Here is a 115,343-nt window from a genome sequence, read left to right as displayed (position 1 = left end):
ACTGCGGCACCTGAGCAATCTTTTCCTTTAGCCCCAAAATGACCTGTTCCACATTTAACCTGCGTACTTCTAACACGACTGTGGTAACAACGCTTCCTTTGAGACGAAAGTCAGTATCTGACATCTAGAGAAATCCTTAAATAAATCAAAGCCGTAGCAATTACATTTTGCTGGCTGTAAACCAGTACCTATTCTAGCAATATACCACCGCAAATGAAGTGCGATGATGAAAACTATTTCTATCATCGCACCTTGATTGTGCCCGATAGACCCCATTGTGTGCAAATTAAACTAATCCCTTAACCCCCTGTTTTTTAATAACTTTTACAGCTTATTTACAAGGTTTTGCCACCTTTTCTGGGGAAAACTCATGACCCATTTTGATCCCCATTATGGCGCACGGTATTGATAGTCTAATGTGGACACCCCTAACCCTGAGTGCTTAGACACTTTAATTTGAGTGGGTATGCGTTCCTTTAACGCCTCAACATGACTGATGATACCTATTGTTTTACCATGACTATTCAGCCGATCTAGGGCATCCAAGGCCGTATCAAGGGTCTCACTGTCTAACGTCCCAAACCCCTCATCCAAAAACAGAGAATCGATGGATGTCTTATGGGATACCAAATCAGATAGAGAGACAGCAAGCGCCAAACTGACAAGGAAAGACTCTCCTCCTGATAGGGTTTTAGTATCCCTAGAGGCATCCCCTTGCCAATGGTCAATCACTTCTAACGCTAGACCCTCAGCTGCCCTACGCTGCAACTCGTAGCGACCATGGAGACTACTTAAATGCTTATTTGCCAGCCAAATAAGATGATCCAGTGTGACTGACTGGGCATAACGCCTAAATTTAGCTCCGTCCGCGGAGCCAATAAGAGCATTTAAGTCATCCAGTACGGCAAAAGCTTCTTTCTTTGCTTTAATCTCTTTCATTAAGGTCAGATTGCCTTGTCGGTTTTCCTGCTCCGCCCGAACTCGCTCACGAACTTCTCCCAACTCCAGCAATAGGGCTTGATACTTAGCTTTAACCCCTTGCTGCTGATCCGTGAGACTTTCATAGGTATCCGACTCCGCTATCGAACTTGGAACCGACTGCTCTTCTTGAGCCAATTCCTGATCTCTATTACGAATCTCAATGTTTAATTCTTGGATCTTACTATGTAGTTGCTCTTTCAAGTCAGATAACCGCTGTCGCACTTCTGGTGCCAATCGACTGCTCTGACGCACTTGTTCCGAAGCAAACCCATTTTCTTCTAACGCACGTTGGTACTCTGCTTGCGCTTTTGAAAGCACTTGCTCTGCTTCCTGTAATCGAATTTGACAACTATCAAGCTCAGTCGCCAACCGGGTATGATTGAGCGTTAGCCTTTCCCGCTTGGTCGACCATTCATTAAAGGCTCGTTCTTTATCAACAATTTGATCCAGCCACCATTGACGTGTGGAAGCCACACTTTTGCCATCTAGTGCGGTGACCAACTCAGCGACCAATGCTTGCTTTTGTTTTTTGAGTTCCGCCATGCGCTCTTGACAGGCTTGTTCTTGTGATAGGAGGTCCTGTGTATGTTTACCGCTCGCTTCTAAGCGCCACTCTAATTCGCTGATTAATTTTTGACACTCTGCTGTGTTCCGAGATGCCGATGCCCATTTCTCCAGTGCTTCATTGATTTGCTGAAGATTGACGTAATCCTCTTGAATTAAAGCTGGCTCCAAAATCAGTTCATTCACTTCACTAATAAATACCTGACGTCTGTTAGCTAAGCTTTGGGTTTGCTCTGCATTCTGTCGTTGTAACGACGTCAATTGCTGCTGTGCTTGGGCCTTACTAAGATCCAAACGTTCTGCATCTTTTTCCAGCTGAGTCAATCTAATGGTGTTTTGCACCCTCGCTAAGCCGCCTTTTTGTAGGGTCTTTTCAATATTAACGGCTTGCTCTAATTCGGCTTCCTGATGTGTGAGTTCTCCCCAGAAAGCTTCCATCCCAGCTTTATAGCTTTCTATATCAGGCACCTTTTCAAACCAGCTGGATAAAGTCATTTCAAGCTGGTGATTAAGAGCCTGCTGTTCCTGCTCCCAATCAAGAACTGTTTGACGCTGCTGGGCTAACTTGTGCCGCAGCAACTCTAATGCTTGATGGCATGCTTGGTAAGCTTTAACGGCTTGTTGATAGGATTCTTCTAACTGCTGGTAACGAGTTTCAAGATTTAGATCAATCGTAATCGGGGCGGCTTTGTTGAGGTCATGCTCTGTCGCACCACAAACACCGCAAGGGTCGCCGGGAATTAAGCTCTTCCGTTCTTGCTCTAACACCGATAACCGCTGCTGTAACAGACGCCTTGCTTGCAAGTCTTCCAAATGCTGATGTATCGCTTGTTGTTTAGCATCAAGGTCTGCTTCTTGCTGGGTCAGCCTTTGATGCTCCTGTTCCGATACCTGCCATTCTTGCTTTCGCTCACTCACCAGTCGACTCAGTTGCTCTAAACGGCGAACATCCCCTTCCGCGCCAGACAAACGAGCCAAGGCATCCCGTTTTTTCTGAAGCAAGGAACGTCGCTCTTCAATACTGCCAGACGCCCCCAGTGTCACTTGCAGTTGTTGGCGCGCGGCTTCTTCAACTTCATCCTGCTGAGCTATTTCTGAGCGGCATGTATTCTGCTGATCAAGAATCGATACTCTCTCTTGCTCAAGTTGCTGCAGTATTATTCCCTGCTGGTTTTCTTTGGCAATCAATTCACTTAATTGTCGTTCAGCATTGACCAACTCAGCTTCTTGGGCTTCCCATTTGGCCAGTAAAGATTGAGCTCTACCTCCATCTTTCCACGCCGCAGAAGCCACTTTATGAGACAGCAACTCAGATTGAACCTTATCAATGTCAGACTGCAATGACTGATCCGTCGATGCAGCCGCCTGCTTTTGCTCCAACAGCTTTACAAGAAGACTGTGCTCACGCTCTAATTCTCCACTTACCGCCCCAATCTTTTGTTCCATTGGAGTCCAATGATTTTCAGCTTGGCGCTCAAACGTCATCATTGATTGCTTCGCTTGATCTAGGTGATGCTGGCTCTGGTCACATTCAGAATTGGCCTCTTTTAACGCTTCATCACAGACCTGAACCTCATGATTAATACCTTTTAATTGAGTGCTTTGCTTATCACACTCCTTGGCCAACTCAACCAATTGTTGTTGCCCAACTTCCAGACTCTCTGCTTTCTGAGCAAATGCCAACCGGTCAAACTCTGATCCATGAGAGGCCAAGGTTTCGTTTGCAAGTCCGAACTCCTTTTGAGCTTGATTTTGCTTACTACGCAACTCTCTTAGGCGGCTAAACCAACTTACGCCCTGATTCAATCGCTCCAACTCTTTTTCAAGAGCCTGTTGGGTCAAACTATACTCTTGTAGCTGTGTAGACAGAGCCGAAAAAGCGTCTTCATCCATCAACTTATGGCTTGCGTAAATCGCCTCTTGTTGTTGTATCTCTTGCTTGCCTTCACGATGCCGTTCAAAGATACGCTTAGATATAATGGCGTACAGCTCCGTACCGGTAAGCTCTTCTAGTAACTCAGCACGCTCTCCATCTTTGGCATTCAAGAAAGCAGCAAAGCCACCCTGTGCCAGCATCATGGAGCGGGTAAAGCGGTCAAAGTCCAAACCTGTTAATTCCGCAACCTTGGCGATTTTAGGGGCAATTTTGTCGGTGATAACTGTGCCATCTGATTGGGCCAGTTCACATTGAATCTGCTGTAAATTTCCAGTGGCTTGGTTGCGGGCCCGCCGCTGTCCCCAAAAGGCTCGATAGCGGACACCTTTTACTTCAAACACCACTTCGGCTGAACAATGGGCCGTATGACGCGTCATGACATCATTGGCCGACTGGGACACATTTACCCTTGGCGTTTGATGGTAAAGGGCAAGACACATGGCATCTAGTAAGGTGGACTTACCTGCCCCTGTTGGCCCAGTGATGGCGAATATTCCAGAACTTGCTAACGGCTCAGCTTCGAAATCAATGAACCATTTACCTTTGAGGGAATTTAAGTTTTCAAACCCCAGTGAGCAAATCTTCATTCCGCGACCTCATTCTCATCGATAAAGGTATTGAACATTTGCGCAAGATGTTTGGCGTGATCTTCATCAAGTTGTTTTTCTTCCAATAGCTGGGCAAACACATCTTGCGGAGTCACATCTTCCAAGGTCGCTGTTTCGCCGTTATTGGTATTGAGACTAATGTGCTTACGAAGGCGTTGCACCTTAAGCACCTCAATATTTTTACCCTCCAGTAGCTCACTCACCTGCTCTTGAAACAAGCCAATATTGATGTCATCGGTCAAGGTTAAATCAAGCCATAGGCATAATTCGGACTCGTTTGTGATAGCCGCTAATGCTTCAACTAACTCATCACGACTGCCTTTTAGACTTCTTAGCTCCCTAAAATTTGGGATAGAAATAAGGTCTACGTTCTTATTCTCTGTATCAAAAACCGCCACAGATTTTTGTGTACCACTTTCATCAAAACTCATAGGAATGGGTGAACCCGAGTAACGCCACTGCTCTTTACCCCCCACCTGCATTGGCTTATGAATGTGACCAAGCGCCAAGTAATCGAATTCTGGTAATAACGCTGGCGGGAGCGCCTCAAGGGTCCCCACATAAATATCTCGCACGGACTCTGTTTTCTGGCCACCTAATACCGTCAAATGCCCTGTACCAATGATAGGTAAATCTTCGGCCACTTGCTTGGCTTGCTCATATAGCACCCTGTAATAGGCTTGAATACGATCTGACAGTTGCGCTTGTTTCGCATCAATGGACTGTCCTAACTCACGCTGCACCATGTCTCTGACTCTTAAAAAAGGGACCGCGCAGACCATTGCAGCACGCTCCCCGGCTCGGTTCTTTAAGGTCACCAATGATGCTTCTAGTTGGTCCCAACTGGGTTGAGTAATCACATAGGTATTCATCTGCTGTAGCAGGCTTTTACTTTCATTGAGCACACTCACAGAATCATGATTTCCTGCCACCACGATCAGAGCACAATCCCGTTGATATAAAGCCAACACCAATTCTAGATAAAGCTCTCGGGCATAACTGGGAGGTGTACTGGTATCAAACACATCTCCAGCTAAAATCACTGCTTCAATGTTTGCTGCGGTTACGTAATCCAGTAACCAGCTAATCAATAATTGATGTTCCTCGGCGCGACTTCGCCCCATAAAGCTTTGCCCAAGATGCCAATCAGAGGTATGGAGAATTTTCATAGACTACTTCGTAAGTAAAAGGTACTGGTACTGCTCAACCCGCATCTTACTGAGGCTAAACACTTTCTCTAAGGATTCCATAGACACACTGCGATCAATTAAAACATATGCCACGTCATAACGTTGAAAGACTTGATCTGGGATGGCCCCTTCAAAGTCAGTCACCAGTGGTTGCCCATAAACTCGGTGACTGAGCGCCATCAGTGATTTAATTAACTCGTCCCCCAATGGCACGAGGTGCCCCTCACAAATAATGACCGATTTAAGGGCTGGATCTATATGGGTACGTTGCTGTTTTTTACCTAATTCTAGGGTGCCAAAGTCTGCTTCTAAACGAATAGGTAGCAATAAACGCACGGCTTCATCAGAGGAAGTTAAACTCACTGACATCCCCGTCTCATCGCCAATACGCCAATTAATGGCGTCGCAGGGCAATAAAGCGGTATTAGCGTGGCAGGTAACGATAGCGAAATCATCTGCCTCCACTGTTACATCCGTTATTCGTGTGGCAATAGGAAAAGCATTTTGTCCATAACGGGTTAAAGCGAGATTTTGATCCACGGATGTTTGGCAGGTCAGGCGTTTTTCCTGAGAGTGCAGATCAAACAAGGCACAACTTTCACAAGCGCCCGCTAGACAACTGTGTGGCACAATCGCTCCTTTACCCAGCAAGCCTTGAAGAAGATTGCTGCCCGCGGGCAAAAGGTAAGAAGAACCATCCAGTGTGACCGTATAAATTTCAGACATGAAGGGCTAAGTATCCCGTACAAAACCCTATTATGACGGGGGGAAGCTATCGGATGCAAACCCAAGCCCCCATGGGGGATTAGCAGATTTTCAATGCGCCTCTGTGGGGAACAAGGGTAATGAGATAATAGCGATGGATGGGCAAATTCAACTCTTTAATACTCCATGTACAGGCCATCGATTTCCCTCCTTTGCCTTTCAACTGCCCCATATGAGGAGTAGAAACCTCTTTTAAACGTGTTGCTAGCTCCTGACTCCAACCTTTTTCAAATAACTCTGTTAAATCATCAAACAGCTTCAACTTACCCAAGGAAGCCCCAAACACCTCTTGCATGGGGTAGCCTGTTAGCAATTGGGCACTTTGACTGACACCTAAAATAGCGCCATGTTGATTAACTAAAATACTGGCGTCTGGTAGTTTATCGAGCAAAAGTCGCGACAGTTCATTCACCTCTTGCAGCTGAACCTGTACGCCAATTAAATCATCATTCAGATCATTTCGTTGATGCCGTAACACCTCACAGCGTTTTGCTAGGCTTTCACACAGACTTAGGCCATCCATACTGACCTCTAGGTATTCCAAATGATGACGAGCCAAAATTAGATGAAAGCTATGATAACGCCGGTATAAGCTGTACAAGAGCGCTAAAATAAGCACTACAACCAGAACAACCAAATAAGCTTGCACATTGAACTCGGAATGGACTTGATTAAACACTAGGTATTCAACCGCCACACCGAGTATGAACGCGAGCACAAGCGCCAGAGTAAAACTGCTACGCATCGAATTTGGCACTCTTAGTGTAACGAAACGAAATGGTCACAGGCTCTACCCAATAAAAAAAACGACCTGCTAAATTTAGCAGGTCGTTGGGGCTCTCTGTGTGACGAAATGTTGTAATTACTTTGGTGGGGAGTAACTATGCTCGCACTCTTGGTGTCGCCAGCAGCAGAGCCTTAAGCAGCTCCCAAAACTCTGCTACTGAGGCTATCTCTAGTCGCTCAGAAGGAGAATGGGCGCCGCGGATATTCGGCCCAAAAGACACCATTTCCATTGCGGGGTATTTTGCTCCAATGATCCCGCACTCCAGCCCTGCATGGATCACTTTAACGTTTGGCGCAAAGCCCATCACTTGCTGATGAATCTCGTTAAATTGCTTTAACAGCCCCTGATCAGGCTGGGGCTTCCAACCTGGGTAGCCATTTTCCAACAAAACATCGCATCCAATTAACTCAAAGGGAGACGCCGCCACTCGGGCCAAGTAATCCGTCTGACTATCAACTAACGATCGCACCAATAAGCACGCTGAAAAAGACAGTCCACTCCCCTCTGGCAACAAACGAACAACGCCAAAATTACAGGATGTCTCGGTGACACCGGATAAAACGGGTGACATTCTATGAACCCCATTCGGCGCCACAGATAAGGCTTGCAAAAACGCGACCTGCTCCGCCTCAGGCAAATGAGGTGCTGCGGGTGCTGGTACCACCGAGATCGTCAAATTAGGATCTGTGTCTGCAAATTCTGCAGCAAACACCTCCGCAAAACCCTTCACTAGGTTTGACGCTTGGTCAAGCTGATCCTTTGCAAGGGCAATCGTAGCTTTGGCATCTCGAGCAATGGCATTTCGTAAAGTGCCCCCCTCAAAAGACCCTAAGCCAAATGAAATCTGCTCCGCCAATTCAGACAACAAGCGTGTTAAAAGAACGTTGGCGTTGGCCAGTCCCTTATGAATATCAAGTCCCGAGTGCCCACCTTTAAGCCCTGATACCGTCACTTGCAAGCCCGTATCAAACAGCTCAGTTCGTTGTGCGGGATACTTATGAGCAACATTGATATCAATCCCCCCCGCACAACCGATGTAAACATCACCCCGGTCTTCAGAGTCTAGATTCAGCAGCCGAGTGCCCTTTAGAACACCTGGAGCAAGTTGTGCCGCACCTCTAAGACTGGTTTCTTCTTCAATGGTAAATAACGCCTCAATAGGCCCATGGGGGATATCCTCCGCTGCCAGCACAGCAAGTATCGCCGCAACGCCAATACCATTATCAGCCCCAAGTGTCGTACCACGGGCATGAACCCAACCATCCTGTTCATAAGTCTCTAACGGATCAGTTTCAAAATTATGGGATGAGTTTGCTTCTTTTTGTGCCACCATATCCAAATGGCCTTGCAACACTGTGGTCTCACAATGTTCCATACCCGCAGTGGCATCTTTTAAGATAAATAGGTTACCAACCTCATCCACAAAGGACGTTAGGTTCTTTGCCTTAGCCCACGCGATCAAATGATCTCGCAGTTTTTTTTCGTGAAAGGAAGGGCGTGGGGTGTCGCACATTAGGCGAAATTGTGTCCACACTGACTCGGGGGCCAATGTGTCTAACCATGCATTCATTATTTACTCCTAAGGGAAGCCATCATGGATCACAAGATGGCTTCTCAAACAGTCTGATTAATTAACGCTTTTTGAGCGCCGCTGCGGAGAATGTGACAAATTCTTCAGCGCTTGTGGGGTGGACTCCGACCGTTGAGTCAAAGTGTGCCTTAGTTGCGCCTGCTTTGATAGCAATTCCTAATCCTTGAATGATTTCACCCGCATAATCACCCACCATATGTGCGCCTAAAACTCGATCGGTTCCGCGATCCACGATCAGTTTCATAAAGGAGCGTTCTTGTGCCCCTGACAGGGTATGCTTCATGGCGCGGAAATCTGTTTGATACACATCGATATCGAAACCACGATCGTCCGCTTCTTGTTCAGTGAGGCCCACAGTGCCAATCGGCGGCTGACAGAAGACTGCAGTAGGAATGTTGTCGTAATCCATGGCACATTCTTTCTGGTCGAACCAGTACCCTATTAGTGCCATAGCTTCTTTGATCGCAACCGGCGTAAGCTGAACCTTATCAGTCACATCACCGATGGCGTAGACACTTTCCACTGTGCTTTTGTAGTTGTGGTCTACCTCAATAGCCCCCTTGCTGTTGGTTTTCACACCCACTGCCTCAAGGTTTAACTCTGCCGTTTTAGGAACACGTCCAGTCGCATACAAGACTTGATCCACCACTAGCTCTCGACCATTTTTTAATGTTACGCGTTTTTGTTTGCCATCCATTTCAATGGCTGCCACATCACTGTTGAGCTGCACATCAATGCCCGCTTTATTAAACTCTTGGGTCGCAAACTCACGTACGTCTTCATCAAAGCCACGTAGCAACTTGTCACCACGATACATAAGAGTAGTGCTGACGCCTAAGCCATTACAAATACCCGCGAACTCTACAGCGATGTAACCACCGCCCACCACAAGAATAGACTCAGGCAATTCATCCAAATAAAACATGTCATCTGACACCAGAGCGTGTTCACTGCCGGGAAATTCAGGCACAAAAGGCTGAGCCCCTACTGCGATCAAAATACGCTCTGCCGTGATCAACTCCTCACCCACTTGAACTGTGTGTGCATCAACCAACTTGCCATAACCTTGATGAATAGTAACCCCAGGGTTCTCAAGAAGGTTTTTATAAATTCCGTTCAGTCGTTCAATCTCTTTTGTTTTATTGTCTCGTAGGGTCGCCCAATCGAAGGAAGGTTTAGCAAACTGCCAGCCATATCCTTGGGCCTGCTCCGCGACATGACCGTATTCAGAGCCATAGACAAATAATTTTTTAGGGACACAACCTATGTTTACACAGGTACCGCCCAGGGCTGAGGCTTCTGCAACACCTACTTTAAAGCCTTTTGATGCCGCAACTCGGCTGGCTCGGACACCACCAGAACCAGCACCTATTACGAAAAGATCGTATTGATATTGCATAACGTTTCCCTCTTAAATTCGTTTGCTTCTTTTATGAGGATCAATCCACTATTTTCAATGAAGGTTTTGCACGCCAAATGCAGAAGAAAAGCGCTAATCGTGTTGTCAATAGGACTTTAATCTGTAACTATTCTTGACCAACAGGATTATATAAGCAGGATTTATAGGTGTTATGAAAGTTGTATCCTTCAACATCAACGGCCTTAGAGCACGCCCCCATCAAATTGAAGCTTTGGTAGCCGAGCAACAACCGGACATCATTGGTTTACAGGAAATTAAGGTTCATGACGAAGCCTTTCCCCATGAGATCCCTCAATCAGTTGGGTATCACGCATACCACTTCGGCCAAAAATCCCACTACGGTGTGGCCATATTCAGCAAAGCACCTGCTGTAAGTGTTGAATACGGCTTTCCAGGGGACGAAGAAGACGCCCAGCGCCGTATGATTATCGCGACATTTGATACGCCATCAGGACCACTAAAGGTCATTAATGGGTATTTTCCACAGGGGGAAAGCCGTGACCATGAAACAAAATTCCCTGCTAAGCGTAAATTCTACGCGGACCTAATGTCCTACCTTGCAAATCAATCACCTGAAGAGCAAATTGTCGTCATGGGTGACTTCAATATCTCCTACCAAGATTGCGATATTGGTATCGGTGAACAAAATGCAAAACGTTGGTTACGTACGGGCAAATGTAGCTTTTTGCCGGAAGAGCGTGAATGGTTTGAGCAACTTCTTGGTTGGGGGCTTGGGGACACCTATCGTGTCCAAAACCCTGATAACAATGAGTTTTTTAGCTGGTTTGATTACCGTTCCAAAGGATTTGATGACCAACCTAAACGCGGATTGAGAATAGATGGCGTCCTGGCTACAGCCTCGCTAATGAACAAGCTAGTTGCCTCTGGCATTGATTACCAAATTCGCGGCATGGAAAAACCTTCTGACCACGCACCGATTTGGGCAGAATTTAATCTCGCCTGATTAGATCATTATTTGATCAAGTAGAATAGATAGACATACGCTGGGGGTAGGAACGCCTTGTACGGAATCTACCCCCAGTCTTATCCACAATAGATGTGGATCATTTATTTCTGAACGGCTATTTGATATAAAACATTATAGTCATTTTCATTTACACTAACGATTACAAGCTGACCACCATGCCTAACCCTAACTTAACCATTAACGAAATACTCGATAGAGCGGGAGAAGCTTCAGGGTTTCTTAAAGCGCTAGGAAATGAAAACAGACTGATTATTCTGTGTTATTTACTAGAAGGCGAGTTATCAGTTGGTTCGTTGAATGAAAAACTCCCATTGAGCCAGTCCGCTCTTTCACAACACCTTGCCGTGTTACGTAAAGATAAGTTGGTAGAAACACGTCGCGACTCTCAAACCATCTACTACTCTATTGCAGATGAGCGCGTTAAAGAGCTGATCCAGACCCTTTATCGTCTATTTTGCCAGTAGAAATTGCTCTAACTTATTTGCCATCCACTTTGGTTGCTCCAAGGGCAGCATGTGCCCACAATTTGAGACTGAGTGGATGGTCACATTATCTAAAGCATTTAAGCGCACCATGGCCTGCGGACTGACAAACTGATCATATCGACCGGCTAAGACCAACCAATCACACCCGCTAGCTTTAATGACATCAAAATTCTCTCGACGCTCCAAAGTCGCCTCTAATTGCGCCAAAAGCGCTGGCTCCCCAAGCGCCTCATCCATGGCTTTAATACACTCTAAAAGTCCACCATCTTCCCTATGATCTGGCGCCAGCATAGCCATGGCTTTTTTCTTTGGGATGCCTTTATAGCCGACCTTTTTAACCCAATTCAACGCTTGCACTCGCTGAGCTTTCTCCGACTCAGGTAAAGCCGTTCCTACATTCGAGACCATAACCGCAGATAATAAGCGTTCTGGAACGACGCGAGCTAACTCAGACACCAGATATCCACCAAGGGAAAACCCTATTACGTGGAATGGCTCTTTTGGTAAAGATTCAACAAGAGCTGCCACCATCCGATCCAAGACATTCTCCTCAGGAATGACTATGTGAATCAGACGGATGTTATCAGGTAAAAAATCGAGCACCCTTTGCCAAAGGCGCTCGTCACACATGGTGCCAGGTAGGCAATACACATCAATCATAGGATCTTTGTTCTCTTCTAAATCTAATCTTGTCGAACTCTGATAAAACTGGCAAACCTCGGAATCCCATTTTGAGTCAATCCCTGATAGCGGTAGGTCACATGGTCTCCTATGGCTGGTGGCTGAGCACGCTCTACATCAGTAAATCCTGTGCCAATTCGAAACTGCTTACCATCAGGCATTTCCACCAATAGAGAGCCAAGCTTACCCTCATACTTTCCCTTACCTGGGATATGGCCAATCACTCTGGCCTCAGCATCCATGTAGGGCTTAAGCTTTAACAAGGCATCACTGCGACCACTTCTATGCAAAGCATCTTTACGATGCAGCATCAGACCTTCGCCCCCTTTGGCAACAACCTTATCAAGCCATTGATACAAGGCAGCTGCGTCGCTTACCTGATGTTGAGAAATGGGACGAATAGTTGGACTGTCTAAGCTGAGTATGACTGCAAGATAACGCTCAGCCCGTTGTTCGAACGTGTCTTCTGCAGAGGGAGCATCAAACACCATATAGGTGATCTGTTGCCAATCAGCGGTATTTGGCGTGTTATCCAGAACTGTTTGTTGAACTAGATGAAACTTCCCTTCCCCTGCCCAAAGCTCTCCGTCCAACCAAAGTTTTGGCCATCCTTGGGTATAACCTTCAGGGGTCACAATAGGATGACCGTTGCGAGTAACCAAACGTTCACCATCCCAAATGGCACGTATGCCATCCAGTTTCTCACTAACCAAATATTGGTCAACTGGCTCTGCATCATAGACCTTCGCTAACTGAACACCTGTTTGCGAAAAAACCTGAGTTGCGAACAATAAACACAATCCTAGCCAAAGCTTCATACTCCACCTCCCTGTGGCGCAGCCAAAAAAAAGCCCAGACATCCTGTCTGGGCTTTTCACTTTAGCCTGATTAGTTCGACATTTGAACAATCAGTTTATTCATTCGACTCACAAAGGTCGCTGGGTCATCCAGTTGGCCACCTTCTGCCAAAGTCGCCTGCTCATAAAGCAACCAAGCCATATCAGAGAAACGGTCTTCGTCACTTTCAGCGTCCATTTTCTGGACGATTGGGTGATCAGGATTCACTTCCAAGGAAGGCTTAGATTCAGGCAATTGCTGGCCCGCCTGCTCTAACAAGCGGCGCATCTGTAAGCCCATGTCAAACTCACCAACCACAAGGCAAGCTGGAGAGTTAGTCAGGCGATCAGTACTGTTTACCGATGTCACTTTTTCAGATAGCACAGCTGTCATACGCTCTAGCAGAGGCTTAATTTGCTCCGCTTTTTGTTCGTTCTCTTTTTTCTTCTCTTCGCTTTCTTCTACATCGATGTCCAGCTTACCTTTCGTCACATCTTGGAAAGTTTTGCCATCGAATTCACGTAGAGAAGACATCATCCACTCATCAATACGATCACTTAGCAGCAAGACTTCGTAGCCTTTTTTACGTAGTACTTCTAAGTGCGGGCTGTTTTTGGCCGTATTGTGGTTTTCAGCATAGATGTAGTAAATCTTATCTTGACCCTCTGGCATACGCTCAATGTAGCCTTTTAATGACTCAGTTTGAGCCGCTTTATCAGTATGGGTCGAGCTAAAGCGAAGCAATTCAGCGATCTTGTCTTTGTTACCAAAGTCATCTGCTGGGCCTTCTTTTAGCACTTGGCCAAATTCATCCCAGAAAGTTTGGTAAGTGTCTGGATCGTTTTTAGCCATTTTAGACAACATATCCAACACACGCTTGGTTAACGCTGAACGCATGGAATCCACTGCATTGTCATTTTGCAAAATTTCACGAGAAACGTTCAAAGACAAATCATTAGAGTCGATGACACCTTTCACAAAACGCATGTAAGGCGGCAGGAAGGCTTCTGCATCATCCATAATAAACACGCGCTGCACGTAAAGCTTCAGCCCACGCAACATGTCACGGTTCCAAAGATCCTGTGGTGCCTTCGCTGGAATGTACAGCAAGCTAGTGTATTCAAGCTTACCTTCAACCTTGTTATGGGACCATTTCAATGGATCTTGGAAATCATGGGACACGTGCTTGTAGAACTCTTTGTACTCTTCTTCGCTCACTTCGTTACGAGGACGTGTCCAAAGCGCTTTAGCGGAGTTCACGGCTTCCCATTCTGTTTCACCAGTATTTTCTACTGGTTTTGGGTTACCTTCTTCATCGAACTCAGGAGTCGGCTGCTTTTCCATTTCTACAGGGATGGAAATATGGTCAGAGTATTTAGAAACCAAAGAGCGTAGGCGCCAGTTGTCCGCAAACTCTTTATCACCTTCTTTAAGATGCAAGGTAATACGAGTACCACGGGTGTCCTTTTCGATGGTCTCAATAGTGAATTCACCGGTCCCTTCTGACTCCCAACGAACCCCCTCTTGTGAGCCTGCTCGACGTGTCTCGACGGATACGCGATCTGCTACGATAAACGCAGAATAGAAACCTACACCAAATTGGCCAATCAATTGGCTGTCTTTCTTTTGATCACCGCTAAGCTGCTCTAAAAATTGAGCAGTACCTGATTTGGCAATAGTGCCTAAGTTTGAGATGGCTTCATCACGGGTCATACCGACACCGTTGTCATCTATCGTTAGGGTACCCGCTTCTTGGTCGAAGCTAATACGCACTCTAAGATTGGGATCGTCTGATAGTAAATCGGCGTTTGAAACTGCCTCAAAACGGAGTTTATCTACCGCGTCAGATGCGTTTGAAATAAGCTCACGTAGAAAGATTTCTTTGTTCGAGTACAAAGAATGGATCATTAAATGAAGCAGTTGTTTGACTTCAGTTTGAAATCCTAACGTTTCTTTTTGAGTTTCAGTTGTCATGTTTCTCCATGCTCCTCACAGTTACAACATTCGCACCAAAGGGCGCGTAATTCAGTTCTGATTAGGGTTATGGAGTCACTGAAAAATTTTTCAACCGTTAACGTGAACGCTTATGCACAATTGTGAGGCCATCTCCGATGGTAAGTAGGCTTGAATCCACTTCCGAGTCTTGGTGAATGAGATCATTAAGAGCACGGACAATGCGAGTATCTTTGTCATCAAATTCTTCATTTGCCACATTGCCCCACCACAGCGTGTTATCTATGACCATACATCCACCCTCTCTTAGCAAGGTTTTACCAAGATCGTAGTAGGCCAGTAAGTTGCCCTTGTCGGCGTCCACAAACATAAAATCGAAAGTACCCGCTTGCTCTTGAACGAGGGCTTCTAGTGCCGCTTTTGCATCACAACAACGTGTCGTTATTCGATCAGATAAGCCTGCTTGGTCGATGTACTTGTTCGCTATATCTAGCCACATTTGTTTTTTATCAAATGCCAGCAAAGAAGCATCCTGAGATAACTTCAACCCCATAGAGAGAGTGCTATAGCCAGTAAAAACACCTACCTCGAGGACCTTTTTGGGTTGCTGCAAAGCAATCAATAGCCCTAAAAACTGACCCACTTCCGGTGACAAAGCCATCCGAGCCATATGGTATTGAGCAGTTTCTCGACGCAGGGCCTCAAGTACCTCTGGCTCATTGACGGAATGCTCAATCAAATAACGGTACAAACCATCATCCACCTGTACCGTTCGATTAACAGGAGGATTATCTTCGGACACTTGTTTAGGGAAATTAGGAAGCATGAGACTTAATCACCAAACCACGGCTGAGGGTTTTAAACGTCTTAGAACGGAACTCGCGACGGTAAAGCACCGCAACCACCATAACACTAGCGGCCATGCAGAAATACGGACCCAAAAACCAAGCAGAAAAAGCCATAGCAAAATAATAAGCACGCAAACCATAATTAAACTGGTTCGCCGCTAAACTGCAGATTTTCGCCATATGCATGGCATAAAGTTCCCGCTCACTGTCTTCGATACCACGCTCCGTGGCTAAGGGGGCACTGCCCACTAAGACAGAGCAAAAATTGTACTGGCGAACCGACCAAGTAAAGGTAAAGAACGCATAGACAAAAATCAGAACTAAGACGATGATTTTCAATTCCCACTCGGTTTGATTGGTGGGAGAAAACAATGCAAACTCATTAATAATACTCAAGGCCTGCTCTGAGTAATTAAAGGCTGTAAACAAGCCAGCAATAATCAACAGACTGCTTGACGCAAAAAATAAGCTACTGCGCTCAAGGTTGGCCATGACCGAGGCATCGGCGATGCGATTGTCTCGACGAAGTAAGCGGGACATCCATGCTAATCGAAATTGGTGCAACACACTCACTAAACAGGTACGTCGTTTGGAGTTATGCAGCGCATAGAAGGCATACCCCCACCAACATCCAATAAACACCACCATGGTTAAAATAGTTAACGGATCAAATAGAACCTGACTGTCCATATATCGTTACAACGCCTTATCAATGAGAGAGACACTCGTCATTATATCCAAAACTGTGACAAAGAGAGTGTCTAATGGACCTAAGTTAAGCAAACATCTTAATCTTTTTGCAGGTCTGTGACGTTTTAGCTCCACACAGTGAAATAAATTTGACTAATTGGTCTGATAGTCATTTGTTCCTTGTCTTTAACAGAAAAATAGCGCTATGCTGGATTTGTAACTTGATGGGAGGACGTTTGATGAAACGTTTGTTGATTTTCATATTGCTATTGCCTTTGATGCTCTTTGTGAGTGCAGGCAGTCATGCGAGTGAAGATTGCAACGCTCCTAGCTACCTCAAAACAGGTTTAGTCGAAACCGCTTTTGAGCTTCCCACTGTCGAAGTGGCTCCCGACTTAGATGACGTATTAGTCACTAGCCATAACCCTTTAGGCTCTTCACCTAGCACTTTTAAAGTATCCATCGCACATTTCTGCGCTGTTTCTGATGCTATCAGCCTATTCACCTGTCGTGGTCCTCCAACCGCTTAATTATTTAACAAGCCTTTTTTAAATAATTAACTATTTGGAGTAACACCATGAAAACACTTACCTACGTGACTACGAAAGACGTAAACGAACTTGCTTGGCCTGAACTGCAACAAAACACAGGCCTTTACTCACCTGCTACCCGTGTTTTTACGGATTTTAAAGTCAGCATCCCACGTGTGATCGAGCCAACGGTTCGTGCTGATGTGCTTGCTAACATTATGAAAAAAGAGCACGTGCGCATGAAAGTCGTGGTAGACGCAAAAAACAGCTTTTTAGGTATCGTTAGCTTAGAGGATTTGTCTGAAGAAGCCTTTATCAAGCAAGCAGCTGCTGGCTACCTTAGAGATGAACTTTTAGCAATAGATCTAATGCGCCCTAAAGAAGAACTATTAGCCGTATCTTATAGCTCACTTAAAAACAGTGATATCGAATCTTTAATTTACAGCCAAAAATCAAATCCATTTCAACACCTGTTGGTGGTAGATGAGGAAACTAAAGCCATACGTGGTTTAATCTCAGCAAATGACATTGTGCGCCAATTAAAACTAAACGTAGACGTAACAACTTCTACCAGTTTCGCCAAGTTACATGCAGTGATTGAAGGCGATTACGCTCAGAGCAAACGCCTACGCGTTGCCTAAGCAACTTTCGCATACCCCAAAGAAAAAGGCTGGTTTAACCAGCCTTTTTCTTTTGCACCCAATAGTAGTAAAGATCCCCTTCTACCACCTGCTTAATCAGTGGATGACCAAGGAAATTACAAAATTTCGGCACATCCCGTTCAGTTGATGGGTCTGTCGCAATAATCTTAACCACCTCTCCAGGGGCCATCTTACGTATGACTCCATGGAGCATCATGACTGGCTCAGGGCAATATAACCCTTGGGTATCTAGCTCTTCTTTATGTTCAATGGTATCTGTCATATTTGCCTCAAATCGACGACTGAATACAGCTCACAGTCTGCTTGACCAAGGTCTCAATGACCTCTTCTTGACTCATATTGTAACGCTTTAACAGTTTAAAATCGTGATCAGCGCCTTCAAACCAATGCAGATTAATATTGGGTAACAATTGTTGCTGCTCTACCCAATCCCTATTCCCTAACCCATCTCGCGTACCTTGTATAATATGGAAAGGCACATTTTTGGAGTGCTTTAGATGGTATAAACGATCTTTTTCTGGTTTTTTGGGAGGGTAAAATGGGTACCCTAACGCGACACAGGCCTTAACCTGGTGCGTTGCACACAGTTCAGCAATGATTCGACTCCCCATGGACTTACCAATCAATATAATCGGCTCTTGCTTGGGAATCTTGTCACGGGCTTCTTCAATCAGCTTATTAATATTTGGCGGAGGACGCCGCTTTCCACCCAAGTCCATTTCAGCCATATAGTCGAGGGTAAAAGGTATCACTTCCACCTCTCCAAACACTGCAAGACACTGGGTTAACTGCTGGTCAAAAACGTTTAAGAAATCGCCACTGTGGCCTGCGCCAGCACCATGTAACACATATACTTTAATCATACGTAGCCGCAATCATCTCCTATACAAATTGTAACGATTAAGCCCGAGAATGGACGCACTATTATGAGGACAGAAGCTTTAATAACAAGCCTGTTAAGGGTGCCCCATCAATGAACACACCTACTTGAACGCACTCGCAGCCCTGCAAAGCTAATCAGAGAGGGGTGGATAATGACAAAGCTTGATCTATATCAGTTTCCCATAATGCAATGGGAGTACACTTCCTATTAGAAAATTTAATAGGACAGACTCCATGCTTTGGGATTCACAACTCATTCATAAATACAATTTAGCGGGGCCACGTTACACGTCCTACCCCACTGCACCTAAATTTGACAGTAACATCAGCAAAATGGCACTGATCGACAAGATGTTGACGCCCTCAAATCAGCCTTTAAGCTTGTATTTTCATGTGCCTTTCTGTGCGCACCTTTGCTATTACTGCGCCTGTAATAAGATTGTGACCAAGCAATATGATAAGGGTAACGAATACGTGGAGATTTTGGGTGAAGAAATGCGTCTTCGCTCCTTGATGCTTGACCAAACCCGCCCAGTAACACAACTCCATTTTGGTGGTGGCACCCCCACTTTTCTTAGCGAAACCAACCTAAGACGCTTGTTTAAAAAAATCGATGAGACATTTACTTTAGTGCGTGATGGCTCACAAGATTTCAGCATTGAAATTGATCCGCGAGAAGTTGATCGAAGCAAACTGGAAACACTGGCAGACCTTGGTTTTAATCGAGTCAGCCTGGGCATTCAGGACTTTAATCCGGATGTGCAAAAAGCCATTCATCGAATCCAGTCATTAGATCTGGTCAACAAGGTAGTCAATGATATAAGAGCGTTAGGTTTCAGCTCCATAAACTTTGACCTTATTTATGGCCTACCAAAACAAACTTTAGAAGGTTTTGATAAAACCTTAGATCAAGTCATCGCATTATCTCCTGATAGGATCTCAGTATTTAATTATGCCCACTTACCAAATAGATTTGCGCCACAAAAGCGAATTCTAGATGCTGATCTACCATCACCCGATCAAAAACTTACATTATTAAAATATACCATTGAAAAGCTCACGGGAGCTGGCTACGTTTATATAGGCATGGATCATTTTGCTAAGCCCAGCGACCCTCTAACGATTGCTCAGCAGCAGGGTCATATGCAACGCAATTTCCAAGGTTATACCACCCACGCAGAAACCGACCTGCTTGCATTTGGTGTCTCTGGTATTAGTCAAATTGATGGGGCTTACTTTCAAAACCATACGGATCTTTCGCTGTATCAAAACAGTATTGAGAATGGTCAATTAGCCATTATGAAAGGCTATATTAGTCACCAAGACGATCGTATCCGACATTTTGTGATCATGCAGTTGCTTTGTCACAACTATATTTCCAGCAGCATGGTGGAGTCTGAATTTAATGTTAGTTTTTGTGAATATTTCCAAACTGAACTAGACAGGCTAGCAGCGCTGGAGGAAGATGGCGTCCTGACAATCACGAAAAGTGATGACGGCGTTACCATCCAAATTAATGAGATTGGTCGATTACTAGTGCGCTGTGTGTGCATGGCTTTTGACCAATATATCAACGAAAACGCATCATTTTCTAAAGTCATATAATAACGCCCGATCGAGCTCAGGGAGAGTCCAATGTCTGTTATCAACGCAAATACTCGTTTCAATAGTAAATTGACATCGCAATGTCAGAATTGCAGTTTAAGCGCCCTTTGTTTGCCAATTGCCTTGGCTGACGAAGACGTAAACCGCTTAGATCAGATTATTGAACGTAAGCGACCGCTTAAAAAAGGTGAATTACTCTTTCGCCAAGGTCAGGAATTCGACTCTGTGTTTGCTGTGCGTACTGGCACACTTAAGACATTCAATATTACTAATACCGGTGAAGAACAAATAACAGGGTTTTATTGCCCTAGCGAATTATTGGGTTTAAGTGGCATTGATAACAACACATACCCTGTATCTGCAAAAGCATTAGAAACAACGACAGTCTGTGAAATTCCATTCGCTCACTTGGAGCAATTAACAGCGCAAATTCCGTCCTTGAAACATCAGATCTTTCGTTTGATGAGTCGTAAGATATGTGACGACCAACAAATGATGGTGTTACTTGGCAAGAAAAATGCGGATGAAAAAGTCGCTTCATTCTTGATGAACCTTTCCCATCGTTTTAAAAAGCGCGGTTACTCTGCCACCTCTTTCCGTCTTTCCATGTCACGAAGTGAGATTGGTAACTACCTTGGATTAGCTGTTGAAACAGTGAGCCGTGTGATGACACGCTTCCAAAAAAATGGGCTGATTGATGTGGACGGCAAAGAAATTACCATTGTCGATCTGCCAGAGATGGAGAAACTTGTCGGTGTTGTGGAAGAGTGTGGTAAGATCGAGCACGCTTAATTAACCAAACAGTTAAGGTTTTACTTCATGCTCTTTGATGACTTTTACTTTAAGTCGCTGATTCGCACGGTCGAAGACTGGCCAAAGCCAGGTATCAGCTTCCGCGACATTACTCCCATCTTCACCAACCCGAAAGGGATGAGAATGGTCGTGGATGCCTATGTTCACCGTTACATTGACTCAGACATCACTCACATTGCTTGTATTGATGCACGAGGCTTTTTGATCGCATCTGTGTTGGCTTACGAGCTACGCAAACCTTTGGTACTTGTTCGTAAAAAAGGCAAGTTGCCAGGCAAAACGATCTCCCAGAGCTATGACCTTGAATACGGCAGCGCAGAGCTGGAGATTCAAGAAGATGCCGTATCTGAAGGCGCCAATGTTCTATTGTTTGATGATCTTATTGCAACAGGTGGCACCTTGATCGCAGCCATGTCTCTGCTTCGTCAGCAAGGCGCTACAATTAAAGAAGTAGCCTCTATCATTGATCTTCCTGATCTAGGTGGTAGCGCTAAAATACAGGAACTTGAAGTGCCTGTCTTTGCATTATGTGCCTTTGAAGGCGAATAGCTTTCCCTTCCTAGGGACAATAAAAAAGGTGGCCATTGGCCACCTTTTTTTGATCTCTCAAAAGGATTTAGAAGTAAGTTACCACACCAATTCCGATGCTTTTGTTCATTTCAGCATCAGAAGAGTAGTCATCCAAATCGACATTGGTTAGGCCGTAGCGGACAAACACAAGAGCATTACGCAAAGTACGGTACTCACCTCGGATCTCAGCCTGGTACATGTTTTCAATGTTTTGGAACGATAATACTTGAGGAGAGTAGTATAGGGAGCCATAAACGCTGAAACGGTTTGCCTTAGGGAATGTGTAACGGTAGAAGCCACCTAGTCCCACTGCAACACCATCATCGTTGTCCCCTACTTCAGTATCAACCGCCAACAAGCGAGCCCCAATACCAATCTGAAGTGGGTAATCTTTCGCTGTATCTTTATCTTCAATATGGGCACCAATGTAACCATATTTACCGTCGTCGGTATGGTACATACCACCAGCATCAAGGAAGTATGAGCCTCGATCGATACTCACGTCAGCTTTAACCGCTTCGTTTGAAAGAGAACCTTCAAATGTGTTTGCGCTTGCTTGAGCGGCTACGGCAGCACCTAGAGCCAATGGCAGTATTTTCTTAATCGACATTCTGCATCCTTTTTAGAGCGAAATTATATTTAAACGTTTTAAAGCGTCTTCCGACTGTTTAAGACTTTTAAAATCAAACAGTTCGGTATCTGCCAAATGAGATGGCACAACATTCTGTATTGCGGAGAACATTGTGTCTAATCGTCCTGGGTGTTGTTTTTCCCAACCTTGCAACATCTCTTTAACAACTTGTCTCTGTAGATTTTCCTGAGACCCACAAAGATTGCAAGGGATAATAGGGAAAGCCTTTAGTAAAGAGTATTCCTCAATATCTGACTCTTTACAGTAGGCCAAGGGGCGAATCACAATATGTTTGCCGTCATCACTTAATAACTTGGGAGGCATGGATTTCAATTTACCACCAAAAAACATATTTAAAAACATGGTTTCTAAAATGTCATCTCGGTGATGCCCCAAAGCAATTTTAGTCGCACCAATCTCTTCTGCGAAGCCGTATAAAGAACCACGACGTAAGCGAGAGCATAAACCACAAGTAGTTTTACCTTCTGGTACCACTTCTTTTACGATGCTGTAGGTGTCTTTCTCTAAAATATGATAATTAACACCCAATTCATCAAGATAAGCAGGCAGAATATGCTCTGGAAAGCCTGGTTGTTTTTGGTCCAAGTTCACCGCGATAATTTCAAATGTAATCGGCGCACTGCGCTGTAAATTACACAAAATATCAAGCATGGTATAAGAATCTTTACCGCCAGATAGGCACACCATGACTTTGTCGCCATCTTCAATCATGTTGAAATCAGCGATGGCCTGCCCCACATGTCGGCGCAGACGTTTCTGCAGCTTGTTTAGCTCCAGTTTTTCTTTTCGATCAAATTCAGAATTCATTTACAAGTACCGTATATCAGATGGCGCTATCTTACTACAAGGTCAAACGCTAAGCATCAAGCTGTCTCATTTTTACTTGGCTCGAACAAAGGCTAAATGGCCTTTACATCGCTTACAAAGATACTGAGTACCTCGTTTGGCTCGACCATGACGATGAGCGGTAAATTCATGGGTTTGGCAGTCACACTGATAGATAAATAAACGCTTAGGGCTTGGCACGTCAAAGTCATGGGTTCGGTCCGCTTCTACATTAAACAAATGCTCCATGATAGCCGTCCATTCAGGACCATGGGGTTTGGGCCGGCTTCCATAAACTTGAAACACCACAAGATGCGCAACCTCATGGGGCACTACTTGCTCAATGAACTTTTCACAGTCTTGCTTGAGCATGAAAAGATTAAAACGCATTTCGTTCGTTTGTAGATAGGCTGTCCCAGCCGTTCGCCCTCTTTGTTTAAAGTTAAAAGTCGGGACAACAAGCTTGATCTTAAAATAGCGTTCGGCAAGCTGAATGCAGTGGGCAATCTTTGCCGTAATTTTTGCCCGAATGGCCGGTGTCACAGTGCAATTTGAAGCAGGGTTAGAACTCACCAAACAATTCCTCTGCATTAAGTTGCTCTAGTTGAGGCACACTCAACCCAGTCACCCGACTTAAAGATGCGTAGTTTTTGGGGCGGGCGGAATAAATTTTATGAATTTGCACATCAGACAAATGCTCATAAATTTTATTGGCCACAGTCCATCGCATAAGTCCTTTCCAACTTCGATCATTTAACGAAGGCAATTCATCACTTTCTTTCACTGCTGGATAATGGAAATCAGCCGTAAGAATGAGCTGGTCACTGCCTTTTAATATCCGTCGACAGGTTTCATCCATAGTGATCATAAATGGAGCGGTTTGATGAATTCTTATGTAATTCAATGCTAAAAGACGGCGAATAACACCTTTCCACTGACTTTCGTCCAGACTTTTGCCACTGCCGAATAGTGGATGATTAGACAAACCGAAAGCAGCGACACTTTTGTTATTTTTACCTAAAAGTGTTGCGATCATCACAGAGAAAGAAGCCAGACCTCTTGTCTTATGGACCAAAGTCAGTAATTTTTGCGCTGCCACGGTCACATTATGCTGAGCACTTTGCTTAATACATCGATCACAATGGCCACAATGCTCAGTGTCATCTTGGTTAAAGACCTTTAACAAGGCACTCTGACGGCAACCTAAAGACTCAACGCAGCGGACTAACTCCCAAAAATCCTCTTCACCCACACCTTCATGTTGCACAAACTGCCATGCTTGCAAAATATCCTGCAGACCGTAAAACAAAAGAGCATAAGCTTGACGGCCATCCCGCCCAGCTCGGCCGATTTCCTGTACATAGTTTTCAAGTGATAGAGGCAAATCCATATGCACCACAAAGCGCACATGATCCAAATCTATTCCCATACCATAGGCAGTGGTCGCTACCAGTACTTGAACTTCTCCAGTAGAAAACCCATGGTGAGCTTGTATGCGTTGCTCATGAGGTAAATTAGCGTGATAACTTAAAGCGTTGACACCTCGCTCACGGAGCCATTGGGCGATGTCCTCGGTTTTTTGCCGTGAACGACAATAAACAATGCCTGGTTGAGCCAGACCTTCTTTCATTAAAAAGCCAAGCAACTGGTGTTTAGCCCGACGTTTTTGCGATATTTGCACCCGTAAATTAGGTCGATCAATGCTCTCACGGATTACCTTAGGCGACACCAGAGATAAAGCATGGGCCACATCAGCTTCTTTAGAGGGTAGTAATGTCCCCGTTAATGCGATGACAGGCGTCTCAGGAAACACCTGCTTTAATTGACCCAATTGGGCATATTCTGGACGAAACTGTTGCCCCCAACGCAGCACACAATGGGCTTCATCCACGGCAACACAGGACACTTCAATATCCTGCAGCAACCCTAACACACTGGGCTGTAGTAACTTCTCTGGAGACATATACAAAATCTCCACATCCCCATGACGTAGGCGCCAATGAAGATCGTTCTGCTCGGCGCCGTTTTGCGTTGAGTTTAAGAACTCTGCTTTTATTCCGAGGGCAACCAGATCTTCCACTTGCTGTTGCATGATTGCGATCAATGGACTCACCACAATCCCCACACCATTACGAGCCAATGACGCCACTTGATAAATGGCCGACTTACCAGCACCTGTTGGCAGCAATGCCAGCACGTCTTCGCCATTTATTATAGGCTCAACACAAGCCCATTGAGACCCGATGAAGGTACTAAAACCAAGGCGCTGCAATGCCACGTGGCATTCTGGAGGGATAGCTAAACTGTGGCTTTTCACCGATTTGCTCATGGTTTTTTACAACTGATATGTTTAAACTGTGACGCGATTAATTAATAGGAATGCCTAAATGCACCACCAACCACTTGATGACCTAGAACTCGAAGAACTCGAAAACTTTTTGGACTCGGATGCTGTTCATGAAGACTGCCAGAATTTTGTCATGGCACACGGTTTTTTAACAGCCCTAGCAATCAGTCCAGAAGCGCCAGCCCCGTCTCAATGGTTGCCTATCGTATTTGAGGAAACCCCAGAGTTTACCTCCGATAAAGAACAAAAGCACATCGAGAATCTACTCGTACGGTTATTCTCTGATCTCCAAAAAGAGCTGGAATCGGAAGACGATTATTTAGTCCCATGTGACATTGAAGTCAGCCATAATCCAGATGAGCTCAGTGAGCTAGAAGAATGGGCATCAGGCTTTATGGAAGGAGTATTCTTTACTGAGCGCTATTGGTTTGAATCAGAAAAGGAAGAAGAAGTCGCAGAATGCCTACTACCCTTTATGGTGGCATCAGGACTGTTCGAGGATGAAGAAGTTCAGCAAATTCGCGAAAGTGAAAAACTGACCCAATCCTGTATCGCCCAGATTCCTCAGCTTATAACGGATCTGTTCCTTATCTTGCGCACGGAGCCAGAGAAAAAAACCAAACCAAAGTTCCATCCTGGCAAAAAAGGCAGCCAAGGTAAAAAGACAGGCAAAAAAGGCAAACGTTAATACCGTTCTTTTTTGAGGCACAAAAAAGCCGCTAATTAGCGGCTTTTTTAATGATTAGCGCAGTGACCTAGCTACGCTGAGGTAAGGCTTCTAGCTTAGAGATTTGCTCATCGGTCAGCATGGCATAAAAGGCATGGCGGGTCTCCGCTTGCTGAACGTCCAAGCGCATCATCAAATCACCTCGTTTTTCAGCTAATTCTGCCACTTGATCCACATAATCCCCAGAAGATGGCTCAAGATTTTGAATCGGCTCTCTTAAGGAACGCAAGCCTTCAATCACCTCTTTACGTTCTTGACGAGCGTCTGCGAACAACTTAGATGCTTTGGCCTTTGTTGGTTCATCAAGCTGAAGTTGCTGAGCAACACGATCCAGCATCGCTTCAGAATACGGATTCATCATATCCATTCGCTGTTGTGCTTGGCTACCTTGAGCTTGAGTCTTGTGGCTTTGGCGGCTATCAGGTTCAACTTCCGCAAAAGAAGCAGTCGCCACAGCAGTAGATAAAATCGCTGCGACACCTAGCGCGCCGTATTTAGCTGATTTGGTTTTTATCTTCGTCATAATGAAACACCTCTTTGCTTCGTTTCGATGATTTCATTATGGGACCAGAATCAGTCAGTGAGTGTCATTGTTGAGAAAGGGTATGTAAAGGTTGGTCCCAGTTATGTGCTCTTTCTCATTCTTTGAAAGAGAATCGTTGAATGATCCATAATCTCACCTGAAGTGTTCAATATTGTGCTCAATTACCGCTCACTTGTCATAAAAATTGATCACCTTAGACGACTTCAAAAAAAAGGCGCAAGAATTATCCCGCGCCTTATTAGTTCAACCTAAACGAACAAGTGATTACTCGTCTTCTGATCCATCCGATGTTTGAGCCTCTAGCGCTTCGGACTGAAAAGTGGCCGAAACCAAGGAAACCAATCCAATGGTTCCAAACTTTAACGTCTGCTCAATAAACCGCACCATGTTTCTGTCCCTTGTCATGTTTATGTTGCGCGTATGGTACGCAAAGCCCATTGCAAATACCGTCATGCAATTGCAAACACGGGGTAAAACTACTTCAAAACAGCTTCTTCCATTGTCACCTGATAACAACGCTCAACCTGTTGGGTAATCTTTCCCCAACGGGAGGCTTTCACTCTTGCCTGATGTGCCTCAAATGCTTGAGAGTTAGCAAACTCCTCGTATACATTGAAACGCAATGGATAATTATCAGACTGATTCACGTTAAACACCAAACAACCAACCTCTTTTCGTGTCAGCGCTATATGAGTTGGCAACTCTTCCAGAACGTCATCTAAGACATGAGACGGCACAATGATGTGCCCTTGCAGGATCACTTTTGACATAAAGCTTCCACTAAAAGATGGGGATATGTTTTAAAGCAGGGTGTTTGCTCAACCAATCTCTCTCGCCCCGTTGAGCTCTCACCCTAAGTATATAGTAAGCCTGGCCATCACTAGAGACTTTAGCGTGAGTGTTAGTGACTCATAAGCAGCTCTTACTGAAAGTTAATTGTCTGAACAAAACCATATATTAGAAATGTATCGAATTAAATATAAACGGGAAAAAGCTACCCCTACTAGTGCGTATCAGGGGAAGTATATTTGTATATACAAACACTTACATTTCGCACAAAAAGTGTGCTAGATTGACATCTAACGCACCCCAAAGTGCCAAAAAACAACAACAAAACACCTAGAGATTGTATATACATGATGGCACAACAATTGCTATCACCTCTGTATCCATCTCATTTAAAGGGAGTCATCTAATGGATACCAACCAAACTCAAACTGCCCCTGTGGGCACTGCTGTTTTTAAGTTAATTCTTTTCAGCTTAATTGGCATCGTGTTCTTCTTTGTGCCCATTACTCTCAACGGTAAAAGCACCATCCCCCTCGATCACATTATCTCTTGGCTACGCTCAGACCATGCTTCTTTAATTAGGGTTTACGCCCTATTAATGGTGATTGCAGGCGGCATTTATCCATTCGTCAATGGCTCGTGGAAACAGAGCACAACTCAGAAGGTATTATCTGTTTTAAAAGTGCTCGGTATCTGTGCCGCGTTACTGGCTTTTTTTAGTATTGGGCCAGCTTTCTTATTTGAAAAAGACATGCTGCCTTTCCTATTTGAAAAGCTGGTCGTACCCGTGGGTCTAATCGTGCCAATTGGCGCAATCTTTCTGGCATTTTTACTAGGCTTTGGTTTACTTGAATGGGTTGGCGTCTTGTTACAGCCTATAATGAAGCCACTCTTTAAAACACCGGGGAAATCCGCTATTGATGCGGTGGCCTCCTTCGTGGGCAGTTACTCAGTTGGCCTCTTGATCACCAACAAAGTGTACAAAGAAGGCCAGTATTCAGCTAAAGAAGCGGCCATTATTGCCACGGGCTTCTCTACTGTTTCAGCCACTTTTATGATCGTTGTGGCCAAGACATTAGGCTTGATGGAGGTTTGGAATACCTTCTTCTGGAGTACATTGGCCATTACCTTCCTGGTCACCGCCATCACGGTGCGCTTGCCTCCCATTCGCTCCATGGATAACAATAAAACTCAACCTGAAGTTACTGAGTTTGCCCATTCCCGTTGGAAACAAGCGACAGCAGAAGGCCTTACTGTCGCTCAGCAAGCAGAACCCTTGTTTAAGCTCATCGTGAGAAACGCAAAAGATGGTCTCATCATGGCCATGAGTATCCTGCCCTCTATTATGTCTATTGGTTTGATTGGCCTACTGCTAGCAAAATACACCCCGGTATTCGATTGGATTGGCCTACTGTTTTACCCATTTGCATGGTTATTACAATTGCCTGATCCAGCCCTAGTAGGCAAAGCCTCAGCAACGGGTCTAGCGGAGATGTTTTTGCCGGCATTAATCGCCGCGAAAAGTGTGTTTGTAGTGAAGTACGTGGTGGGGGTAATTTCTATTTCGTCTATTTTGTTTTTCTCTGCATCCATTCCTTGTATTTTGTCGACGCAAATTCCCATTTCGATCAAACAAATACTTGTCGTTTGGTATATCCGAACCGTACTAACCATGATCTTAGCAACACCCGTTGCTTATTTCTTAGCAAGTTAAAAGGTTCCATTTATGGCGTTGCGTGTACAAATAACCACGTAACGCCTTAACTAGCTTTCCTCGATCAATCTTTTAATGACCTGACTTTGCTTCTTTACGCTTACGCAAAAGCCACATAACAAAAGCAATGATACAGCCCCAAAACGTTAGACCAAATGCGGGAATCGCCAACCAAAACATCATCCCCATATTATACAAGGTGTCCCCTAACTCGACGCCAAGTACCACACAACTAGAAACGGAAGCTTCGTTAAGCTCACACCCGCTCAGATTTGCAATGATCATGGCTAGTATCGCTATACCGATTGGGACACAGCTAATCAATACTGAAATAAGGGCAATCTTTGTCTCTAACCTCATAACCCTGTTCTCAACATCACGCTTTTTATCAAAACAAAATGATTTTTAATGCCAGCTAGTGCTGCACTGATGCCAGTAATCAGGGAAGTATTCATGGTGACATCCTTGTTATCCGTCAATCCATTCAGGAGGAGACTTCCCCCTTAATCCGACTTAGTTAGCGTCGCCTTTATTGGATCTTGCTTGGCGTTTTTGCTTTTTACGCGCATTTTTCTCTGTAATGATTTTGATCGCTTCATCCTTGGTCAGATGAGGGTGCTTAGCGATTAACTCTTCAACTCTTGTGTCAAACTTTGTCATGTATAACTCTCATGTTTTGAAATTACCAAAATAGCCGCAGCCTTTGGCGTACGGCATAGTAACAAGTCATCAGCATTAATGCTCGATAAATCCAATGCAATAAAAGCATCTAGGGGTCGAACCGCCTCTTATTCTGGATTGAAGGTGTTACCTCTAATGAAAACCCCGTAGAATGCCGCCCTCAAGTGCCTGCATTCCACCATGCGACATGATATCAAACCAAGAGATGGAAGAATGACCGAAACCACCAAAGTAATCGCAACCCACAATGGCAGTTTTCACGCAGACGATGTCTTTGCCGTGGCTGCGCTGAAAACACTTTATCCTTCCGCCGAGATTTTACGAACTCGGGATCTAGACCTATTAGCAAAGGCCGACATAGTGTTAGATGTGGGGGGTATTTATGATGCTGATACAGACCGCTTCGACCATCATCAAAGGGGCGGCGCTGGAGCACGAGACAATGGCATTCCCTTTTCATCCTTTGGTCTAATGTGGCAAAAGTATGGCCTACAACTCTGTGGCAACAACCCAGAAGTCACCCATGCGGTAGACAAAAACCTTGTATCCGTTATCGATGCTATCGACTGTGGTCATGTTGATGGCCCACTCACTGGCGTCAGCTTGAGCCAAACCATCTCAATGTTTAACCCCACATGGGAAGAACAAGGAGATTTTGATGCCTGTTTTCAAGAAGCCGTAGCGTTTGCATCCCGAGTATTGGCGCGCTTTATTGCCGCGGCACAAGGCGGTATTAACGCAAAATCGATTGTGGCAGATGCCATTGCTAAAGCCGAAGACCCAAGAGTTATCGTTCTTGAGCAATACACTCCTTGGAAAACCACGGTTTTAAACCTGTCCCAAGAAGCGTTATTTGTGGTTTACCCTTCGGAGACTGGCGCTTGGCGTATACAAACTGTCCCAGTAGAACTTGGCTCCTTTGCGGATCGCAAAAAACTTCCCGCAGCTTGGGCAGGGTTGTCTGATCAAGCACTGCAAGATGTTACTGGCTTAGAGGATGCCATGTTCTGTCACAACGGCTTGTTTATCGCGGGCTGCCAATCCTTTGACAGCACCATGAAAATGGCTGAAATGGCGATAAAAAACTAGCCCACCAAGGGCAATAAAAATGCTTGAGTGAGATGACAGTAAGGTGTTTTCATCTCACTCAAGGTTCAACAAACAGCTCGTCTACTTTAATAGAGTCAGGGCTATATTTTTTTGCGCAGCAAGTAAACCACTAAGATAGGTATCACCAAAGATAAGATCGCCACTGTGATCATCAAGCTACCTACCTCACTGTAATCTTGTGAGACAATGACCACGCCATTTTCCCGCACTTCCCGGGTCACCGTAAATATTTGATTCAGGTATTTCGTTCCCAAGCTGGACGCAGAGAGTGTAAGGTTTGTAAAGCCCGCCATAACTGCAAAGTACGTTGCCTTTAAATGCTTTGGTGCTTCTTGAGCAATCCAGGCAAGCAGCGGAATCATGGCTACCTGTCCAAAAGGTGACCCTGCTACCGTATCAATAATAGCAATTGTTTTAGCACCAAACCCCAAATTTGCCGCAGTCCATTCATGTAAACCATAGTACATACCAATCGTTGGCAGAGATAACACAAAACCAATCAGGCTTAAAAACACCACAAAATAATGCATGGGCCTACTCTGCATCCATTCACGGAGCATAAACATGCCAATGATGGATAGCACAGAAGCAATTTGACTCAAGGTCCCCATAAAGGATTCATCAAAAGCAAGCGTATCAATTTGCCACCAATAGGCACCCGCTCCTGATGCGGGTGTTGCCCTGAATACAAAGATAATACACGCCATTGCCACTAGCTGAGTCTGCTTTTCCTTAGGGAGATCTTGTATGAGCTTTTTCACTAGAAAGCCGATAATGGCTAACGAGCCAATAAAGACAACTTCTTTATCTAGAGCAAAACTAGACAGTCCGATACCTACCACCAGCACAACATAAACAGCACTGCCTCCTAGAATCCACCAGTTAGCTGTCACCTTTTGCTGGCTCTCATGAAGGATCTCTTTGATACGGGATTCTTCTACACCGTTGAATCTGAGGTCTTTTGCTTGTTTGTTTTTAAACCAGAAGCCTAAGAACACACCAGAAACAGAAATAAGCGGCACAACTAATGAAATCGTGTACATCCAGTGATAGGAATAAACAGAAGCAAGCCAACCACCTATACCAGAGACCAAGGTGATCCCCCCCATGATGGCAATACGGCCAAGGGTCTGCATGGTCACATGCATATACCGCAGTTGCTCTTCAGGCAGTTCATTGCCATTTTCATCCGTTGTGGGGACCGCCTCAATGGTCATGGCATCAGCCACAACGTCCTGCAGCACAAAACCCACAGGTGCCAACAGTGCGCCTAGGATATACCATTTTTCTAGACTCCAGATGGCAGTCATCCATTGGGGGTTTCCCGTTAGGCCCACCATGATGAGTATACTGGCCGTCATGAAGCCCGCGCCAATAAAGACAAAAGTAGACTTCCAACGCCAGAACAAATCCACCATATGCCCTATTGGGATTTTTAACGACCACGGAATAATGACCCAGAAACTTAGAGCGGCAAGGAAATCAGCGCTTAAAGCAAGCTCTTGTTTAACATAAAAGCTTTCGATAATACTGGTGAAGCCAGATACACCAAAGGCAAAATACACCATCAGCGGTGGCACGTAAGACCAGCGCATTTCTTTCGCTAGGTGGGTAAATAAGCCCACACATTTTTTCAACAGATCCATATACATCCATATACTAGGTAATAAAAATTTTGTTAGGGCGGACTAACTTTATTATCACAAAGCATAGGGGGCAGCCAAGCTAGCCGGTCAACTTTCGACCTTCATAGGGCGATAGGCTTGCCCCGTGGGTGTGGCTCCCACGGGTAGAAATTAAGCGAGGTTAAGTGATGGGTCCCAATCTTTCCAGACCACTTCTCGACCCTGAGAGCGGATGGCATTAGCGATGTCTTTGACACTGCGTTCGTCACTGATTTCGAATTGCTCTAAAGCTTCTTTCGCATCGTCCGCATAGCCTCCCGGTTGAGTTTTTGACTCAGCACTCATGGTGGTGAACCCCATCCGTGCTGCGTGATTACGAAACTCAGGTGACTCCCGCGTCGAAATGCTCATTTCCAAATCTGCATCGAATAAGCGCCATGCGGCGATCAGTTGAATGAGCTCTAGGTCAGAGATGACAGACTTTGGCTCTATACCACCAGCACAGGGGCGTATCCTTGGAAACGCTACGCTAAACCGAGATCGCCAATAGCGCTTCTGCAGATGTCTAAGATGATAGGCCATCATGATGGAGTCCGTTCGCCAATCATCCAAGCCCAGCAACACACCAAGTCCAATTTTATGAACCCCTGCTTGCCCTATCCTATCTGGGGCATCCAAACGATGGTTAAAATCAGATTTATTACCTCGCAGATGATGTTCTAGATAGGTGGTTCGACGGTAGGTTTCTTGATAGACCAACACACCATCCAAACCCAGGGTCTTAAGCTGCGCGTACTCTTCCCTCTCCAATGGCTGCACTTCCATAGAAAGTTGACTAAATGCCGGTTTAAACAAAGGCAGCATGCGCTCAAAATACGGCATTGAGACTTTCTTGGTCTCACCTGTCACCAGCAAAATATGGTCAAAGCCCTTAGCTTTAATGGCTTTTATCTCACGCTCTACTTGTGCTTCATCGAGGGTCAAACGTTTAATGGCGTTACTCATGGAGAAGCCACAATAGGTGCATTCATTGGCACAGGTATTAGACAAATATAAAGGGGCGAAAAGACTGACCGTATTACCAAAACGCTGACGGGTTAACTGCTCACTTTGTGCCAACATGTCATTTATAAAGGGCTTTGCAGCAGGAGAAATTAATGCCGCAAAATCATTTATATCACGCTTGGATTTCACCAGCGCTCGGCGCACATCGGCTTCGGTGACATTGAGATGCTTTGCCTCTACCTCATGCCAATTAAGGGCCTCTAACTGCTGACTAAAATGCCCCTCGACTGCTGGACTTTGATGCAACACCCGTATGGCGCCACTCATGACAGCTCCTTTAAAAACTCAGTAAAGGGGCTGGAAGCTTCCGCCGTTTGTAGCACTTGCCCAGTGCCAGATTCATAGGCTAGACGCCCTGCTTCCACGGCCAATTTAAAGGCTTTGCCCATGGTTTCTGGCCCACTGGCCACAGCCATGGCGGTATTCACCAACACAGCATCCGCACCCGCTTCTAAGGCCGCCGCCGCATGGGATGGCGCACCAATACCCGCATCCACGATAACAGGTACATTGCTTTGCTCAATAATGATGTCGAGAAATGGCTTAGACGCCAGCCCTTGATTAGAGCCAATTGGCGCCCCCAAAGGCATGACACATTGAGCCCCCACTTCCTCTAAGCGTTTACACAACACAGGATCCGCATGGACATAAGGCATCACAACAAAGCCAAGGCGCACCAATTCTTCTACCGCCTTGAGGGTTTCCACCGGATCAGGCATGAGATAGCGAGGATCTGGATGAATCTCAACCTTTACCCAATGGGTTTCCAAGGCTTCTCGGGCTAATTGGGCCGCATAGATGGCCTCTTTCGCATCACGGGCACCAGAAGTATTAGGCAAGAGCTTAATACCTAATGCTTGTAAAGGTTTTAGAATGTTGTCAGTGCCACTCTTAAGATCCATTCGGCGCAGGGACAAGGTGGTCATTTCGCTGCCACTAGCAAGAATAGACGCCACCATTTGCTCTTGGTTAGCGTACTTACCAGTGCCCGTAAACAAACGGGACGAAAAGGTATGATCTGCAATGGTTAAAGACATATTAGCCTCCAGCGATAGATTCAAAAACGTCGATGCGGTCGTTTTCATTCAACACAAACTCAGACCACCGGCTACGAGGTACGATGTTTTGGTTCACGGCAACAGCCACTCGCTGATCCGCTTTGACATAGCACTCCAGTAAATTTGACAAGATGACGGAGTCTGACTGAACTGGCTCATCATTCACATAAAGCTGCATGGGGCGCTCCTTTTTCTGTCATAGCTTGAAGTAAGGACTGGGTCGCTGCTTTAGGGGAAGAAGCACGGGTAATGGCTGTGACCAACGCAATGGCATCGACTCCCGTTGCTTTTACCTTTGGCAAACGCTCGCCACTGATTCCGCCGATCGCGACCGTAGGGTAAGCCCCTTTAATCAACGCCACATACTGACCTAAACGAATCACTCCTTGAGGTTGCGAGGGCATATCCTTGGTAACGGTTGGAAAAATGTGACCAAGAGCGATGTAGCTTGGCTTCAGGTTAAATGCGCGCATGATTTCAAAATAACCATGGGTACTGATACCCAACCTAAGACCAGCCGCCTGTATGGCCGTTAAATCAGCCACTTCAATGTCTTCTTGACCAAGATGTACGCCAAAAGCCCCCATCTCTATGGCCAGCTCCCAATAGTCATTAATAAAGACTTGGGCACCATATTGTTGACCTAAGGCAATGGCTTGCTGGATTTTACTTTTCAGCTCAGGATCATTTGGGTCTTTGATGCGTAACTGGGCCGTTGTCACCCCTTGCTCTAAAACCAAGGCTAACCATTCCACTGTATCCACCACAGGGTACAAAGTGAAAAGGTCTTTACGAATCGGACTAAATTCCGCCTCTTCGCCCATGACATGATCCCCTGAAAAATGCGTAGTGGGAAACCAAGTACGATCTTCAGGCCAACCTGCCCCTGCAGCCCTTGCTTGTTGTGTCATCCAAGCAAGACCTAAGGTCATGGCATCTAGTGGGTCAAATCCCAATTCAATAAAACACGCTAAGGCGACCGCCAAATCGTTTTGGTTCACCTTGGTAAGCTTGTCTGCATGGAACAAAGCGACTGACTGTACATTTTCACCTTTTGGACATTCACCTTTAGGTATATGCACAGCCACCCTATTGTCTTGGCAACAAACTTGATAAATAGACTCCGAAGGCTGAGATTCGCGAACAAATTGCCACACATTATCCCCTGTGTTGAGGGTCAGCCCTGCTTGACACATCTGAATGATCGTATCTTCTGTGGTGGCGTGAAACACACGACACCCAAGGTGCCGTGTGTTGTCTAAGACAGAAGATTTAAACTCAACATCGGCAAAACCAATGGTTTTCATCTCTGTGGTGTTCATTTACTTTTCTGTCTCAAGAGGGTCTGCGGTCAATTTGTCAGTGGTGAGATACACATCACTGCCCAGCTCTTTGAATTGCTCAGACATTTGCAGCATGCCTTCTTCGGCAGTGACCTCTACTGCTTCGATTTTTTCAAGGCCAGCAGCGTAGTCCCGTACCTCTTGAGTAATCTTCATAGAACAGAATTTTGGTCCACACATGGAACAAAAGTGCGCCACTTTACCAGAGGCCTGAGGCAGGGTTTCATCGTGATAAGCACGGGCCGTTTCTGGATCTAAAGCAAGGTTAAACTGGTCTTCCCAGCGGAATTCAAAACGGGCTTTAGACAGCGCATTGTCTCGTACTTGGGCACCTGGATGGCCTTTTGCTAAATCGGCTGCGTGGGCAGCGATCTTGTAGGTAATGAGCCCCTGTTTTACGTCCTCTTTATTGGGCAAACCCAAGTGTTCCTTAGGGGTCACATAGCACAACATGGCACAGCCATACCAACCGATTTGCGCCGCACCAATCCCAGAGGTGAAATGGTCATAACCTGGCGCAATGTCTTGAGTCAGAGGCCCCAAGGTGTAAAACGGCGCTTCGTGACAGTGCTCAAGCTGCAAGTCCATATTTTCTTTGATCAATTGCATGGGCACGTGGCCAGGGCCTTCGATCATGACCTGAACGTCATAGTCCCAAGCAATCTTGGTCAGCTCACCTAGTGTTCGCAGCTCGGACAATTGAGCCTCGTCATTGGCGTCCATAATGGAACCCGGACGTAAACCATCCCCTAATGAAAGGGACACATCATAGGCGGCACAAATCTCACAGATTTCTTTAAAGCGTGTGTATAAGAAGTTTTCTTGATGATGGGCCAGGCACCATTTCGCCATGATGGAACCACCGCGGGACACAATACCCGTTAGGCGTTTAGCGGTCATGGGCACGTAACGTAATAAGACGCCACAGTGGATAGTAAAGTAATCTACCCCTTGCTCCGCTTGTTCAATCAAGGTGTCTCTGAACACTTCCCAAGTAAGGTCTTCGGCCACACCATCTACCTTTTCTAGGGCTTGATAGATGGGGACCGTACCAATCGGCACTGGAGAGTTACGCAAGATCCATTCACGGGTTTCGTGGATGTTTTTACCCGTTGATAAATCCATCACCGTGTCCGCACCCCAACGGGTCGACCACACCAATTTCTCGACTTCTTCTTCAATGGAAGACGTCACCGCGGAGTTACCAATGTTGGCATTCACCTTGACCAAGAAATTACGACCAATAATCATCGGCTCAGTTTCTGGGTGGTTAATGTTCGCAGGAATAATGGCTCGCCCTTCCGCCACTTCTTTACGGACAAACTCAGGGGTGATTTCTGTTTGGATATTGGCACCAAAGCTATGGCCAGGATGCTGCTTCAACAACAGCTCGCTTTTGATCGCCTGAAGGTTTTGGTTTTCACGGATGGCGATGTATTCCATCTCAGGGGTGATAATTCCTTTACGGGCGTAGTGAATTTGCGTCACACATTGTCCTTGTTGGGCTTTACGTACTGTGGGCAGCTGCTTAAAGCGCAGTGTATCCAGAGCATCATTTGCTAAGCGTTGTTGCGCAAACTGTGAGCTTACCCCTTCTAACACTTCGGTGTCATTGCGTAAATCGATCCATTGCTGACGCAAGGCTTTGATCCCTTTATGGACATCAATGGTTTCTGCCGGATCCGCATATGGGCCAGCTGTATCGTAAACATAGATGGGTTCGTTCGGCTCAAAGGTTAAGTTGTCAGGATCAGAGCCAATCGGGGTATCAGTTAGGTTGATCTGACGCATTGGTACCTGAATTGAAGGGTTTGAGCCTTCAACATAAATGCGTTCGGAAGATGGGAACGGTTTAGCCTGTAGTGACTCAATAAAGGCCTTGGCGTCTAAACGCGCTTGTTCTCGTGTTTGTTTATTAGGTTTTGCAGTCGACATAAGCAGATTCCCGTCATTATTGTAATGGAAAAAATGCTTGTCAGGAGGACACGTACTTCCACGTACGTGTGGCTGTTAGCGAAGAAAAAACCAATGGTTTTCCAAATACAGCGCAATTTCAGCAGAAAAGAAAAGAGGCTTTCTTGTTCCCTTCGCAGGTATTAGCCTGATCAGGTTCTGCGGATCCCGCATTAAAATGCGATCTCAGCCAGTTAAGGCACTCCGACAAGTTGGGCATCAGTATACGCGTTTAAAGGGTGCTGTAAACTCCCTTAACGCAGTTTAGTTGGTAAGCTTGTTAGGATTCATTTAAAGCTAGCGCCTGTTTATAAAGCGCATTTTTCTTCTCGCCAGTGATCTCTGCAGCCAGAGCAGCCGCCTGCTTTACAGGCAACTCTTTAAGCAAGACTTTAAGAACTTTCAGGGCTTCTGAATTGTCTTCTTCCTGTTCAGGAAGAGACACCATTATGACAAATTCACCACGGGTTTGGTTGCTATCTTCCGTTAAAATACGATGAATATCCGCCACTGACCCACTCAAAAAAGTTTCAAATGTCTTAGTGATTTCTCGTGCTAAAGCCACTTGAATGCGGTCCCCCCAAACGGCCTCAAGATCCACTAAACAATCAAGAATTCGATGGGTAGACTCATAAAAAACGACCGTCCCTTGACTCGGTGTCCAACTGGACATTTCGTCCCGACGGGACTTACTTTTAGCCGGTAAAAAGCCCACAAAGCTAAAACGATCTGTTGGTAATCCCGAGGCACATAAGGCAGTTATCAAAGCTGAAGGTCCAGGGACTGGTACCACTTTATGCCCTTGCTGTCGCAAAAAATTCACCACATGGTAGCCGGGATCAGAAATCAGAGGCGTCCCCGCATCGGACACTAAGGCAAGATTTTTACCTTCGTCCAGCAACGAACCAATGTAGTTCGCCTTATCCCTTTCATTATGATCGTGGAGCGCAAATAGCTTGGTATCAATGCCAAAATGATTGAGCAAACGCTTTGAGTGACGGGTATCTTCCGCTGCAATGAAGTCCACTTCTGTGAGTACTTTTTTAGCTCGATCGGTAAAGTCTTCTAGGTTACCAATAGGGGTAGCGACAATGTAGAAGGTTCCTCTCACATCGTTATCAGTCTGTGTTACCATGTTTCCTCTTTTGGGCTTAAGTATCGCGAGCATATGAGTTTGTTAAGATCCCGTATCATACCACTTTCAATCGTCACGTTGTCGTTAATCGGTTGTGGCGCTATCGAAACCAACATGCCAGTGGAAAACACCGCCTCAAACGCGGCACTAGAGCAGAGCAACGCTCCCACTGACAACCCAGCAAGCTATGCTCTCTGGCAGGCTGAACAACAAGCCACACCAGAGCTGGCTGCCCCTTATTACCTTCACGCAGCTGAGCTTTTAGTCATTGACCAACAATCCGTGAAAGCGCAACAGATCCTTGAAGATCACGTTAATGAAGTACGCTTTCCAGGGCAGTTCTCAGGCTTATTGCTCTATGGACGTGTCATGGCGTCACTAAACACTCCAATTCCCGCTTTAACAGCGCTGGGCGAAGCAAGCCGTTTACCCGTTGCAGACCAGCCGAAAAATCAAATAGCACTGTTAGAAACCCGTGCACTAGTGATGGCATCTTTAGATAACTGGCCAAATGTGGTCCGAGACCGAGTGCGCTTAAGCACCATGGTGCCGCCAGAAAAGCAGGAAGAAAATCAAACAGAACTTTGGAGCGCCATTCAAAACCTGACGGATAACGAAATTGGCTACTTAGAATCCAGCGACCTGCCCTTGTTGTCTGGATGGCTACAGATCTCCCGAATATTGCGCAACCAAAATCTAACGGTAGATCAGCAACTTCAAGCCTTCTCTTTATGGCGTGGTCGTAACAGCTCCCACCCAGCAAGTGCTAACCCGCCCTTGGATTTCAAAATCATGGCCTCCCTTGACGAGCAGCTTCCTACCTCATTTGCCGTGCTATTGCCCATGAGTAAAGAGCTAGAAACTGCCTCTCAGGCCATATTGAACGGCATGTTACAACAGTACTATGCGACAACTGGCGAACGACCAAAAGTACACGTCATTGACACGGATAAATTTGAAAATTTTGAAGATGCCTATCAAACGGCACTGGACTCTGATGCGGAAATCATCATTGGTCCCTTACGTAAGCAAAATGTGGCGCGTCTTCCAGGGTTAATTACAGACACTCCAACCATTGCTTTAAACCAGCTGGATATCACTCGGGTAACGGACAACCTTTACCATTTTTCTCTTAATGTGGATGACGACATTAAAGAATTAATGTCCTTCTCAAAATTAGAGGGAGCTAAATATGCTGCAATTTTGTCAACTCAGGATACTTGGGCCCTGCGTCAGAGTGACCAATTTCAACGCCTTGCTGAGGAACAAAATGTCCCTGTACTAGAGACCATCTCTTATGAAGACACACCTTTAGGACGTCAACGCGCCATTAAATCCCTATTACAAATAGATGAAAGTGAAGCACGCATCAGAGCCATCACCCAATGGACTGGCCAGTCTATAGAAACCACCTCCCGTGCACGCCAAGATTTGGACTACATCTATTATGCGGGGAAACTAGATAATGCCAAGCAGATACGACCTTTGGTGGATTTCTACTTTGCAGATCAGATTCCAATGCTGGCCTCTCAGACCTTACATGATGGTCAACCAAGCCGTAACACCAAAAACGAAGACATTGAACGCATTGTCTTTACTGAAATCCCTGTTCTGAGTAACGGATCAGAAACTTCGAATACCCCTTATGTATTACAGCGCTTGACTGCGTTGGGTAATGACAGCTACCTGATTGCGAGCCGCCTGCCATTATTCATTAATGTCAATTTGGCTAAAGTCTCGGCCAAAACCGGCATCATTACATTGAATGAAGAAGGAATCTTCAATCGACGTCCTAACATAGTGACGTACAAGAGAGGGAACTTGGTAGATGCTAAAGAGGAATACCTTAAAGAATCGGAAACACGCTGATGGCCAACAGGCTGAGGCCTTAGCCGAAGCCTTTTTGATCAAGCAGGGTTACCAACCTTTAGAGAGAAACTTCCACTCTCGAGTAGGAGAAGTGGATTTGATCATGCGTCAACACAACACCTATGTGTTCGTTGAAGTGCGTTATCGGGCCAACGCCTCACGAGGCAAAGCCGCTGAAAGCATTACCCAACATAAGTACCAGCGCTGCTTAAAAACGGCGCAATATTGGTTAATGAAACATCATTTATCTGGCAGTCAGTTCCAAATAGATGTCATCGCCATTGATGGCAGCCTGGATGAACAACATATAACCTGGATGCCGGCCGTATAATTGAGTAACAAGCATGGATTATCAAGAAGCGATCTACACCCAATTTGCCCAAAGCTTTGAGTCCCAGCAATATGCGCTGGAGAACCTTCCTCCTTTTATTGAGCATGCTGCCAAAGTACTGTTTAACAGCATCGCCAGTGGCGGCAAAGTCATCGCTGTAGGCAATGGCACAGGGGCTTACATTTCACAGTATTTCAGCACACTATTGATTGATCGCATGGATCGTGAACGCCCAGGTCTACCTGCCGTATCTCTGAGCAGCAACGGTAACACCCTATTGGCTATCACCCACAACGACAGTTACCACGATGTTTTTTCGAAGCAAATTACTGCCATTGGTAACCCAGGTGATGTGCTTTTTATTGTGGCCAATAAAGGCAATACATCCCCAATCATTCAGGCCATCCAAGCCGCCCATGAACGCAAGATGAGTATCGTAGCCTTAACGACTCCAGACGCCAAAAACGTCTCCTCTTTAACATCAAGGGATGACACAGAAATTAAGATTAATTTAACAGGAACGGCACGGGTACAAGAGTGCCAAACAACTGTCGTTCACACCCTAGTGGATTTGCTCGAACGCCAGCTATTTGGCTACGAAGATTAAAGACTTATTTTACCACTTTTAAGGTAAAGCCTTTTTTAGGTGGCTCTGGTGGCGTTGGCTCTGGGTCTGGATCCCCTGAGACTTCAAAGTCTTCTGGTGGAAATGACAAACCATCGCCACTTTCTTTGGCATACAGAGCCATAGCGGCACCGATGGGTACAAATACTTGCATGGGTTTGCCACTGAAACGCGCCTCAAAGGACACCCCCTCTTTATCCATGTGTAACTGGCGCACCGCACTCATACTGATGTTCAGCACTATTTGACCGTCCTGAACGAATTCACGGGGAACGATCGCCCCTGGATAATCTGCATTAACCAATAAATAAGGCGTTTGGTCATTATCTGCCACCCACTCGTAAATGGCATTTAACAAATAAGAACGTTTAGGGATCATACTTCGCAACTCCTAAAAACAAAAAAAGGGGCGCATAAGCCCCTTTTATTTAATCACGTCCAATTAGTCTAGACGCATTTCTTGTTCGGCTTCAGACAAACTCTCTTTGAACGACTCACGTTCAAATACCAAATCCATGTACTTATACAAGCCTTTTGCTTGAGATTTTTCAATCTCAACACCTAAAGCGGGTAGTCGCCATAAGATAGGAGCTAAACAGCAATCAACGATAGTGAACTCTTCACTCATGAAGTATGGTTTTTCTTCGAAGATTGGAGACACACTGATTAAGCTTTCACGAAGCTCTTTCTGGGCATTCTCAACCGCTTCTTTGTCTTTGCTGGACAAAATTAAGTCAACCAACTTAGCCCAATCACGCTGAATACGGTACATGTACAAACGGCTGTCAGCACGTGCCACTGGGTACACAGGCAATAGAGGTGGGTGAGGAAAACGCTCATCCAAGTACTCCATCATCACATTTGGCTCATACAAAACTAACTCGCGATCTACTAACGCAGGCAGCTCATTGTAAGGGTTTATATCCGCCAATTCCTCTGGCTTGTTGAAAGGATCAACATCAATAATGTCTACGGTTACCGCTTTTTCAGCCAGTACAATACGTACGCGATGGCTGTAATGATCTTCTCCATCAGAGAAGAACGTCATGGAAGAGCGCTTGGCAATAACACCCATGTATAACCCCTATATTAAAAACAACGAACCCCCCGAAGAGGGATTTAACTTTACAAACTAATTTGAAATGCTCCTTGCCAATAGGCGAGGACATTTTGGCAGAATTGATGCTCTTGTTAAGGAGCCTCACACCAGAATTCTTTCCACGCTAGGCATATTAACGCACCTATGTGAACAACGAATGATAACACTTTTATTCCCAAAAATTCAGCCTCTTAAAGACTTAGCTTCTCATATAGACAAAAAAAATCGTCACATCAGTGAAAAGCGCTTCAATTCTCAAGGAACCCTATATAAGCCGCATCATTAAAATGGTTAATTTCAGGCATAAAAAAACGCCTGACTGAGCAGGCGTTTTGAAATTTCGAAGCGTAAGTAAAAAATTAACGCTTGGAGAATTGTGGACGACGACGTGCTTTGCGTAGACCAACTTTTTTACGCTCAACCTGACGAGAGTCACGAGTTACGTAACCAGCAGAACGTAGAGTACGACGTAGAGTCTCATCGTATTGAATTAGCGCACGAGTAATACCGTGACGAATGGCACCTGCTTGACCAGAGATACCACCACCAGAAACTGTAACGTATACGTCGAATTTTTCAGTTGCTTCAACAAGTTCAAGAGGCTGACGAACAACCATGCAAGAAGTTTCGCGACCGAAGTATTGCTCTAAAGAACGGTTGTTAACAACTAGGTTACCAGAACCCGCTTTTAGGAATACACGAGCAGTAGACGATTTACGACGACCTGTTCCGTAGTATTGAGTAGCTGACATAATGACCTTCCCGTATTAGATGTTAAGTTCTTGTGGCTGTTGTGCGGCATGTGGATGCTCAGTACCAGCATACACTTTCATTTTCTTGTGCATTGCACGGCCTAGAGGACCTTTAGGCAACATACCTTTAACAGCTAGTTCAAGAACACGCTCTGGAGCATGGTCAATCAGCTTTTCAAAGCTCATTGAACGTAGGCCACCTGGGTAACCAGTGTGACGGTAGTAGTTCTTGTCAGCAGCTTTGTTGCCAGTGACACGAACTTTCTCAGCATTGATCACAACGATGTAGTCACCAGTGTCAACGTGAGGAGTGTATTCTGCTTTATGCTTGCCACGTAGACGGCGAGCAATTTCTGTAGCCAAACGACCAAGAGTTTTGCCTTCAGCATCAACCACGAACCAGTCGCGGCGTACTTCAGCAGGTTTTGCAGTAAAAGTTTTCATTAAAAAACCCTTTTCCATTTACATGCAGTGCGCATGTCAATACCTATTATTATTGGTTATGGGGTTAAGCGGACTTAAATCCCATAACGTACACATACTCCATTTTTGGAGCGCGCGAATTATAACCAAGTTCTAACTAAAACTAAAGTCTTTTATTAAGGACGATGTTCAAGCATCAAGTACTCTTCCGACTGCATTTCAAGCAGTCGGCTGACAGTACGATCATATTCAAAAGCCAAACGCGTCCCTGTGTAGATATCAGGTATAGCGACATCCGCAGAGATAATTACTTTTACATGACGATCATAAAACTCGTCGATCAGGTTGATAAAGCGACGCGCCATATCATCACGGGCAGAGTCAAATTGAGGTAGATCAGAAATGATGATGGTGGAGTAGAGCTTGGCAATCTCTATATAATCCACCTGACTACGCGGACCATCACATAGAGCTTTAATGTCAAACCAGGCCAAATCTTCATAACTCTTATAAAGCGGGATATTACGACCTTCGATCTCAACTGATCCCCCCTCTTTCACTAGATTTTTATTTGGCGTAAGACTATTAAAACGCTCTTCCAATGACTCATTTGCTTCTGGCCCCAAAGGAAAATGATACAGCTTCGCTTGCTTAAGTGTACGTAAACGGTAATCGATCCCGCCATCCACATTCATCACATGAGTGTGCTTATTCACCAAGTCAATCGCAGGTAAAAAGCGAGCACGCTGCAAACCATTCTTGTACAGACCATCAGGCTCTATATTAGATGTAGCCACCAACGCCGTACCATTCATAAACAAATGCTCAAGCAAACCGGCCAAAATCATGGCATCCGTAATATCCGTTACGAAAAATTCATCGAAGCACAACACTTCCGCCTTAGCAGAAATTTGTTTAGCAACAATCTCCAATGGATTCTTAGTGTCTTTTAGTTGACGTAACTCCTGATGCACCATTTGCATAAACCGGTGGAAGTGCAAACGTAACTTACGCTCCATCGGCAAGCACTCAAAAAACGTATCCATTAGGTAGGTTTTGCCGCGACCAACACCTCCCCAGAAGTACAACCCGGTTTCCACGTCTATTTCTGCTTTTTTCTTCTTTAAGAAGCCAAACAAAGATTTTTCAGCCTTTGGCGGGTTATTGGATCGTGCAACCAAACGATCAAATAAGTCCTGCAACGCCATTACGGCTTCTTCTTGGGCTGGATCGTAATTAAAGTCAGAACGCTTAAGGTCTTCTTGATATCGGGATAGAGGGGTCATTGTCTGCGAATACACCATTGCATAGTTGAGGAACACATCTTACCAAAATGATACAGAAACCTCACTATTCACTATATTTCCGTTGCGGTATTTCCGCTATAATGCGGACAGATGTCTTGGGGAGTAAACCATGGAACTAGAAGTATTCGATATCATCGTCTTTGTTACAGGAATCATCTTAGGTTTTGCAGCGGCACTTATCTTTCGTGCACTGGGCAAAAAAGGCGCAATGGCTAAGCATCAGTCAACCGGCGCGACCATTGAAGCACTGCAAAATGAGCTTGAACGTAGACAAGTGTTAGCAGACGATCATTTTTTACAACTTAACAATCATTTACAGGGTGTAGAGAAGAAGCTAGCGGACGTTCGCAAAACCCTTAACGAAGGTGCGAGCTCACTCAGCACAGTGGAATTTACTAAGCCAGAAGCAGAGCCTGAATCAACCACTGAGAGCCTCTCTGCACCGCCGCGAGACTACGCCACCAAAGGCCAAACTGACGAAGGCATGCTAAGTGAGAATTACGGCCTACATCGCCAGACCATTGAAGAGCCTAAACGCACAATCTAACTGAGTGCTATAAGCAAATAAAAAAGGGACTAAAGGTCCCTTTTTTATTTTCGACAAAAGATCTTTTTATCTGTTACGCCGGATTCGGCACATCAACAAATTCGCACTCCACATCCCAATTCGCGTTTATGTATTCCGCTAACGCTCGAGGACCAAAGCACTCTGTTGCATGATGACCTGCCGCACAGAAATGGATCCCCTCTTCCCGAGCAATATGAATGGTCTGTTCTGAAACCTCACCCGTAATAAACACATCAGCGCCAGCACTGATTGCCTTGCCAATATAGCCTTGGGCGCCGCCGGTACACAGGGCCACTTCCCTTATATTTTGGTCGCCAATATTTTCAAACAACACCTCACGCCCCACCACCTGTGACACTCGCTGAGAAAACAACTCAGGAGAGACCTCATCATCAAGCTCACCGATGACACCAATAGACTCTTCGAGAGGCTTACCCACTTCCAATGGCCGCAACGAATGAAGACCCAGCGCCCGCGCTAGGTTAGCATTGTTCCCCACCTGAAGATGGGCATCCATTGGTAGATGGTAACCGAACAAATTTACGTCATTTTTAATTAGAGTTGCGATGCGGTGATATTTCATCCCCACGATCTCAGGCGCTTCTCCTTTCCAGAAATAGCCATGATGAACAACAATCGCATCTGCTTGCCTAGCAATAGCCTCATCAATTAACGCCATACTCGCCGTTACACCAGTAACAATCTTACGTATCTCTTGTTTGCCTTCCACTTGAAGGCCATTGGGCGCATAATCTTTAAATATATTTGGACGAAAAAGCTCAGTCAGCTTTCTTTCTAATTCACTTTTTTTCATGGGCACCCCTATCAATGAAATTTGTTATCGGCCGCAATAGTCTAATCTGGGGATTATTCGGGCTTTGGCTAGGAACAGTCCTACTTTTTTGGCAATTTTATAAAACAGAATCTAATCAAACCTTTGCTGACGCAGTAGCATCTACCTCTAGCTCAGTGGTAAATATTTATACCTTTTCGAACCAAGCTTCTCCATTCCGCAATGGCGACCAGCACACTATTACCAACCTTGGATCTGGGGTCATTATATCAAAAGACGGCTACATACTGACAAACCACCATGTCATCCAGGGTGCCTCAGAAATCATTCTTTCTTTAAATGATCGACGACAGGCGCGCGCTACCCTTGTCGGTACAGACCCCGCCAGTGATCTAGCCGTACTAAAGACAGATCTAGATCAGCTAACACCGATTAAGATCGGCAACAGCAGCACCATAAGAGTGGGTGACCAAATTCTCGCCATTGGCAATCCTTTCGGCATTGGTCAAACAGTTACCTCAGGCATTGTCAGTGCCAAAGGTCGAGATAGCATAGGTCTCAATCCCTATGAAAATTTCATCCAAACCGATGCAGCCATCAACCCAGGCAACTCTGGCGGTGCTTTAATTGACCTTTCCGGCAATTTAATTGGCATCAGTTCTGCTATATACACAAGCTCCGGCGGCTCCCAAGGCATTGGCTTTGCCACTCCTATTAATGACGCCATTAAAATCATGGACGCCATCATTAAACATGGCAGCGTGGTACGTGGGTATTTGGGAGTTCAAGTACAAGAAAATAATGAGCAAGTCGCTCAGGCTTTAAACCTTCCCTCTGCCAAAGGGTTACTTGTCACTTCAGTCACCCCTTATGGACCTGCAGAAAAAGCTGGCATGAAAGCAGGAGACATCATCATATCGATAGAGAAACAGAGCAACTTAAGTGCCCATAACGCACAACAACTTGTATCAGACTTAACGCCTGGAGAGAGGGTAACTATAAAGGCTCTAAGAGGACGGCAGAGCTATATCACCAAAGCACTAGTGGAGCGTTTGCCTGCCATTCAGCAAACAAACACCCCATAGCCTTAGTGATTAAAAGTCTGTAAGACGAGCAAGGCTGGCTTCTAAATTGGAGCCAGCAATAGAATTAGCAAGCAGAGCAAGATATGGGCTTAGAAAACCAGCGTCCAAAACCCCCTCAATAACCCAACTTACTTCAATCCCTTGGGGACGATTGCGCAAGTAGATGACATTGGGAACAGGCTTTACTGAAGCGCTTGGCGTCACTAAAAACGCGACACTGTCATCAGTCACCGTACCAACCAAAATTTCCCCTTGCTTATCCGCCTCATCGTAGACAAGTTGAAACTTCGCTCCCTCTAAATCACTCACAGGAACACTGCTTAGCTGTAAGCGACCCGATTGAATCAGCATCCAATCCGACCAGCGTTCAGCATTGAACAATCTGCTTTTTAGCTCAGTTTGGTTCCCTTCACTTACCACAACAGACCGCTCAATTCGGTAATCTGAAGGCAAGAAAAAACCCACAGCAACCATCACCAAAATGATGACGGCTGCGATGCGGGTTACATAGCGAAGAGAAACAAGTGCTTTAGTAGGCTGCACTGTTTACCTCGTTATTGCTTATCAATAATACGAAACTCAGCGGATAATGCGTGAGCTTCAAGAGACTCACCACGGGCAAGAGGTGAGGCAATTTTAGCTAGCTCGCTGGCACCTTCATGGGAACAATGAATGATAGAGCTCCGTTTTTGGAAATCATAAACCCCCAAAGGCGATGAAAAGCGTGCTGTCCCAGAAGTTGGCAAGACATGGTTTGGACCCGCACAGTAATCACCCAATGCTTCTGGTGTATAACGACCCATAAAGATCGCACCCGCATGGCGAATATCTTTTACCCACTCTTCTGGAGATTCTACAGACAATTCCAAATGCTCAGCCGCAACGATATTGGCCACCTCAATGGCTTCTTCTTTGGAAGCCACATGAATCAAAGCACCACGTCCCTCAAGAGAGGTTTTGATAATCTCTTTACGGCTCATGTCATCGATCAATCGCTCCATAGACGCTTTCACCGCTTTGATGAACTCAAGATCCGTACTGATCAAAATAGACTGGGCATCTTCATCGTGTTCTGCTTGTGAGAACAAATCCATCGCGATCCAATCCGGGTTAGACAAGCCATCACTTACGACCAAGATTTCTGATGGCCCAGCAATCATATCAATGCCCACTTGACCAAATACCATACGCTTGGCTGTTGCCACATAAATATTACCTGGACCGACAATTTTATCGACCCTAGGCACTGTGTCAGTACCATAGGCCAAGGCAGCTACAGCTTGCGCACCACCAACGGTAATCACACGATCGACCCCTGCAACGTGGGCAGCTGTCAACACAATATCATTCACAAAACCATCTGGTGTCGGCACTACCATTACGATTTCACCCACACCTGCTACCTTAGCGGGCATAACATTCATCAACACAGAAGAAGGGTAAGCTGCTTTACCGCCCGGTACATACACCCCCACTCTATCGAGCGGAGTGATTTGCTGACCCAGGATGGTGCCGTCTTCTTCTTGGTATTGCCAAGAGGTTTGTTTTTGTTTCTTGTGGTACGCCTTAACGCGAGCAGCTGCTTTTTCTAGGGCATCCACAATAGCGCTATCGACACGCTGAGCGGCAGCGGCCAACTCATCCGCTTCGATCACCAATTCCGAAGCATTGGTCACATCACGACGATCAAAAGTATTGGTTAATTCAACTAAGGCATCATCGCCTTCAGTGCGAATACGATTAACAATACTTTCCACTCGCTCCTGTACTGTTGCATCGGAAACACTTTCCCATGACAAAAGCTTACTCAGCTCCGTCTTGAATCCAGTGTCTTGTGAAGAAAACTGTCTTATGTTCAATTGCATGGACTACTCCCCCGCTTCAACCGCACCACTTAGCATGTCTAAAATGGGCTGAATATGCTGGTACTTGGTTTTGTAAGCCGCTTTATTCACCACTAATCGTGTACTAATATCAGCAATGTGATCTCGAGGCTCTAGGCCATTCGCCTTTAGGGTATTACCAGTATCAACGATATCCACTATCAAATCTGCTAAGCCCATAATGGGAGCAAGCTCCATCGCACCATAAAGCTTGATGACATCTGCCTGAATACCTTGTTCAGCAAAGTATGACTTAGCTGTTTTAGTAAACTTAGAAGCCACCTTCAAGCGTCGTTGGGGCAGTTCTTTTCCGGTAACACCCGCGGTCATTAAGCGACACTTGGCGATTTTAAGATCTAGCAACTCATATAAATTTTTGGTGGTGGCTTCCATTAACACATCTTTACCTGCCACACCAAAATCAGCCACACCATGCTCAACATAAGTAGGAACATCCGTTGCACGTAAAATCACCAACTTAATATGAGAATGGTTGGTATCGAAAATTAGCTTACGGCTTTTACTAATGTCTTCTACTGGAAAGATATTTGCCTTTTCCAGCAATGGGAGTGTTTCTTTTAAAATACGCCCCTTTGACAAGGCAATGGTTAAGGTCTCGCTCATGTTAATTTAGAACCCTTGAAATTTTAGCGCCCAAAGCGCCTAATTTTTCTTCAATACATTCATAGCCACGGTCAATGTGGTAAATGCGATCAATCTTAGTGTCACCGCTTGCCACCAGTGCCGACAACACCAAGGACGCAGAGGCACGTAAATCGGTTGCCATAACAGGGGCCCCCGTTAGAGAGTCTTTTCCTCGAACAATAGCAGTGTTGCCGCTAACTTCGATATCAGCCCCCATGCGCACCATTTCATTTACGTGCATAAAACGGTTTTCAAAAATATTTTCAATAACACTGCCTACGCCATCTGCCACAGCATTTAGCGCAACAAACTGTGCCTGCATATCCGTAGGGAATGCTGGGTATGGTGCCGTTGAGATATTCACTGCTTTAGGGCGACGACCTTGCATATCAAGCTCAATCCAATCTTCCCCTGTGGTAACAGTCGCACCCGCTTCTTCTAACTTAGCCAATACGGCTTCGAGGCTCTCAACATCCGTATCGATGACCTTGACCTTACCACCCGTAATCGCAGCCGCCACTAAGAATGTCCCCGTCTCGATACGATCAGGCATTACGGAGTAAGTCGTTCCAGACAGCCTTTCCACCCCTTCAATGGTAATGGTATCTGTACCATGACCGGTAATCTTAGCGCCCATTGCATTAAGACACTCTGCTAGATCGACCACTTCCGGCTCACGGGCAGCATTCTCAAGAATGGTTTTACCTTCCGCTAAAGTAGCGGCCATTAGCAAGTTTTCCGTGCCAGTTACCGTTACCTTATCAAAGAAAATACGCGCACCTTTCAAGCGACCGTCCACGGTTGCCACGATGTTGCCATTCTCTACTTCTATGTTGGCCCCCATCGCTTCAAGGCCGCGAAGGTGCAAATCCACTGGACGACTACCGATAGCACAGCCACCCGGTAACGAAACAATCGCCTTACCAAAATGAGCAACTAACGGCCCCAATACAAGGATGGAAGCACGCATGGTTTTAACTAGCTCGTATGGCGCTTCACAGTTATCAAGAGTGGAAACATCCAACTCAACATTCATCCGCTCGTCCACTACGACGCCACATCCCATGGAGCCCAATAGCTCAAGCATGGTGGTTATATCGTGTAGATGGGGTAGATTTTTGATGGTAATCAAGTCTTTCGTCAGCAAGGTGGCCGCCAAAATAGGCAATGCTGCGTTTTTCGCTCCTGATGCTCGTACAACGCCATTTAGAGGCGTGCCACCAGTAATAAGCAGTTTATCCATTAAATTCTCTCTATGATTTTATTAGCTGTCGAACTGTGCTGGCGTTAACGTCTTCATCGTTACCGCATGGATGGCACCAGTTGAAATGGCATCTTGGAGGTGAGAGTAAATGAGTTGCTGACGCTTGACTGTGTTTAAGCCTTCAAATGCATCAGCAACAACGGTGATTTTAAAATTACAGCCTTCGCCCTCAGCGATGACTTGGCTACCTTCGATTTTGGACTCTAATAACTCTTTAACTTCGGAGGCGTTCACAAAAACTCCCAATATAAATTAGTGACTCATAGAAGTATTGTACCTCACACGGGAGGGGTTTTGGCACCTTTTAAAACGCAAAAACAGGAGTTTCCTCCTGCTTACGAAATCTATTCAATCTCAAATATTGCCTCTAGCCCGTACAACCGCAACATGTCATAAAAATCCTCTGAGCCACCATACAAGACTATACTGTCCGTATGGCGCCTCATTTCCAAAAGCAAAGACAATATGGGAGCGTTGATCGATTTCAATTCAGACAAGTCAACCCGCACATTTCCTTCGAATCCATAGTGAGAAAGCTCAGACTTTATTTTCAATAAGTTGTCTAATGAATAAGCCCCTTCTAGCTTGAATCCTTCCTTAGATGATGAAAGACGCATATCATTCAGCCTCAGATGCCAGAGACTTTTGCCATGCAACAATGGCTTTATCTAGATCATTTCCGTTTTGCTGAACCATTAATCCAAACTGCTTACGGAAGGTGAGACCAAAGTTGATGTTATTGATAACAACATTACTTAGTAGCCAGCCACTACCTGCCTCATCAGTAGGCTCCATATAAAATGCAATATTAATAGGACTGCCACTGTTCAGCGTAAACGCTGCATCCACACGCACTTCTCGACCTGGCTTTTGCTGAGCCAACGGCAACACATCAATTTTACTTGGGTCGAAGTCGATCACGGCAGCACTATAAGTATTTAGCAAAGTACGCTCAGTAACCTTTGCAAAACGAGCAATTTGCTCATCCGAAGCACGACGGTAATATTTGCCCATTACATTTTTAGCCAAATCATCGAAATCCACCACAGGCGCTAAGATGTCTTTCATGACATTATTTAGCTGTTGTGGATTACTCTCTAACTCATCCCTATTGGCAACTACCTTAGTTTTAAAGTCTTCAACAACCGCCAAAACAGTCGTACGAGCCCCTTCTGGATTAATCGCAGCATTGGCAGAACCAAGGGAAAATAGCATCGCTCCCAAAAACCCCAGAATGATTTTACGCATTATTTATCTCCTGAGTTAAATAGAAATTGTCCAATTAGATTTTCTAACACAAGGGCAGATTGGGTGTCATAGATTTCAGCCCCTTCAGTTAGCACCTCATCTTCAGCACCAATAGAAATACCCAGATATTTCTCGCCAATTAAACCACTGGTCAAAATAGCAATGGAGCTATCCACGGGTATATTGTCTACATTTGGGTAAATATTCATAACAACTTTGCCCATATAGTATTCTTTGTCGTATTCAATACGGCGCACTTCTCCGACAGTGACACCCGCTATCGTAACCTTAGAGCGTTCCGTGAGCCCACCCACATCATCAAACCTGGCCACTACAGTGTAACCATTGCTTCGATCATTAAAGGCCAATCCACTCACCTGAATAGCCAAATAAATAAACGCCGACACGCCTAACAACATAAAAATGCCGACTAACACTCCTGCCTGCTTATCCTTCATCTTAAAAATCCCCAAACATGGCTGCAGTTAACAGAAAATCTAACCCTAAAATAGCAAGTGACCCAAGCACTACGGTACGAGTGGTTGCTTGACCAATTCCTTCTGACGTAGGGTGACAAACGTAACCTTGATAAACAGCAATCCAAACCACTGCAAATGCAAAGACAAATGACTTAATCACGCCATTAAAGATATCTCGATCAAAATACACGGACTGCTGCATCAAGGACCAAAAAGAACCATCATGCACACCCAGCCAATGAACCGACACTAACATCCCACTCCAAATACCCACTGCCGAGAAAATCACGCTCAACAGTGGCATACAGGTAATACCCGCTAAGAATCGCGGCGCAATAACTCGGCGAAGTGGATCTATCCCCATCATCTCATAACTAGAAAGCTGCTCAGTGGCCTTCATTAAACCAATCTCAGCAGTAAGCGCAGAACCAGCCCGGCCAGCAAACAGCAACCCCGTCACCACAGGCCCCAGTTCCCTTAACAAGGTAAGCGCCAAGAGTTGACCCACTGCTGACTCTGAGCCATAACGAGCTAAGATACTAAACCCTTGCAGGGCAAGCACCATCCCAATAAAAGCTCCAGAAACAACAATAATAATCAGAGACAAAAAGCCGACAGAGTAGACTTGTCGAACATAGAGGCGGCACGCCTCATCAAAGCGCACCGGCAATCTAAATAAGGATTGGGCCAGAAAAATCCCCGCCAAGCCAAAGGATTCAACAAAAGCAACAATCCTCATGGCAACGCTTTTGGCAATCATGGTTGAACCTCCGCAAGAAGTTCAGATTGATAATCACTGGCAGGATAATGAAAAGGAACTGACCCATCAGCCAAACCTTGAAGGAATTGCACTACCTGATCGTTGTCAGACTGACGAACTTGATCCGGAGGCCCCTGCATAATCACCCTTCCACCGGAAACAATACAAACATGATCTGCGATACTCAAAGACTCTTCCACATCATGAGAAACAAGCACAGAGGTAATCTTGGCCGCGTTGTTTAATCGCTTAATCAAACCGACTAAAACCCCTTTTGAAATGGGGTCCTGACCAGCAAATGGCTCATCATACATAACCAATGCAGGGTCCAAGACAATAGCTCGGGCCAATGCCGCTCTTCGTGCCATGCCTCCGGAAAGCTCTGAAGGCATCATGTCCGCAGCACCTCTTAAGCCCACGCTATGGAGTTTCATCAGCACAATATCTCGGATCATTTGCTCATCAAAATCCGTATGCTCTTGAAGCGGTAAAGCCACATTCTCGAACACCGTCATATCGCTAAAAAGGGCTCCGCTTTGAAACAGCATTCCCATTGTTTTACGAACCTCAAAAAGCTTTGAGCGTCCAGCGCTCCCAACTTCAATACCATCTACCTCGATAGTACCTTGATCAGCTTTTAACTGGCCGCCAATCAATCTCAGTAAGGTCGTTTTACCTGTTCCGCTAGGGCCCATTACCGCCGTAATTTTGCCTCTAGGTATATCGAGTGAAATCCCTTCATATATGACCCTTTCCCCACGATGAAAAGTCAAATCTCGTATTTTAATGTAGGCGTCCACGTTGTACTCCCTGCCCTATGATAGTTCGGGATACTAGCATTGGACCTTCGGAAAAGGAATGCCAACACTTTCAGCGCGGGAAATACAAGTCTTGAAATACTCTTTCAAACTTCATTAAATGTCCGCATTAATACATATCAAACACATTCATTGCCTATTTGAGTACCTTATACATGTTATTGTTTTCCATCGCTCTCGTTGTTGGCTTAGTACTGCTAGTCATGAGCTCAGACAAATTTATTGAGCATGCTGCACTGGTCGCCGAAAAACTCAACGTAAGCCCCATAATTATTGGCGTAACACTCGTAGCTCTAGGCACTTCCGCTCCTGAAATGGTGGTTTCCGCTATAGCGGCTATCGATAATGCACCAGGCATTGCCATTGGTAATGTTATCGGCTCTAACGTTGCCAACATCGGATTAGTTTTTGGGGCAACTTTATTACTTGCAGCAATACCTATTAATAGCAGCCTGACAAAAAAGGAAATTCCGCTGTTTTTAGGAATTACAGTTCTTGCTGGGGTATTGATGTATGATGGCGCACTAGACATTTTGGACGGAACCTTGCTTGTCGCTGGTTTTGCTATCACCTTATTTTTCTTGTTGAAAGGCTCTAAAGACATAGAAGATGAGTTGACTGGCGATCTACCGGAAGACGACGGCAGTCCTGTCATCAAATCCCTTGCTATCGCCCTAGTTGGCTTAATCGTACTGATCGCCAGCTCAAAACTTCTGGTATGGGGAGCAATTGGGATTGCGACATCTCTTGGAGTATCAGATTTAATCATTGGCTTAACCATTGTAGCGATTGGTACTAGCCTGCCTGAACTCGCTGCATCAATAACCAGCGTAAAAAAAGGCCATCACGATATCGCCATCGGCAACATATTAGGCTCCAATATTTTTAACCTAGCTACCGTTTTACCATTACCTGCCTTATTAGCGCCTGGAGCACTTGAAAACAGCATCATGAGTCGGGATTATTGGTGGATGTTCGGACTGTCTGTCATTTTTGCATTATCGGTGTTCGTGTTTAACAAACATCACGGCCGCAGTATCCCCAAGTGGATGGCATTCCCTTTACTGGGCGCATACGGCACCTACATGTATTCATTAGTTTAATCTGGAAGTAAATGTGGCCATCAAATACATACTAGAACGCAAACGCTTAATAGGTGTTGCCTGCATACTCATTGTATTCGTTTTGATTTTCATACTCGGCAATAAACCTTCTTTATATCTAATTGAGGAGCAAAAGCTAGTCAGCTCTCCCGATTACTTTTTAGAAAACGTGACCACCAAAACGTATGCCGTAAATGGCAACCTAGTTGAAGAAGTTGCAGCGAATACAGCTAATCACTACAACGCTTCTAAAGAAACCTTGCTGATTCGACCAGTGATCACACGCACCGAGCCAGGGGCAACCACTATTGCACAAGCTGAGAATGGTGCCATTAATGACTCTTCGAAAAATTTCACGCTCAATGGAGATGCTTCTGTTGTTCGTACCAGTTCTGACAATAAAAATGTTAAAATTGAAGCACAAACGATTACTTATGATGATTCAAGCCAGCTGATCACAGGTAAAGCACAAGCAAAACTCAGTAGCGCTCAGATAAATACATCTTCTGACATCATCATTCACAACCTAAAAGAAGAAACAACGTCCCTCGATGGCGGTGTAGTAGGTACTTATGAACCAGAAAAAAATTAAGCTAATTTCAACCCTTGCCATAATACTTTCAGTGCCTGCCTATGCACTACCTGATGATCAATCTCAACCGATCAGCGTAGAGGCAGACAAGGCCACCTTTGATCAAAAAAGTGGCGTTGCAACCTATAAGGGTAATGTTATCGCAACCCAAGGCAGCATTCGGATCGTGGCTGAAAGCTTAATCATAAATACCAACACTGCCACGAGTGCTTTTCAGTCTCTCCATGCAACAGGAACTCCATCGGAATTCTCACAAGTACTTGATGAAGCTGGCACACTGCTTAAAGCAACAGGAAACACTCTTGATTACGACACCTCAGCGGGTGAGCTAGAAATTCATAAAAACGGCTTCCTAAAACGTGGTGACAACGAAATCGCGGCGGATTACATACATTACTACATGGAGACCGATGTTTTTAACGCCGAGAATCGTGGTTCAGGCCGCGTAAACATGACCCTACAGCCAGCCACCGAGCAGTAGCATCAAGGATAAACAGCATGGCTATTTTAGAAGCGAAGCACCTCGCAAAAAGCTACAAGAAAAGACAAGTAGTAAAAGACGTTTCTCTTGACGTGAGCACGGGGCAAGCCGTGGGCCTACTGGGGCCAAATGGTGCAGGAAAGACCACTTGTTTTTACATGATTGTCGGCATGGTCACCAACGACCAAGGGGGCATATATATTGATGGGGAAGACATCACCCAAGATGCCATGCATACTCGCGCTCAAAAAGGGGTCGGCTATTTGCCTCAAGAGGCTTCAATATTTCGAAAGATGAGCGTAGAAGATAATATCTCTGCTATCTTAGAGACGCGCAAGGAGCTATCGAAAGCTGAGCGTAAAGAAAAGCTAGAAAGCTTACTAGAAGAGTTTCATGTCACGCACATCCGTAAAAATTTAGGTATGGCGTTATCAGGTGGCGAACGACGCCGAGTTGAGATCGCTCGAGCATTGGCCATGAACCCTAAGTTTATCCTGCTTGACGAACCCTTTGCTGGCGTCGACCCTATTTCAGTAGGTGACATCAAGCAAATCATCCGCCACTTGCAAAATAGCGGTATCGGCGTACTTATTACAGACCACAATGTGCGAGAGACCCTAGATATCTGTGACAAAGCATACATTGTAGGCAATGGGCATATTATTGCCTCTGGCTCCGCTGAGACCATAATAAACAATGAGCAAGTCAAGAAAATTTATCTGGGCGACGACTTCCGCCTGTAAGCCCCTTATTTTTCCCATCAAAAGGGAGTAGTATGCATAACTCATTCCAAAATTCTAATTTTAAAAGAGTTGCGCTATGAAGCAGTCTTTGCAACTTAAAATCGGTCAGCAGTTAACAATGACACCTCAGCTACAGCAAGCAATCAAATTGCTGCAGCTGTCAACGCTCGACCTACAACAAGAAATACATGACTTCTTGGAGTCCAATCCTTTACTAGAGTTAGACGAGGAAGAAAACTTCAACCATGACGCTGAGGCAAAAGTTGCCGAAGCGGCTTCGACAGTAGAGAACATTGACTCCAACCAAGAGTCTTCAGAGGACTCCCGTGTCGAGTCAGAATGGACGGAAAGCATCCCAAATGAACTTTCCATTGATAGTAACTGGGATGACACCTACCAGAACTCAGCAGCGGCGTCTGACAGCCCAGCCTTCGAGGGCGAACAAGATCTAGACAGTCGAAATGCACTATCAGAAGACATTCAAGACCACCTAATCTGGCAACTCAATCTGACTCACATGTCCGATAAGGATATTGAGATCGCTTACGCCATCATAGACAGCGTACAGCCAGACGGCTACCTTTCAGCGACCCTTGAAGAAATTTTCACAGGACTAACAAAGGAACTGGAAGATTTAGAATTCGATGAAGTAGAAGCCGTTCAACACCGGTTGCAACGCTTTGACCCCGTGGGCGTGTGTTCTCAAGATTTACGGGAATGTCTATTAGTACAATTGGAAGCTTACAAAGATCATCCTCTCTATCGCAGCACCCATCTAGTTGTGGATCAACACCTTGGACTGTTAGGCAACAGAGACTACACTCAACTAACACGCAAAACCAAGCTCAAAGAAGACGCCTTAAAAGAAGTCATCGGTTTAATCCAACAGCTTAACCCACGCCCTGGATCCCTCGTTGATACCAGTGATACTGACTACGTAATCCCGGACGTAAGTGTTAAAAAGCATAAGGGTGTATGGCAGGTTGAACTTAACAATGATGCCCTACCGCCCGTAAAAATTAATGAAACTTACTCTGCAATGCTAGCCACATCGAAGTCCAATGATGATGTGTCTTATATCCGTAACTCTTTACAAGAAGCCAAGTGGTTTTTAAAAAGCCTGCAAAGCCGTAACGAGACCTTACTGAAAGTTGCCAGCTGCATCGTCTCTCGCCAAGTGGAATTCTTCGAAATTGGTGAGGAAGCCATGAAACCTATGGTGTTGCATGATGTCGCAGAAGAAGTAGGAATGCACGAGTCAACCATATCTCGAGTGACGACACAAAAGTACATGCATACACCCCGAGGCATATTTGAGCTGAAATACTTTTTCTCAAGCCATGTGAACACAGCATCCGGTGGCGAGTGCTCGTCAACAGCCATACGGGCCATGATTAAGAAGCTGGTTGCAGATGAACCAGCCAAAAAACCGCTTAGCGACAACAAACTCGCAACTATTTTAGCTGACCAAGGTATCCAAGTTGCCCGAAGAACTGTTGCGAAATACCGCGAAGCGATGAATATTCCACCATCTAACGAACGTAAACGTCTCATTTAAAGGTTTTTAACATGTCCGTCAAAAACTTAGTGAAGCCAGAATTAGTCTTTGCGAAAGAAAGCACCACAAGCAAAAAGCGCCTTCTTGAGCAAATATCAGAAGCCATCAGCTCACGCTTACACTGTAATGCTGAAGAAGTGTACGATGCATTACTCGGCCGAGAGAAACTTGGAAGCACAGGCATCGGAAATGGCATCGCCATCCCCCATTGCCGCCTAGAACAAGCCAGCCATGCCACCATAGTATTAATGTCTTTGGATACCCCCATTGACTTTGATTCCATTGATCGCAAGCCCGTTGACTTAATCTTTGCTTTAATTGTGCCGCCACACCAATGTGATGACCATCTAGCGACCTTGGCACAGATTGCTGAGTTGGCTCAATCAAGCGAGAAACTGGACACTCTCCGCGCTCAAACTAATAATGGTGACCTGCAGAACGCATTCGAACCATTAACGTAAGGACACAGCATGCTAGAGCAATCTATAGAGATAATTAATAAGCTTGGTCTGCATGCTCGAGCAGCAGGCAAACTAGTTGAGACCACTTCGCAATTTTCGTCTGACGTAACCATTGAGAAAGAAGGCCGAAACGTGGATGGCAAAAGCATTATGGCAATGATGATGCTAGCTGCAGCAAAAGGCACCACCATCAAGGTAAAAGTTAATGGTTCAGACGAAGAAGCTGCCATGGCAGCCATCATAGAGCTTATTAATAACCGCTTTGATGAAGGCGAATAACAGCAACTATGAGCAGTGAGCAAACCACCCTTGAACATTTGCAGGCCGTATCTGACTCTTTAGAGACAGGCGCCACCATGCAAATACGCTACCTTCTGAATGGCGCATTACCCGCTCAGGATGTTGCTCGCTTATTAGAATCCAGCCCCCCCAAAGAACGTAAACTTCTTTGGGAGCTTATTGACCACAAAAACCAAGGTGAAGTCCTCCAGTATGTAACCGAAGAAATCAGTATCCAGTTTATGAAATCCATGGATACAGAACGACTTCTAGCGGTTTCTGAACACTTTGATAACGACGATTTAGCCGACATACTTCAACAACTACCAGAAACATTGGTAAAAGAAGTACTGGCTTCCATGACGGCACAAAATCGTGCACGCATGGAAGCACTCCTCAGCTATTCAGAGGACTCAGCCGGCGGCCTGATGAACACGGACACCATCACCATACGTCCGAACATCACCGTCGACATAGCATTTCGATTTTTACGCCGTCATAACGAGTTACCAGAAATGACCGACAGCCTCTTGGTGGTCAGTCGTTCTGATCGCTTTTTAGGCATTTTACCCCTAACGAAACTACTGGTTGCTGATCCTGAAGCCAAGGTCCGTGACATCATGGAAACAGATTGTGACGTTATCTATGCCGACCAATCCGCTGCCGAAGTCGCTCAACTGTTTGAAAAAATGGACCTAGTGTCGGCCCCCGTCCTTGACCCGGATTCCAAGAAACTACTTGGCCGTATCACCATCGATGACGTGGTAGATGTCATTCGTGATGAAGCAGAGCACTCTATGCTTTCTATGGCAGGTCTTGATGATGACGAGGATACCTTTGCCCCCATCATGCAGACCACAAAACGTCGCGCGGTATGGCTTGGGATTAACCTAGTAACGGCCTTCACCGCATCTTATGTGATCGGCTTATTTCAAGACACCCTAGACAAGGTCGTCGCCCTGGCCATATTAATGCCAATCGTAGCCAGCATGGGAGGCATTGCTGGCTCCCAGGTACTCACCCTAGTAATTCGAGGTATTGCCCTAAACCAAATTGGTGGCAGCAATGCTAGATGGCTTTTAAACCGAGAGATTATTGTTGGCTTGATCAATGGCTTGCTGTGGGCTGCAGTGATTGCTGCACTCACTGTCGTCTGGTTTGGTGACTGGCAAATTGCTTATGTCATTGCAGGCGCTATAATAATTAACTTATTATTCGCAGCCTTAACTGGTACCCTGCTCCCCATTGCCCTCAAAAAACTTGGCATCGACCCTGCGTTGGCAGGGAGCGTCATACTCACAACCGTTACGGATGTGGTTGGCTTTTTAGCATTCCTTGGCCTAGCCACTCTATATTTAATTTAGATGAATACATAATGACTGATTTTGAACACTACGACGAAAACGAAGAAGAAATAAAAAGCAAAACCCAAGTTAAGCGGGAAATGGAAGCGTTACAGGATTTGGGCGCAAAGCTGGTAAAACTTACCCCAGCACAGCGTAAGAAAGTTCCCATGTCTGATACATTAAGAGATGCTTTAGCAGAAGCGGATCGCATCAAACAATGGGGCGCTCAGCGTCGCCACCTTCAATACATCGGAAAAGTGATGCGGACTGAAGATGCAGAAGCCATTGAACACCGCGTACAACTGTTTGACAGCGCTTCGGCCGCCAGCAACAAACGTTTTCACCAACTGGAAGCAACACGAGATATGCTGATCGGTGAGAACAGCAAATCTGCCCTGGATCAATATATCGAACAGAACCCATCGGTTGATATCCAACACCTACGATCCCTTGTTCGCATGGCGCAAAAGGAAGTCAGCCAAGATAAAGGCACGACCAACCGAAAGAAGCTGTTTAAATACTTGCGGGAACAACAAGACATTCAACTAGGCCTAGCCTAGCCCCTAATTTAATGGCGTTACTTATGAGTCCAGTTTCCCATGTAACGCCTCACTCTCTTAATTTAAACCTAACCCTTATCTTCGTGGATTGTACTTCACAGGGATGACTTCAGGGTTTGCAAACGGCCCCTTAATTTCATACTGAATACTGGTCACTTGAGATATCTTATCGCCGATCAACTTATCGGTAATATATAGCAACCCTGCAATTTGCGGTGTGGCCAGCAGCAACCCCGCCACAGGCAAAGTACTGCTGATTGGAATTGTTGCCGTTAAACGCTCGTCTAAAGTCTCATCAACCAAGTTAGCACTGCCAGTCAGCCTCACCTCAGCCGTCGGCGAAATCACCCTTACAGGCTCATCGGTGTTCAACATGCCGTCTTGAATCACCAAACTACTGGAGAAGTCATCGAATGGCATCCCCTCTTCATAAAGGTCTGAAAAATCAAATGTTAGGCGTTTCAATAAAGAATCCACATTGAAAATACCTAATACCCGAACAAAAGCAGGTAACTGATCCACTTGATTGAAGGTACCGTCCTCTACAAGAAACTTGATGCGACCATTCAAACTCTCACGGTCAAACTCCAGTATGCTACCAGACCAACTCAAGACCACATCTAAGTCATAGGAATTGGATTGAATAAAGGGCGTTGGAGAAAATTTACGTGTCAGCTCTCGAGTATCAGACCCCGAAGCATCGATCACCATCTCCACGTTAGGCTTCTCACCCCCCTGCCAAAACACATTGCCTTTAAACTCACCGTCATTTAGGCCAGTTGAGATATTATCTATGCGAACATTCTCACCAAGATTCACCACATTGGCTCGCCAGTCACCATAGGGCCGATTATCAATCACCAGCTGATCTAGACGCAGATTAATGGTAGGAATCATTGACGGCGTTAAGAATGAGGCTTCCGTTTCTTCGGGTTGATCCTTCTTCTCCCCAGTGCGCCAATTCGCGTAGGCAATATGCAGGGATGGCGTGGTTGCTGCGTCACGCAAAACCAAATTTAACTCATCTGATGTGAGCGTCAGGGGAGAACCTTCTTGATATCTTGAGTAGACAAGTTTGACATTATTCAGCTGGTTAGCTTCATTGATCGGCACCTCATCCATGAGTAAATCAAGGCTTCGGATCCACTCCGGCACCTCTAAGCTAATAGGCGTATTTTGGCTCTGTTCTTGAGCAGATACTTGAGTTTTCCCTTGAACGATCTCCTCAATCAAAGGCGTCCATTCCTGCCACTCAAAGCGCTCAACCTGACCATTAAATGCAACCCCCGGCTGCATTGTGGACTCTTCTGGTAGTGGCTTGAAAAGAGAGAAATGACCACTTTTGATATCTCCTGATTCGAGCAGCAACTTTCCATACAGCAGTTGCTCAGCATCGAAATCCAAAAGAATTTCTCCTTTATAGATTTTCAGATCTAACTCAAACGGCAAGGCCATCTGCGCCGTTTTGCTAAAGGGCTTAGGCAAATCGGCTGACACGCCCTTCAGATCCGTGAGCACCTTAACATCCACTTGACCCGACTGGGATCTGTTAATATGAAACTCAGCTTCGTAATCGGTTTTGCCAGTTAAGCGACGGGCAATCGGCTCCGGCAGGGACCGCCAACCCGCCAATTCGGCAGATGCAACCTGCCCATTAACCTGGCCATTAACTACAAATCGACCATCATCAGGCTGCTCAGAAGTGAGCACAATCTCGCTGCTCCCACCTAAAGTGTTGACTCGAAACTCTGAGTCTTTTAAGCCTGTTCTACTATTAAAATGCAGCAATCCAGACTCCAAGGAGCCCGCCAAATTAATATCAGGGATATAGAGATTTCCCGGAGAAAAATTCAATAACAAATCTACGACAGGATTACCTAGTTCGGCGCTCAAAGGTAAATAAACCCTGAACGCCCCATCCACTTCTCCCTCTAACTCCCATTCAGCAAAAGGACTCAGAACCTGTTCTTTTAAAGGGGTTTGGGACAGGGAATTAAGCACAAGATTGGCCTCATTCTGAAGGCTTCCCGCTATATTAAGCCAAGAGGCACCATTACTTGTGAGCGGCACATTGATTGACAGGTCAGAAATTGGCAAATCAGCCAAGGAAGCTTTATCAACCTGAACATCCACCTCAGATTGACCCAAATAAACATTTGCAGATACCTTCTTGGCAGCAGGCCAATCAGGAGAGAATTGCAGCTCATCAACTTGCGCATCAACATTCAAGCGCACCAGAGGCTTCTGACCCGGCGACAGACCAGCCCTCACCAAAACATCGACATTATGGGCTTTACCGCCATTCAAACTTGTATCAAGCCAGTCCACCAAGCTTTCGGACAAAGCATTTGGAGGTACGAAGGTAAATTTATCCGAAACATCTAAATTACGACCATTAACATCTAAAGCAAGCCAACCATCACCTTCTTCGGGCTGCTCCAGTCGGAACTCGCCACGAAGATCGGCCCCTTTGTAATCGACCTGCAAGCCCTCTCCACTGACAACAAACGTATCTTGCACCTTGCGCCATGCTACTTCCCCAGAAGCTTTATCAATAGACCAAGGCGAATCATAAAGAGTCGGAAATGCCAGCTGTGAATCAACAGCCAAGAACTCAACACCGCCACCAGAATCCGTTAACGAGAAGACCCCCGACACATTATCAACTGCTGGGATACCGTTATAACCCTCTACTTTCGCATCATAAAGATTTGTCCCAACTTGGTAACGCATCGCTTCATTGGCGCTCCAAACTCTCACCATTCCGTTTTGAGCAGAGCCTTGGGCATTTAGCCCATTAAGCAATCTAGACAGATACCATTCCTCAGGAACAAACTGGAGCGCCAACTGACTGACTGTTTGAGCATCCAAATAGTCATAGGCAACAAAACCCCGTTTTGCCTCAAGGTCCCACTCACCTTTAAGTTGAGTAGACTTAAATGCCTTATTGTTATCCAACCACTCTAACCGAGATACAGTGATAGCACTGGTATTACCGTTAGTCTTCAGGCGCCAGTCCGCCCCCAAATCTACTCGGCTTTGATCTGTAAAGGAGAGCCCAAATTGGCTCCCTTGACTCTGTACTTCAAAACCAGAACCTGGACGATAAGTCGCCCAAAACTCACCAGACAAATCCAAATAATTTGTATTCTTCAGGAAGCTCAGTTGAAGCCACTCAGTAGGCATAGACAACTCAGGCACCTGAATATAAATATTGGCATATTTCTTTAGGAAGCTGGTGATGTCCGACTCCACTTCCACCCGAACTTTTATAGGTGCGTGTTGATCATTGACATAAACATCTGAACTAAGAAGGGTTTTGGAGCGCTGCTTCACCAAATAGCTATCCGGCAAGGTAATACGCAAAGCATCAAAACGGGAGCTCGCAAGACTCAACTGAACATCATGTACCGATATTTGCTGTTGCTCAGTGACGTAGTTTAAAACTCGAGAAACCGCCACATCCGTATTATTGGACGATTGAGATGACACCTCTAATCCAGCTAAAGAAACCTTGCCGTTGCCATCCTCGTATAGGGCAACATCGACCCCTGACACAACGAAATTCTTAAACTGAGGAGATAAGGTTAGAAGAGTTCTTGGAAGATCCAGCTCAAACTCAAGATCTTCCACAGACAATGCAGCCTTTTGCTGTGGCGTATCTACGTCAATTTTGGCTGCAGCAAGCATGATATTAATACCATTGAGCTTGGCGGAGATGTTTTCAACATGAACCGGCATACCGGATAACTGACTCAGATTTCGTTCAATCTGAGGGCGGTAATTATCGACCATGGGCAATAGGAATTTGGACGCAACCACTATGGTTGCCAACAAGACAGCAACCATCACAAGCACCCAATAAGCGAGCCCTAAGGCTCGTTTAATAACCCACATAACCACCCTCGATTATCTCAGCACCACGTCATACTGATCTTGCGTATAGACTGGATCCACTTGGAAGCGGATGGTTTTGCCAATAAAGGCCTCTAATTCTGCCACCGCTGCACTTTCCTCATCCAAGAAGCGCTCAACAACGGACGTTGATGCCAGCACAGTGTAGGTTTGGGAGTCATAGGCACGGTCCGCACGCAGAATTTCACGAAACACTTCATAACACACAGTTTCAGGGGTTTTCACAAAACCGCTACCACGACAGGATCGGCAAGGCTCACACAAAATCTGACCGAGACTTTCCCGTGTGCGCTTACGGGTCATCTCTACCAAGCCCAATTCAGACACACCTGTAATCTTAGTTTTCGCATGGTCAGAATCCAGCACCTTCTCAAGCATTCTTAATACTTGACGCTTGTGCTCTTCGTCTTCCATATCGATGAAATCAATGATGATGATCCCACCCAAATTACGTAGCCTCAACTGGCGGCCAATCGCTGTAGCAGCCTCAAGATTGGTTTTGTAAATGGTTTCTTCTAAGTTACGACTACCAACAAATGCCCCAGTATTAACATCTATGGTGGTCATAGATTCCGTTTGCTCGATCAGTAGATAACCACCAGACTTTAATTGCACCTTACGATCCAAGGCCCGCTGGATCTCATCTTCAACACTGTATAAGTCGAAAATAGGTCGCTCACCTGGATAGTACTCAATACGTGGCAAGAGTTCGGGGATAAAGTCCTCTGCGAAGGCACGCAGCTTCACATAATTCTCTTTGGAATCGATGCGGATCTTCTCGGTGGTCAAACTCACTAAATCTCGCATAGTGCGCAAATGAAGTGGTAAGTCCTCATAAATAACCGCAGGAGCCTTAGCAGAGCTAATGCGTTTTTTAACGGACTGCCATAAGCGAGTTAAGAAATTAATATCTGACAAAATTTCTTCTTCGCCCGCGCGCTCCGCAGCGGTACGCAATATATAACCACTTGTTTCGTCGCGATCCTCTAGGGCACTAGAGACTAAAGACTTTAATCGTTCACGCTCTTCTTCATTCTCAATCCGCTGACTCACGCCCACATGGGACTGATCCGGCATGTAAACCAAATAACGAGAAGGAATAGATAAATGGGTCGTTAAACGAGCACCCTTTGTACTAATCGGGTCTTTGGTCACCTGAACGACCAAAGACTGGCCTTCACGCAAATAATCACCAATCTGATCACTGGCATTTACCGCATCACGGTCAGCCACCTCAGAAACATGGATAAACGCCGCACGCTCCAAACCAATGTCTACAAATGCAGCCTGCATACCCGGCAACACTCGCACAACGCGACCTTGATAAATATTGCCAACAATACCTTTACGGCTGGAACGCTCAATATATACTTCTTGCAAAACGCCGTTTTCTACCAGCGCAACGCGAATCTCCATGGGCGTAACATTAATCAGTACATCTTCACTCATGAATATTCTCCTTCAGCGCACTCACGCCGAATTCACTTAATAGTTGTGATAATTCAAATAAAGGTAAGCCAACCACAGCGGAAAATGAACCTGAAATATGTTGTACAAAAATCCCGCCTATCCCCTGAATGGCGTAGGCACCCGCTTTATCTTGAGGTTCTCCAGTATTCCAATATTGTTGAATCTCTAAATCAGAAATTTCTCGAAATGTTACCTCTGTCACCACATTACGAGTCGCAACGCGGTTAAGCCCTCCGTTGCAGACACACAAGGAAGTCATGACACTATGGGTCTGCCCAGACAAGGAACGCAACATTCGTTTAGCATCATCAAGACTCGTTGGCTTACCCAATATCGTATCACCAATCACCACACTGGTATCAGAAGCAATGATGAGATCACGAACACCGAGCGACGACTTTTCAATCGTCGCTTCTGCCTTTTCTCGTGCCATACGAAGAACATATTCTTCAGGGGTTTCTAGCTCAAAAGGCGTTTCATCGATATCTGCAGGCATCACCTCAAAGGATTTAACCAATTGACTTAAAAGATCTCGCCTACGAGGAGACGCTGATGCCAGGACAATCATGTATCACTCACTTATCGAATAGAATAAATACGCCGAACACTACGAAGAATAATAAAACACCAAGGCCATAATAAGGCCGTTACAATCGCCGGCATGAAAATCATTAAAGTCGGCTCTGCATCACCTGTGTAGTGATCCAGCCAAAAACCAACCAACTGGTTAATGCTTACCAGTAGGAATACAAACAGTGCTTGCTGCCAACGACGATACATACGTAAGCGCTTATACAAGACAACACACATAAAGGTAATCAGCACATACGTTAGAGAATGCTGCCCCATCACGCCACCTTGCAAAAGGTCAACAAGCAAGCCTAAAAACCAAGCAACCCCGACCCCAACTCGCAATGGCAACGCAATGACCCAATATAAAACAACCAGTAAGGCCCACTCAGGACGAAACCAAATAAATTCAGCGGGGAAGGTCAGACCTTCAAGCATCAAAGCCACAATAAAGGTCAGGATAAAGACAAAAGAAGACTTCATGGCTCTTCCCTCTCGGAACGCTCAATCAACATCACATGGCGACTCCTGCCCAATTGCGCCAATGGCACCACATCAACATCCGCATAAGCTTTGCCAGGTATGTGCTGAACCCCTCGAACGACACCAACGGGATAGCCAACAGGGAAACGCTCATCCAGACCACTGGTCGTCAAAATGTCGCCCTTTTGGATATCCGCAGTATGCGGCACGCTCATTAACTCCAACTTTTTAAGATCACCCGTACCACGCAATACACTTCTAAAACCTGTACGAGCGATTTGTACTGGCACAAAATGACTGGCATCTGCTATCAACAATACACGACTCGTGTAGGCAGAAGTTTCAACAACCTGTCCTAAAACACCTGTGGCATCTAACACAGGCTGGCCAACATACGCCCCCGTGGAAAAACCTTTGTCGATCAAAATACGATGACTGTAAGCATTTTGGTCAAAGCCAATCACTTCACTCATGACTATCTTTTCATCAACACGCTGGGAGGCATCCAACAGCTCCCGAAGTCGGACGTTTTCAGCTTTTAGAGAGTTTAAACGCTGAAGTTGCCCACGCAGCATCAATAACTCTTGATTAAGCTCTTCATTTTTGACCACCAACCCCTCGCGGCTCTCGAGACGCATGTCCGCCCAGCTCAGTACTTTTTGCGGCATACTGACTACGACTTGAATGGGAGTGACCAACCAAGTGAGATAAGGTCGGATAGGATTAAAGGCGCGGAATTGTAGATCTGCCACAATCATGGCAATAGAAATAAGCACCAGCACAACAAAGCGTGTGCTGGTGACTTTATTAGAGAAGGACACGGAATTGCTAATGGGACGAGCTCCTACATTACTCGCTGTCTACAGAGAACAGCTCAGAAGCATGCTTATCCATCATTTCAAGAGCCATACCGCCACCACGGGCAACACAGGTCAGCGGATCATCAGCAACAATAACAGGCAGACCTGTCTCTTCACTGATCAATTGATCGATCTCACGTAGCAATGCGCCGCCACCTGTTAACACTAGACCAGACTCAGCAATGTCCGCTGCAAGCTCTGGTGGAGACTGCTCAAGTACACCTTTTACCGCTTGAACGATTTGAGCTAAAGGCTCTTGCAATGCATCTAGAATCTCTCGGCTCGTTAGAGTAAACGCACGAGGCACACCTTCTGCTAAGTTACGACCACGAACGTCGATCTGTAAATCTTCACCAGTATGATAAGCCATACCAATTTCAGTCTTAATGCGCTCAGCTGTGGCGTCACCAATCAAGCTACCGTATTGACGGCGAACATAAGTAGTAATAGCCTCATCAAAACGATCACCACCCACACGGATAGACTCAGAAGTCACGATACCGTTAAGAGAAATGATCGCAATCTCTGTGGTACCACCACCGATATCAATCACCATAGAACCTGAGGCTTCCGCCACCGGCAAACCAGCACCGATCGCTGCTGCCATAGGCTCTTCAATAATATATACCTCACGGGCACCAGCGCCCAACGCTGATTCTTTTATCGCACGACGCTCAACCTGAGTGGATTTACATGGCACACAAACCAGCACACGAGGACTCGGTTTTAAAATACTGTTTTCGTGGACTTTAGAAATAAAGTATTGAAGCATCTTTTCAGTGACATGAAAGTCTGCGATGACGCCATCTTTCATTGGGCGGATAGCAGTGATGTTACCGGGAGTACGACCCAACATACGTTTTGCATCGACCCCGACAGACGCCACAGTTTTTTGGTTGCCATTGTGGCGAATCGCCACAACTGAGGGCTCATCCAAAACAATCCCACGGTCGCGTACATAAATAAGGGTATTGGCTGTCCCTAAGTCGATGGATAGGTCACTGGAGAACATTCCCCGAATTTTTTTAAACATGAATTTCTACACCCTGAAAAGATCCATTACGAATAGTCAGAAAATGTAACAATCGGCACCCCTAAGAGCAAGGCGAAAGCGCATAAATGTTCGATTTCTTTACTCTTACATCGTTGTTTATTGGTGGTTTTTCGAGCACCTCTTTTAAAAGCCATATTTTTCTGCCGTAACCTTTCTCCCCTAACACAATAGCGATACAATGAATCCATTTTTCGAAAACCGACAAAATTAGGTGATTCATGTCTCTAGATAAGCAAGACGTGCAAAAAATAGCTCATCTTGCTCGTTTGTCGTTGGATGACAACGATGCCGAGCAATACCAACATTCATTGACCAGCATCCTTGACCTAGTTGAGCAAATGCAAACCGTCGATACATCTGGTGTCGAGCCCCTATCTCATCCATTGGAAGCCAAGCAGCGCTTACGTGACGACCAAGTAACAGAAGAAAACCGTCGTGACGCCTTTTTAGCCAACGCACCGCAAACCGAAGCCGGCCTATTCTTGGTTCCTAAAGTTATCGATTAAGAGCGCACCACATGATTGATCAAAGCATTGCATCCCTTGCTAAAAAACTACGAGATAAAGACATCTCGAGTGTCGAATTAACACAAGACTACCTAGCTAGAATTAAACAGCTAGATGGCCAACTTAACAGTTACATCACAGTGACGGAAGAAGTGGCATTAGCTCAAGCAGAAGCCGCTGACAAACTCATAGCCGCAGGCTCCACAAGTGCTCTTGCTGGCATTCCCATCGCACACAAAGACCTATTTTGTACCGATGGCATTCTAACCACATGCGCCTCTAAAATGCTGTACAACTTTGTGCCTCCTTATGAGTCCACTGTTACGGCTCGCATGTTAGCGTCAGGAGCAGTTACTCTAGGCAAAACCAACATGGATGAATTCGCCATGGGTTCTTCCAACGAAAACAGCCATTTTGGTGCGGTTAAAAACCCTTGGAATCTAGACAAGGTACCAGGCGGTTCATCTGGTGGTTCCGCTGCAGCGGTGGCCGCAGGCTTAGCCGTGGCAGCAACAGGCACAGATACGGGTGGATCAATCCGTCAACCCGCTTCATTTTGTGGTATTTCAGGACTTAAACCTACTTATGGTCGAGTGTCCCGCTTTGGCATGATTGCCTACGCGTCCAGTCTTGACCAAGCCGGTCCAATGGCACGTTCCGCTAAGGATTGCGCGCACATTCTACAATCCATTGCTGGATTTGATGCCAACGACTCCACATGTTCCGAAGTCGCGACTGAAGACTACACTGCAAACCTAGATGCGCCACTAGCGGGCCTTACGATCGGCTTGCCGAAAGAATACTTTGGTGACGGCCTCAACAATGACGTTGCCACAGCCATTCAAGACGCCGTCAAAGAGTTTGAAAAGCTCGGCGCTCAAGTAAAAGAAATTTCTTTACCTAACTTAAACCTAAGCATTCCGTCTTATTACGTGATTGCTCCGTCTGAAGCCTCCTCCAACCTGTCTCGCTTTGATGGCGTTCGCTACGGCTACCGCTGTGAAGAGCCAAAAGACTTGATGGACATGTACAAACGTTCCCGTGGCGAAGGTTTTGGCAAAGAAGTTCAAAAACGTATCATGGTTGGCACATACGCCCTATCTGAGGGCTACTATGACGCCTACTACTTAAAAGCACAGCGAATCCGTCGCCTTATTAAAGAAGACTTCGTTAAAGCCTTCGAAGAAGTCGACGTGATCATGGGCCCTGTTGCACCAACCACTGCCTTCGGCATTGGCGCTAAAACAGATGACCCAATCGCCATGTACCTAGAAGACATTTACACGCTTTCAGTCAACCTTGCTGGCATCCCAGCCATGTCAATTCCTGCAGGATTTGCAGATGGCATGCCAGTAGGCCTACAAATCATGGGCAACTACTTCGCTGAAGCCAAGCTGCTTAATGTTGCGCACAAGTTCCAACAAGCAACCGATTGGCACACTAAAACACCTAGCTTGGTAGAAGGAGCATAATCATGAATTGGGAAGTTGTAATCGGGTTAGAAATCCACGCCCAGCTGTCCACACAATCAAAGCTTTTCTCTGGCGCTGCCACTAGCTTTGGTGCAGAACCAAACACCAACACCACCCTTGTGGATTTAGGCATGCCAGGGGCTTTGCCTGTTTTTAACAAAGAAGCCCTTCGCATGGCGGTTATGTTTGGCCAAGCTGTGAATGCAGAGATCGGCATGACCTCTGTGTTTGCACGCAAAAACTACTTTTACCCCGACCTACCAAAAGGCTACCAAACCAGCCAGATGGACCACCCTATTGTGGGCAAAGGCCACCTAGACATTACTCTGGATGATGGCACAGTGAAACAGGTTGGTATTACCCGTGCCCACCTTGAAGAAGATGCTGGTAAATCTCTCCATGAAGATTTCCAAGGCATGACAGGCATCGACCTAAACCGCTCCAGCACACCTTTGCTTGAGATTGTCTCTGAGCCAGACATGCGCTCAGCCAAAGAAGCTGTTGCCTATGTCAAAATGATTCACTCAATCGTGACTTACCTAGGCATCTGTGATGGCAACATGGCAGAAGGCTCTATGCGTTGTGACATCAACATCTCCTTGCGCCCTAAAGGTCAAGAAGCCTTTGGCACACGTACAGAAATCAAGAACGTAAACTCTTTCCGCTTTATTGAACGCGCCATTTACACTGAGATTGAGCGTCAAGCAGACATCCTAGAAGATGGCGGCAAGATCACCCAGGAAACGCGCCTGTATGATCCAGATAAAGACGAAACCCGCAGCATGCGTTCAAAAGAAGACGCCAACGACTACCGCTACTTCCCTTGTCCTGACTTACTACCAATCGAGTTAACACAAGCCTACGTAGACGAGATCGCAGCCAACCTGCCTGAGCTGCCTACTCAAAAAGCCGAACGCTTTATGTCTGAATACAAGCTAAGCGAATACGACGCTGGTGTACTTTCAGCCACTCGCGCCATGGCAGATTATTTTGAAGAAGTGGCCAAAGTAGCAGGCAACCCTAAACTGGCAGCAAACTGGGTAATGGGTGAACTGAGTAAGTACCTGAACACAGAAGGCAAAGAAATCACCGAGTCTCCTGTCTCTGCAGAACATCTCGGCGGCCTTTTGGTCCGTATTGAAGACAACACAATCAACGGTAAAACAGCCAAGAGTGTTCTCCAGTCCATGTGGGAAGGCGAAGGCTCCGCGGATGACATCATCGAGGCGAAAGGTCTTAAGCAAGTAACCGACACAGGCGCCATCGAAAGCATGATCCAAGGGGTGTTGGATGCCAACCCAGCCCAAGTAGAACAGTTCCGAGCTTCCGATGAAGACAAACAAAAGAAAATGATTGGTTTCTTTATGGGACAAGTGATGAAAGCTTCCCAAGGTAAAGCGAACCCAGGCATGGTAACGCCAATCCTTAACAAGCTATTAAAAGGCTAGTTGCAGACCACTGTATCAGTGACAAAAAACCGAGCCATGAGCTCGGTTTTTTTATGCGCAAAGTTCTATGCAATCTTTGCCAGAATGCTTGGCTCGGTATAGGTGACTGTCAGCCGTATCCAACATCTCGCTGAGACTGGGTTTATGCGTTGTGCAGACCCCCACACTACAAGTAACATTCAGATCAAACTCTGTGAACACTCGGTTTCGCACTTCAGTCATAAAGCGCGCCATGTCCACACAAAAAGTCGTTTGGTCTCGGTTAGAAATGATCGCAAACTCTTCACCACCGTAACGCCCCACTAAATCATTACCAAAATGCTTGGTTAAAATGGAAGCAAATTGCTGCAATAACTGATCGCCCGCCTTATGACCGAGGGTATCGTTTACATTTTTGAAATTATCAATGTCCATCATAGCCACGGTCGTTTCCTGAGATTCAAAAAACATCTCTTCACCACGATCGAACAAATAACGTCGGTTATAGATATTAGTTAATGCATCCATATTGGCAGCTTGACGAATCTGCTCCAACATCTCTTGAGATTCCAGATTTTGGAAAATACGGCAAATAAATTCTTCATGATAAAAGGGCTTCTTAAGAAAATCGTTTGCCCCGCTTTTAATGAATTTGGCAGAGAGTATACCGTCGCCACTTGAAGACAATCCAATTAAAACCGTTTCTTGAAACCGGCGATCCAAGCGAAGATTCTTAACCAGTTCACAGCCGTCCATACGAGGCATCTTGTGATCAGCTATCATTAGCTTAATGTCGGATTCAGCCTCCATCACTTCAATCGCCTCAACCCCATCAACAGCCGTTAAAACTTGAAACTGAAGCTTGCGAAGCAATGAGCAGATATACGCTGAGCTGGTCACACTGTCTTCAACCACCAACACCTTAATCGCAAGGTTTTTGCGTAAGCGGTCTAACAAATTAACCACTTGATTGTATGCCAACCTAGAGTCTTTCGTGATGTAGTCGATGACACCCTTATCCAACAAATTAGTCCGTAAGGATTCATCAAAATTCCCCGTCAAGACAACCGTCGGCACCTTATGCTGCAAAGTCAGCTCAACAGCTTCACCTGAGGGAGCATCAGGTAAATTTAAATCAACGATCGCTGCAAAAAACTGCTCGTCTGTTTCAAGATGCGCCTTGGCTTCTGCGTAGTCACAGCACATGACATACTTAAAATCAGGCATCCCGCCTAGTAGCTTGCCGAGAACTTTTCTAACGACTCCGCTATCCTCAACTACTAATATGTTATACATTCTGAAGTCTCTAATGACGATTCTGAATTAAGCCTAGCAAATATTGTATATTTGCTCGCTAATATGTGTGTAACAGAAGCGTGTCAATTTGTAATAGTGAGCCATGAACTGTAGACCTCAATGCGGCGCTTGCTGCATCGCACCCTCTATCACAAGTCCTATTCCAGGTATGCCCCATGGCAAACCTGCAGGCACCCCTTGCATTCAACTGGATGACGAGTATCGCTGCAAGATTTTTGGACAACCAGAACGCCCAGAAGTCTGTGCGAAATTCGCTGCAGAAGCTTATGTTTGTGGCGAAAATAGAGAACAAGCACTAATGATTATTAGTGACATGGAAGACACCACGACCCCAATGCTTTCTAAGGAGCTTTGATGACTATAAGAGCTAAGGAACTTGGCGCCGCCATTTTAATGAGCGCCGTACTTGCAGGCTGTTCTTCGAGCGGCTCCAGATCAGGCGGCGAAGCCCCTTCATTTGTTATGACGCCTCCCTCTGAATCACAGATTGAGAGCAGCGTCCGTCAGCAAGTCTCACTTATGCTTGAAGCCTTTACCCCCATTGCTGGGCAAGCATTACCTAACCGCAGCGTACTAGAAGCCTACGATTTTCGAGATTTCGAACCTATTTGGATCAAAGGCACAAGCCTAGACATGTCTATTTACAAACTAGTAGACACCCTAGAAACAGCCCAAAGCCATGGTCTTAATGCCGTTCATTACCACATTGACACCATTAAAGAATACTTAGACCTACCAACCCCCTCTGCGCAACAGTTAGCCGAATTAGATGTCATCGCAACGGTCGCCATGTCCAGCTTCGCTCATGATTTGTCTAACGGTCGTTACGAGCCACAGCTGATCGACCCTAACTGGCAATTGGATGCTCCCAATAAAGACTGGAAGAACCTCCTATTCTTGGACAATCCAAGTGACATGGTGAACTACCTACCCATGCTCGCTCCCCGCCAGCCTGAATACCAAGTACTGCAACGCTGGTTAGTTTACTACCAAGAGCTTGCACAGAAAGAAGGTGATATTCGCGTGGAGGCAGGCGTGCCACTCACCATGAGTGACGAAGGCCCTAGGGTTGCCCAATTACGCGCCCGCCTTGTGCAACTTGGAGACATTCGCTTTTCAACCCGCAAGGTAAATGAAGATTACTTTGATTCGGATTTAAGATCCGCTTTGATGCAGTTCCAAAAACGTCATCACCTTACGGCCGATGGTGCAGCAGGGTCGCAGACCATTCAGATGCTTAATGTGCCTTTAAGTGAACGCGCCAAACAAATCTCCTACAATTTAGAACGCTGGCGCTGGCTTCCATCGCAAATGGAAGACGACCGTATCTGGGTCGATTTAACGGATTACACCGCGCATATTTATCTCAACGGCCAAAGCGAAAGCATGAAGGTCGTCATTGGTAAGCCAGAACGCAAGACCAATGTGTTTTACGGCAAAATGTCTTACATGGTGGCCAATCCTACTTGGCGTGTCCCCCACAGAATCGCTCAAGAAAACCTATTACCGAAGCTACAACGTGACCCGAACTATCTAGGCAAGCACGGTTTCCGAGTGTTCTCTAGCTGGAGCATTGGTGCAAAAGAGCTGGACCCGACCACTATCGATTGGCAATCCATTGACCCAATGAAACTTAAATATCGCTTTGAACAAGCCCCAGATGATGGCAACGCTCTCGGTGCTTACAAGTTCATGTTCCCGAACAAGTTTGATATTTACTTGCACGACACCCCAGCGAAACACTTGTTCAGAGAAACAGACCGCGCATTCAGCTCCGGCTGCATCCGCCTAGAGAAACCTGCTCATTTCGCCAACTTATTGGCAGGCAACAGCAAAAAACAAGTGGATTCACTCAATAAAGCCCGTCAAACCAAAGAGACCACTGTTATTTCTCTGGAAAGCGAAATTCCTGTTTACTTGGTCTACTTCACAGTCGTACCAAATGCTAACGGCATGCCGGAGTTCCGTTACGATGTATATGACCGAGACCCATTAATGGAAGAAGCCATGGGCTATATGCCATTCCATCCTTCTGAGAGCCTTTAACTTAATTCTTAAACAAAAAAGGGGCGCATTTAGCGCCCCTTTTTATTGAATAAACTTTAGCGAATCATAATACAAACAGTCACTTCTTCCCGGTCATGATACAGGTGCTTATACTGCATATCGTAGCGCAAACCCTTTTGCGACAACTGCCCAGCAATCAACTGCAGACACTGATCTACTTCTTGGTAGCGTTTCTTCATTGGTAGTTTCAAATTGAAAATTGCTCGCTGGGTCCAGCCTTCACTGAGCCATTTTGCCATCAACTCTGCCACCAAGATGGGACGCTCCACCATATCACAGACCAACCAATCCACTTTGACAGGGGGCTTAAACTTAAAACCATCTTCCGTCATGTGAGACACCAACCCAGTATTCATAAGCTCCTTCTGCATGGGGCCATTATCCACTGCGTAAGTATGAATACCTCGAACAACAAACTGGTAGGTCCAACCACCCGGTGCCGCACCAAGATCCACCGCATGCATCCCTTCATGCAAGTCTCTTTCTCGGGTTTTCTGAGGCACAAATTGCAACAGAGCTTCTTCTAATTTTAGAGTTGAGCGACTGGGTCCTTTCGCAGGAAAGCGCAAGCGACGAATTCCAAGAGGAAATTCAGAGCGGCAAGAGGCATAACTCACACCTAAATAAGCCTGGTCACCCTCCATAAAAAACACATGGTGACGCACACCTACCGCCTTTTTACGGATTAAGCCAGATTTTTTCCAGCCTTCCCTAAGGGGCTTCTCAATCTTTTTAATCAGACCTGCCAGTGCTTTGGCTTCATTAGTGTCTGCAGTCTCTAACCAAATATCTTCTGCCAAAGGCAACGACCGAGCCGCCTCCAACAAAGCCTGCACTCGACCACCCTTTTCGAAATCAATCACATCATTTACTGCAATAATCTGACGTGCAAAGATAAGATGATTAAATGACAAGGACTGAATCAGTTTCTCACCACCGTCCTCATCATTAGTGTGGTAAACAACAAAACCCTGCTGATCAGAAGGTTTTCCATAGCCATAAAACCCCAGCTCTGCTGCTTTATCCGTGATCTCTGCCAAAGCATCGCGTTCAAATCCAGCTCGACAATAGATGAGCACATTTTTCATATTAAATAGACTTTTTTGGAATCGTGAATTTTGGCCAAATCTCTTGGCCCATTAAAAATAAATCTTGGTACTGGGTTTTAGATGACTCAGTAAAAAACTCTCCAGTGTCCGGCCATGAGACAAACTCAAAAGCTTCTCCGCGCCATTCGAAAGCAATTTTCACCGCATGCAAATAACCACGATCCGCGGCAACCCCTCCGTATCGCTCATCCCCTAGAATGGGAGACCCAATACTTTTTAGGGCGACACGAATTTGATGGGTTTTACCGGTTAACGGACGTAACCAAAAATAACGCTTCCCAGACTCGGCAAAACTAAAGAACTGGGTGGCTGCAAAATTATCGAGTTGTTTTGTTAAACGCCATTGGCCACGTCGGCTAGGTATCATCCCTCCAGCCACTGTCCCCTGTTTTTTATTAGGTTTTGCTGCAGAGACAGCAAGATAGCGCTTCTCAAATTTATGCTGCTCAAACAACACCCCAAACTCAGCCGCCGCCTGCTTATTGGTCGCAAACACCAAAATACCGGACGTCAGCTTATCGAGGCGATGGAGTGGATAGAAAACTTGCTCGGGAAACTGGGCACTCAAGCGCGCAAAGAATCCTTCTCCGTCTTCCGAATGAAAGCTCTCGCCACTGGGTTTGACCACTATCCAAAAGTCTGGATGTTGGAAAATTAGTTTTATGGGATTCATGGTCACATCAAGAATGAACTAGGGCCACTGTTTTGTGCCCATTTTGGCCTCCATTATAAAGGGACTTATCCCGCTGCGCTAATATCTCATTGCATTCAACTAAATGGACCCAATACGCCCAAAATTGAACCGATCGGTCAAACTTTAGCACCAAACTCGGGCAAAATACCCCCAACTTTCCCACTTATGCTAAAAAACTCTTAATATTTTTTGGTTTAAAAAGCTGACCGTGCAGACAAACAATGCGAAATTTCGTATTCTTCGCGCCCATTAGCCAAATACGCGCTCTCATGCCACATATGGCACGATTATTGTAAATAACATGGAATGTTTAAACACAAGCGCGAACGTTAAGCCAAAATAATAAGGCATAAGAAGCGGCTATCAGATTAAGCGTGACACACTGTGATGCTGCATCTTGAAAGCGAACTGCCTTAGACGCATTAGCGAAAAGATCCAACAAATGTTGGTCGGTTTTTTTGAGTATATATTCGCATTTAAACCCACTCAATTTAGAGAATTAACGGTGTCGGAAACATTGAAAAAACAGAACTCTCACCCTAGGTTGGAGTTACTGAATATCACTAAACAGTACCCCGGATGTCTTGCAAATGATCAAATTTGCATGACCCTCATGCCCGGCGAAATACATGCTCTACTAGGAGAGAATGGTGCAGGTAAAAGCACCCTAGTTAAAACCATATACGGAGTCGTATCCCCTGACGCAGGCCAGATCATTTGGGATGGCTACGAAGTTGATATTAAAAACCCGTCAAAAGCACGGGATTTAGGTATCGGCATGGTGTTTCAACACTTTTCCCTGTTTGAAACCTTAACAGTCGCACAAAACATCGAGCTCTGTTTAAGCAAACCACAACTTGAAGCCATTGGTGATTTAGCAGGTAGAATCCGCGAGCTTTCCCAATCTTATGGTCTCAATGTTGACCCTGATCGCTACGTTCACTCCCTATCCATCGGTGAACGCCAGCGTGTTGAGATCATGCGTTGCCTTGTGCAGTCAGTAAAACTACTGATTCTAGACGAACCCACGTCAGTACTGACGCCACAGGAAGTGGCGGGCTTATTTGACATCTTGCGCCAGCTATCAGCTGAAGGCTGTAGCATCATGTTTATTTCTCATAAACTCCACGAAGTAACGGAGCTTTGCCATACAGCAACCATTCTTCGAGGAGGCAAGCTTGTAGGGGCGTGCTCCCCCGCCGAAGAAACCCCTGCCACGATTGCTAAAATGATGGTGGGAGATCTTGCTGAACAAGATGCTGGCTATGCTAAAGCCTACGGAAGTGAAGTGGCATTCTCTGCCAAGCAGCTTAACCTTAGCGCCAAACACCCCTTTGGTACCTCACTCAAAAATGTCAGCTTTGACCTTATTAAAGGTGAAATCTTAGGCATCGCAGGGGTCGCAGGTAATGGCCAAGAAGAGTTGATGTCAATCATCAGTGGTGAAGACAATCGCCCTCAAGCTGATGTGCTGTTTATTGATCATCAAGACATTGGCAAATTAAGCGCTGGTGCACGCCGCAAGCGCGGCTTGGCTTATGTTCCAGAAGAACGCCTCGGACGCGGTGCTGTACCCGATATGAGTTTGAGCGAAAACACTCTGCTTACCCATAGCGCAGGCTTTGTTTCATCTGGTCTGGTGAACTGGGGTGCCGTGAAAACCTACGCTAAGAAGCTTATCGGTCAATACAGTGTTAAATGTCATGGAGAGTTCTCTGACGCGAAAAGCTTAAGTGGCGGTAATTTACAAAAATTTATCATGGGTCGAGAAATTGGCCAAAACCCTAAAGTGCTGATTTGTGCCCACCCTACTTGGGGCGTGGACGTTGGTGCTGCCTTGGCTATCCACCAAGCGCTGTTAGAACTTAGGGATCAAGGGGCCTCCATTTTGCTGATTTCTGAAGACATCGACGAACTCTTCTTACTCGCCGACCGAATGGCCGCCGTGTGTAATGGTCACCTCTCTCCGGTTGTCCGCACAGAAGACACTAACATTGACCAGATCGGTCAATGGATGGCTGGCACCTTCATCGATACTAAACAGACTTCTCAGGAGGCTAACGCATGATCCGCGTTCAGGCTCGTACCGAGCAAAGCACCTTAATGACATTTGCGTCTCCGATTCTAGCCATCGTGCTGACGTTAATATTCGGCTCTATCTTATTTACCGCCTTAGATAAGGATCCACTGCAAGCGCTCCACGTGTTGTTGATCATGCCTCTTTCAGATGCTTATAACATCAGTGAAATGTTTGTAAAAATGGGACCTCTACTGCTGTGTGCTGTGGGCTTGTCCCTTTGCTATCGGGCAAACATGTGGAACATAGGTGCCGAAGGTCAATTGTTGGCTGGTGCCCTGGGCGGCAGTGCCGTTGCACTGCTATTCGTTGATTCAGACTCAGCTATGGCAATGCCATTAACGCTTATTGCGGGTATCGCTTCAGGTATGGTTTGGGCGGCGATTCCAACTTTTTTGAAGATCAATTTCAACTCTAATTTGATCCTCACCACCATCATGTTGAATTACATCGCTTTGTATCTATTGATTTGGGCGGTGCATGGACCATTACGAGACCCTGACGGCTTTGGATTCCCTGAATCCGCTCTGTTCTCTGATGCCACCTTGCTGCCTGTATTAACTGATCAAGGGCGTGTTCACCTTGGGGTGGTGTTTGCCATTATTGCGGCGTTCGTTGCATGGTTCATCCTTGCCAAGACACATCTTGGCTTCAAGATCCGTGTTTATGGTTCTGATGCCCCTGCGGCGATTTATGCAGGCTTTAGTACGAAAGCGATTAGCTGGTTTGTGATGTTATTTGCAGGCGGGCTAGCGGGCCTTGCAGGCGTAGCGGAAGTAGCCGGCCCGATCGGCCAACTAACGCCTGTCGTGTCTCCTGGCTACGGTTATGCGGCCATCATTGTGGCTTATCTGGGTCGACTTCACCCAGCAGGGGCCATTGTAGCGTCTATTTTCTTGGCCATTTTATACATGGGCGGTGATTTGGCTCAGATTGAAATGGGCATCCCAATCGCTGTGGTAGGTATGTTCCAAGGTGTATTGCTGTTTTTCTTATTGGCGTGTGACTTCTTCATCCGTTACCGCCTTGTATCTACTCGCGATAGCGTCGCATAGGAGATAAGCATGGATATTGATTTAATTACTCAGGTTCTCTTTGCTGCGATCAAAACCGGTACGCCGCTTTTATTTGTTGCCCTTGGTGAAGTGATTTGTGAAAAAACTGGCGTCCTCAACCTTGGTCAAGAAGGTATGATGCTAATGGGTGCCGTGGTTGGTTTTATGGCCGCCTATGGCACCGGCAACGCTGGCTTCGGGATTCTTGGCGCAATGATGATGGGAGCCCTCATGAGCCTCATCTTTGGCTTCCTAGTATTGCACTTAGGGGCAAACCAAGTAGCAACAGGTTTAGCATTGACTATCTTTGGTACAGGATTGAGTGCCTTTATTGGTTCAGGCGTTGTCGGCCAGACCATTCCTGGTTTCCAACCAATGCTGATCCCTGGCTTGTCTGACATCCCTGTTATTGGCAAAGTATTATTCAGCCATGATCCATTAGTGTATCTCGCCATTATTATGGCGTTTGTGGTGAGTTATGTGGCAAACAAGACGCGACTAGGCTTAACCATTAAAGCGGTGGGAGAAAATCCAAATGCCGCCAATGCTATCGGCATTAAGGTTTTGCGAGTACGCTATTTAGCTGTCATGTTTGGCGGTGCTATGGCCGGTCTTGGGGGCGCTTACATGTCTCTAGTGTATACACCTATGTGGGTAGAAAACATGACCGCTGGCCGCGGCTGGATCGCCTTAGCCCTAGTGGTATTCGCCTCTTGGCGCGTTGGCAATATTGTATTGGGCGCTTACCTATTCGGTTTGGCCAGCATTATGCATTTGGTACTTCAAGGCATGGGCTGGTCGATTTCTCCAAACTTACTGGCAATGCTGCCTTACGTAGCAACCATTGTTGTGATGGTGATTATCAGTGCCGATCAGTTTAAAGAGAAGCTGTTGGCCCCTCGTTCTTTGGGTAAACCATTTGACCCACGTCAGATGGCATAAAACGTGTTAAAAGATAGTTTGATCTATGTAAATCGCCTTCGGGCACAAAAGGAGCTAAAAATGAAACTAAAGAGTTTACTCGTAGGCCTTGGCCTATTAGCGGGTGTCGGTGCAGCGCAAGCTGAAGACCCATTCAAAGTTGGATTTGTCTATGTAGGTCCTGTAGGTGACTTAGGCTGGAGTTACGAGCACGACCGTGGCCGTAAAGAGCTGGAAGAGCACTTCGGCGGAAAAGTGGAAACCACTTACGTTGAAAACGTGCCTGAAGGTGCCGATGCTGAGCGTGTTATCACTCAACTTGCAAAAGCCGGCAACGACCTAATTTTCACCACATCTTTTGGTTTCATGAACCCTACTTTGAAAGTAGCGAAACGTTTCCCGAAAGTGACTTTTGAACACGCAACAGGTTACAAGCGTGCCAAGAACCTTGGTACATATGTATTACGTACCTACGAGGGTCGTTACATCTCTGGTGTTGCGGCAGGTATGCTGACTAAATCTGATACCATCGGCTACATCGGCTCTTTCCCGATCCCTGAAGTTATCCGTGATATCGACGCTGCCTACATGGGTGCGAAAAGCGTCAACCCTAATGTTAAAATGAAAATCGTATGGGTGAACTCTTGGTACGATCCAGGTAAAGAAACCGATGCAGCAAACGCGTTGATGGACCAAGGTGTTGACGTACTACTACAACACACTGATAGCCCTGCGCCACTTATCGCAGCCGAAAAACGTGGTATGCGCGCCATTGGCCAAGCGTCTGACCAAAGCAGCTTTGCACCCAACGCACACGTATTCTCTGTACGTGATGACTGGGCTCCTTACTACATCAGCGTAGTGGAAGCTGTTATGAACGGCACTTACGAGCCTTCTGACTTCTGGGGTGGTTTCCAAGAAGACATGCTGTCTCTAGCGTCTATCAACGACAACCTACCAGCAGATGTGCGCAGTAAAATTGATGAAACGTATGCCATGATCGATTCAGGTGAGTTCCATCCATTTACTGGCCCAATCACTGACAACAAAGGTAATGTTGTTGTCCCTGAAGGGCACACTTTAACTGACCAAGAACTTGCTCAAGTTAACTGGTATGTTGAAGGCATCACTGACGAGATTCCACGTTAATAGTAAACCCTATTAACCATTGTCTCTTTTGAAAAAGGGTGAAACCTAATGGTTTTGCCCTTTTTTATTACGTAAACATCCCCGCATTACAAAAAACCTTATGTTATGATTTGAGCAAATTCACTCATCAGCAGTAAAAGGTATTATGTCGAGCCTAAACACTGAATTTTTTCGCCAGACCAGCCAAGTTCGTTTTGAGCTATTTGTTAACCATATCAAACGCGAACAAGCTTGCTTTGTGCTTGCCGACCCAGAGGGTTGCTTGATACTAGAAGTTGCTCAGGAACAAGTATTGCCGATTTGGCCCACTGCAGAGATGGCCAATGAATGGGCCAGCAAAGAGCACGAAGGCTTTAGCGCCATGGAAATTTCAGCTGCAGATCTGACTGAAAAATGGCTACCAGGGATGACTAATGATGGCTTTAGTGTGGGAGTCGCCCCTAATATGGCTGGCGAAGGCATAGTACTTCAGGCCGCCGAGCTTCTTAACGACTTGCAGCGTTAACTTTTCAGGAGATCCCATCATGGCATCACGATTACTTCGTTCCACGACGATTACCCTATTAGGATTAGCCATCGCAGCTTGTAGCTCTTCACCGACTGGACGCAATCAATTGGTTCTTGTCCCAGACGATCAACTAAACGAGATGGGCGTTCAATCCTTCGAACAGATGAAGTCTGAAATCCCAAAGTCAGACAATCTGAAGCAGACTCAAAATGTCCAATGTGTTGCGGACCATATCATCTCAGTGCTGCCTGAGAAGTATCAAAAACAAGCTTGGGAAGTGGTTTTGTTTGACGATGAACAAATCAACGCCTTTGCCCTACCCGGTAATAAAATCGGTGTTTACACTGGACTACTAACCGTTGCGACCAACCAAGCACAATTGGCGGCTGTTATGGGGCACGAAGTTGGTCATGTCTTAGCACGTCATGGGAATGAGCGCGTGTCTACACAGCTTGCCACCAGCCAGGCACTTGCACTAGGGTATGAACTCTCTGGTGAAGACTCCGCTGTCAAAAGCGCCGTATTCCAAGGTCTTGGTGTGGGAGCTCAATATGGCATCATACTGCCATTTAGCCGTGCCCATGAAACCGAGGCAGACCTGATCGGCCTAGACCTGATGGCAAAAGCTGGCTTTGACCCTGAAGAAAGCGCCGAGCTTTGGCGTAAAATGGGAGGCGGTGGTGCCAGTACACCTGAATGGATGTCCACTCACCCATCCAACAATACCCGCATTCAGTCGTTAGAAAGCGCAATGGCTGAGCCCAACAAGATTTACGCTTCGCTACAGGCGAAGAACCAAACAGCGAACTGCTATTAATAAAAAGCTCCTAGCATCCCTTTGCTAGGAGCTTTTTAAATTTTGCTCTATTCATAAACCTCACCCCATTAAGAGACATAACGCTCATTACCACCATCAACAACATGGTGCCTTTAGCGGTTGTCACAGCTTGATATGCAACCCGCTCATACGCTCATCCTGAAACTTTTTATTACGCGTCATCGTGTGTAAAGATATGATCAAGACCCGCACACAATACAGGTCACTTAGCGCTAATTTATCCTGTATATTAGAGTTGATAATGTCAGTATAAGGAGCACCTTGTGTCTCAAGCCATTCCACTCGATGAACTGCACACCCAAATCCCGCTCTCTGAGTTGATACTGTCATTAACGACAGCCTTGGATATGACGGAAGGGCAACCCCCAGAGCATTGCATACGCTCATGTTGGATTGGCATGCACATTGGCAAGAAGCTCCAATTAGCTCCAGACGTTCTTCACGATTTATTTTATTCCTTGCTCTTAAAAGATGCTGGATGCAGCAGCAACGCCGCTCGAATTTGTCAGCTATATCTCACTGATGATCGCGAGTTTAAACGCAACTATAAAACCGTGGGTACTAGCCTGTCATCGGTGCTGAATTTTGTCATTAAAAACGCAGGCCAAGGGGAAAGCTGGCTCACGCGTATTTCAACCACCATAGACATTCTTAAAAATGGCAAAGATTACTCCCAAGAACTCATTCAAACACGCTGCACTCGCGGAGCGGATGTGGCCAGAGAACTGCGCTTTAATGAATCTGTCGCCCTTGGCATTGCCAGCTTAGATGAGCATTGGGATGGATCCGGTCGCCCCAATCAACTGACCAAGACTGACATTCCGTTGTTTTCGCGTATTGCTTTACTGTCTCAAGTTGCCGACGTGTTCCAATTTGAAGGCTCCATTGAGCAAGCCTTAGACGAGGTGAGCGAACGCAGTGGCGTCTGGTTTGATCCAGAATTGGTTGGTCTTTTCAAAGAACTGGTGCAAGACCCACAATTTATCGCTGGTCTCACTGCTGCAGACGTAAAAACTAAAGTGATGAATCTCGCCCCCGCACAGGCCAGTATTATGCTGGATGATGACTATTTTGACTGCATCGTGTCTGCCTTTGGCAAAATAGTCGATGCTAAAAGCCCTTATACCTCAGGCCACAGTCAACGAGTAGGTGTTTATGCAGAACTGATTGCTCAAGAGCTCCAACTAAACGCGGACGAAAGAAAGTGGGTAAAACGTGCCGCCCTGCTCCATGATCTAGGTAAGCTAGGTGTTAGCAACTCAATACTCGATAAGCCCGGTAAACTAGATGAAGATGAGTGGCTGGCCGTACAAAAGCATGCCCATTTCACTGAGGTGATTTTAAACGAAATTACCCCACTAAAACCCCTAGCCGCGGTCTCCGCTGCCCACCACGAAAAGCTCGATGGAACAGGCTACCCGAAGGGGCTTCAGTCAGACGAGATCCCTCTGATCACCCGCATTATCACTACAGCTGATATCTTCGACGCCATCTCCGCAGAGCGCCCTTACAGAGCGGCTATGCCCGTTTCTAAAGTGCTGTCTATCATGCGTGAGAACTTAGATAGCGCTATTGATCGCCGCTGCTTTGAAGCCCTTGAACGGGCACTGGATCAAATCCCTAAAAGCTGGTTTGTGACAGAAGATGGCGCAGAACAACACTAAGCGGAAGACCTTGCAATAAAGAACAGCAAGACCAAAATAAAAAAGGAAAGCAGCGAGACTAACGCCTCGCATACTTTCCTCAAAGGGTGATCATTGAATCGTTTCAATGGGAAAAACTAGCCGAAGCCATTGTTCATTCCCTAAAGTTGCTGACAGTCCCCCATTTTAGAAAGCCAGCCCCTTAAATGAATCAATCATTAAGATAATCACCATTCCATAGAAGACTTCGATAAGCACATTGGGCCACAGCCCAGAACTCGATGTCTGAATTTATAATATGTGTTCTTTTAAAAACGTGTTTTCTTATATGCGTCAAAGCCATTCTATTTGCGACAAACACACCTAGAAGCCAAGTATTCCGTTACGGCGTGGCAAGGTGTTCCATGTCTGCAATCCGCTCGCGCCATTGACGCCGATACAGATTCAGCAACGGCTTCAGTGTTGGTTCACATTGGGCGAGACTCAAACGCCCTTTATGTTTCAAGCTTTTATTAGACAATAGCGCCGCTCCACCTGCCGTGCCCGTTACATCACGGGACGCGTAGATTTCACTGTTGGCTTTCAAACTGGACAGTAAGGTCAGGAAATTTAAGTTATTACTAAAAGCTCCTTCCACCACGGTCATATCACTCTCGCCCAATAGATCAATGCAATAGTCCGTCATCAGCGCCACATAGACATCTGCCAAAGCTGATTGCTGGCCTGGAGTGAGACTCAATCCTCTGGCGTCAATGCGCCCCTGATACTGAGCAAAGGGGCCTCCCCCGGCAGCAAAGGAAGGTAACGCGAACACACCATTTTCCAGAATAAAGCCAACGTCCTCCATAGTGCCCTCTTTATCCGAACGCAAGGCTTCCCATTCCCTCCCTCCCATAAAACGGATGGTAGGCGTGGCACGTCCAAAAGCGTCCACATTGGCAAGCATGTCTTTGTGCTCATCCAGGGAATCTAAGTCACCGTTTATCGTGGCGATCACTGTCCAAGTGCCGCTGGAGATCACCGTAAGCGAATCCAATGGTTTACTAATGTAAGGTACTAAGGACGCATTGGAATCATGAATACCGTTAAAAATTGCGCAGTTTTTGGGGAGTCCGGTTTCTTCTGCAAGAGCAGGTAAAATGTTCCCCAACTTGGCACCTGTCTCAACCAATTGCGGGAAAAGCTTGTCCCAACCTTGCTGCTGAGAAAAATGAGAAAACTGGCAAGCGGATGGATTCCATAGATCCGTATGACATCCAAGAGAGGTCACTTCCGACACCTTTTGTCCCGACAGAAGAAAACCCCAATATTGTGGATACAAGAGTATATCGGTCACATTGCTAAACGCTTCTGGGAACTTAGATTGCTGCCAATAAAGCTGCTTACCTAGGTTTAAACCTTGAGGCAGTAAAGGACTGAAGGTTTCAGAAAATGGCGAGCGCAACTTCTCATACTCTGTTCGGCATTGATCTATACCATCGTACTCATAATCCAATACAGGTAACGCCAACTCATCCCCTTTCATGCAGGCAGCTGTTGCACCATGGGTTGTAATGGCAATACTGCCGATAAAATAGTTTGGTGTCAGGCTGGTCAATGTATCCTTGATCCATTGCCAAATGTTATTTACGTCAATGTGGGGATAAAGCCCATCATCCACAACGCTATTTGCTCGCTTTATCACATCCCTCAAAATTCCTGTTTGAGCATCCATCAAACAGATCTTGATATTGGTTTTACCGATATCCAAAACTGCTACAACTCGCGCCAGGTGCGCATCCTGAACATTGAAACGAAAAACTTCTTGCAGAGCCCCGGAAGCAGGCTCAAAGGAGCCCGATTTCGTTTCCATAATGTCCGCCATGTATTTCCACCAGCGTTGCATCACAGGCTCTTTTGCGAGCGCCTCGGAGTCTAAGTTCTCCGCATCAAATGTTGCATAAAGGCGACTTTCGGACTCGTCCAAATAAATGTAGTAGTTCTTAATGCCATAGGATTTCAGTAGTTCTGCCAAATCTGGCCAAAGCTCATCATGGCGCTTTTTGTATTCCGCTTCACATCCTTTGTGAAGGTACATTACGGATGAGTACTTCATACTTGCCTCTGACGTTTTGCTTTATACATGGAAATTAACACTGGCAAACTCACCACAAACATCAGCATCAGACCGACAATAATTGTCATAACGATGCCCGGAATATTCACCAGCCCCATTCCAAACGTCACCATACCCATCAGTATGACCGCCAGTACTACACCACCAATGGTGCCACTACCACCTAAAATACTGACGCCTCCTAAAACCACCATGGTAATAATGCTAAGCTCCCAGCCCATCGCAATACTGGGCCGCGTGCTGCCTAGTCGAGATGTTAACAGTACCGCTGCTACACCAGACATAAGTCCCACAAGAACAAACAAAATCAGTTTATGGCGATTTACATTAATACCTGAATAGTAGGCTGCATCAGGGTTATTACCGATTGCAAAAGTACGTCGCCCAAAGATGGATTTATGCAGTAACCAATAGAACACCAGGGCGAAAACAATGAATGCTACAAACTCAAATGACACTACCCAGTACACATAGCCTTGCCCAAGGAAATCAAAGCCATCTGGATAGTTTTTCAACACTTCATCGCCTAGGATAATGTAGCTAATACCGCGAAATAAACTCATCGAACCAATCGTCACTACGATCGAAGGAATCGCGAACTTTGTCACCAATAAGCCGTTGCACAAGCCACATAGACCACCGACCGCAATACCTGTCACAACAACCGCATAAAATGGTGCACCTAGCTCGGCGACCAACCCCATAATGGTACTGCTGAGCGCAATGATCGCAGCAACGGATATGTCAATCTCACGAGCAATGATCAGCAGCGCCATTGGCAATGCGATCAAGGCTTTCTCAGTAAAATTGAACGTTGCATCGGACAGATTCCAAGGGTCTAAAAAATAAGGCGATAAAAATGAATTCAGCACACACACGCCAAATAAAATAATCACCAAAAATGATTCCCAACGTACAAACTTGTTTAACTTACCTACGGGCAAAAAGTCAGGAACGCTGTTCTTTTTTGTTATTGTATTTGTTGTCATATTAACCTCTTACTTCGCGGCCATGGGTGTTTGAACTTGAGGACGATCCCGAAGGATAATGCGACCTTTGCTTTTCCCAGAACGGGAATTAGCTATCACAGCAGCAATGATCACAGCACCAGAAATGGCCATCTGCCAGAACGGTGATACACCAATCACAGGTAATGCATTGTTTACGACACCAATAAACAAAGCACCCATTACCACACCAAAGACGCTACCTATACCACCCATAATGCTAACGCCACCAATCACACAAGCCGCTACAACTTGAAGCTCAAAACCGTTTGCGACATCCACATACGCCACGGCAAATCGAGACACCCACAAGTAACCACACAAGCCAGACAAGGTGCCAGACACAAGGAATGCATAGAACTGCACCTTGCCAACATTTACCCCCGAGTAAAACGCCGCTGTCGGGTTGCCACCAGCGGAGTAGAAATTGCGCCCCCATTCGGTGAATCGCAACAATACAAAAGCCGCAAGGATAAACAGAATGGCAAGCCAACCGAGTACCGGAATACCCAGTAGCACAGCACGTGGGAAATCAATAAATGCAGCACTCATTTGGTGGGAGTTGATCCAGTTACCGTCAGAGATTAGAAATGTCATACCTCGATACACACTCATGGTCCCAAGTGTGATAACAATAGACGGCACTTTAAGTAACCAAACAAACACACCATTAATAGCACCAAGTAACGCCCCAACACCCAGCGCTAAAGCGATCAGTACAATGACAGGTAACTCCGGATAGACGTTATTCGTCATCGCCACTAACATGCCCGTAAACGCGACATTGGCCGCCACAGACAGATCAATGCAGCGGGTCACAATCACCAACATTTGCCCTATCGCGAGAATCATAAGAATGGATGTATCATTAAAAATACTCACTACATTGCTTATGGAGACAAAGTCCTGGGCGATCAAACCAATCGCAAAAAACATCACCACCACAACAAGTGCCAGAAAGCTCTCTCTTGAATTAGCTAAAAACTGCTTCATGCTGCTACGCCTCCTGTCGCTAGGGTAACCACTTGCTCAGGTGATGCCTCAGACCGATCCAGCTCTCCGACTAAGCGCCCTTCACTCATGACTAATATTCGATCAGACATACCTAAAATTTCTGGCAGCTCAGAGGACACCATAATCACGGACAAACCTAATTGAACTAATTCAGACATGAAGGCATGTACCGCGGCTTTAGAGCCGATATCAATACCTTTGGTCGGCTCATCAAGAATGATGACTTTAGGATTTGTTGCCAGCCATTTAGCGATGACGACTTTTTGTTGATTCCCACCCGATAAATTACCGACCGGCTCATTCCAGCTCGATGTTTTTACACGCAAACGCTCCCCAAACTGGCGCGCTAGATTCATTTCATCATCTAAATCAACACTGGCATTTTTTGACAAAGCCGAGAGCTGCGGCAAGCTGATGTTTTGGTAAATCGGCAATTCAAGCACGATGCCTTGCTTTTGACGCTCCTCAGGAACATAAACAATACCGTGGTTAATGGCTTCCGCCGGAGAGTTAATTGTCACGGTTTGACCATCAATGCGGATTTGACCGGATACATTATGACTCGCCCCAAACAGGGCTTGCATGGCTTCGGTTCGACCGGAACCGACCAATCCATATACGCCTAAAATCTCGCCTTTACGAAGCGTTAAATTAATATCGTCAAACTCAGTAGGATGACTGAGGGACGTAACATCCAGTACCACGTCACCGATGTCTGCGTCTTGTTTGGGATAGGTGTCTTCGATGCTACGCGCCACCATCATCTCCACCAAAGACTTTTCATTGGTATCGCAAATGCGCCCTTCACCAATGTAGCGTCCGTCACGGAAGACAGTGTAATAATCTGCAATACGGAAGATCTCATCAAATTTATGGGTGATAAAAAGAATGGCTTTACCGTCTGCTTTGAGTTGCTCAACTAAATCGTAAAGCTCTTGAATTTCATGGTGTGACAAAGCTGCGGTTGGCTCATCAAGTACGACAACTTTAGCGTCAATGGACAATGCCCGAGCAATCGCCACCATGTGTTTTTGACCGATACTTAAACCGCCTAAGTTCGCTTTTGGGTCGATCTCAGCATTAATCGAAGTCAGAATCTGTTGGGTGTTCTCAAACATGACTTGCCAATCGACAAAAAGGCCATGCTTACGTGGATAGTTACCTAGAAAGACGTTCTCAGCCACACTCAAGTTGTCAAAAAGCACCGTTTCTTGGTGAATCGCTGTAATACCAAGCTGGTGGGAATCCTGCGGCGAAGAAAATTGTATTGGCTTGTCATCAAAAACAATCTGACCTTCGTCAGGTTGATAGATACCCGTCATGGTTTTTACGAGGGTAGATTTTCCAGCGCCGTTCTCTCCGATTAGAGCCGTTACTTTACCTGGATAGAGGTTTAAATTGACTTGATCAAGCGCCTTAACCCCAGGAAACAGCTTGCTGACCCCTTCAAGACGAAATATTGGGCTACCTTCACTCATAAGCTTTGCTCTTATTTTTTTAGCTAATTAAAGGATTTTGTTTTCTGATATAGCTGGGTGATAGCGGCTCAGGGAGGAAACATCTTCCCTGAGCCGCTCACATTAAAAGATCGATGAGAAATCATCTACATTAGACGCGTCGTACACAAATGGATCTGCCATTGCACCATTTCCCGCATTGTCCAACGATAAGCTTCCCATGCGCCCCATTGGGATTTCTTTCCCAGTGGCTTCACCTTTCACAAGGTTGTAAGCAACGGTTGTTGCCGCATAACCTAGATCGATTGGATTCCAAATCGCGAAGTTATGAACCGCACCACTGTGAACGTGCCCCGCTAACTCTGATGGCAAGCCAAGGCCTGTTACATACACTTTACCAATCAGGCCAAGGTCGGTAATCGCTTGCGCCGCAGCCAAAATCCCGACCGTGGTGGGTGCTACAATCACATCTAGATCAGGATGATTTTTGATAAGTGCTTGCGCTTCACGGAAACTTTTATCTGCTAAGTCATCCCCGTAAACCGTATCGACAAGCTCCAGATTAGGGAACTCACCTAAAGACTTCTTCATCTCATCAATCCAGATATTCTGGTTGGTTGAGGTGGGTGTCGCACTCAAGATAGCGAACTTACCTGACTGCTGCCCTTTCTCGGCAACTGCATCGGCGGCCAATTTAACATTCATGCGACCAATAAGGCTGTTACTAGATGGGTTAATGTGGGCAATACGACCCTCTTCACCCACACCTGAGTCCCAAGAAATGACTTTGATACCACGACGCTGGGCTTTTTCCAAAGATGGAACCAGAGCATCCGTATCGTTAGCAGAGACAGCAATCGCGTCGACACGCTGTGCAATAAGTGAGTTGATGATTTCGATCTGACCTTCAGCGGTCGTCGTGGTAGGACCAGTGTAAATAACTTCTACGTCGCCAAGCTCCTCGCTGGCTTCTTGAGCGCCTTTATACGCCGCTTCAAAAAAGCCAATCCCTAGCGCTTTCACTAATAGGGCGATACGAACATCGTCTGCTGCCAACGTGTGGCTCGCGGTAAAAGTAGAACAGGCTAATACAACTGATGTGATGAGTTTCTTATTCATTATTAACTCCAAGAGTGCGTTCATCACCTACCGTTCATTATGACGATATAAGGTTCAGAGACGCAGTTTATTGTTTTTGTTTTGCAACTGTGATCAAACGACACCCTGCCGACTCGATCATCTCTTTACTCTTGTTATCAATACCGTCATCCGTGATAACGATATCTATGTGTGACAGTGGACAAACGATCATACTTGAGCGACTTTGAAACTTTGCGCTATCAACCAACAGCACCCGCTGATTCGCTCGGTTAATAAGCTTCATTACCGCCTGTACAATCTGTGGATCCGTTTCCATCACACCGTGAGAATTAACACCATAAGCACTGATAAATAGGTAATCAGCGTAAATATGCGCAGAAATATCCGTCGGGAAAGGACTCAAAATAATGTTCTGCTCCCGATGAATCTTGCCGCTAGGCACTGTCACACTGCATTTACTTTTCTTTATCAGCTGGTCCGCAATCACAAATGAGTTGGTGAACACCTGCAACTTCAAGTTCCGCATATGCTCTGCCATCGCGCTGGTGGTCGTACCGCCACTGATCATTATCGACATATTGTCTGATAACAGCTCTGCAGCAGCCTTTCCAATCAGTCGCTTTACATCGGCATTAATCGTTTGATTCACCGAGTAAGGGCGCCCAACTAGGCTCGCATCAGAAGGTGGATTAAGAGACTCAGCTCCTCCTCGCACTCGCTTCAACAAGCCTCTCTTGTCTAATAAGGTGATGTCTCTTCTAACTGTCGCTTCCGATGCACCGAGCATTTCTACTAGCTCTGTTACCGTGACCACAGGCCGATTACCCACCTCTGACAAGATCACTCTATGCCTTTCAACTTCGTGCATAAATTAACCCTCGCCATTCAATATAATTAATTTTCGATCATATTCAAGCAAATTTTGATCGAAAAATATTGAAAATGATTTGTTTTGTCTTATTATAGACCCATCAATCATTCTAACCCGCTGATTGCTTATAACAAATATAAAAAATTCTTTTGCCCAAAATTCCTAATAAAACTGGGCCAAAGAGCATTTAGAGGTCTACTATGTCCAATTCTACATCTCTTCCTAATCTTTGGGTCGACGCCACAGCTGCATCGATGTCCGAACCAGAAAAGTTGCAATATCGATCAAACCTGCTCGGTTCTGACATGCGTGTGACCAATTACGGTGGCGGCAATACCTCAGCCAAGATCGAAATGACTGACCCTCTCACTGGCGAGACAACCGAAGTACTTTGGGTAAAAGGCTCTGGCGGTGACATTGGCTCAATGGGCTTAGATGGCTTCGCCACTCTTTATATGGACAAGCTAAATCGCTTACCTGACTTGTATCGCGGCTTAGAGCACGAAGATGAAATGGTGGCGTACTTGCCACACTGTACTTTCAACTTAAATAGCCGTGCGGCAAGCATTGATACGCCATTACATAGCTACTTACCTTATAAGCATGTCGATCACCTACACCCAGATTCCGTTATTGCGATCGCAGCAAGCAAAAACAGCCGAGCACTCACTGAAGAGATATTTGGTAACGATATTGGCTGGTTACCATGGCGCAAGCCTGGCTTTCAGCTAGGGATGGATCTTCATAAGATCGCCACAGAAAACCCACATTTAAAAGGTGTGGTACTAGAGAGCCATGGTCTATTCACTTGGGCAGATGATTGCAAAGAGTGTTACCTGTTGTCGCTTGAAATCATCAACAAAGCACAAACATGGCTAGAGCAACGCAGCGAAGGAAAGGCGGTATTTGGCGGAGCAAAATTTTCAACCTTAGAAACCGACAAACGCGAACAAGTGGCAGCAACCTTAATGCCGATTATTCGTGGTAAAACCAGTGCGATTCAACGCCAACTAGGTCACTTTAATCAATCAGCCGAAGTCCTAGAGTTCGTAAACTCTAATGATCTAGAGCGCTTAGCCAAACTTGGCACGTCGTGCCCTGACCATTTCTTGCGTACCAAGATTCGCCCATTTGTTGTGAAATACAATCCAGAACAAGACAACCTAGACGAAGTCATTGCTAATCTAGACACGGAACTTGAAGCCTACCGCGAAGACTACGCCGCCTACTACAACCGTTGTAAACGCGCTGACAGTCCAGCTATACGCGACCCAAATGCAGTGATTTACCTGATCCCAGGCGTTGGCATGCTCTCGTTTGCTAAAGACAAAGCAACAGCTCGTATCGCGGGCGAATTCTATGTTAACGCCATTAATGTCATGCGTGGTGCGGATACCGTCAGTGAATACGTTGGTTTACCAGAACAAGAAGCTTTTGATATTGAATACTGGCTACTTGAAGAAGCGAAACTACAGCGCATGCCAAAACCGAAAGCCATGGCTGGCCGCATTGCACTGGTAACAGGTGGTGCTGGCGGCATTGGTTTAGCAACCGCGAAGCGTATGGCGAAAGAAGGTGCCAACATCGTCCTATTGGATATTGATGCTGAAGCGCTCACCAACGCTCACAAAGAGATGGAAGCCCAGTTCGGCAAGGATACTGTTTCTAGTGTGACAATGGACGTGACGAGTGAAGAGCAAGTCAAACACGCCATTCATCATTGTGCATTAGCATTTGGCGGCTTGGATACGGTAGTGTCCAATGCGGGCATCGCATCTTCAGCACCACTTGACGAAACCAGCCTTGCTCTATGGAATAAAAACCAAGAGATTCTTTCGACGGGTTACTTTTTAGTGGCTCGTGAAGCCTTTACCCTATTAAAAGCTCAGAATATGGGTGGCAACATGGTATTCGTTGCCAGTAAAAATGGATTGGTTGCATCGGCAAACGCCAGCGCCTATTGTGTTGCTAAAGCCGCTGAAATCCAATTATCACGGTGTGTTGCTTTAGAAGGTGCGCCACTTGGTATTCGAGCAAACGTCGTGAACCCAGATGCAGTATTGCGAGGTTCTAAAATCTGGACAGGTAAATGGAAAGAAGAACGAGCCAGCGCTTACAACATGTCAACCGACGATTTAGAAGAACACTACCGCCAACGCAGCATGCTAAAGCTAAATGTTTTCCCAGAGGACATCGCAGAGGCAATCTACTTCTTCGCATCGGATGCGTCAGCTAAATCAACTGGTAACATCCTGAATGTCGATGCAGGGCATGCGCCATCATTTACCCGCTAACAATAAAAATAGGGACTATTTATGACTCAGTTAATTAATAATGATCTGCTAGGCACCCAAAACCAAAGCCTAGAGAGCGGACTTAAAAGTGACTACACCGCACTGGGCGAAAAGCTTGCTCGCTCAGACATCAATATTGAAGCCATCCTACAAAAAGCGAAAGCTTTTTCGATCGCCGTACCTTCTTGGGGCGTGGGTACAGGTGGTACACGTTTCGCGCGCTTCCCAGGACAAGGGGAGCCGCGCAACATCTATGAAAAACTTGATGATTGCTCTGTCATTCAGCAGCTTTCCCAAGCGACCCCGGCCGTATCCCTTCACATCCCTTGGGATCGTCCGTCTGACCCAAATGAACTTCGTCAATATGCAGATCAATATGGCTTAATGTTTGATGCGATGAACTCTAATACGTTTCAAGATCAAGCAAATCAAGAGAACTCTTATAAGTACGGCAGTCTGACTCACACCTCTCAGGCAGTACGTGATCAAGCGATTGCTCACAATATTGACGTGGTTGAATTGGGCCAAAAGCTTGGCTCAAAAGCATTGACCATTTGGGTGGGGGACGGCTCAAATTTCCCAGGTCAACAACACTTTAAAAACAGCTTCGCTCAGTACATAGACAGTATCAAGCAAATCTACGCGACTCTTCCTAATGATTGGAATATGCTGTTGGAGCACAAAATCTTTGAGCCAGCCTTCTATTCCACTGTGATTCAAGATTGGGGGTCCAGCTATCTAGCCGCCAAGGAAACAGGAGAGCGCTGTTTATCATTGGTCGACCTAGGACATCACGCGCCAAACGTGAACATCGAAATGATTGTGAGTCGACTCGCGCAATTTGGAAAACTAGGCGGATTCCATTTCAACGACAGCAAATACGGTGATGACGACCTAGACAGTGGCTCTATTAATCCATACCAACTGTTCCTAGTGTTCAACGAGCTGACGGACATCCAGCTTGAAAACCCAAGCTATAGCCCGTTTTATATGCTGGACCAGTCCCATAACGTGACTGATCCAATTGAAAGCTTGATGTACAGCGCCGCTGAAGTGCAACGTGCATACGTGAAAAGCTTGCTTGTAGACCGCAAAGCATTGGCTCATTACCAACAAACCAATGACCCGATGATGGCGCAAGCCACACTGAAACAAGCGTACAACTTGGACGTTGAGCCTATTTTGCAAATGGCTCGTTTCCAAAGTAACGGCGCCATAGACCCTATCGCCTGTTATCGTGAAAGCGGTTACCGTCAGCAGTGCGCCCAAGCCCGCCCTGTAGATCCAAACAAAACCGGCTCAGGCATCATTTAACGGGCACTGAGCGCTGCTATGACAAAAAAGCCCAACAATAAAGTTGGGCTTTTTGATGTCAATAACTGCCACGAAAGAGCCCTCTCCCCTTATAATAGCTACCGCATAAGGTAATAAAACCGTTACATCCAGGAGCACATGATGAGCTTAATCTGCGAACTAAGCGACCTACGACGCTTATACCATAAACGCGTACCTAAGATGTTTCAGGGTTACTGTGAGTCAGGTTCTTGGACCCAGCAAACACTATCCCTCAACACTTCCGACTTTAAAGAAATACTGTTCCGCCAACGTGTAGCGCGTGATCTTGAACCGCGCTCCCTAAAAACCACTTTAGTGGGCCAAGATGCGAAGATGCCACTTGCCCTCGCACCCGTTGGCTTACTTGGTATGCAGCATGCTGATGGCGAGATCTTAGCCGCCCAAGCAGCAGAAGAATTTGGCGTACCCTTTACCTTGTCGACCATGAGCATCTGCTCGATTGAAGCCGTTGCCGCCAAAACCCAAAAGCCCTTTTGGTTTCAACTTTACGTACAAAAAGACCGAGAATTCACTAAAAAGCTTATTGATAGAGCCAAAGCCGCAGGCTGTTCAGCATTGGTTGTTACACTGGATCTGCAAATGATTGGCCGACGTCATGCCGATCATCGTAATGGCATGACAGCACCGCCACGCCTAACCCTGCCAAACATCATCGACATCGCTAAACGCCCCCGATGGGCCATGGGCATGCTCAATACAAAAAACCGCGAGTTCGGAAACATTCAAGGCTGCGCAACTGGCGTCGATGACATGAACGACCTAATGAAATGGACGGCTGGCTCTTTTGATACCAAATTAGGCTGGGAAGACATCCAATACTTCCGTGACATCTGGCAAGGCCCGCTCATCATCAAAGGCATTATGGAAGCAGACGACGCTCGGGAATGCGTCAAACTCGGCGCTGATGCTATCGTTGTTTCCAACCATGGAGGTCGACAGCTAGATGGTGCTCGATCTTCCATTAGCACCTTACCTGAAATCGTTGAGGCCGTAGGCGACCAGATTGAAGTATGGCTTGATGGGGGCATCCGTAGTGGACAAGATATTATTCGCGCTAAAGCACTAGGAGCAAAAGGCGTCATGGTGGGCCGCCCAATGGTGTACGGACTTGGTGCTATGGGCAAGCCTGGAGTCTCAAAAATGCTAGAGATTTTCCACCAAGAAGCAGAACTCACTATGGCCTTTATCGGTCACCGAGACATTCACCAAGTGACCCGAGACGATATTGTCTTAAGGACACCCTTCCCTCGTTAAGCACAACCACACAACTCAGCACAACAGTGCTGAGTTACCTCTATCGTGAACCACTCAATGCGTAATGCTATTCCACAATAGGCATCGTCGTGACTAAGAGAAAACGAAGCTACTAGCAAACCTCGAAGAAATAAGAATCCCCGATATAAAGGTCAGACATGAGAATTTAAAAGAAATGGTTGCGGGAGCTTCGGGTTATGAGGATCAATTTTATATCTTACTTTATCTTACATAAATTCAATTTTCTAATATGTGAAATTAAAAACCTTAAAAATCAATAACTTAAATTTTACTTTATTTCTAAAATTTAAAGTACTAAACCTAAATCAGCCAATAGAATGAAATTAATTTCACTTTCTCTATATGTAACTTGGTCTCAGAATCCCTATTCTCTTAGGGTGAACCCACTACGAATGACAAGTCCTTCGGGCTGCTATTCGTAAAGAAGAATATCAGTTTCCGAACCGTTAAGTAGAACTAAATATCTCACAGATGTTCTCTGTATGTGATGAGTACAAGGACATTAATGGATCTCCCTACTTTCAGCATACTATGCCAGAGAAGCACAATAATGGGCCTTTCTGAAAATGGACACCTTTTGGATTTGCTGACTTTGGGGTGCCATTTCGCAGAGTGTGCGCAAAGCACCGCAATGAGTTCCTTAGAAAACTGACCCCCCCTTTATCCCTGTTAAATTAGGTGTCAGTTTGTCTAAGCAATTAAAGGCCTGAAATGTATTTAGGGGAAATAGAAACAAGTAACTTTTCGCTTCTGCGAATTATTCAATCCAACTTACCCATTTGGTAAATTAGTCAGCATAGACAATAGCTGCAGAATATTAGATTTCTTTTCTAAAGACTCTATCTCATCAATTATTGAGAATTGTTGCTCTATGGAAAGCACATCTCGTGTGTAATTCTGAAATTTTGCCACAATATCTTCTTTGGTCATCGGCACATTTGGATCTCCTTTAGCCTGACTAATAGGACTACGGATCACACGACCATTTTTTAATACAATCTCTACTCTAGAAAGAATTTCTGCTGGAAAACGCTGTGACAACTCATCGGATTCAACAATCCTGATGCGGTCTGCCAATTTTAAAACAGCTTCATCATGAATCGCATTTTCATCAACCTGGTTAGGACCTAACTCTCCGTTGCAAATCAAAGCAGCAACAGGAAAAGCCAGTGCATATTGAGCCTCATCGGAATTCTTTGGGTGATAACCTTGTAAGCGCATGGACTCATGGAACGTTTCAATTTGGACCGATTCAATGTTTTCTGGCCGAATCGTTTCATCAAGCTCTAACATAGCAACAACAGCTGTCAGTGCAGGTTGCGCCCAACGACAAACAGGCCAAGGTTTAAAATATTGATTGTCAATTTCCCAAACTGCCCCAAGATCTTGCCAGGCATTTGATTGACCAACGTTCAACATTAATTCTGTAGGCGCACCAGTAATACCACTTTGAGCTAAAAACAAAGCATTCACTCCACTGAAAGCGCCTGCGCCATGGGCATCTCTCAAATTACTCGGATAGTCAATTAACTTCATCATTGGGCAGCGCGGTGAGAAATATTCCGCGATTCCCATTGCATGTAAACAAGCACCTTGTTCAATCTTTAAGATCCGAGCCCCTGCTGCCACAACCCCTAAGCCAGAAAAAGCGCCTGATGCATGGTAATCGGAGGCGTTTGACATTAGCGCCACTCCTGCTCTTAAAGAGACTTCATAACCGATTGCGAGTAATGTTAAAAACTCTTCGCCTGAGATATCACGCCCTTGATCACAATAAGCATCAACTAATGACAATAATGCAGGGACAACTGTAGCGCCAGCATGACCTTTGGATAAAAAATGCCCTTCGTGAGCATCTAAACTATCCGCAGAAAAACCTCCAGCCCAAGCTGCCCCCAAAGGAGAAACAGAACGACCATCAAATAATAAACGAGTTGAAACATCAGAGGCTGAATAGTAATCAATTGCAAATTTCCTAATATTCCTACTGGTATCATTTTCCGAAGCGGCGCAAATAATACCTAAAATATCTATCAGCGAGGACTTCAAGAGTATTTTCGTTTTTTCAGGTATATCTTGGAAACTCAAACTTTCGCTAAACCTAAAGACCTCGTACATTATATTTCCTCTTTTTTGGCCATTTAATTATCTGAAAATAATCATTAGGTCTGATGAAAGTCAATATTTACAAAAAGTATAAATCCTTTCCTCTACATAAAATCAGTTATTAAAAATATCTCCTGTCTACATTCAATTTATTCTAAAATATTAATAACCTTGAGGTTTTAACAAACACATTGTCGTTAACCTCCCCACTTCGATAACCTAAAGTATTCAATTACCCTTAAAAAAGGTCGCTTTACCCCTTTGGCACACCCGACCTAGACTTGTGAATAAGCCAGACATCTAGCGATATCAGGGTAACTATTGTATAAAAGCGCCCTATAAAATCAGGCCTCAGAGCCTACGTCGGGGGGAACCAGTCGTTTTAGGATGAGTTATAACATCCTCTAGCAACTGCCGATGACAAACATAATGGAGAAAGAAATGAGTAGCCAAAAGTCTACCTTAGATTTAATCAACGAGCGTCAACCTAGGCATGCCTTAAGTCGCGAGTTGTATACCAATGAAGATGTGTTTCAAGAAGATCTTGCTCAAATCTGGCACAAAGAGTGGATCTTTGCTGGCCATACTTTTGAAATTGAGAAAGCAGGTGAATATATCACACTCCAAGTTGGCAATTATCCCGTTATCGTTGTTCGTGATGACAAAGGTACTGTAAGAGCTTTTCACAATGCCTGTCGCCATCGTGGATCCCGCATCTGTAAAAACAGCAAGGGTAAAAATGCTAAATTAGTTTGCCCATACCATAAATGGACATTTGGACTAGATGGTAAACTTTTATTCGCAGGCAATATGGGTCAAAACTTTGACACCTCGACTCATGGGTTAAACACTGTTCACTGCGAAGTCATAAACAGCTACATATACATCTGTGTTGCAGACGAAGCCCCTGATTTTGCTCCATTTCGAGAAGCAGTAAGGACCTTTACTACGCCACATAATCTAGATGATTGTAAAGTTGCATTCGGATCTAACCTAGTAGAAAAAGGTAATTGGAAACTAGTTTTTGAAAACAATCGAGAGTGTTATCACTGTGATGCAAATCACCCAGAATTATTAAACTCGTTTGTTGAAAACCTTTCCGTAGCTGGGGTAGGCGGGGAAGAAGACCCAGAGCTTACGGAGCACTGGAATAAATGTGAAGCTGCAGGTTTACCAAGTCGCTTGGTTATGGATGAAGCGGGTCAGTTTCGCATGACACGAATTCCACTATCTGCAAAAGCAGTGAGTTATACCATGTCTGGTAAACCTGCTGTAAATGGTCGACTTGATAATTCTGGGGTTGAAGACATCGGTGCTCTGCTCTACTTTCTCTACCCATCCACTTGGAATCATTTCTTAGGAGATCATGCATTGAGTTTCCGCATTCTTCCTCTAAGCTCTGGAGAAACATTAGTTACAACAAAATGGCTCGTTCCAAAAGAGGCCAAAGAAGGTGTCGATTACGACATCGACGACCTGACAAAAGTGTGGCTGGCCACTAATGACCAAGATCGAGAGTTAGTAGAAGAAACATTCCGCGGCGTTCAGTCACCTGCTTATATACCAGGCCCATTCTCTGAAATTGCTGAAAATGGTGTTTGCCAATTTGTTGATTGGTATTGCGATACCATGAAAAAAAGGCTGAGTTAATACTCTTTTACATTCCCCTTAAAAATGCGGCTTTATTAGCCGCATTTTTTTTGCTAGCAACCTCTAAAAACAAAAAACCTAAAACCTATTTTTAATAAATCTTTAATAACTACAGGTTAGGCATTATGCCGAAAAAAGGTTGATTGTATAGGTATCAAGTAACTGAGTAAGATCATTATTAATGTAATGATGTTTTAAGTCTTAATAGTATTGTTTTTATAAAGATACCATGGATAAAAAGAGAGTGAAGCAAATGAAATTTGAAGGCATATATACTCCTGTCATCACCCCTTTCCGGGAAGACAGCTCGATCGATTTTGACGCATATGTTAAGCATGTAAACTATCTAGTAGACTCAGGTGTTCATGGTCTAATGATCGGTGGTACTACAGGCGAATACTATGTGGAAAGCCATGAAGAGCGCTTGGAACTTCTGAAAAAAGCAAAGGAAGCCGTGGGTGATAAGACACAAATTATTTTTGGTACTGGATCACTCGACCCAAAAGCATCATTAAAGCTTGCGGAAGATGGAGCTAAATGCGGTGCGGATGTATTACTTGTCGCAACTCCCCCTTATTCTCTGCCAACACAACGGGAACTTGCACTTCATGCCTTAACAATCGACCGTGCTGCAAATCTGCCTATCATGCTTTACAACTACCCAGATCGAATGGGTGTAAACATGGAAGAAGAGTTCTTAGATCGAGTTGGGCAATCAAAAAACTTTTGCGGCATAAAAGAAAGTTCAGGCGATATCAATCGTCTTCACATGTTATTGCGAGATTACCCTCACATTCAAACCGCTTGTGGTATGGACGACCAAGCATTGGAATTCTTTGCTTGGGGTGCACGTAGCTGGGTATGTGCTGGGTCTAACTTCCTGCCAAAAGAGCACCTAGCGCTCTATCAAGCATGTGCTTTAGAGAACGACTTTCAAAAAGGACGTCGAATAATGTCTTCTATGCTTCCTCTAATGCGAGTGCTAGAACAAGGCGGTAAATTCATTCAGTCTGTTAAATATGGCGTCACTTTAGACGGACGGTTTGCTGGCACGGTTCGTAAGCCCTTGCGTGATTTGAACAAAGATGACAAGCGCCAAATGGAGCAAGTAACCCGAACGCTGAAAACTTCTATCGCAAAGATTCTAGCTGAAAATCCTTCCAAACCATCCGCGAAAGCCACCAAGTAAGCAGGAGATTAAACTATGTCAAACGTATTAACAGAGCAAGAATATCAAGCCATTGCCAGCCCTTTGACATTTCCGACAATGGCTTTCATTGATGGGAAGTTTCGACCTGCAAAATCTGAAAAGACCTTTGCTAGCTTAAACCCGGCCACAGGTGAACATCTCGCTGATATTGCAGCATGTGGCAAAGAAGATGTTGATTTTGCAGTAGAGAAAGCACGTGAAGCTTATGATGACGGTCGCTGGAGTAAGCTTCATCCAAGTGAACGCAAAGCATCGCTAATTAAATTGTCAAAGCTCGTACTGCGTAACCGACATGAATTAGCGGTAATGGAAAGCTTGGACTCAGGTAAACCGATTTCTGATTGTGAGAACATTGATATCGAAGAGTTTGTTCACATCATGAAGTGGCATGCCGAACTCATTGACAAAATTTATGACCAAACGGCCCCTGTTGGTCCTGATGCTATATCGATGATTGTGCGGGAACCCATTGGGGTCGTAGGTGCTGTGTTGCCTTGGAATTTTCCATTGCTAATGCTTGTATGGAAAATTGCTCCTGCATTAGCAGCAGGTTGCTCCATGGTCATAAAACCAGCCGAGCAAACCTCTCTGACTGCCTTGCGCATTGCCGAACTAGCTGTAGAAGCAGGTATACCTCGAGGCGTGCTAAATATAGTTACTGGTGGTGGTGCGGAAGTTGGCGAACCTTTGGGCCTTCATATGGATGTCGATATGTTGACATTCACGGGGTCCACAGCAACAGGTCGACGTTTCCTTCGCTACTCTGCTGACTCAAATATGAAAAAAGTCGTACTCGAGCTTGGCGGTAAAACCCCATGTATCGTTCTAGATGATGCAGAAGACATTGATTATGTGGCTCAGCAAGTCTGTGCTGCAGCATTCTGGAATATGGGGGAAAACTGCTCTGCTGGTTCTCGTCTCATCGTTCAAGCAGGCATCAAAGACAAGCTTCTGGAGCGAATTAAAGTGCATGCTCGCGACTGGAAAATTGGCAACCCGCTAGATCCTCAAAATGCCCTAGGAGCGATGATTGATAGTAATCACTTTAACAAAGTTGAAAGCTATCTAAACCTAGGCAAAAAAGCAGGATACGAGCTTGTTCTTGGTGGCAATACTATAGATGGGCGCTTTATAGAGCCAACTGTGTTTGATGGCGTGTCAAATTCAGACGAACTTGCCCGCGACGAGATCTTCGGTCCAATCCTGTCAGTCATTACAGTGCAAAGCTATGACGAAGCGATTCAGGTAGCAAACGATACCGAATACGGCTTAGCCGCTTCTGTCTTTACCGCTAATGGGAAAAAAGCAATACGAGCAGCTCAAGCGATTAAAGCAGGTACCGTGACAGTAAATTGCTTTGGCGAAGGTGACATAACGACACCATTTGGAGGGTATAAGCAATCTGGGTTTGGAGGTCGAGATAATTCAATTCATGCCCACGATCAGTACACAGAACTTAAAACCATTTGGATCGATCTGAGTGACGGCCAAGTAGATGGCTCTATCGACTAACCACCTCTAGTCGGTAGGTTCAAGAGCTCTCCCTTATCGCCTCAAGTTATAAGTGGGGAGCTCTCCCTATTGTTTTCAAGATGGGATTTGCTATGACGCATAAAAAAATCACAAGACTTCCAAAGGACCCCGGCCCCTCGGCGTGGAATAAGATCATCGGTTCAGATGACGAGTACCCGATGTTAACAAGTGACATCGAGGCTAGCTGGGTCATAGTTGGTGCTGGGTGGGCAGGCATGGCCGCTGCACGTAGATTAAGCCAACTAATACCTAATGACGAAACAATAGTGGTCGTCGATGCTACACGATTAGCTGAAGGGCCTGCTGGTCGAAACAGTGGTTTTCTAATCGACCTGCCACATGATTTGAACTCAGAGACTTACGCAGGTAACAACGCGAACGATCTCATGCAGATCAAAATGAATCGGCATGCTATCGACTTTGCAGAATCAGCAGCCATTGAGTATGGCATGCCCAAGTCCGTTTTCAGCCGTAGTGGTAAGATCACTGGAGCCTCAACCAATCAAGGCATCAAACATATATCCAGCTACAGCAAACACTTAAATGAGATTGGTGAAAGTTTTGTGCTCAAAGATGCTGCAGAAATGCAGCAGATTACAGGATCATCTTTTTACATCGCTGGACTCGAAACCTCCGGTGGTGCAATGGTTCAACCGGCTGCTTTCATACGCGCCTTTGGTAAAGGTTTGCGAAACCGCATAAAGATATTTGAAAACACGCCAGTTTTAGAGATGAAAACGGGCTCTCCTCATATTCTCAAAACCCCTAAAGGGTCAATAAAAGCGAAACATTTGATCTTAGCGACGAATGGTCACATACAATCATTTGGATTTTTTCCTAAGCAGCTACTTCATGTGTTCACTTTTGCCTCAATGACACGTGCACTGTCACCTACTGAGCTTATATCCTTAGGGGGCAGACCAGACTGGGGAATTCTCCCTGCTGATCCAATGGGCACTACAGTTAGGAAGATCTCTAACTACTCTGGCAGTGGAGATCGATTGATCATTCGCAATTTAGCCACGTTAAACCAATCACTCGAAGCGACCACTGCAGATATGCGTCGAGCTAAATCAATGCAAGACCAATCATTTTCAGACCGTTTCCCTATGTTAAAAGACGTTGAGATGGAATATCGATGGGGTGGCCGCTTATGCTTGTCCTTGAATGCAATGCCAGCCTTCGGAGAACTGGATAAAAACGTGTGGTCTGCCTGTTGTCAAAATGGTCTTGGCACCGTTAAAGGAACACTTTCTGGTATGGCAGCAGCTGAACTTGCTGTACTGGGACACACTGATTTAATGGATAATATCCAGTTACCGAGTACATTGCCCCCCGAGCCATTTTTATCAATTGGCGCAAATATGACAATGCGCTGGAAACAGTGGCGAGCAGGCAAAGAGCTTTAGTAAATAATTGCACTGGACTGCTATCAGTCTCTTGGAGAACACCAATGAATGAATTTAATTCCTCAGACTTTTTGAATACCATGAATACTCAAACATGGAGCAATGGTCGTCATTTAGTGCGGTGCGTGAAAGTCATCCCTGAAACTCATGATGTCACCACGTTCACTTTTAGTATGAATGAACCAGTTATGTTTTTCTTTAAACCTGGTCAATTTGTGACACTAGAGTTAGACATAGCAGAAGAACGCATCATGCGTTCTTACACAATTTCCAGCTCCCCTTCTATTCCGTACAGTTTTTCGATCACGGTAAAAAGGGTACCTGGTGGCGTGGTATCCAACTGGTTACATGACAATTTAACACCAGGGGATCAGTTGGCAGTTCACGGACCGGTTGGTAATTTCAATTGTATGGACTATCCCGCTGATAAAGTCCTGCTACTTTCTGGTGGTGTTGGTATCACGCCAGTCATGTCTATGGCTAGGTGGTGGTTTAACACAGACTCCGAAGTCGATATGGTATTTGCTCATAGTGCTCGTTCACCTAAAGACATTATCTATGCTAAAGAACTCGAGTACATGTCAACTCGAATTGACAACTTCAAGATGCATCTTATTTGCGAACAAACGAATATAGGTGAATCTTGGGGAGGTTATAGAGGCTATTTAAACACCCATATGTTCCAATTAATTGCGCCTGATTATATGGAACGAGAAGTTTTTTGCTGTGGACCTGAGCCTTATATGAAAGCAGTCCGAACATTACTTCAAGAGCTGGGATTTGACATGACTCGCTATCATGAGGAATCGTTCGGCGCGACTCCTATTGAAGATGTTAAGTTAGCAGAAAAACATGCAAATCAAGCTGAGCTCGAAGATCTAGAACCCAAACAAATGATCATGCTTCGAATTCCTGAAATGGAAGTAATGCAGGAAGTAGCTCTTGACGTCATTCTAAATGAAGCAGCGGCAGAGGGTGGTGTTAATATTCCAAAAGCTTGCGGTGTTGGCATATGCGGCTCTTGTCGTGTAAAAGTAGTCCATGGCAACTTTGAAATGAATCATAATGGCGGTATTTCTGAAGAAGAGATAAACGACGGCTACGTATTATCATGCTGTACTCGTGTAAAAGGCGATATAGAAATAGAGCTCTAAAATAGGAATAGTCTAAAATCTTTACCTATTAATTCATCCTGATACAAAAATGGGCGTATAAGATTTCTTATACGCCCATTTTTATATCATTTACACACCTAATTTCTGTGGACAGACAGGCTCGAAGAAATTAAATAATTAAGCACTTTTCTCTATTTGAAGATGTGCATAACTGTCTACAAAACGACGGAATTTATGTTCACCGCATTTATAAGGTGAATAACTTGATTGCTCTAAATCCGACACACAAGTTGGAACTGGCTCCACAACTGCATCAAAGTCCATATCCATAAAGAATGGATATGAGTATCGCTCTTTACCACTGGTATTTATGACTCGATGATACGTAGAAATGTATTTATTATTCGTATACGTTTGTACTAAATCACCGATGTTAACAATAAAGCTTCCAGGCATTGGCGGTGCACTAATCCAGTTACCATCTCGATTTTTTACCTGTAAGCCACCTACTTCATCCTGAGATAAAATAGTTAAAAATCCGTAGTCCGTATGTTCACCTATACCAATTTTTTCACGAGATATCTCTCCAGTTTGCGGTGGGTAGTGCAATAGGCGCTGAATAGAAATAGGTTTCTTCTGTAATTTATAAAAGTAGTCAAAGGGCAAGCCAAGGCTCAATGAGATCGCGCCAATAAGTTTATTTGCGAGAGCTAACATCTCAGAATGATATTCTTCCATCACTTGCTTGAAGCCTTCGATGGATTCCGGCATCAAATTTGGCCCAAAAAATGGCGATACTTTATCCTCGTGTTGTCCATAATCAAAGCATTCTTTAAAGTCTTGCGTGTGATTTGGATCGACGTTTTCACCAAACATGGGAATATAGCCCCTGAGTGTCTCACCGCTTCTTTCAATATTTAACTTTTGCTTTTCTTCTAAGGGTAAGTCAAAAAAAATCTCTGTATAATTTTTGACTTTTTCCATTAATTGTTCATTGACACCATGATTAACGATGTAAAGAAAGCCGATATTTTCACATACTTCACCAATTTTTTTCGCCACAGATTCAATGTCTGTTCCATCAATTAATGTACTCAAATCAATAACTGGAATTTCATTAAAATTTGTTTCTTGTGCACTCAAATAACTATCAACTCTAGTACTCATGCTCCTTTCTCCCTTTATGGTTTTTATAGGACAGAAGCTATTATGATAAAAACTAGATTATTGCTGATATTAAAAATCCGAACATTTTTAGCAAATTTTATTTCCCACTAAAACGGGAGAGGTAGCTTTGAAGTCCGACCTCCATCCACTACTAAAATTTGTCCTGTGACGAAGCTTGATGCCTCTGAAGCAAGAAACACTGCGACTCCACCTATATCTGAAGGCGTGCCCGTCCTACCTACTGGGTGCATTCGCAGTAATTCACTCATCACCTTTTCTTCATTTTCTTGGCTTCCAATATAGGCATTGCTTAAATCACTTTGAATCCAACCTGGGGCTATCGCATTACAACGAATGCCCTTGCTCCCTAAATCTACGGCTAACGCCTTAGTTAAACCATGAACAGCTGACTTTGAAGTACAATAAGCTAAGTGGTTTGGGTTCGCCGCTATTCCTTCTATCGAACCCATGTTGATAATGCTAGCGGAAGTACTAGCCACTAAAAATGGCATAAGCGCTTTGACAATAAAGGCTGGGGTACGAGTATTAATCATCATCATTCGATCCCATTCTTCTTCATCCAAGTCTTCAACCGCTTGCTCGAACATAATCCCCGCGTTGTTCACGACCACATCTAAAGCGCCTAGGTGCTTTTCGACGTAGACAGCAATAGTTTTAGATGCATCCTTCGCAAGTAGATCCACTTGGCAAAAATGAACGTTGGGATTTTGTGAAAGAGTTCCTTGTAAAGGCTGCCTCTGAGCAATAAGAACGGTCGCTCCAGCTTCTAGTAAGGCTAATGTGACTCCAAGGCCGATACCTCTACCACCACCGGTAATGAGTGCAAATTTACCCTTTAGCGTCATTATGATACTCCTATATTTGTTCCATACTTATTGACTATCTATACTTTTCCTAACAGCAGAAGGATGACAACCAAACTCTTTCCTAAAACATTGCCCCATATAACTATGAGACGAGAATCCGCACGCATTCGCAATTTCTGATAATGGTAAGTGGGTTGCTTCAACCAATTCATAGGACCGTTCAAGCCTGATTTTTAAATAATGCTTGTTAGGCGTAGTATCAAAATGCTTGCGGAAAGTCAGCTCTAACTGGCGGATAGAGGTACCAATCATTCTACAAATCTCATCAATACTGTAAGGCTCCTCTATATTTGTTTCCATAATTTCTATTGCAGCCCCTAAAACGGGTGATTTTAAACGTAACCTTAAATGATGATTGCTTTTTTTGATTTCATCTAATGTCCGAATTTTATCTGCTTGAAATCGCTGTGAGATTCTTTCAGTCAAATTCGTGCCAAAATCCAAACCTATTAAATACATCATGAGGTCTAGTGCCGTTGTGCCACCTTTACAGGTATAAATCTGATCTGAAACGGAGTACAAACTTTCTTGAATTGGGATACGAGGGTAAAGCTCTCTAAAAACATCTTCTTGCTCAGATGTAACTGTACAAGTCATTTCTTTCATCAACCCTGAACGGGCAAAAATAAAACTTCCACTTGATAGTGAAACCAGCTTACCACCATTCTTATACTGGTTTTTCAATAGCGTCATCAGATGTGAATTATTATATTTAGAGGCACCTTTATAAGCACATAGACAGATTAAATCCGCTGCTCTAAATTCAGAGATATGTTCGTCAGCTTGTATCATTATGCCATTTGAGCTTAGAACCCTTTTATCTCCTACTTCATCAGAAGCGCTAAATATCACACATTTGTAGAGCTCTTTTTTTTCTAAAGCATTAGCAACACTAAAGGCTTCTACCGTTAAAGAAAATGAGGTTAACGCAAACCCCGGTAACAAAATAATAGCGACCTTTTTAGTCAAAGTTACCTCTACGAACAAGTATTTTTCACAAAAAATAAAAAAGGCCAGGTTTTAGCCTAGCCTTTGATAGTAAAACCTTAACTAGCCGATTAGTTTGCGGCTTTACGAGCCATTTCAACCCAACTATCGAATTGCTCTTGATGCTCAGAGATCCATTCATCAGCATGACGTTTTATATCAGCTTCAGAATTTTCACCATTGCGCATTAATAAGTTCTGAGCACTCTCGTCATCAGAGCTAATTTGGACATTCGATAAAAATGCCATTGCAGCAGGATTATCTAACCCAAAATCACGATTAACAACAGACATTACTTCATCTACCGCAAAACCTAAGTTCTTGCCGTTAAATGTCGTTGGTACATCATTACCGTTTGGCAAATCGGTGTACGGAACCTCTAACCAAACAACATCCTGATTCACCTTAAGAACACCTGAAATCCATTGTGGAACCCAAGTATAAAAGAGCACAGGCTTGCCATCTTGATAACGTGCAATGGTATCCGCCATTAACGCAAAATATGATCCGCGATTATGAGTCACTGTATCACCTAAATCATATGCATCAATATGATGATCAATAATCAGTTCGCAGCCCCAACCTGGATTACAACCTGTCAAATCTGCTTTGCCATCACCGTTGCTGTCAAACAACTTTGCGATCTCTGGCTTTTTAAGATCATCGATAGAAGTAATGCCGTACTTGTCTGCTGTTTTTTTATCTATCTGATAACCTTGTAAAACGCCTGGCATGATACTACCAACTTTCATCATGGTGTCATCACCACCTGCTTTCTGATAGAAAGTGTCATGAAGTTTGTCCCATAAATGTACGGTAAAATCTGCATCACCGTAACTAATAGCAAGCAGCATTGTCGCATACTCAGACTCTTTCGGCTCTTCTACTTCGTATCCTAGTGCTTCAAGACCAGCAATAGCAATCTCTCCACGAAAACGCTCTTCAGCAATTGAAGGGAAAATTGGAGTAACTTCTACACCTTTCCCTGGCATATCATTCGCTATGGCCGAATTGCTTAATACGCCTGCCATTAATGCGATAGAGAAACTTTCTACGACTTGAGTTTTCTTACAAAATTTAGAGATAGATTTCATAATGTTTCCTTTTGATTGCTTGTGATTATTCTTGCGTTGCTTTTTTGGGCTGAGATTTGATTACCTTCTGATGCTGAGTTTTACCCCCAAAGATTGAAACAATTAAACCAACAGGACCGACTTGGTACCAACGTACCGCGCCACTTGCACTGGTCTGTTGCCCCATGGCTTGTGTTAATCGGTCAAGGAAAATGGCCAATAGCACCAATCCAAGTCCTCCGACCGTTGCTAACCCCATGTCTAATCGTCCAATACCTCGAAGAACCATCTGACCTAACCCTTCCACTGAAATCATAGAAGCAATAACAACCATCGAAAGAGAAAGCATTAGAGTTTGGTTAACACCCGCCATGATAGTTGGCGTCGCAAGAGGCAACTGAACCTTAATAAGCATTTGTTGCTTAGTACAACCAAAGGCACGTGCTGCCTCAATTTTGTCTGCAGGTATTTGACGGATACCTAAATTCGTTAGACGGACTAAAGGGGGGAGAGCAAAAATAATAGTGACCAAAACCCCCGGTACGTTTCCGATACCAAAAAGCATGACAACAGGCACTAAGTAAACGAAAGCAGGCAAAGTCTGCATTGCATCCAAGACGGGACGAATCGTTTTTTCCATTCGATCATAGCGTGCACTGAGAATCCCTAACGGGATGCCTATTACGACACAGAAAAATAAAGAAGTAATAACCAGCGACAACGTAACCATCGACTGCTCCCATACTCCTATCAGACCCAACAATGTTAATGTCACTGCACAGAAAAGCCCCATACGTGGGCCAGCCACTTGCCAGCCAAATAAAACTGAAAGTACTATTCCAATTAAAGGAGGAATGGAGTTAAGAACACCTTCTACTAAATCTAAAATCTGATCTATCGGCCAACGCGCCGCGCGAAATACATCTCTAAAATTCTGTACTAGGTAGTTCAATACAGCTTCTACCCAATCGCCAACGGGAATCGTAAATTGTTGAAATGGATCTAGAAAACTTACATCAATCATAATAAATGCCTTTTGTGTTATGGTCTTTTTATTAGTTGTTTGCGAGCGTGGCTAAAACTTGCTCTTTTGATAGAGTCCCTTGGTAACTTCCCTTGTCATCAATTACAGGAACGGGATAAGGTGACTCAGAGACCACTGGAATCGATTCCTTTAAAGAGGTTGAGCCATTGATTGTAAAATGCTGTTTTATTCGATTAGACATCAAATTTTCTAACGAATTGACCGAATCATTAGCGATTGGAGTGACACCAACTAGCTTATTATTTTCATCCAATAAATAGACAAATCGATTTTCAGCGTTTGATATATCGAGTGGCAAAGCATGGGATGGAGTAATTGCCAGTTCTTCGGATTGAGCAATATCTCTGGCTTTTATTGTCTTGGTCATATCAACGCCTTTGAAAAAGGACGCAACATAATCATCAGCAGGATTATTCATAATTTCGTCAGGCGTACCAATTTGGACAATTCGCCCTCCTTCCATAATGGCAATTCTATCCCCAATACGAATCGCCTCATCTAGGTCATGAGAGATAAAAACTATCGTACGTTCTTGTTCTTTCTGTAAACGAATCAACTCTCCTTGCATTTCATATCGAATCAAGGGGTCTAACGCAGAAAATGCTTCGTCCATTAAAAGTATGGTCGGGTCATTTGCCAAAGCACGCGCCAAGCCTACACGCTGCTGCATCCCACCCGAAAGTTGATCGGGTCGGCTAAATGCATAGCTGTCGAGCCCTACTTGCTTTAAAGCCTCGAATGCTCGCTCATGACGAGTTTTCTTAGCTACGCCTGAAATTTCGAGACCGAAAGAAGCATTATCAATAACAGACATGTGAGGCATTAGAGCGAAGGACTGAAACACCATACTCATGTCATTACGACGGACGTTCAGTAAGTCTTTATCGGTCAAATTTGTGATAGTTTGGCCCTTTAGCTGAATTGAGCCAGCTGTCGGCTCTATTAAGCGATTAAGCAATCTGACCAAAGTCGATTTACCCGACCCTGAAAGCCCCATAATCACAAATATCTCACCCCGCTTAACTGAAAAGCTTGCGTCAAAAACGCCAACGTTTTGGCCTGTCTCAGCAAAAACTTGCTCTTTAGTAGCGCCTCTATTAAGCATATCCATTGCTTTTTTAGGAGCATTTCCAAACACTTTGAATACATTTTTTACTTCAAGAATTTCTTGAGAATTAGCCATATGTTCCTCTTTTTACTCAAAAATTATGCCGTTAAGCATTGAGTTTAAAATTATTATTTTGGTTAAAAATTGACTAACTCTAAGTTAAGAAGTTTACAGTGAAGCGTCCAATCACATATTTTCGGTATGATTGATTACTATAGGTTATTAAAAGCGGAAATGAGAATGGTTAAATAGATTGAAAGATGGGCTCAATGTATTGCTGGAGTAATGTAATTGTAGACTTTTGTTGGTGCATGACAGATTTTAGATTGAGGGTTGAATCGCCACTAGTTAGCTAGACACCTTTTAGTTAGATAAAATGATCTAATTGAGAGGTATTTATG

General features: G+C 45.2%; 112 protein-coding genes and 1 riboswitch (1 of these 113 running past the window's edge). Of the genes, 44 read left to right on the top strand and 68 right to left on the bottom strand.

The window, feature by feature from the left end:
* From minC to gorA, 7 genes are all read right to left on the bottom strand, one after another.
* On the bottom strand, positions 1 to 124 hold the start of the coding sequence (minC, locus tag ACFQ45_RS11445; RefSeq protein ID WP_377367780.1) for a septum site-determining protein MinC. It extends 602 nt beyond the left edge of the window; the window shows 124 of its 726 coding nt (coding positions 1-124); its start codon is at positions 122 to 124; its stop codon lies off the left edge, out of view.
* Positions 125 to 390: 266 nt separating this feature from the next.
* A complete protein-coding gene (locus tag ACFQ45_RS11440) occupies positions 391 to 4,068 on the bottom strand; it encodes an AAA family ATPase (RefSeq protein WP_377367778.1) in 3,678 nt (1,225 codons plus the stop codon).
* A complete protein-coding gene (locus tag ACFQ45_RS11435; protein WP_377367776.1) occupies positions 4,065 to 5,258 on the bottom strand; it encodes an exonuclease SbcCD subunit D C-terminal domain-containing protein in 1,194 nt (397 codons plus the stop codon). The genes ACFQ45_RS11440 and ACFQ45_RS11435 overlap by 4 nt, the downstream gene beginning before the upstream one ends.
* 3 nt (positions 5,259 to 5,261) lie before the next feature.
* The gene (locus ACFQ45_RS11430) at positions 5,262 to 6,005 is read right to left on the bottom strand and encodes a 2Fe-2S iron-sulfur cluster-binding protein (protein ID WP_377367774.1); all 744 of its coding nucleotides are present in this window, start codon (positions 6,003 to 6,005) and stop codon (positions 5,262 to 5,264) included.
* Between the two features lie 79 nt (positions 6,006 to 6,084).
* Positions 6,085 to 6,789 (bottom strand): PAS domain-containing protein, encoded by a 705-nt coding sequence (locus ACFQ45_RS11425; protein ID WP_377367772.1) that lies wholly within the window; start codon positions 6,787 to 6,789, stop codon positions 6,085 to 6,087.
* Between the two features lie 136 nt (positions 6,790 to 6,925).
* Complete coding sequence (locus tag ACFQ45_RS11420) at positions 6,926 to 8,401, bottom strand: aminoacyl-histidine dipeptidase (RefSeq protein ID WP_377367770.1); 1,476 nt, start codon at positions 8,399 to 8,401, stop codon at positions 6,926 to 6,928.
* Between the two features lie 61 nt (positions 8,402 to 8,462).
* Entirely contained in the window at positions 8,463 to 9,821 is a 1,359-nt protein-coding gene (gene gorA, locus ACFQ45_RS11415; protein ID WP_377367768.1) for a glutathione-disulfide reductase, read from the bottom strand.
* A 172-nt stretch (positions 9,822 to 9,993) separates the two neighbouring features.
* Between gorA and xthA the strand changes: the two genes are divergently transcribed.
* Positions 9,994 to 10,806 carry an exodeoxyribonuclease III gene (xthA, locus tag ACFQ45_RS11410; RefSeq protein ID WP_377367766.1) on the top strand — a complete coding sequence of 271 codons (813 nt, stop codon included), beginning with the start codon at positions 9,994 to 9,996 and terminating at the stop codon, positions 10,804 to 10,806.
* A 179-nt stretch (positions 10,807 to 10,985) separates the two neighbouring features.
* Entirely contained in the window at positions 10,986 to 11,294 is a 309-nt protein-coding gene (locus tag ACFQ45_RS11405) for an ArsR/SmtB family transcription factor (protein WP_377367764.1), read from the top strand.
* On the opposite strand, the gene ACFQ45_RS11400 is transcribed toward ACFQ45_RS11405, so the two are convergent.
* The 5 genes from ACFQ45_RS11400 to ACFQ45_RS11380 form a co-directional block, all read right to left on the bottom strand.
* The gene (locus ACFQ45_RS11400) at positions 11,280 to 11,975 is read right to left on the bottom strand and encodes an alpha/beta fold hydrolase (protein ID WP_377367762.1); all 696 of its coding nucleotides are present in this window, start codon (positions 11,973 to 11,975) and stop codon (positions 11,280 to 11,282) included. The two genes, ACFQ45_RS11405 and ACFQ45_RS11400, sit on opposite strands and share 15 nt — an antisense overlap.
* Before the next feature lie 23 nt (positions 11,976 to 11,998).
* Positions 11,999 to 12,814, bottom strand: a complete 816-nt coding sequence (locus ACFQ45_RS11395; protein ID WP_377367761.1) for a DNA ligase — start codon at positions 12,812 to 12,814, stop codon at positions 11,999 to 12,001.
* Positions 12,815 to 12,884: 70 nt separating this feature from the next.
* Positions 12,885 to 14,807: a molecular chaperone HtpG gene (htpG, locus tag ACFQ45_RS11390; protein WP_377367759.1), complete on the bottom strand. Its 1,923-nt coding sequence runs from the start codon at positions 14,805 to 14,807 to the stop codon at positions 12,885 to 12,887.
* A gap of 97 nt (positions 14,808 to 14,904) precedes the next feature.
* Positions 14,905 to 15,612, bottom strand: coding sequence for an O-methyltransferase (locus tag ACFQ45_RS11385; protein ID WP_377367757.1), 708 nt, complete (start codon positions 15,610 to 15,612; stop codon positions 14,905 to 14,907).
* A complete protein-coding gene (locus tag ACFQ45_RS11380; protein WP_377367755.1) occupies positions 15,602 to 16,324 on the bottom strand; it encodes a DUF599 domain-containing protein in 723 nt (240 codons plus the stop codon). Before ACFQ45_RS11380 ends, ACFQ45_RS11385 begins: the two co-directional genes overlap by 11 nt.
* A 239-nt stretch (positions 16,325 to 16,563) precedes the next feature.
* Here ACFQ45_RS11380 and ACFQ45_RS11375 point away from each other — a divergent pair, with 239 nt between their 5' ends.
* On the top strand, positions 16,564 to 16,854 hold the full coding sequence (locus ACFQ45_RS11375) for a hypothetical protein (protein ID WP_377367753.1): 291 nt from the start codon (positions 16,564 to 16,566) through the stop codon (positions 16,852 to 16,854).
* 47 nt (positions 16,855 to 16,901) lie between these two features.
* Complete coding sequence (locus ACFQ45_RS11370) at positions 16,902 to 17,495, top strand: CBS domain-containing protein (RefSeq protein ID WP_377367751.1); 594 nt, start codon at positions 16,902 to 16,904, stop codon at positions 17,493 to 17,495.
* 34 nt (positions 17,496 to 17,529) lie between these two features.
* Here ACFQ45_RS11370 and tusA read toward each other — a convergent pair whose 3' ends face one another.
* Both tusA and ACFQ45_RS11360 read right to left on the bottom strand, forming a co-directional pair.
* Positions 17,530 to 17,778, bottom strand: coding sequence for a sulfurtransferase TusA (gene tusA / locus ACFQ45_RS11365; protein ID WP_377367749.1), 249 nt, complete (start codon positions 17,776 to 17,778; stop codon positions 17,530 to 17,532).
* Positions 17,779 to 17,785: 7 nt separating this feature from the next.
* A complete protein-coding gene (locus tag ACFQ45_RS11360; protein ID WP_377367747.1) occupies positions 17,786 to 18,379 on the bottom strand; it encodes an alpha/beta family hydrolase in 594 nt (197 codons plus the stop codon).
* A 253-nt stretch (positions 18,380 to 18,632) separates the two neighbouring features.
* Between ACFQ45_RS11360 and hemN the strand changes: the two genes are divergently transcribed.
* From hemN to ACFQ45_RS11345, 3 genes are read left to right on the top strand one after another with little or no spacing between them, the layout of a single operon-like run.
* A complete protein-coding gene (gene hemN, locus ACFQ45_RS11355) occupies positions 18,633 to 20,003 on the top strand; it encodes an oxygen-independent coproporphyrinogen III oxidase (RefSeq protein ID WP_377367745.1) in 1,371 nt (456 codons plus the stop codon).
* A gap of 30 nt (positions 20,004 to 20,033) precedes the next feature.
* Positions 20,034 to 20,795: a fumarate/nitrate reduction transcriptional regulator Fnr gene (fnr, locus tag ACFQ45_RS11350; RefSeq protein WP_377367744.1), complete on the top strand. Its 762-nt coding sequence runs from the start codon at positions 20,034 to 20,036 to the stop codon at positions 20,793 to 20,795.
* A 27-nt stretch (positions 20,796 to 20,822) separates the two neighbouring features.
* Positions 20,823 to 21,365, top strand: coding sequence for an adenine phosphoribosyltransferase (locus tag ACFQ45_RS11345; protein ID WP_377367742.1), 543 nt, complete (start codon positions 20,823 to 20,825; stop codon positions 21,363 to 21,365).
* Positions 21,366 to 21,432: 67 nt separating this feature from the next.
* Here ACFQ45_RS11345 and ACFQ45_RS11340 read toward each other — a convergent pair whose 3' ends face one another.
* From ACFQ45_RS11340 to ACFQ45_RS11325, 4 genes are all read right to left on the bottom strand, one after another.
* On the bottom strand, positions 21,433 to 21,996 hold the full coding sequence (locus ACFQ45_RS11340) for a YfaZ family outer membrane protein (protein WP_377367741.1): 564 nt from the start codon (positions 21,994 to 21,996) through the stop codon (positions 21,433 to 21,435).
* Positions 21,997 to 22,008: 12 nt separating this feature from the next.
* Positions 22,009 to 22,845 (bottom strand): tRNA 2-thiocytidine(32) synthetase TtcA, encoded by an 837-nt coding sequence (gene ttcA, locus ACFQ45_RS11335; protein ID WP_377367739.1) that lies wholly within the window; start codon positions 22,843 to 22,845, stop codon positions 22,009 to 22,011.
* 72 nt (positions 22,846 to 22,917) lie between these two features.
* Complete coding sequence (locus ACFQ45_RS11330; protein WP_377367737.1) at positions 22,918 to 23,436, bottom strand: SprT family zinc-dependent metalloprotease; 519 nt, start codon at positions 23,434 to 23,436, stop codon at positions 22,918 to 22,920.
* Complete coding sequence (locus ACFQ45_RS11325) at positions 23,426 to 25,192, bottom strand: RecQ family ATP-dependent DNA helicase (protein WP_377367735.1); 1,767 nt, start codon at positions 25,190 to 25,192, stop codon at positions 23,426 to 23,428. The genes ACFQ45_RS11330 and ACFQ45_RS11325 overlap by 11 nt, the downstream gene beginning before the upstream one ends.
* 58 nt (positions 25,193 to 25,250) lie before the next feature.
* Here ACFQ45_RS11325 and ACFQ45_RS11320 point away from each other — a divergent pair, with 58 nt between their 5' ends.
* Positions 25,251 to 25,898 (top strand): YecA/YgfB family protein, encoded by a 648-nt coding sequence (locus ACFQ45_RS11320; RefSeq protein ID WP_377367733.1) that lies wholly within the window; start codon positions 25,251 to 25,253, stop codon positions 25,896 to 25,898.
* A 67-nt stretch (positions 25,899 to 25,965) separates the two neighbouring features.
* Here ACFQ45_RS11320 and ACFQ45_RS11315 read toward each other — a convergent pair whose 3' ends face one another.
* The 3 genes from ACFQ45_RS11315 to ACFQ45_RS11305 all read right to left on the bottom strand — a co-directional run bounded on the left by ACFQ45_RS11315 (position 25,966) and on the right by ACFQ45_RS11305 (position 27,251).
* The gene (locus tag ACFQ45_RS11315) at positions 25,966 to 26,460 is read right to left on the bottom strand and encodes a Spy/CpxP family protein refolding chaperone (protein ID WP_377367731.1); all 495 of its coding nucleotides are present in this window, start codon (positions 26,458 to 26,460) and stop codon (positions 25,966 to 25,968) included.
* 285 nt (positions 26,461 to 26,745) lie between these two features.
* Positions 26,746 to 26,868, bottom strand: a complete 123-nt coding sequence (locus ACFQ45_RS11310; protein WP_377367729.1) for a hypothetical protein — start codon at positions 26,866 to 26,868, stop codon at positions 26,746 to 26,748.
* A gap of 89 nt (positions 26,869 to 26,957) precedes the next feature.
* Complete coding sequence (locus ACFQ45_RS11305) at positions 26,958 to 27,251, bottom strand: putative quinol monooxygenase (protein ID WP_377367728.1); 294 nt, start codon at positions 27,249 to 27,251, stop codon at positions 26,958 to 26,960.
* A gap of 425 nt (positions 27,252 to 27,676) precedes the next feature.
* Here ACFQ45_RS11305 and ACFQ45_RS11300 point away from each other — a divergent pair, with 425 nt between their 5' ends.
* Positions 27,677 to 28,984: a YjiH family protein gene (locus tag ACFQ45_RS11300; protein WP_377367727.1), complete on the top strand. Its 1,308-nt coding sequence runs from the start codon at positions 27,677 to 27,679 to the stop codon at positions 28,982 to 28,984.
* 72 nt (positions 28,985 to 29,056) lie between these two features.
* Here ACFQ45_RS11300 and ACFQ45_RS11295 read toward each other — a convergent pair whose 3' ends face one another.
* Positions 29,057 to 29,344, bottom strand: a complete 288-nt coding sequence (locus ACFQ45_RS11295; RefSeq protein ID WP_377367725.1) for a hypothetical protein — start codon at positions 29,342 to 29,344, stop codon at positions 29,057 to 29,059.
* 153 nt (positions 29,345 to 29,497) lie between these two features.
* On the bottom strand, positions 29,498 to 29,644 hold the full coding sequence (locus ACFQ45_RS11290) for a hypothetical protein (protein ID WP_377367723.1): 147 nt from the start codon (positions 29,642 to 29,644) through the stop codon (positions 29,498 to 29,500).
* A 234-nt stretch (positions 29,645 to 29,878) separates the two neighbouring features.
* On the opposite strand from ACFQ45_RS11290, the gene ACFQ45_RS11285 reads away from it, so the two are divergent.
* The gene (locus ACFQ45_RS11285) at positions 29,879 to 30,754 is read left to right on the top strand and encodes an MYG1 family protein (protein ID WP_377367721.1); all 876 of its coding nucleotides are present in this window, start codon (positions 29,879 to 29,881) and stop codon (positions 30,752 to 30,754) included.
* A 101-nt stretch (positions 30,755 to 30,855) separates the two neighbouring features.
* Here ACFQ45_RS11285 and ACFQ45_RS11280 read toward each other — a convergent pair whose 3' ends face one another.
* The 7 genes from ACFQ45_RS11280 to rsmI all read right to left on the bottom strand — a co-directional run bounded on the left by ACFQ45_RS11280 (position 30,856) and on the right by rsmI (position 38,954).
* Positions 30,856 to 32,421: an MFS transporter gene (locus ACFQ45_RS11280; RefSeq protein WP_377367720.1), complete on the bottom strand. Its 1,566-nt coding sequence runs from the start codon at positions 32,419 to 32,421 to the stop codon at positions 30,856 to 30,858.
* Positions 32,422 to 32,571: 150 nt separating this feature from the next.
* On the bottom strand, positions 32,572 to 33,732 hold the full coding sequence (gene thiH / locus ACFQ45_RS11275; protein ID WP_377367718.1) for a 2-iminoacetate synthase ThiH: 1,161 nt from the start codon (positions 33,730 to 33,732) through the stop codon (positions 32,572 to 32,574).
* The gene (gene thiG / locus ACFQ45_RS11270) at positions 33,729 to 34,502 is read right to left on the bottom strand and encodes a thiazole synthase (protein WP_377367716.1); all 774 of its coding nucleotides are present in this window, start codon (positions 34,500 to 34,502) and stop codon (positions 33,729 to 33,731) included. The genes thiH and thiG overlap by 4 nt, the downstream gene beginning before the upstream one ends.
* A gap of 1 nt (position 34,503) precedes the next feature.
* Positions 34,504 to 34,701: a sulfur carrier protein ThiS gene (thiS, locus tag ACFQ45_RS11265; protein ID WP_377367714.1), complete on the bottom strand. Its 198-nt coding sequence runs from the start codon at positions 34,699 to 34,701 to the stop codon at positions 34,504 to 34,506.
* Positions 34,682 to 35,845, bottom strand: coding sequence for a thiamine phosphate synthase (gene thiE, locus ACFQ45_RS11260; RefSeq protein WP_377367712.1), 1,164 nt, complete (start codon positions 35,843 to 35,845; stop codon positions 34,682 to 34,684). Before thiE ends, thiS begins: the two co-directional genes overlap by 20 nt.
* Positions 35,846 to 37,801, bottom strand: a complete 1,956-nt coding sequence (thiC, locus tag ACFQ45_RS11255) for a phosphomethylpyrimidine synthase ThiC (RefSeq protein WP_377367710.1) — start codon at positions 37,799 to 37,801, stop codon at positions 35,846 to 35,848.
* 130 nt (positions 37,802 to 37,931) lie between these two features.
* Positions 37,932 to 38,036: riboswitch (TPP riboswitch) on the bottom strand.
* A gap of 63 nt (positions 38,037 to 38,099) precedes the next feature.
* Positions 38,100 to 38,954: a 16S rRNA (cytidine(1402)-2'-O)-methyltransferase gene (gene rsmI / locus ACFQ45_RS11250; RefSeq protein WP_377367708.1), complete on the bottom strand. Its 855-nt coding sequence runs from the start codon at positions 38,952 to 38,954 to the stop codon at positions 38,100 to 38,102.
* A gap of 33 nt (positions 38,955 to 38,987) precedes the next feature.
* Here rsmI and ACFQ45_RS11245 point away from each other — a divergent pair, with 33 nt between their 5' ends.
* Genes ACFQ45_RS11245 through ACFQ45_RS11235 form a run of 3 tightly spaced genes read left to right on the top strand, consistent with a single transcriptional unit; the run spans position 38,988 to position 41,761 of the window.
* A complete protein-coding gene (locus ACFQ45_RS11245) occupies positions 38,988 to 40,823 on the top strand; it encodes a penicillin-binding protein activator (protein ID WP_377367706.1) in 1,836 nt (611 codons plus the stop codon).
* Complete coding sequence (locus tag ACFQ45_RS11240) at positions 40,783 to 41,154, top strand: YraN family protein (protein ID WP_377367704.1); 372 nt, start codon at positions 40,783 to 40,785, stop codon at positions 41,152 to 41,154. Before ACFQ45_RS11245 ends, ACFQ45_RS11240 begins: the two co-directional genes overlap by 41 nt.
* A gap of 13 nt (positions 41,155 to 41,167) precedes the next feature.
* A complete protein-coding gene (locus tag ACFQ45_RS11235; protein ID WP_377367702.1) occupies positions 41,168 to 41,761 on the top strand; it encodes an SIS domain-containing protein in 594 nt (197 codons plus the stop codon).
* Between the two features lie 4 nt (positions 41,762 to 41,765).
* On the opposite strand, the gene ACFQ45_RS11230 is transcribed toward ACFQ45_RS11235, so the two are convergent.
* The 5 genes from ACFQ45_RS11230 to zapE all read right to left on the bottom strand — a co-directional run bounded on the left by ACFQ45_RS11230 (position 41,766) and on the right by zapE (position 45,339).
* Entirely contained in the window at positions 41,766 to 42,158 is a 393-nt protein-coding gene (locus tag ACFQ45_RS11230; protein ID WP_377367700.1) for a ClpXP protease specificity-enhancing factor, read from the bottom strand.
* Between the two features lie 63 nt (positions 42,159 to 42,221).
* Positions 42,222 to 42,854, bottom strand: a complete 633-nt coding sequence (locus tag ACFQ45_RS11225) for a glutathione S-transferase N-terminal domain-containing protein (protein WP_452600457.1) — start codon at positions 42,852 to 42,854, stop codon at positions 42,222 to 42,224.
* Positions 42,855 to 43,237: 383 nt separating this feature from the next.
* Entirely contained in the window at positions 43,238 to 43,630 is a 393-nt protein-coding gene (rpsI, locus tag ACFQ45_RS11220; RefSeq protein ID WP_377367699.1) for a 30S ribosomal protein S9, read from the bottom strand.
* Between the two features lie 15 nt (positions 43,631 to 43,645).
* On the bottom strand, positions 43,646 to 44,074 hold the full coding sequence (gene rplM / locus ACFQ45_RS11215) for a 50S ribosomal protein L13 (RefSeq protein WP_377367697.1): 429 nt from the start codon (positions 44,072 to 44,074) through the stop codon (positions 43,646 to 43,648).
* A 155-nt stretch (positions 44,075 to 44,229) separates the two neighbouring features.
* Complete coding sequence (gene zapE, locus ACFQ45_RS11210; protein ID WP_377367695.1) at positions 44,230 to 45,339, bottom strand: cell division protein ZapE; 1,110 nt, start codon at positions 45,337 to 45,339, stop codon at positions 44,230 to 44,232.
* Between the two features lie 130 nt (positions 45,340 to 45,469).
* Between zapE and ACFQ45_RS11205 the strand changes: the two genes are divergently transcribed.
* Complete coding sequence (locus ACFQ45_RS11205; RefSeq protein WP_377367693.1) at positions 45,470 to 45,907, top strand: ZapG family protein; 438 nt, start codon at positions 45,470 to 45,472, stop codon at positions 45,905 to 45,907.
* A gap of 73 nt (positions 45,908 to 45,980) precedes the next feature.
* On the opposite strand, the gene ACFQ45_RS11200 is transcribed toward ACFQ45_RS11205, so the two are convergent.
* Positions 45,981 to 46,742 carry a Nif3-like dinuclear metal center hexameric protein gene (locus tag ACFQ45_RS11200; RefSeq protein ID WP_377367691.1) on the bottom strand — a complete coding sequence of 254 codons (762 nt, stop codon included), beginning with the start codon at positions 46,740 to 46,742 and terminating at the stop codon, positions 45,981 to 45,983.
* Between the two features lie 14 nt (positions 46,743 to 46,756).
* Between ACFQ45_RS11200 and ACFQ45_RS11195 the strand changes: the two genes are divergently transcribed.
* A complete protein-coding gene (locus tag ACFQ45_RS11195; protein WP_377367689.1) occupies positions 46,757 to 47,806 on the top strand; it encodes a S1C family serine protease in 1,050 nt (349 codons plus the stop codon).
* Positions 47,807 to 47,815: 9 nt separating this feature from the next.
* On the opposite strand, the gene ACFQ45_RS11190 is transcribed toward ACFQ45_RS11195, so the two are convergent.
* The 10 genes from ACFQ45_RS11190 to ACFQ45_RS11145 all read right to left on the bottom strand — a co-directional run bounded on the left by ACFQ45_RS11190 (position 47,816) and on the right by ACFQ45_RS11145 (position 54,885).
* Positions 47,816 to 48,349: an SRPBCC family protein gene (locus ACFQ45_RS11190; protein WP_377367687.1), complete on the bottom strand. Its 534-nt coding sequence runs from the start codon at positions 48,347 to 48,349 to the stop codon at positions 47,816 to 47,818.
* An 11-nt stretch (positions 48,350 to 48,360) separates the two neighbouring features.
* Positions 48,361 to 49,671 carry a histidinol dehydrogenase gene (gene hisD, locus ACFQ45_RS11185; RefSeq protein ID WP_377367685.1) on the bottom strand — a complete coding sequence of 437 codons (1,311 nt, stop codon included), beginning with the start codon at positions 49,669 to 49,671 and terminating at the stop codon, positions 48,361 to 48,363.
* Positions 49,672 to 49,674: 3 nt separating this feature from the next.
* Positions 49,675 to 50,313, bottom strand: coding sequence for an ATP phosphoribosyltransferase (hisG, locus tag ACFQ45_RS11180; RefSeq protein WP_377367683.1), 639 nt, complete (start codon positions 50,311 to 50,313; stop codon positions 49,675 to 49,677).
* Between the two features lies 1 nt (position 50,314).
* A complete protein-coding gene (murA, locus tag ACFQ45_RS11175; protein ID WP_377367681.1) occupies positions 50,315 to 51,577 on the bottom strand; it encodes a UDP-N-acetylglucosamine 1-carboxyvinyltransferase in 1,263 nt (420 codons plus the stop codon).
* A 21-nt stretch (positions 51,578 to 51,598) separates the two neighbouring features.
* Positions 51,599 to 51,832, bottom strand: a complete 234-nt coding sequence (locus tag ACFQ45_RS11170; RefSeq protein ID WP_377367679.1) for a BolA family protein — start codon at positions 51,830 to 51,832, stop codon at positions 51,599 to 51,601.
* A gap of 110 nt (positions 51,833 to 51,942) precedes the next feature.
* On the bottom strand, positions 51,943 to 52,215 hold the full coding sequence (locus tag ACFQ45_RS11165) for an STAS domain-containing protein (RefSeq protein WP_377367678.1): 273 nt from the start codon (positions 52,213 to 52,215) through the stop codon (positions 51,943 to 51,945).
* Position 52,216: 1 nt separating this feature from the next.
* Positions 52,217 to 52,846 carry an MlaC/ttg2D family ABC transporter substrate-binding protein gene (locus ACFQ45_RS11160; protein WP_377367676.1) on the bottom strand — a complete coding sequence of 210 codons (630 nt, stop codon included), beginning with the start codon at positions 52,844 to 52,846 and terminating at the stop codon, positions 52,217 to 52,219.
* Positions 52,846 to 53,304, bottom strand: a complete 459-nt coding sequence (gene mlaD / locus ACFQ45_RS11155) for an outer membrane lipid asymmetry maintenance protein MlaD (RefSeq protein ID WP_377367674.1) — start codon at positions 53,302 to 53,304, stop codon at positions 52,846 to 52,848. Before mlaD ends, ACFQ45_RS11160 begins: the two co-directional genes overlap by 1 nt.
* A 1-nt stretch (position 53,305) precedes the next feature.
* Positions 53,306 to 54,085 (bottom strand): lipid asymmetry maintenance ABC transporter permease subunit MlaE, encoded by a 780-nt coding sequence (gene mlaE, locus ACFQ45_RS11150; RefSeq protein WP_377367672.1) that lies wholly within the window; start codon positions 54,083 to 54,085, stop codon positions 53,306 to 53,308.
* The gene (locus ACFQ45_RS11145) at positions 54,082 to 54,885 is read right to left on the bottom strand and encodes an ATP-binding cassette domain-containing protein (RefSeq protein WP_377367670.1); all 804 of its coding nucleotides are present in this window, start codon (positions 54,883 to 54,885) and stop codon (positions 54,082 to 54,084) included. The genes mlaE and ACFQ45_RS11145 overlap by 4 nt, the downstream gene beginning before the upstream one ends.
* 173 nt (positions 54,886 to 55,058) lie before the next feature.
* Here ACFQ45_RS11145 and ACFQ45_RS11140 point away from each other — a divergent pair, with 173 nt between their 5' ends.
* From ACFQ45_RS11140 to yjgA, 9 genes are all read left to right on the top strand, one after another.
* Complete coding sequence (locus ACFQ45_RS11140; RefSeq protein WP_377367668.1) at positions 55,059 to 56,006, top strand: calcium/sodium antiporter; 948 nt, start codon at positions 55,059 to 55,061, stop codon at positions 56,004 to 56,006.
* A gap of 13 nt (positions 56,007 to 56,019) precedes the next feature.
* Complete coding sequence (gene lptC, locus ACFQ45_RS11135) at positions 56,020 to 56,598, top strand: LPS export ABC transporter periplasmic protein LptC (RefSeq protein WP_377367666.1); 579 nt, start codon at positions 56,020 to 56,022, stop codon at positions 56,596 to 56,598.
* Complete coding sequence (gene lptA / locus ACFQ45_RS11130; RefSeq protein WP_377367664.1) at positions 56,579 to 57,079, top strand: lipopolysaccharide transport periplasmic protein LptA; 501 nt, start codon at positions 56,579 to 56,581, stop codon at positions 57,077 to 57,079. Before lptC ends, lptA begins: the two co-directional genes overlap by 20 nt.
* A 23-nt stretch (positions 57,080 to 57,102) precedes the next feature.
* Positions 57,103 to 57,822 (top strand): LPS export ABC transporter ATP-binding protein, encoded by a 720-nt coding sequence (gene lptB / locus ACFQ45_RS11125; protein WP_377367977.1) that lies wholly within the window; start codon positions 57,103 to 57,105, stop codon positions 57,820 to 57,822.
* 76 nt (positions 57,823 to 57,898) lie between these two features.
* Positions 57,899 to 59,380 (top strand): RNA polymerase factor sigma-54, encoded by a 1,482-nt coding sequence (locus ACFQ45_RS11120; protein ID WP_377367662.1) that lies wholly within the window; start codon positions 57,899 to 57,901, stop codon positions 59,378 to 59,380.
* A gap of 11 nt (positions 59,381 to 59,391) precedes the next feature.
* On the top strand, positions 59,392 to 59,841 hold the full coding sequence (locus ACFQ45_RS11115; protein WP_377367660.1) for a PTS sugar transporter subunit IIA: 450 nt from the start codon (positions 59,392 to 59,394) through the stop codon (positions 59,839 to 59,841).
* A 9-nt stretch (positions 59,842 to 59,850) separates the two neighbouring features.
* Complete coding sequence (locus tag ACFQ45_RS11110) at positions 59,851 to 60,120, top strand: HPr family phosphocarrier protein (protein ID WP_377367658.1); 270 nt, start codon at positions 59,851 to 59,853, stop codon at positions 60,118 to 60,120.
* An 8-nt stretch (positions 60,121 to 60,128) separates the two neighbouring features.
* On the top strand, positions 60,129 to 61,484 hold the full coding sequence (gene mgtE / locus ACFQ45_RS11105; RefSeq protein WP_377367656.1) for a magnesium transporter: 1,356 nt from the start codon (positions 60,129 to 60,131) through the stop codon (positions 61,482 to 61,484).
* A gap of 11 nt (positions 61,485 to 61,495) precedes the next feature.
* A complete protein-coding gene (yjgA, locus tag ACFQ45_RS11100; RefSeq protein WP_377367654.1) occupies positions 61,496 to 62,026 on the top strand; it encodes a ribosome biogenesis factor YjgA in 531 nt (176 codons plus the stop codon).
* A gap of 75 nt (positions 62,027 to 62,101) precedes the next feature.
* On the opposite strand, the gene ACFQ45_RS11095 is transcribed toward yjgA, so the two are convergent.
* Genes ACFQ45_RS11095 through ACFQ45_RS11070 form a run of 6 tightly spaced genes read right to left on the bottom strand, consistent with a single transcriptional unit; the run spans position 62,102 to position 70,357 of the window.
* Positions 62,102 to 65,923: a YhdP family protein gene (locus ACFQ45_RS11095; RefSeq protein ID WP_377367652.1), complete on the bottom strand. Its 3,822-nt coding sequence runs from the start codon at positions 65,921 to 65,923 to the stop codon at positions 62,102 to 62,104.
* 12 nt (positions 65,924 to 65,935) lie between these two features.
* Positions 65,936 to 67,390 (bottom strand): ribonuclease G, encoded by a 1,455-nt coding sequence (gene rng / locus ACFQ45_RS11090; protein ID WP_377367650.1) that lies wholly within the window; start codon positions 67,388 to 67,390, stop codon positions 65,936 to 65,938.
* Positions 67,383 to 67,979 carry a Maf family protein gene (locus tag ACFQ45_RS11085; protein ID WP_377367648.1) on the bottom strand — a complete coding sequence of 199 codons (597 nt, stop codon included), beginning with the start codon at positions 67,977 to 67,979 and terminating at the stop codon, positions 67,383 to 67,385. Before ACFQ45_RS11085 ends, rng begins: the two co-directional genes overlap by 8 nt.
* A gap of 11 nt (positions 67,980 to 67,990) precedes the next feature.
* Positions 67,991 to 68,464, bottom strand: a complete 474-nt coding sequence (gene mreD / locus ACFQ45_RS11080; RefSeq protein WP_377367646.1) for a rod shape-determining protein MreD — start codon at positions 68,462 to 68,464, stop codon at positions 67,991 to 67,993.
* Entirely contained in the window at positions 68,461 to 69,285 is an 825-nt protein-coding gene (mreC, locus tag ACFQ45_RS11075) for a rod shape-determining protein MreC (protein WP_377367644.1), read from the bottom strand. The genes mreD and mreC overlap by 4 nt, the downstream gene beginning before the upstream one ends.
* Before the next feature lie 28 nt (positions 69,286 to 69,313).
* Complete coding sequence (locus tag ACFQ45_RS11070; RefSeq protein WP_377367642.1) at positions 69,314 to 70,357, bottom strand: rod shape-determining protein; 1,044 nt, start codon at positions 70,355 to 70,357, stop codon at positions 69,314 to 69,316.
* Between the two features lie 239 nt (positions 70,358 to 70,596).
* Here ACFQ45_RS11070 and gatC point away from each other — a divergent pair, with 239 nt between their 5' ends.
* From gatC to gatB, 3 genes are read left to right on the top strand one after another with little or no spacing between them, the layout of a single operon-like run.
* Positions 70,597 to 70,884 (top strand): Asp-tRNA(Asn)/Glu-tRNA(Gln) amidotransferase subunit GatC, encoded by a 288-nt coding sequence (gene gatC / locus ACFQ45_RS11065; RefSeq protein ID WP_377367640.1) that lies wholly within the window; start codon positions 70,597 to 70,599, stop codon positions 70,882 to 70,884.
* A gap of 11 nt (positions 70,885 to 70,895) precedes the next feature.
* Positions 70,896 to 72,356, top strand: coding sequence for an Asp-tRNA(Asn)/Glu-tRNA(Gln) amidotransferase subunit GatA (gene gatA, locus ACFQ45_RS11060; protein ID WP_377367638.1), 1,461 nt, complete (start codon positions 70,896 to 70,898; stop codon positions 72,354 to 72,356).
* 2 nt (positions 72,357 to 72,358) lie between these two features.
* Positions 72,359 to 73,804, top strand: coding sequence for an Asp-tRNA(Asn)/Glu-tRNA(Gln) amidotransferase subunit GatB (gatB, locus tag ACFQ45_RS11055; RefSeq protein WP_377367636.1), 1,446 nt, complete (start codon positions 72,359 to 72,361; stop codon positions 73,802 to 73,804).
* 51 nt (positions 73,805 to 73,855) lie between these two features.
* On the opposite strand, the gene ACFQ45_RS11050 is transcribed toward gatB, so the two are convergent.
* The gene (locus tag ACFQ45_RS11050) at positions 73,856 to 75,079 is read right to left on the bottom strand and encodes a GGDEF domain-containing response regulator (RefSeq protein WP_377367634.1); all 1,224 of its coding nucleotides are present in this window, start codon (positions 75,077 to 75,079) and stop codon (positions 73,856 to 73,858) included.
* A gap of 103 nt (positions 75,080 to 75,182) precedes the next feature.
* Here ACFQ45_RS11050 and ACFQ45_RS11045 point away from each other — a divergent pair, with 103 nt between their 5' ends.
* Together ACFQ45_RS11045 and ACFQ45_RS11040 are read left to right on the top strand one after the other, a co-directional pair.
* On the top strand, positions 75,183 to 75,455 hold the full coding sequence (locus tag ACFQ45_RS11045) for a YkgJ family cysteine cluster protein (RefSeq protein ID WP_377367632.1): 273 nt from the start codon (positions 75,183 to 75,185) through the stop codon (positions 75,453 to 75,455).
* On the top strand, positions 75,455 to 77,146 hold the full coding sequence (locus ACFQ45_RS11040; RefSeq protein WP_377367630.1) for a L,D-transpeptidase family protein: 1,692 nt from the start codon (positions 75,455 to 75,457) through the stop codon (positions 77,144 to 77,146). The genes ACFQ45_RS11045 and ACFQ45_RS11040 overlap by 1 nt, the downstream gene beginning before the upstream one ends.
* Positions 77,147 to 77,202: 56 nt before the next feature.
* On the opposite strand, the gene rlmM is transcribed toward ACFQ45_RS11040, so the two are convergent.
* Both rlmM and ACFQ45_RS11030 read right to left on the bottom strand, forming a co-directional pair.
* Positions 77,203 to 78,255: a 23S rRNA (cytidine(2498)-2'-O)-methyltransferase RlmM gene (rlmM, locus tag ACFQ45_RS11035; protein ID WP_377367628.1), complete on the bottom strand. Its 1,053-nt coding sequence runs from the start codon at positions 78,253 to 78,255 to the stop codon at positions 77,203 to 77,205.
* Position 78,256: 1 nt separating this feature from the next.
* Positions 78,257 to 78,949 carry a pseudouridine synthase gene (locus tag ACFQ45_RS11030; RefSeq protein ID WP_377367626.1) on the bottom strand — a complete coding sequence of 231 codons (693 nt, stop codon included), beginning with the start codon at positions 78,947 to 78,949 and terminating at the stop codon, positions 78,257 to 78,259.
* Positions 78,950 to 79,574: 625 nt separating this feature from the next.
* Between ACFQ45_RS11030 and ACFQ45_RS11025 the strand changes: the two genes are divergently transcribed.
* The 7 genes from ACFQ45_RS11025 (at position 79,575) to ACFQ45_RS10995 (ending at position 87,182) form a co-directional block, all read left to right on the top strand.
* Positions 79,575 to 81,038, top strand: coding sequence for an ABC transporter ATP-binding protein (locus tag ACFQ45_RS11025; protein WP_377367624.1), 1,464 nt, complete (start codon positions 79,575 to 79,577; stop codon positions 81,036 to 81,038).
* The gene (locus ACFQ45_RS11020) at positions 81,035 to 82,102 is read left to right on the top strand and encodes an ABC transporter permease (protein ID WP_377367622.1); all 1,068 of its coding nucleotides are present in this window, start codon (positions 81,035 to 81,037) and stop codon (positions 82,100 to 82,102) included. Before ACFQ45_RS11025 ends, ACFQ45_RS11020 begins: the two co-directional genes overlap by 4 nt.
* A gap of 9 nt (positions 82,103 to 82,111) precedes the next feature.
* Complete coding sequence (locus ACFQ45_RS11015; protein WP_377367621.1) at positions 82,112 to 83,044, top strand: ABC transporter permease; 933 nt, start codon at positions 82,112 to 82,114, stop codon at positions 83,042 to 83,044.
* A gap of 60 nt (positions 83,045 to 83,104) precedes the next feature.
* Positions 83,105 to 84,172: a BMP family ABC transporter substrate-binding protein gene (locus ACFQ45_RS11010; RefSeq protein WP_377367619.1), complete on the top strand. Its 1,068-nt coding sequence runs from the start codon at positions 83,105 to 83,107 to the stop codon at positions 84,170 to 84,172.
* Between the two features lie 145 nt (positions 84,173 to 84,317).
* Positions 84,318 to 84,677, top strand: a complete 360-nt coding sequence (locus ACFQ45_RS11005; protein ID WP_377367617.1) for a DUF2750 domain-containing protein — start codon at positions 84,318 to 84,320, stop codon at positions 84,675 to 84,677.
* 19 nt (positions 84,678 to 84,696) lie between these two features.
* On the top strand, positions 84,697 to 85,497 hold the full coding sequence (locus tag ACFQ45_RS11000; protein ID WP_377367616.1) for a M48 family metallopeptidase: 801 nt from the start codon (positions 84,697 to 84,699) through the stop codon (positions 85,495 to 85,497).
* A gap of 284 nt (positions 85,498 to 85,781) precedes the next feature.
* Positions 85,782 to 87,182, top strand: coding sequence for an HD-GYP domain-containing protein (locus tag ACFQ45_RS10995; RefSeq protein WP_377367614.1), 1,401 nt, complete (start codon positions 85,782 to 85,784; stop codon positions 87,180 to 87,182).
* A 361-nt stretch (positions 87,183 to 87,543) separates the two neighbouring features.
* Here ACFQ45_RS10995 and ACFQ45_RS10990 read toward each other — a convergent pair whose 3' ends face one another.
* The 6 genes from ACFQ45_RS10990 to ACFQ45_RS10965 all read right to left on the bottom strand — a co-directional run bounded on the left by ACFQ45_RS10990 (position 87,544) and on the right by ACFQ45_RS10965 (position 94,724).
* Positions 87,544 to 89,256 carry an L-rhamnose mutarotase gene (locus ACFQ45_RS10990; RefSeq protein WP_377367612.1) on the bottom strand — a complete coding sequence of 571 codons (1,713 nt, stop codon included), beginning with the start codon at positions 89,254 to 89,256 and terminating at the stop codon, positions 87,544 to 87,546.
* Positions 89,253 to 90,266, bottom strand: coding sequence for an ABC transporter permease (locus tag ACFQ45_RS10985; protein WP_377367610.1), 1,014 nt, complete (start codon positions 90,264 to 90,266; stop codon positions 89,253 to 89,255). Before ACFQ45_RS10985 ends, ACFQ45_RS10990 begins: the two co-directional genes overlap by 4 nt.
* Before the next feature lie 9 nt (positions 90,267 to 90,275).
* The gene (locus ACFQ45_RS10980) at positions 90,276 to 91,277 is read right to left on the bottom strand and encodes an ABC transporter permease (protein ID WP_377367608.1); all 1,002 of its coding nucleotides are present in this window, start codon (positions 91,275 to 91,277) and stop codon (positions 90,276 to 90,278) included.
* The gene (locus tag ACFQ45_RS10975; protein ID WP_377367606.1) at positions 91,274 to 92,776 is read right to left on the bottom strand and encodes a sugar ABC transporter ATP-binding protein; all 1,503 of its coding nucleotides are present in this window, start codon (positions 92,774 to 92,776) and stop codon (positions 91,274 to 91,276) included. Before ACFQ45_RS10975 ends, ACFQ45_RS10980 begins: the two co-directional genes overlap by 4 nt.
* Positions 92,777 to 92,878: 102 nt before the next feature.
* Positions 92,879 to 93,874 (bottom strand): rhamnose ABC transporter substrate-binding protein, encoded by a 996-nt coding sequence (gene rhaS, locus ACFQ45_RS10970; RefSeq protein WP_377367604.1) that lies wholly within the window; start codon positions 93,872 to 93,874, stop codon positions 92,879 to 92,881.
* Positions 93,875 to 93,941: 67 nt separating this feature from the next.
* The gene (locus tag ACFQ45_RS10965) at positions 93,942 to 94,724 is read right to left on the bottom strand and encodes a DeoR/GlpR family DNA-binding transcription regulator (RefSeq protein ID WP_133559440.1); all 783 of its coding nucleotides are present in this window, start codon (positions 94,722 to 94,724) and stop codon (positions 93,942 to 93,944) included.
* Between the two features lie 203 nt (positions 94,725 to 94,927).
* Between ACFQ45_RS10965 and ACFQ45_RS10960 the strand changes: the two genes are divergently transcribed.
* The 3 genes from ACFQ45_RS10960 to ACFQ45_RS10950 all read left to right on the top strand — a co-directional run bounded on the left by ACFQ45_RS10960 (position 94,928) and on the right by ACFQ45_RS10950 (position 99,631).
* Positions 94,928 to 97,021, top strand: a complete 2,094-nt coding sequence (locus tag ACFQ45_RS10960) for a bifunctional rhamnulose-1-phosphate aldolase/short-chain dehydrogenase (RefSeq protein ID WP_377367602.1) — start codon at positions 94,928 to 94,930, stop codon at positions 97,019 to 97,021.
* Between the two features lie 21 nt (positions 97,022 to 97,042).
* Positions 97,043 to 98,335 carry an L-rhamnose catabolism isomerase gene (gene rhaI / locus ACFQ45_RS10955; RefSeq protein WP_377367600.1) on the top strand — a complete coding sequence of 431 codons (1,293 nt, stop codon included), beginning with the start codon at positions 97,043 to 97,045 and terminating at the stop codon, positions 98,333 to 98,335.
* A gap of 141 nt (positions 98,336 to 98,476) precedes the next feature.
* A complete protein-coding gene (locus ACFQ45_RS10950) occupies positions 98,477 to 99,631 on the top strand; it encodes an alpha-hydroxy acid oxidase (RefSeq protein WP_377367598.1) in 1,155 nt (384 codons plus the stop codon).
* Between the two features lie 792 nt (positions 99,632 to 100,423).
* On the opposite strand, the gene ACFQ45_RS10945 is transcribed toward ACFQ45_RS10950, so the two are convergent.
* A complete protein-coding gene (locus ACFQ45_RS10945) occupies positions 100,424 to 101,770 on the bottom strand; it encodes an MmgE/PrpD family protein (protein ID WP_377367596.1) in 1,347 nt (448 codons plus the stop codon).
* Between the two features lie 429 nt (positions 101,771 to 102,199).
* Here ACFQ45_RS10945 and ACFQ45_RS10940 point away from each other — a divergent pair, with 429 nt between their 5' ends.
* The 5 genes from ACFQ45_RS10940 (at position 102,200) to ACFQ45_RS10920 (ending at position 108,714) form a co-directional block, all read left to right on the top strand.
* Positions 102,200 to 103,408, top strand: coding sequence for an aromatic ring-hydroxylating oxygenase subunit alpha (locus tag ACFQ45_RS10940; protein ID WP_377367594.1), 1,209 nt, complete (start codon positions 102,200 to 102,202; stop codon positions 103,406 to 103,408).
* A 253-nt stretch (positions 103,409 to 103,661) separates the two neighbouring features.
* Positions 103,662 to 104,597, top strand: a complete 936-nt coding sequence (locus ACFQ45_RS10935) for a dihydrodipicolinate synthase family protein (RefSeq protein WP_377367592.1) — start codon at positions 103,662 to 103,664, stop codon at positions 104,595 to 104,597.
* Between the two features lie 15 nt (positions 104,598 to 104,612).
* A complete protein-coding gene (locus tag ACFQ45_RS10930) occupies positions 104,613 to 106,130 on the top strand; it encodes an aldehyde dehydrogenase (protein ID WP_377367590.1) in 1,518 nt (505 codons plus the stop codon).
* Positions 106,131 to 106,309: 179 nt separating this feature from the next.
* On the top strand, positions 106,310 to 107,560 hold the full coding sequence (locus tag ACFQ45_RS10925) for an NAD(P)/FAD-dependent oxidoreductase (RefSeq protein ID WP_377367589.1): 1,251 nt from the start codon (positions 106,310 to 106,312) through the stop codon (positions 107,558 to 107,560).
* Between the two features lie 44 nt (positions 107,561 to 107,604).
* Complete coding sequence (locus ACFQ45_RS10920; protein WP_377367587.1) at positions 107,605 to 108,714, top strand: FAD-binding oxidoreductase; 1,110 nt, start codon at positions 107,605 to 107,607, stop codon at positions 108,712 to 108,714.
* Positions 108,715 to 108,852: 138 nt separating this feature from the next.
* On the opposite strand, the gene ACFQ45_RS10915 is transcribed toward ACFQ45_RS10920, so the two are convergent.
* The 6 genes from ACFQ45_RS10915 to proV form a co-directional block, all read right to left on the bottom strand.
* Positions 108,853 to 109,842, bottom strand: a complete 990-nt coding sequence (locus ACFQ45_RS10915) for an isopenicillin N synthase family dioxygenase (RefSeq protein ID WP_377367585.1) — start codon at positions 109,840 to 109,842, stop codon at positions 108,853 to 108,855.
* A 107-nt stretch (positions 109,843 to 109,949) separates the two neighbouring features.
* Positions 109,950 to 110,708 carry an SDR family NAD(P)-dependent oxidoreductase gene (locus ACFQ45_RS10910; protein WP_377367583.1) on the bottom strand — a complete coding sequence of 253 codons (759 nt, stop codon included), beginning with the start codon at positions 110,706 to 110,708 and terminating at the stop codon, positions 109,950 to 109,952.
* 27 nt (positions 110,709 to 110,735) lie between these two features.
* A complete protein-coding gene (locus tag ACFQ45_RS10905; RefSeq protein ID WP_377367581.1) occupies positions 110,736 to 111,698 on the bottom strand; it encodes a GlxA family transcriptional regulator in 963 nt (320 codons plus the stop codon).
* Between the two features lie 89 nt (positions 111,699 to 111,787).
* On the bottom strand, positions 111,788 to 112,810 hold the full coding sequence (proX, locus tag ACFQ45_RS10900; protein WP_377367579.1) for a glycine betaine/L-proline ABC transporter substrate-binding protein ProX: 1,023 nt from the start codon (positions 112,808 to 112,810) through the stop codon (positions 111,788 to 111,790).
* 25 nt (positions 112,811 to 112,835) lie between these two features.
* Positions 112,836 to 113,813 carry a glycine betaine/L-proline ABC transporter permease ProW gene (gene proW / locus ACFQ45_RS10895; protein WP_377367577.1) on the bottom strand — a complete coding sequence of 326 codons (978 nt, stop codon included), beginning with the start codon at positions 113,811 to 113,813 and terminating at the stop codon, positions 112,836 to 112,838.
* A 31-nt stretch (positions 113,814 to 113,844) separates the two neighbouring features.
* Entirely contained in the window at positions 113,845 to 115,017 is a 1,173-nt protein-coding gene (gene proV, locus ACFQ45_RS10890) for a glycine betaine/L-proline ABC transporter ATP-binding protein ProV (protein ID WP_377367575.1), read from the bottom strand.
* Positions 115,018 to 115,343 lie beyond the last annotated feature (326 nt).

The sequence above is a fragment of the Rhodanobacter aciditrophus genome (assembly GCF_042679525.1).
Taxonomy (GTDB): Bacteria; Pseudomonadota; Gammaproteobacteria; order Pseudomonadales; family Marinomonadaceae; genus Marinomonas; species Marinomonas aciditrophus.
The sequence above is the reverse complement of the archived record's forward strand: the minus strand, read 5'-3'. Positions and strand labels throughout refer to the sequence as shown.

Bases quoted from the DNA above. Each gene is read 5' to 3' on its own strand.
- ACFQ45_RS11310 (WP_377367729.1), bottom strand. From the start codon at position 26,868: ATGGTGCGGTTTATTGAGCAGACGTTAAAGTTTGGAACCATTGGATTG.
- ACFQ45_RS10935 (WP_377367592.1), top strand. From the start codon at position 103,662: ATGAAATTTGAAGGCATATATACTCCTGTCATCACCCCTTTCCGGGAA.
- ACFQ45_RS11045 (WP_377367632.1), top strand. From the start codon at position 75,183: ATGAACTGTAGACCTCAATGCGGCGCTTGCTGCATCGCACCCTCTATC.
- ACFQ45_RS11200 (WP_377367691.1), bottom strand. From the start codon at position 46,742: ATGAAAAAAAGTGAATTAGAAAGAAAGCTGACTGAGCTTTTTCGTCCA.
- hisD (WP_377367685.1), bottom strand. From the start codon at position 49,671: ATGCAATTGAACATAAGACAGTTTTCTTCACAAGACACTGGATTCAAG.
- ACFQ45_RS11325 (WP_377367735.1), bottom strand. From the start codon at position 25,192: ATGAGCAAATCGGTGAAAAGCCACAGTTTAGCTATCCCTCCAGAATGC.
- rlmM (WP_377367628.1), bottom strand. From the start codon at position 78,255: ATGAAAAATGTGCTCATCTATTGTCGAGCTGGATTTGAACGCGATGCT.
- ttcA (WP_377367739.1), bottom strand. From the start codon at position 22,845: ATGAATTCTGAATTTGATCGAAAAGAAAAACTGGAGCTAAACAAGCTG.
- ACFQ45_RS11010 (WP_377367619.1), top strand. From the start codon at position 83,105: ATGAAACTAAAGAGTTTACTCGTAGGCCTTGGCCTATTAGCGGGTGTC.
- fnr (WP_377367744.1), top strand. From the start codon at position 20,034: ATGTCTGTTATCAACGCAAATACTCGTTTCAATAGTAAATTGACATCG.
- ACFQ45_RS11230 (WP_377367700.1), bottom strand. From the start codon at position 42,158: ATGATCCCTAAACGTTCTTATTTGTTAAATGCCATTTACGAGTGGGTG.
- ACFQ45_RS11235 (WP_377367702.1), top strand. From the start codon at position 41,168: ATGGATTATCAAGAAGCGATCTACACCCAATTTGCCCAAAGCTTTGAG.
- ACFQ45_RS10925 (WP_377367589.1), top strand. From the start codon at position 106,310: ATGTTAACAAGTGACATCGAGGCTAGCTGGGTCATAGTTGGTGCTGGG.
- rng (WP_377367650.1), bottom strand. From the start codon at position 67,390: ATGAGTGAAGATGTACTGATTAATGTTACGCCCATGGAGATTCGCGTT.
- xthA (WP_377367766.1), top strand. From the start codon at position 9,994: ATGAAAGTTGTATCCTTCAACATCAACGGCCTTAGAGCACGCCCCCAT.
- ACFQ45_RS11305 (WP_377367728.1), bottom strand. From the start codon at position 27,251: ATGTCAAAAGTGATCCTGCAAGGGCACATCATTGTGCCGTCTCATGTC.
- gatB (WP_377367636.1), top strand. From the start codon at position 72,359: ATGAATTGGGAAGTTGTAATCGGGTTAGAAATCCACGCCCAGCTGTCC.
- ACFQ45_RS10985 (WP_377367610.1), bottom strand. From the start codon at position 90,266: ATGACAACAAATACAATAACAAAAAAGAACAGCGTTCCTGACTTTTTG.
- ACFQ45_RS11120 (WP_377367662.1), top strand. From the start codon at position 57,899: ATGAAGCAGTCTTTGCAACTTAAAATCGGTCAGCAGTTAACAATGACA.
- murA (WP_377367681.1), bottom strand. From the start codon at position 51,577: ATGGATAAACTGCTTATTACTGGTGGCACGCCTCTAAATGGCGTTGTA.
- yjgA (WP_377367654.1), top strand. From the start codon at position 61,496: ATGACTGATTTTGAACACTACGACGAAAACGAAGAAGAAATAAAAAGC.
- lptA (WP_377367664.1), top strand. From the start codon at position 56,579: ATGAACCAGAAAAAAATTAAGCTAATTTCAACCCTTGCCATAATACTT.
- ACFQ45_RS11300 (WP_377367727.1), top strand. From the start codon at position 27,677: ATGGATACCAACCAAACTCAAACTGCCCCTGTGGGCACTGCTGTTTTT.
- ACFQ45_RS10980 (WP_377367608.1), bottom strand. From the start codon at position 91,277: ATGAAGCAGTTTTTAGCTAATTCAAGAGAGAGCTTTCTGGCACTTGTT.
- ACFQ45_RS10960 (WP_377367602.1), top strand. From the start codon at position 94,928: ATGTCCAATTCTACATCTCTTCCTAATCTTTGGGTCGACGCCACAGCT.
- thiH (WP_377367718.1), bottom strand. From the start codon at position 33,732: ATGAGTGGCGCCATACGGGTGTTGCATCAAAGTCCAGCAGTCGAGGGG.
- ACFQ45_RS11225 (WP_452600457.1), bottom strand. From the start codon at position 42,854: ATGGGTGTTATTGCCAAGCGCTCTTCCATGACGTTCTTCTCTGATGGA.
- ACFQ45_RS11370 (WP_377367751.1), top strand. From the start codon at position 16,902: ATGAAAACACTTACCTACGTGACTACGAAAGACGTAAACGAACTTGCT.
- ACFQ45_RS11290 (WP_377367723.1), bottom strand. From the start codon at position 29,644: ATGACAAAGTTTGACACAAGAGTTGAAGAGTTAATCGCTAAGCACCCT.
- ACFQ45_RS10965 (WP_133559440.1), bottom strand. From the start codon at position 94,724: ATGCACGAAGTTGAAAGGCATAGAGTGATCTTGTCAGAGGTGGGTAAT.
- ACFQ45_RS11015 (WP_377367621.1), top strand. From the start codon at position 82,112: ATGGATATTGATTTAATTACTCAGGTTCTCTTTGCTGCGATCAAAACC.
- ACFQ45_RS11425 (WP_377367772.1), bottom strand. From the start codon at position 6,789: ATGCGTAGCAGTTTTACTCTGGCGCTTGTGCTCGCGTTCATACTCGGT.
- mreD (WP_377367646.1), bottom strand. From the start codon at position 68,464: ATGAAGTCTTCTTTTGTCTTTATCCTGACCTTTATTGTGGCTTTGATG.
- ACFQ45_RS10920 (WP_377367587.1), top strand. From the start codon at position 107,605: ATGAATGAATTTAATTCCTCAGACTTTTTGAATACCATGAATACTCAA.
- ACFQ45_RS11280 (WP_377367720.1), bottom strand. From the start codon at position 32,421: ATGGATCTGTTGAAAAAATGTGTGGGCTTATTTACCCACCTAGCGAAA.
- gatA (WP_377367638.1), top strand. From the start codon at position 70,896: ATGATTGATCAAAGCATTGCATCCCTTGCTAAAAAACTACGAGATAAA.
- thiC (WP_377367710.1), bottom strand. From the start codon at position 37,801: ATGTCGACTGCAAAACCTAATAAACAAACACGAGAACAAGCGCGTTTA.
- rpsI (WP_377367699.1), bottom strand. From the start codon at position 43,630: ATGTCAGCTACTCAATACTACGGAACAGGTCGTCGTAAATCGTCTACT.
- ACFQ45_RS11345 (WP_377367742.1), top strand. From the start codon at position 20,823: ATGCTCTTTGATGACTTTTACTTTAAGTCGCTGATTCGCACGGTCGAA.
- ACFQ45_RS11000 (WP_377367616.1), top strand. From the start codon at position 84,697: ATGGCATCACGATTACTTCGTTCCACGACGATTACCCTATTAGGATTA.
- ACFQ45_RS11040 (WP_377367630.1), top strand. From the start codon at position 75,455: ATGACTATAAGAGCTAAGGAACTTGGCGCCGCCATTTTAATGAGCGCC.
- ACFQ45_RS10990 (WP_377367612.1), bottom strand. From the start codon at position 89,256: ATGAAGTACTCATCCGTAATGTACCTTCACAAAGGATGTGAAGCGGAA.
- hisG (WP_377367683.1), bottom strand. From the start codon at position 50,313: ATGAGCGAGACCTTAACCATTGCCTTGTCAAAGGGGCGTATTTTAAAA.
- ACFQ45_RS11430 (WP_377367774.1), bottom strand. From the start codon at position 6,005: ATGTCTGAAATTTATACGGTCACACTGGATGGTTCTTCTTACCTTTTG.
- ACFQ45_RS11380 (WP_377367755.1), bottom strand. From the start codon at position 16,324: ATGGACAGTCAGGTTCTATTTGATCCGTTAACTATTTTAACCATGGTG.
- ACFQ45_RS10975 (WP_377367606.1), bottom strand. From the start codon at position 92,776: ATGAGTGAAGGTAGCCCAATATTTCGTCTTGAAGGGGTCAGCAAGCTG.
- ACFQ45_RS11050 (WP_377367634.1), bottom strand. From the start codon at position 75,079: ATGTATAACATATTAGTAGTTGAGGATAGCGGAGTCGTTAGAAAAGTT.
- ACFQ45_RS11165 (WP_377367678.1), bottom strand. From the start codon at position 52,215: ATGCGTCTTTCATCATCTAAGGAAGGATTCAAGCTAGAAGGGGCTTAT.
- ACFQ45_RS10915 (WP_377367585.1), bottom strand. From the start codon at position 109,842: ATGAGTACTAGAGTTGATAGTTATTTGAGTGCACAAGAAACAAATTTT.
- ACFQ45_RS11025 (WP_377367624.1), top strand. From the start codon at position 79,575: ATGACCCTCATGCCCGGCGAAATACATGCTCTACTAGGAGAGAATGGT.
- ACFQ45_RS11395 (WP_377367761.1), bottom strand. From the start codon at position 12,814: ATGAAGCTTTGGCTAGGATTGTGTTTATTGTTCGCAACTCAGGTTTTT.
- ACFQ45_RS11405 (WP_377367764.1), top strand. From the start codon at position 10,986: ATGCCTAACCCTAACTTAACCATTAACGAAATACTCGATAGAGCGGGA.
- ACFQ45_RS11195 (WP_377367689.1), top strand. From the start codon at position 46,757: ATGAAATTTGTTATCGGCCGCAATAGTCTAATCTGGGGATTATTCGGG.
- rhaI (WP_377367600.1), top strand. From the start codon at position 97,043: ATGACTCAGTTAATTAATAATGATCTGCTAGGCACCCAAAACCAAAGC.
- ACFQ45_RS11095 (WP_377367652.1), bottom strand. From the start codon at position 65,923: ATGTGGGTTATTAAACGAGCCTTAGGGCTCGCTTATTGGGTGCTTGTG.
- ACFQ45_RS11315 (WP_377367731.1), bottom strand. From the start codon at position 26,460: ATGACGAAGATAAAAACCAAATCAGCTAAATACGGCGCGCTAGGTGTC.
- ACFQ45_RS11085 (WP_377367648.1), bottom strand. From the start codon at position 67,979: ATGATTGTCCTGGCATCAGCGTCTCCTCGTAGGCGAGATCTTTTAAGT.
- rplM (WP_377367697.1), bottom strand. From the start codon at position 44,074: ATGAAAACTTTTACTGCAAAACCTGCTGAAGTACGCCGCGACTGGTTC.
- htpG (WP_377367759.1), bottom strand. From the start codon at position 14,807: ATGACAACTGAAACTCAAAAAGAAACGTTAGGATTTCAAACTGAAGTC.
- thiG (WP_377367716.1), bottom strand. From the start codon at position 34,502: ATGTCTTTAACCATTGCAGATCATACCTTTTCGTCCCGTTTGTTTACG.
- ACFQ45_RS11320 (WP_377367733.1), top strand. From the start codon at position 25,251: ATGCACCACCAACCACTTGATGACCTAGAACTCGAAGAACTCGAAAAC.
- ACFQ45_RS11375 (WP_377367753.1), top strand. From the start codon at position 16,564: ATGAAACGTTTGTTGATTTTCATATTGCTATTGCCTTTGATGCTCTTT.
- ACFQ45_RS11240 (WP_377367704.1), top strand. From the start codon at position 40,783: ATGCTAAAGAGGAATACCTTAAAGAATCGGAAACACGCTGATGGCCAA.
- ACFQ45_RS11115 (WP_377367660.1), top strand. From the start codon at position 59,392: ATGTCCGTCAAAAACTTAGTGAAGCCAGAATTAGTCTTTGCGAAAGAA.
- ACFQ45_RS11420 (WP_377367770.1), bottom strand. From the start codon at position 8,401: ATGAATGCATGGTTAGACACATTGGCCCCCGAGTCAGTGTGGACACAA.
- gorA (WP_377367768.1), bottom strand. From the start codon at position 9,821: ATGCAATATCAATACGATCTTTTCGTAATAGGTGCTGGTTCTGGTGGT.
- ACFQ45_RS11360 (WP_377367747.1), bottom strand. From the start codon at position 18,379: ATGATTAAAGTATATGTGTTACATGGTGCTGGCGCAGGCCACAGTGGC.
- ACFQ45_RS11440 (WP_377367778.1), bottom strand. From the start codon at position 4,068: ATGAAGATTTGCTCACTGGGGTTTGAAAACTTAAATTCCCTCAAAGGT.
- ACFQ45_RS11400 (WP_377367762.1), bottom strand. From the start codon at position 11,975: ATGATTGATGTGTATTGCCTACCTGGCACCATGTGTGACGAGCGCCTT.
- thiE (WP_377367712.1), bottom strand. From the start codon at position 35,845: ATGAACACCACAGAGATGAAAACCATTGGTTTTGCCGATGTTGAGTTT.
- mlaD (WP_377367674.1), bottom strand. From the start codon at position 53,304: ATGAAGGATAAGCAGGCAGGAGTGTTAGTCGGCATTTTTATGTTGTTA.
- ACFQ45_RS11285 (WP_377367721.1), top strand. From the start codon at position 29,879: ATGACCGAAACCACCAAAGTAATCGCAACCCACAATGGCAGTTTTCAC.
- mlaE (WP_377367672.1), bottom strand. From the start codon at position 54,085: ATGATTGCCAAAAGCGTTGCCATGAGGATTGTTGCTTTTGTTGAATCC.
- ACFQ45_RS11245 (WP_377367706.1), top strand. From the start codon at position 38,988: ATGAGTTTGTTAAGATCCCGTATCATACCACTTTCAATCGTCACGTTG.
- ACFQ45_RS10945 (WP_377367596.1), bottom strand. From the start codon at position 101,770: ATGTACGAGGTCTTTAGGTTTAGCGAAAGTTTGAGTTTCCAAGATATA.
- tusA (WP_377367749.1), bottom strand. From the start codon at position 17,778: ATGACAGATACCATTGAACATAAAGAAGAGCTAGATACCCAAGGGTTA.
- proX (WP_377367579.1), bottom strand. From the start codon at position 112,810: ATGAAATCTATCTCTAAATTTTGTAAGAAAACTCAAGTCGTAGAAAGT.
- rsmI (WP_377367708.1), bottom strand. From the start codon at position 38,954: ATGGTAACACAGACTGATAACGATGTGAGAGGAACCTTCTACATTGTC.
- proV (WP_377367575.1), bottom strand. From the start codon at position 115,017: ATGGCTAATTCTCAAGAAATTCTTGAAGTAAAAAATGTATTCAAAGTG.
- thiS (WP_377367714.1), bottom strand. From the start codon at position 34,701: ATGCAGCTTTATGTGAATGATGAGCCAGTTCAGTCAGACTCCGTCATC.
- ACFQ45_RS10910 (WP_377367583.1), bottom strand. From the start codon at position 110,708: ATGACGCTAAAGGGTAAATTTGCACTCATTACCGGTGGTGGTAGAGGT.
- ACFQ45_RS10940 (WP_377367594.1), top strand. From the start codon at position 102,200: ATGAGTAGCCAAAAGTCTACCTTAGATTTAATCAACGAGCGTCAACCT.
- ACFQ45_RS11110 (WP_377367658.1), top strand. From the start codon at position 59,851: ATGCTAGAGCAATCTATAGAGATAATTAATAAGCTTGGTCTGCATGCT.
- ACFQ45_RS10950 (WP_377367598.1), top strand. From the start codon at position 98,477: ATGAGCTTAATCTGCGAACTAAGCGACCTACGACGCTTATACCATAAA.
- ACFQ45_RS11435 (WP_377367776.1), bottom strand. From the start codon at position 5,258: ATGAAAATTCTCCATACCTCTGATTGGCATCTTGGGCAAAGCTTTATG.
- ACFQ45_RS11070 (WP_377367642.1), bottom strand. From the start codon at position 70,357: ATGTTTAAAAAAATTCGGGGAATGTTCTCCAGTGACCTATCCATCGAC.
- rhaS (WP_377367604.1), bottom strand. From the start codon at position 93,874: ATGAATAAGAAACTCATCACATCAGTTGTATTAGCCTGTTCTACTTTT.
- hemN (WP_377367745.1), top strand. From the start codon at position 18,633: ATGCTTTGGGATTCACAACTCATTCATAAATACAATTTAGCGGGGCCA.
- ACFQ45_RS11160 (WP_377367676.1), bottom strand. From the start codon at position 52,846: ATGCGTAAAATCATTCTGGGGTTTTTGGGAGCGATGCTATTTTCCCTT.
- mgtE (WP_377367656.1), top strand. From the start codon at position 60,129: ATGAGCAGTGAGCAAACCACCCTTGAACATTTGCAGGCCGTATCTGAC.
- proW (WP_377367577.1), bottom strand. From the start codon at position 113,813: ATGATTGATGTAAGTTTTCTAGATCCATTTCAACAATTTACGATTCCC.
- ACFQ45_RS11340 (WP_377367741.1), bottom strand. From the start codon at position 21,996: ATGTCGATTAAGAAAATACTGCCATTGGCTCTAGGTGCTGCCGTAGCC.
- ACFQ45_RS11295 (WP_377367725.1), bottom strand. From the start codon at position 29,344: ATGAGGTTAGAGACAAAGATTGCCCTTATTTCAGTATTGATTAGCTGT.
- gatC (WP_377367640.1), top strand. From the start codon at position 70,597: ATGTCTCTAGATAAGCAAGACGTGCAAAAAATAGCTCATCTTGCTCGT.
- ACFQ45_RS11005 (WP_377367617.1), top strand. From the start codon at position 84,318: ATGTCGAGCCTAAACACTGAATTTTTTCGCCAGACCAGCCAAGTTCGT.
- ACFQ45_RS11030 (WP_377367626.1), bottom strand. From the start codon at position 78,949: ATGAATCCCATAAAACTAATTTTCCAACATCCAGACTTTTGGATAGTG.
- ACFQ45_RS11205 (WP_377367693.1), top strand. From the start codon at position 45,470: ATGGAACTAGAAGTATTCGATATCATCGTCTTTGTTACAGGAATCATC.
- ACFQ45_RS10930 (WP_377367590.1), top strand. From the start codon at position 104,613: ATGTCAAACGTATTAACAGAGCAAGAATATCAAGCCATTGCCAGCCCT.
- ACFQ45_RS11385 (WP_377367757.1), bottom strand. From the start codon at position 15,612: ATGCTTCCTAATTTCCCTAAACAAGTGTCCGAAGATAATCCTCCTGTT.
- ACFQ45_RS11020 (WP_377367622.1), top strand. From the start codon at position 81,035: ATGATCCGCGTTCAGGCTCGTACCGAGCAAAGCACCTTAATGACATTT.
- zapE (WP_377367695.1), bottom strand. From the start codon at position 45,339: ATGACCCCTCTATCCCGATATCAAGAAGACCTTAAGCGTTCTGACTTT.
- ACFQ45_RS11140 (WP_377367668.1), top strand. From the start codon at position 55,059: ATGTTATTGTTTTCCATCGCTCTCGTTGTTGGCTTAGTACTGCTAGTC.